Origin of the sequence: Akkermansia sp. UBA7090, assembly GCF_002493465.1 — a bacterium.
Taxonomy (GTDB): Bacteria; Verrucomicrobiota; Verrucomicrobiia; order Verrucomicrobiales; family Akkermansiaceae; genus Akkermansia; species Akkermansia muciniphila_A.
In genome coordinates this window covers 1-81012 of sequence record NZ_DKYW01000003.1, presented here as the reverse complement: position 1 = coordinate 81012, position 81012 = coordinate 1, and the positions used below count along the sequence as shown (strand labels likewise).

Sequence of the window (81012 nt, the reverse complement as noted above, 5' to 3'; positions counted from 1 at the left end):
CTCTCTCTTATGCCGTCTTCTTGAGATTATTATTAGTGATAATATTGACTTTATTCCTTGTAAGAATCTGCAATTCTTGTATGTAGTAAAGTCACTATGTTTTCTCATGCCTTTGCCGTTGGAGCGGTTCTTGGAACTGTCATGTCCCCGCTTGTTTGCGTATCTGCTGCGGAAAGATCTCCTGTAGCGGCGGCTGAAGATGTAGTGGCGCGTGTAACTCCCTCGGCAAAAGGAGCTGTCCTGTTTCATTTAAATCCGGATTTGGGCAACAAGATCACTATCTCCGGTGTTGCCGGAGGCATCCGGGTGGAGGCTGCTGATGTGCGTCGCCTGGTGGCGGGGTATGGATGGTATTTGAAGAATATCGCCAAGGTCCATTTTTCGTGGAACGGGAATCGGATGGCGCTTCCTTCCCCTTTGCCGGTTCCCTCCAGTCCGGTAACGATAGAAAGTCCGTGGAATATTGTTTTTGCCTATAATTACTGCACCCTTTCTTATACGGCTGCTTTCTGGGATTGGAACAGATGGCAGCGGGAGATTGATTTTCTGGCGTTGAACGGGTTTACGCATGCGCTGGTAACGGCGGGTCTGGAAAAGACATGGGAGGATTTTCTGATTGGCCTGGGGTATCCCCGGGAAAAAGCTCTTCGTTTTATCCCTAATCCGGCATTTGCCGCCTGGTGGAATATGGGGAACCTGGAAGGCCACGGCGGACCGTTGAGCCAGCAGCAGATAGATAAGATGGCGCAGATGGGAAGGCGTATTGTATCCCGTATGGAGCAGTTGGGGATGACGCCCGTACTTCAGGGGTATGTGGGATTCGTCCCCTCTGACTTTCAGGAAAACGTCCAAATGGATGGTCTGAAACTTATTCCGCAGGGTACATGGGTTGATAATTTTAAGAGGCCATGGGTAGCGGATCCCACTTGCGAGGCTTTTCCGAAACTGGCCTCGGACTGGTATAAGGCTGTCCGCAAGGTATACGGCATTTCCGGAAAGATGTTTGGCGGGGATTTGTTTCATGAGGGGGGACGGAAGGGGGACATTAACGTGACGAATGCGGCACAGGCCGTTCAGAAAGCCATGCAAAAGGCCTCTCCGGGGGCTTCATGGGTGATTCAGGCTTGGGGCGGGAATCCTACCCGCGAGTTGCTGTCCGGCTTGGACCCGGAACGCGCGCTTGTATTGCAGCTTACCAAGGATATGGCTAACGGAGGGAAGAATTTAAGAACTTTTAACGGTATTCCGTGGGTTTGGTGCGAACTGGCGAACTTTGGAGGCAATACGGGACTGTACGGTGGGATTCCCCTTCTTTCCCGGCTTGGAAGTGATTTGGCCGGTTATAGGGACAAGGGGCTGGTGGGCATGGGGACTTTGTCCGAAGGGCTGGAGACGAACCCGCTTCATTACGCCCTGTTCAGTGACCGTTTGTGGACCGGGGAGGATATTTCCCTCCGGGAGTGGCTTGGGAAGTACGCGCGTCAACGTTACGGTTCCGCCCCAAAGGCTGTCGTGAAGGCGCTGGAAGTCTTGTCTTCCTCCATTTACAACCCCGTCCGCTCTCAGGAGGGGTGTACGGAATCTATTATTTGCGCCCGTCCGTCCTGGAATGCCCGGAAGGCTTCCACATGGTCCAGCGGGGAGCGGTATTATCACTTGGGCGATATTGTAAAAGCGGCGCGCGGTTATCTGAAAGCCGCGAATGATCAGCCGAATCTGGTGAAAAAGGAGACGTTCCGTTATGATTTGGTGGATGTTGTGCGTCAGGTTCTTGCGGACGCCGCTTTTTACCAGCTTCAACAGGTCAGAAGCGCGTTTGATTCCGGAGATGCGGCTGCGTACAAAAAGCAGGTAAGGCGTTTCCTGTCTCTGATTTCAGATATGGATGCCCTGTTGGCGACGGATAGCCAGTTTCTTTTGGGGACTTGGCAGAAAAGAGCTCTGGATTGGGGCAATTCCCGCCAGGAAAAGGCCTTGATGGACAAGTCAGCCAAAATGCTTGTTACTACGTGGAGTGATCTGGCTCCCCGGTCGCTGAATGATTATTCCAATCGCCAGTGGGCCGGGCTTGTTTCCGATTTTTATTTGCCTCGGTGGAGGAATTTTTTTGAATCTCAGATGGATGTGCTGACCGGCAGGAAGACGCGTGATGCCGCCCATGCCGCATTTATGGATAAAACGGTTCGGGAGGAGCTGGCTTTTGCCGGAAATGGGAAAATATATTCTGCCAAACCGGCAGGGGATACCTTGGCCGTCGCCAATCGCGTGATGAATGCCCACCGGGAAATGCTGGATGCCCTGAGTGCGGAAGAAAAGTATTCCTCGGGAATTCCCTGGGAACTTCATCAAGGTTCCCCGTTGCAGTTTGATGTCACGGATCAGGTGACCGAACCGGGCACGTATACCGCAACTTTCCAGTGGAAAAATGGTCCCAGCGCCTTGAAAATCCATTCCGTTAAATTATATGAGGGCAACAAGGAGGTGGCTGCCGATGTTCATGAGGGTACGACTGGCGTGGAAAATAAGAATAATGTTTACAGGCTGGAATTGAAGAAGTACAGAACCAACCTTGATTCCTATACTCTGAAGGCAGAAGTTAGCGGTGTTTCTCAAGGCGCTTCCAAAGGAGAAATGATGTTGAAAAGGCTGGTGAATTAAGAAGCGGGCAAATTGTTGCGGAAAGGAGAGGCAAGGCGGTTATACGTGTGGGTTCTGCCGTTTTCTGTCTTCTGTTTTTTCCGGAATCAGTTTGTTCACCTTGCCGAAAAAAGGGAGAAGAGGAATTCCCTCTTCTCCCTTGAAAGATGGCTTGAGGGTGAAATTTATCGGCGGCAGCGCAATAATAGAGTGCCCAGGCCGAGCAGTCCCAGCGTAGCGGTTGCCGGTTCTGCTGGGCAGGAGACGGTATTATGGGACATGGAGAGGGAGGCGGAGACGGCATGATTTCTGTAAGCAGCCATATTCTCTGTGTCGGTCGTCAGGTTCAGGTCTTCCCAAGCGGTATGGGTCGCAAAACCGAAGTAGTTGCTGCCTGCGCTGCTGGTAGCGTTAGTGTTGGTGGTGGAGAATATGCTGGCTGCTTGGGCACCCCACCCAAACGATATGGAATTTTCTGAGGGAGAACGTTTCCGGTTCAGTGTGCCGCCTGGTAAATGCTGAACATCAGAATGGCCATTCCCGTGAGGGCTGCCCCTGCAATGATGCCGGAGGCGGAGGGAATTTTATATTCCCGTGATTTGTCCTTGAAAAGACGGTCCGCAGTCCAGCCGAGCACAGCCCCTGCAAAGAAGAGGAAGGAATCATTCCACTGGATGGCCCAGGCCAGACCGAAGCCGATGGGAGTGGGGAGCCATTTTCCTGTCCGGGGGAGATAGCGGGGGATAAGTACCAGAATGAGCCCGAGAATGCCGCCTGCGATGATGGAAAGGACCTTGATGCTATGCAAATGGCTGAATCCCATGCCCAGCGCTTCCGCCGTGGCTGCCCATGTTCTGGCTCCCGGGGCATTGAAAGACTGGAGAGCGTTCGCATTCGGAACCATGGATCGGAAGGCCAGCACGGAAACGAGGGTCCCCAGAAAAATTCCGGAAAACTGGGCGATAAATTGTTTGCGGGGGTTGGCTCCCAGCAGGTAGCCTACTTTGAGGTCCACGAGCAGGTCTGCCGAGGAACTGGACGCTCCGGAAGTGATGTTGGCCGCCATCAGGTTGGCCGTTACATGCCCAGGTGCAATCCCTCCGAAGATGAGCTGGGTAACTTTTCCCATGGCTCCGGTGGGTGTAATATTGGCTTCTCCGGTGATTCGGCAGACGACCAGCGCCAGGAAGAAAGATATGACTACTGCGATGCAGCTCATCCAGTACGGAACGTCAAAGGATGCATGAGCCAGATAGCCGAGAGCCGCCAGGGAGATAAGCTGGCCCGCCAGGAACCAGCTCATGGGCGTTTCTATTTTTTCCACATCCGTCAGTTCACGTTTTTTGCTCAGGGAGAACATGGCCCCCAGGGAAGAAAAGGAACGAACAATACTTTTCCATTGGAACAGGAAGGCCACAATGCTGGCGACGACCATGCAGGCGGTTCCTCCCCACAAGGTCCAGCTTACGCTTTCCCGATAGCCTGCTCCCGCAGGAAGCAGTTCCTGGCTTTCCAGCCACGGCACGTAAAGGGCCCAGCAAACAGTCCCTCCGATGAAGAGACTGAGGGATGTTTTCATGCCTATCAGAGCTCCCGCGCCCACGAACATGAGATCCCATTTGAAGAAGATAGTACGCTGGTACCAGTTGCCGAGGATATGTTGCTGGACTACTCCAAGCCATCGTTCTCCCCCTGCAGCCATGGCAATGGCGTTGGCGGCGGAGAAAAGGGCGGAGTAAAGAAGGGCCTTGGCCTGTCCTGCCGCCTTTTTGCCTTCCGAATAGAGAACCTTGAGAGTTTCCGCCGTGGCAATGCTGTCCGGGAATCTGATTTGTTCAATGTTGATCATTTGGCGTTTCATTGGAATGGCCATGGTGACGCCCAGTACGGCAATGAAAAATATCCAGGCAAAGGTGGTGCCAAGAGGCATGTGCTGTCCTGTCAACAGAAGCAGGGCTGCTACGGCGGAAGTGAGGGTTCCTCCTGTAGAATAGCCTGCGGAGCTGGCGGCGGACTGCATGCATGTGTTTTCCAGAATAGTCATGGGGGATTTGGAGATGCCCAGGCGCACAAAGGCGTTCCAGAGGGCAAAAGAGATAACTCCCGCCGTCAGAGCTACCCCAAAGGACCATCCCATTTTAAGGTTGGCATACAGATTAGTGAGGGAAAGGATGGAGCCGAGGAGCATGCCGACGATGACGGCTCTCCAGGTAAGCTGCTTCATTCTGTCTCCGGAACCCAGGTAGACTTGATCGTACCATTGCTGTTCTACTTCATCCGGAGTGCCTTGGAATCCCTCCAGAGGCAGTGGTTTTTCCAGACAGGAGGGGAGAGAGCTGGGCGACTGGGGAGACGTGGATGACATATGATCTATAAAATACCATTTACGGCCGTGGCGGAAAAGTCGTATCTGTCTTTCCTTGCTTTCGGAGCATCCTCCGCTTGGGACTTGCCTGCCTGTGACGACCGTGGTTTAATGGACGTCATGAGCCAATCTTTTACGGATAAACTTGCCGCCCGCATTAAGGAGACCGGTTCCGCCTTGTGCGTCGGGTTGGATCCGCGCCCCGGCATGGATGATTTGGAGGCGATTCCTGCGCTGTTGCGGAAGGTTGTGGAGGAAACCGCCCCGTATGCGGCGGCGTTTAAGCCGAATATTGCCTATTTTGAAGCCATGGGGCTGCGGGGACTGGAAATACTTGAGGATTTACTTCCGGATATGCCTGAGGATGTTCCGGTGGTACTGGATGCCAAGCGTGGAGATATTGGAGAGACTCAGAAGTATTATGCGCATGCTTATTTTGAGCGCCTGGGCGTGGACGCTGTGACGTTGAGCCCTTTTATGGGATATGATACGCTGGAGCCTTTTCTGGATTATGAAGGTAAAGGTATTTACCTGCTGGCGGTTACTTCCAATCCTGGTTCTGCGGATGTGGAACGGCAGGAACTGGCAGGGGGCCGCAGGGTTTTTGAACTGGTGGGAGACATGGTGCTCCGCTCTGTCCGGGAAGGATGTAAAACTTCCGTAGGCATGGTGGTTGGGTTGACCAATGCGGATTCCAGTATTTTGGAGCGTATTCCGGATGCTCCTTTGCTCATTCCCGGTCTGGGAGCTCAAGGCGGCGATCTTTCCTGCCTGAGTGGCTCCGGTCATGTGGCTCCTCCCCTGATTAACGTCTCCCGAGGCATCATGTACCAGAATCCGGAATTGGGTTTTGCAGAGAAGGCCGCCGGATTTGCGCAGCGCATTCGGGAAGCATTGAATTATTGATGTTCACGTATTTTTTGCAAATCACAAAACGATAACGGCCTGCTTATGGCTATGCATGCGCTTGTCAAAGGGAGAGGGCTCGGTATATTGAACAGGTGTTCCCCCCGTTCCCTGCCCGTTTTTTATGGATAAAAAGCCTGGAATTGTAAAATTCACTCCCCATTCCACTTCCAGATCCGCAATATTGATTGCGATGGCTGTGGCAGTGGGCGTGCAGGTAGCTTTGTGTGCCGTGCTTGTAGCCATACATTTGCAGGATATGTGGTTTCCCTCCGTCCAGGGCGGGGAGGTGGAAATGACGTTTGTGTCTCCGTCCAAAGAAGCCCCTCAGGAGAAGGAAGAGGTTCAGCCTGTATCTGTTGTTCCTGTTGCAGCTCCTTCAACAGTCAGCCCCGTTCCGGAAATTGCATCAGATGAAGACCTGTTGGCGATCAAGCTGCCGGAAAATGAAGATTGTTCCGAAATGAAGGATTTTCTTTTGGATGAGGCTTCTTCGGAACTCTTGCCGGAAGAACTCGCCGTCATGCGGATTTCCATGAATGAGGTAAAGCGCAGGCAACCCGTGAAGAGCCCGGAGGTATCCCCGCCGGGGCGTCCGGACCCGGAGCAGAATATTTCCCCTGATAAAAAGGTGCGTTATAAACATGCTCCGTCCTTGCCCAATTCCGTCAATTCTTCTAAAGTCGGGAAGGTGAATGCCGTGGTGAAAGTGGTGGTTGGAGTGAATTCCCAAGGGGAACCTTCATCCGTCAATCTTCTTCAGTCAACGGGGAATGCGGAATTGGACCGCCTTTTCATGCGTTGGGTGAGAGAGAATTGGACTTTCTATCCGGCGGAAAAGGACGGAGTGCCCATTGCTTCCAAGGTGGTGGTGCCCGTCAGGCTGAATATAGATTAACCTGTGCAAGGAAAAAAGAAAGATGCTTCCGGAGAAGACAGAGAATAGGCCCGTTTATGTGATCGGCCACCAGAACCCGGACACGGATGCTATTTGTTCAGCCATAGGGAACGCGGAGTTTTTAAGAACTCATGGCGAACCTGACGCGGTTGCCGCCAGATGCGGGGAGATGACGCTGAGAACATCCTGGGTGCTGGAAAAGGCAGGAGTGCCGGAGCCGATACTGATTCATGACGTGACGCCCACCGCCGGAACAATCTGCCGTCGTGACGTGATTAGCGTAAGCCCGGACGATACATTCCTGACGGCGTATCGAAGGATGACGGAGAATTCTCTGCAAACCATACCGGTAATTGACGCTGATCACAATCTTCACGGCCTGTTGCGTTATTTTGATTTGTTGAGCCTGCTCATGCCTTTGAATATGACGGAGATGAATGTTCGCTCCGTCTTTTCCAGCCTGAGCAATATTGCCACCACCATTGACGGCAAATGTCTGACCGGGGAATCCTTGAGCGAGGAAGAAACGCAGAATATCCTGCTGGTAGGAGCTTCCAGTGAACCCAGTGTCCGGACAAGGCTCGCAAATTACAGGAGAAAAGGGATTGTCCGGGATCTGATCGTTATTTGCGGAGACCGTCCGAATGTGCAACTATATGCGGTGGAACATGGCGTACGCGCTTTGGTGACCACGTCTGGCGCGTTCCCTTCCCTGGACATTATTGAGACGGCCCAGACGACGGGAACATGTATTTTAAGCACCCCGTGGGATACGGCCAGTGTTGGTCAGTTGATCCGTTGTTCTCGGAAGGTGAGGGAACAGGTTCAGAAGGATTATACAGTTTTTCCGGAAAATATGCTGTTGCCCGAGTTGAGGCAGGCTGCCGTGAAGCGCAAGCAGACATTGTTTCCTGTGATGAGCCTCAAGACGGACAAGATCATTGGTGTTCTGAGCAAGACGGATTTGGTGGATCCGCCCCGTACGCGCGTGGCTTTGGTGGATCACAATGAATTTTCACAGGCCGTCAAGGGAGTGGAGGAGGCGGAAATTGTGGAGGTAATGGATCACCATCGTTTGGGCACCCAGCTTTCTACACGTGATCCCATCCGTTTTCTGAATGAACCCGTAGGTTCTACATCTACTTTGGTGGCGCGCAGATTTTACCATCGTAATGTGGAGCCTTCCCAGGCTGTAGCGGTTTGCCTTTGCGCGGGAATTCTTTCAGATACCCTGAATTTGACGTCTCCTACGGCGGCACGGGCGGATAGGGAAATGTTGGAATGGCTGACAGGTATCGCCAAAATAGATGCCAAGCAGTTTACAGAGGAGTTTTTTGCCACTGGTTCTCTGTTGCGTTCCAAAACCGAACCTTCCGTTATTATTCAGGCGGACAGGAAGACTTTTACGGAGTACGGCTACAAGATCAGTATTTCCCAGATTGAGGAAATTGGCATGTTTGGCCTGGAAGAGGTTCAGGAAGGTTTAGTGAGGGAGCTTTGGAAGCTGGTGGAGAAGGAGGGGCTGAAGCTTGCCTGCCTTTTGGTTACGGATATTGTCACCCATGATTCTATGTTGCTGGCCGTCGGGGATGAAGACGCTTTGGAAAATATTGAGTACGAGCGGCTTGGTCCTAATCTATTTTCCGCCACTGATGTAGTAAGCCGGAAGAAGCAGCTTTTCCCTGCTATTTCCCGTGCATTAAAAACGTTGTAGATGCCGAGAATCTTTGATTTTTAAAGGCAAAATCTTTCCTGCAGAGGAGGGCTGATGTTGCTGCGCAGTAAAGGATAGCTCAGGGGATTGCGATGTCTGCCACGATGGACCGGCGAATAGTATCCGGTATCAGCACAGTACTGGCTCTTTCAGGTTTAAGCGGCGGTGTGCAAAAAACTCGGTCCAGGCGCAATAGAGGGAATCTGACAGGCTGCGTAGCTCCATAACCGGCGCCTTTCAGTTTGAAACAATCCTGAAAGTCGGAACTGAATTTGGAAAAAATGGGGGATTGAGGGGCGGCGCTGAAGTTTCCGGCCATGATAATGGGAAGTTCTCCATGTTGGGTTCCTACTTCCTTCAGGGTGTCAAACAGGTATTGAAGTTGTTTGCGGTGGATGAACCGGAGTGTATGGAAATATTTCCAGCAGGCAGGGGCGTACAGGTCGAACCGATGTTCAAAAGGTTCCAGACTGATGTTGATGAGCCGAATCGCCAGGGAGGAATTTTCCGGTATCCAGTCTACAATCAAACCGGCTGTGTCTGTGATGTTCTGGGCCGGACCAATCTGACCGTGCCTCACGATAATGGCGCAACTTCCTATTTGCTTGATATAAGAGGTTCTACCGAAAATACTGTAGGCAAATTTGAGCGTTCGGTTATAATTGCTGCAGCCTTGGACGAAAATAACGTCTGCACGGAGTTTGGATATTTGTTCAATGGGAGGAGGCTCCTCACTCCTCTCGTACAAGGTAAGAACCCTGATTTGCTTGGCGTTCGGAGCCAGAGGCATCTTGTAGTACTCCATTCCGGTTCTGGAAATGGGAGGGAGAAAGTCTGTAATGACGATGCCGTACGCAAACCAGACGGTGATGCCAAGTAGACCGATCCGGGAACCGAAGACCAGCCATGCAATGAGCGCCGGAAAGGAGAAAATAAGGCAGCAAGCCCATATGGGCAGTGACGTTGCAAATGCCATCGTGTCCGAACCGGTCCAGAAGATGGTGACGACGATGACCCACAGGCACAGAGAAACGCCGCCCAGCGCTATTCCCAAGTGGTTGACTCCGGATAGCGTTGGTTGAGGTTCCTCCAGATGTTTGCGTCTTCTGAGTCGATGCACTGAGGTGACAGATTAAAAGCCCATGCCGGGAGGGAGATCCAGGCCTCCTGTCAGTTTTTTCATTTCCGTCGCTGCTGTTTCCTTGCCCTTGGCAATAGCGGCATTGATGGTTTGAAGGAGCAGATCCTGAAGGAATTCAGAATCGGACGGGTCAATGATGGAAGGATCAATGAGCAGTTCCGTGAGGTTTCCGTCGCAGGTGGCGGTTACTTTCAATTTCCCGCCCGCCCCTTCCGTTGTAACGGTTTGCGAGGCGAGTTTTTCTTGGGCAGCTGCAAGTCCGGCCTGCATCTGCTGAACCTGCTTCATCATTTTCATTATGTTCATGGTTGTTGTATCTGGGTGAATGAGTTGGCTTATTGGGAAATGATACGGGCCCGGAAAATCTCCATGGCGGCATCAATCAGCGGATCCGTATAATAAGAGTTATCTTCATTTTCCTTTTTGGTGGTTTCCTGAACAGGCTCTACAGTTTTTTCCCGCTGGGTATGGGGTTTGGGTGCAGGAACCGGGGATGCTGGGGGAGGCGGGGCAGGCAGAGGATCCAGCTCTTCCTGGACCGGTTCGGGAATGGAAGAATCCTGACGGACAGAAATAGTAACAGGGGTTCCAATATATTGGGAAAGAGTAGTTTCCAGAGCCGTTCGAAGAGGGCCGGCTCCAAGGCTGTCCATCCCTTGGCGGTCAGAAGGATGAAAAGAAATGGCGGCTACTACGCCGTCATAGCCGGAAAAAACGCTGTTGGTCAGAAAGTCCGCTTGAAGAGGGAATTTGACGGCTACTTGTTCCAGAACCGTTTTCCAATCTTCCTCCGTGATAGTCTTTCCGGTTTGTTGGGACGGAGCTGCCGGTTCCTCTTTTTCTATGGGAACCTGGGGGCGGGATGATGAGCTTGGAGGATCGAATAGATTGTCAAAGAAGCTTTTGGTCCGTCTTTCCGGAGGAAGATTTTCCTCTGGATCCATGAAAGTAGGCTCTGGAGAATCCGTAGGGAGTTCCGACACATCGGAGACAGCGGAACTCGGGCACCGGGTGGCTTCCTTGGGCACGGGTACGGTTTCTGTCCGCAATTTAGTGGCGGAGTAGGGAATCTCTTCCTCTGCAACGGCAAGGGATGGGGCTTCTGCAGCAGGTGTGAAAGTGTTTTGTTGCGGTTCGGTTTCCTGCGCGGGATAGGGAGAAGCTTGCGTGTCGATCCCCTGATTTTTCTGTACTGCGGGGGATAAGCAGGGAGGGGCCGCGGAAAAATCCGGAACCGGATCCATTAAGTGTTCTTCCGGAGCCGGGGATGGTTTTGTTGCAGCAACAGGAGGCCGGACATTGGATTGGGGGGACGGAGTGGGAGCTGTAGCGGAAGGAGTGAATGCACTTGGTTTTTGCAGTGAAACAGAATCTGAAGAAGATGCCGGGGGCACGGCGGTTAGCGGAGCACCTTCCAACGCCATGATAATATCACTGATGCTGGCCTCAGCCAGAGTATGGACGGCCTTGATCAGGCCCATTTCCAGATGAAGTCTTTTATTGGTGGACCAGCGCATCTTATCTTCCGTTTCCGCCAGTACTTCCACCAAACGCAGGATTTTGTCCGTGTGGGTGCGTTTGACCAATCCGGCAAGTTCTTCCTTGGAGGATTCCGGGAGAGAGTCAAAGCTGGCTTCCGGATCTACTTTAGAGACCAGAATTTCACGTACGGCGGAGATAATTTCGGAAAGGAACTGACTCATATCCCTTCCTGCTTCCGCCTGTTCATGCAGAAGATGCAGGAGGGAGGAAAGCTCCTTGTTTAAAATAAGTGTCAGAGCGTGGGCCACGGTCTCCCGGGAAGTAATGCCGAAAATGTGGAGTACCTGCCGTTCTTCAATATGATCTCCACAGAAGGAAACAAGCTGGTCCAGCATGGATTGTGCATCCCGCATACCACCATCTGCCACTTTAGCGACGGCAAAGGCTGCTTCCCGGCTCAGATTTACTCCCTCTGCAGAAGCGATATGAAGCAGGTGTTCTGCAATGATTTCAGAAGGAATGGGGCGCAGGTCGAAGCGCTGGCATCGTGATAGAATGGTTGGCAGTATTTTGTGGGGTTCCGTGGTTGCGAAAATAAATTTGACATGAGGTGGCGGTTCTTCCAGCGTTTTGAGCAGGGCGTTGAAAGATTCTTTAGTGAGCATGTGCACTTCGTCTATATAGACGATACGGAAATTGCCTCTGCTTGGAGCGAACCGTACGTTGTCCCTGAGATCCCGGATGTGATCGATGCCACGGTTGGATGCTCCGTCTATTTCAAGGACATCAAGGCTTCGTCCTTCCGCGATTTCTTCACATATATCTTCATGCGGATCAAAATCCACTTTGGGACCACCGCTGCAATTTAGAGCTTTTGCAAAAATTCTTGCGGTTGATGTCTTTCCCGTTCCACGGGGACCTACAAAGAGATAGGCATGGGCAAGGCGGTTGTGCTCAATGGCGTTTTTCAACGTCTGGACGACATGATCCTGTCCAAGGACGTCATTGAATGTCAGAGGACGGTATTTTCTGGCAAAGACCTGGTAACTCACGGTTCAGAAAGACTAGAAGATGAGTTCCCGTTTGAAAAGAAAATAGAGAGTAATTGTTTTAAAATGTTGATAAAACGCTTCTTGGAGGGTCTCGTTACGGAGCCTGTCCGAAAAAAATATCAAGAAAACAATGAGGATGTTATTTTGATGTTGAAATCTGAAAATGTTCATGCCAATCTCACAAAAGTAACAGGAACCTTCTCATCTCTATAATTTCCTATGTGGGTCAAAGTATCAATAGCAGCCTTGGTCATTGCTCTTCTCGGGGGAGCCATGTATTATCTTGATAACGAGGAAGCTCTAACCAAGGAGCGTAAGGAATGCGCCTCCCGCTATAAGAACCTGAACGGTCTTCGTGGTGAGTTCACGGAAGAAAAGACAAAATATGTCGATTTTCTGGTGAAAAATGAGGCTTTGACGAATGACATCAATGCTCTAACCAAGGAAAAAGATGAGCTGGAAGTAAAGAATCAGGAGCTGGCGGCAGCCAATGAGGCCAAAAAATCTGATCTTCAAACGCAGCAAACCGCGTTGGCGGAATTGCAATCCAAGAGTAAGGATATGGAAAGCATTCAGGCCATTGCTGACAGAATCAAGGGGCTGGAAGAAGAGTCCAAACAGTTGGAAGTGGTTAAGCAGGCGGAACAGGGAAAACATGATGCTATCGTTGCTGAGACTGAACAGCTTGTCGTGAATAATGCTGCCCTCCGTCAGCTCAAGGCTGACCAGGATGCCCGTCTTTCTCCGCCTAACCTGAAAACGAGGGTGTCCCAGGTGATAGATGATTTTAATGTAGTTGTGATTGACGGAGGAGCCGCCGATCTGGGCGTGGTGCCCGGTTCCAAGTTGGCCGTGATGAGGGATGGTAACAAGATTGCCGAACTTGACGTAAACGCTGTTGAATCCCGTGTTTCCACGGCTACTATTTTACCAAGTACGGTAACCGCCGGCGAACGTGTTGAAGCCGGAGACGTCGTTGTATCTGTTCGTCCCTAGCATTTTCTCGGTTCAATACATTCCATACACTCTCACATATATACACAATGAAAACTGTTTTAGTAGTTTTATTGATTCTTGCAGCAGGGGCGGGTGCCTGGTTCTCCGGTCTTAGCGGCCTTTTCGGCATTAATGGCCAGTACCAGGATTTTAAAGAAATGATTTCGTATCGTAAAACCTTGGACAAGGAAATTCGTACTTGGACAGGCCTGCGCAACGATATGATTAAGAATCGTGGATTGGCTGCGGAAGAAAACCTTAGTCTGATTTCCAACAAGGCTTCCGTGACTCAGCAGCGCGATGAACAGCTTTCCAAGGAAGCGGAGTTGAAGGAGGAAGAAGTACAATTGAATGCAGACTTGTCCAAAATCAATAAACAAATTGAGGAATTAAAGAGCAAGTTGCAAGATTTTGGTGTTTCCAGCGTACAGGAAATCCAAGAGAAGATGGAATCTCTGGAAGCTTCCAATAAAAAGCTTCAGGAAGATATTGACCAGATTAAAAGTGCTACGGAAGTGGCTGCCAAGAAACGGGCAGAACAAGCCAGTGAGCTGGCTAGCCGCCAGAAGGAACAGGCTGAATATCGAGCTGCTCTTGCCAAAAATGGGGAGGAATATCCCGTTTTGTCGGTGGATCCGCAGTGGGGGTTTGTCGTGATTGGAGCTGGACAGGGTAGTAGCATTGATCCAAATACGGTTCTGCTTGTTACCCGTAACGGTCGCAGCATTGGTAAATTGAAGGTAACTTCCTTGGAAAAGAATCAGACGGTAGCTGACATTATTAAAGACAGCGTGCCTTCCGGTCTGAGTATTCAACCTGGTGACAGAGTACAGCTTCTGCGTCCTCGCCAGTCTGCCAAATAAGGTTTTTTGTCACGTATTTCCCTTGAACCCCAGTATGTCTTTCGGCATAGTGGGGTTCAACTTTTTAAAAGGAAATGATGAAACACTTTACAATCTCCTTTTTGTTTGTATTTTCCCCTCTTTTTCTGCTTTCTTCCTGTTCCTGGTTGATGGAGCCGCAGGAGAAGGAGCGTGTGCCGCAGCCTCCTCCCGGTCCGGAAAAGAGTGCACTCCCTCATAATAAGACTCAAAGATTTGAGGCGGAGGCAACGCTCGGGCCGCTGGCGTCGCCAAGACGTTAAGGCTTTCAAATGACGTGGGCGGTGATTCTGTTCTTTACAGTATTCGGCAAACCGGGTACAACCGCCTATGTCTTCCAGGTGGAGAGATGGCTGAGCTGGTCTAAGGCACTCGACTCGAAATCGAACGTGGGCTAAAACCCACCGTGGGTTCGAATCCCACTCTCTCCGCCAGTTTTTTAATAAAAGCTCCGTGTTATGCCGGGGCTTTTATTTTTGGAAGGAGAACAGACCGGAAATTTGGATGAACGGCTGTTTAGTGGTAAAGGGGGTGTTCTTGACCGGGATCTTTAAGGCGATCTCCATTAGGATGATTGTAACTATAATAATTTTTATGGGCTGTCTCGGTAGGTTTACCAATGATTACATGATCCAGAAAGCGAACGCCTAATAATTTGGAGCATTCCCGCACGCGTTCGGTCAGGAGGTTGTCTGTACGGCTGGGGGAGGGGTTTCCGCTGGGATGGTTGTGGGCAAGGATGAAGCCATAGGCGTTGTGGATGACGGTGGGGCGTAAGATGTCGCGGGGATGAGCAATGGATTCGTTTAAGGTGCCACTGGAGATTTCCACAGGTTTAATGAGGCGACATTTGGTATCCAGCAGCAGAACGAGTACCGTTTCCTTTTCTTTCCAGCGCATGGCTGTTGTCAGATAATCATAGACGTCTTCCGGTGTTTGAATGGGCTGACGCGACAAAGTTTCGCGAAGAGCCCTCGCGCCCAGTTCAAAGGCCGCGCTCAGCGTAGCGGCTTTCGCCATGCCTATTCCCTTGCAGATGTTCGCTATTTCAGCAGCTTCCATATGAGCTAGGGCGTCTAGAGAGCCAGCAGACTGAATCAGGTCCGAGGACAAGTCCAATACATTTTTCCCCTTGATGCCCATTCGGAGGAAGATGGCAAGCAGTTCCGCATTGCTGAGGCTGTGCCTTCCCTGATGAAGCAGTTTTTCCCTGGGCAAAGACTGGGAGGGCAGTTCCTGAAGTTTGCGGTAGGTCATTTCAATAGCAGAGGCGTGCGGTGGAAAGAATGGCGGCAGGCAGATGTCGCAGCGTATCCCCTGCCGTCAGCGTTTGCTGGGTTGCTTCCCCGACGGAGATTGCCATTTCGGAAGCTCGGCCGCACAGGTAGACGCCTAGAACGGCGGAAACCAGAAGGGATTCCCCCTGGCTTATGAAACCTCCGCAGATACCTGCCAGCACGTCTCCCTGTCCAGCAGTTGCCATGCCGGGATCTCCGGTAATGTTATAAAAGAGAGGTTTTCCCCGTTGGGTGACGATGGTGCGCGCTCCTTTGTAAATCAGAGCCGCTTCATGTTCCGCCAGAAAGCAGTCGGCAATGTCTGCCCGGATGGCATAGTTGTCTGCATCCGGCAGAAGTCTGAGAATTTCTCCGTGGTGGGGGGTAGCCAGAATATGTTCTCCCAAGTTCCACTGCATGGCCGCGGCCAGATTCAGCCCGTCCGCATCCAGAACGGTGGGAGTGCCTGTTTCCAGGATAAGGCGGATAGCTTCTGCGTCTTCCTCCGATACGGAGCCGATGCCGGGGCCAATGAGGAAAGCGCTAAATGTACGGATGGAGATATCTGCGTAACTGTTCACGGGCCTGACCATGATTTCGGGAGGCATGGATGGAGCAATCAGGGGATAGACATTCTTGTGGACGTGCAGCGTAACCAGTCCGGCACCTGCCCGGAGAGCTGCTTCACAGCAGAGACGGGCCGCGCCCAGCATTCCTTCCGAGCCTGCTATGACGCCAATGTGCCCGCGTTTGTTCTTATAATCCGTATAGGGTCTTGCAGAAAGGAATTTGGTGAGCCTTGAAGAGGTAATAAGTTCCGTGGCGGGGATCGCCTGTACATGAAGACCGGGAAGATCGATGCAGACCAAACGTCCGGCAAAAAGGGTGGCGTCATCGTCCAGCAGGCCCTGCTTAACGGCTCCTATGCACATGGTGAAATCTGCTTCCACAGCATTTTGTTGAGGCATCCCCGTGTCTGGATCTACTCCGGTGGGAATATCGATAGCCACGGTACGTACGGCCCCGCAGCGGTTTCTTATATAGTTTATTTCTGCGCAAAGCTCGGAGATTTCCCTGCGGAGCATTCCCTTTGCGCCAATTCCCAGCAGGCCGTCCAGCAAAATCATAGGTTTTCCCACACGGGGAAGGGGTGGGGCCTGGTATTCCTGAGGGGGGGGAGATATTTCCGCCAACTGCCGCATAGAAAGTTCACTCCATTCGGTGCGCGGGTAAGCGGTTCGGAAGCCTATTTCCCAACCATGTTGTTTCAGTAGGTTGAGGACGGTGAGGGCGTCTCCCCCGTTGTTTCCTTTGCCTACATAGGCTATGCACAGACCCGGGACGGGGAAGAACTGCATGAGGGATTCCGCAATACCGGCTGCGGCCAGGTTCATCAGTGTTCTGGCCGGTGTTCCGCTAACGATGAGCTCGCGTTCCGCGATCTGCATATTTTCCGTGGAGCAAATTTTCATGGCACGCTGATGGAGACAACCTTTACTGTAAGCTAAAAAACCTTCCCCTGCAAGCCGGAGAAGGTTTTTACAAAAGGAACGAGCCGGGAACGGTTAACCGATGCGGAACGTGATGCGCGCTTTAGTCATGTCATAAGGAGACATTTCCATACGCACCTTGTCTCCTACCACGATTTTAATAAAGCGCTTGCGCATTTTTCCGGAAATATGGGCCAGCACTTCGTGCCCGTTGGGAAGGCGCACCTTGAACATGGTTCCTGCCAGTACGGCGCAGATGGTTCCTTCCACTTCAATTTCGCTTTCGGAGTTTTCTTCCTTGGGTTCCGATTTGCTAAAATGCTTTCTGCCCTTGGTGTGGCGTCCTCCGCCTCCTTGCGGGCGCTGCCTGTTGGCGTTACCTCCGGGACGGCTCCCCCCTCCTGTTCTGGGATTTCCCGGTCCTGCGGACTGTCCGGCCGGTCGTGACGCTCCTGTGCCATTGCCGGAAGACCGGGATTGTCCGGGACGGTTGCCGGTGCCGGTCGGTCTGGAACCGGTGCGGGAATTCTGACCGCCGCTGGGACGGCTGCTGGATCTTGGATTCGGGCTGATAGGTCTCTCCTTGTAAGGTTAAATGAACGCGCGTGTGCAAATTTCGCGCAGGCGTATGATAGACCATATTTTCGCAAGAGCAAGCCCTGAATGCGGAAGTTGCGCAATTAAACCGCAATTCTATGGAGAGGGACGGGAAAAAGGCCGGAAAAGAGAAAAAGTATTTGACATTTACGTGAATAATCATTAGGAATGCGCCCCCGAATTGGAAGATAACGGCAGGATGCCGAAAAACGAGAACGAAGAATTGAACCATGAAGACCTTCTCAGCCAAACCGCAAGAAGTAGAGCGCAAATGGTATGTTATAGACGCTGCCGACAAGGTGCTCGGCCGTGTTGCCGTTGAAGCGGCTAACATTTTGCGTGGCAAGAATAAGACGATTTTTACCCCCCACGTTGATTGTGGCGATTTTGTCATTATCGTGAACGCGGACAAGGTGGTGTTGACCGGCAATAAGGAAAATGCCAAAATTTATACCCGTTTCTCCGGTTACGTCGGCGGTAAGCAGGTGGACACTCCCCGTAAAATTCGCGCTCGCCGTCCTGAACTTCTTCTGGAACTGGCTGTTAAAGGCATGGTTCCTCACACCCGCCTGGGCCGTCAGCAAATGACCAAGCTGAAGGTTTATGCCGGTGCTAACCATCCGCATGAAGCCCAGCAGCCCACCGCCATTACTCTCTAATTGATTTTTCAGACATGAGTCAGACAACCCCATACAACGCCACCGGCCGTCGTAAGACCGCCATTGCACACGCTTGGCTTACTGAAGGTTCCGGCCGCATTACCATCAACCGCCGCGGTTTTGAGGAGTATCTTCCTACCGTTCAGTTGCAGAACGCTGTTCTTCAGCCCTTTCAGGTTACCAACACCATGAACAAGTTTGATGTGAACGTCGTTACCAAGGGCGGCGGGATTCACGGACAGGTGGGAGCCATTCGCATGGCGATCGCCCGTGCTCTCGTTCAGGTTGATGAAGCTTCCCGTTCCCAGCTCCGTGAATTCGGTCTTCTGACCCGTGATTCTCGCATGAAGGAACGTAAAAAGCCCGGCCGTCCTGGGGCCCGCAAGCGTTATCAGTTCTCCAAGCGTTAAGCTTGGCTGGTTGCGAAGGAACTGGCTTTACCATTTCTTTCTCGGAAAAGGAGTACTCCTTGTGGAGTGCTCCTTTTTTGTTGCAGAAAGAACTTTGTTTTTACTGTTTTATACGTCTTTAAACAGCCTTTTCTGGTCGGATTGCTTACGGCGGCTTCAATGATTTTCCTGCATTTGCCGTGAAGGGAACAGGTTTTCCTGTACAGGAATGTCTGGCCGACGAGGGTTACCGATGGTATGGTGTTCCTGCCAGAATAGTATGGCAGCGGTAAATCTGTTCCAGCAGGACAACAAGCGCCAGTTCATGTTGAAGGGTGAATTTGCTCAAGGACAGGATATGGTTACACCGGGATCGTAATTCTTCCGTATGACCGTCCGAGGCTCCGATGAGAAACGCGATGCGGCGTACGGAATGCATTTGCCAGTCCTTCGCCAGATCGACCAGCTTTTTTGTGGTCCAGAGTTCTCCGCGTTCGTCCATGGCGATGCGCAGACAGCCTTCGCTGGCTGCCAGCAGGCGTTTTGAAACGTCCTGGGAGTTTCCATCTCTGACAAGTTTGAGTTCCGTTTTGCCGAAAGGTCTGAGGCGGTTGAGATAAAATTCCACGCCTTCCTTGGCGTAGCCTAGAGAAGGCTTTCCGGCGGCCAGAATCAGGAATTGCATGGGGAGTCAGGAGTTGGAAGATGAATTAAGGTAGTTCAGCAGGGCGCGGGCCCAGGTTTCCGAAATGCCGCGGATGGCGGCGATAGAAGCCGGATCTGCCTTTTTAATGGCAGCTACTGATTTGAATTTTTCCAGCAACAGTCTTTTTTTTGAGGCGCTCATGCCCGGTGCGTCGTCCAAGGCGCTTTCCCGCATGCGTTTGCGGTAGAGCAGTTCGTTATAGCCGTTGGCGAAGCGGTGGGCTTCGTCGCGGATGCGCTGCATGAGTTTGAGGGCTCCCGTGCTGTGAGGCAGACAAAGGGGTTGGGACTGATGGGGGAAAAATATTTCTTCTCTCTGTTTGGCCAGACCGACGATGGGCATGTCTCCCAGTCCGATGGCTTCCAAATCGGCCAGAGCAGAGGAAAGCTGCCCTTTACCTCCGTCCACCACTACCAGATCCGGAACCTTGATGGGGGCTTTTCCTTCCGCACTGAGTTTCTTGAGCCACTGGTACAGAGTCATGTCCGCCTGACGGGAGGCTACGGCGTCGCTCTCCGCCAGAATGCGGGAGTAACGCCTCCGGATGACTTCCGACATGGAGGCGAAGTCATTTTGTCCGTCTACAGTGCGTATACGGTACCGGCGGTAGGCTTTATTGTCCGGCCTGCCGTTGGTGAAGCGCACCATGGAGGCCACGATATGGTTGGAAGAGACATTAGAAATGTCAAAGCATTCCATAATGAGCGGGGGAGATTCTAATCCCAGGGCCACCCCCAGTTCCTTCATGTCTTCTTCCGGGTGAACGGTGCCGGGAAGATCGGGAGTTCCTTTTCGGAACCGCCGGGCGGGTTCCAGTACCTTGACCAGATTGTCCCGGATGTCCCGCAGGTATGCCGCGCGTTCAAAGTCCAGTTCATCGGCGGCTTCCATCATTTCCCTGGTAAGTTCGTCCAGAGCGCTTTTTTTCCCCGTTCCTTCCAGCAGACGCACCGCCTGGTCAAAGTTCCGGTTGTAATCATTGATGGAAATGCGGCCAACGCACGGAGCGGAGCAGTTGCGAATCACATCCGCATGGCAGTGCCTGAAGTCATGGATTCCCGGATTTTTTGTCTTGCAGGTTCGCAATCGGAAGTGCCGGTTGAGCCATTCCTGCGTGGCGTACAGAGCCTGGGAGTGGACAAAGGGGCCGAAGTAGCGCGCGCCGTCATCTTTGCGCACTCGCGCCAGCTGGAAGCGAGGCAGTTTTTCCCCTTTCGGAATTTTCAGCAGGGGGTAGCGCTTATCGTCCTTCATCTGGATATTGTAATGTGGGCGATATTGTTTGATCAGTTTGCTTTCCAGCAGAAAAGCCTCCTGGTCATTTCTGGTTTCAAAATAATCAAATGACGCAATAGCATTAATGAGCGCTCTTGTCTTATGGTTGGAGAGTGTGGCTCCCGTAGGAGAAAAATAATTGCCCAGGCGGCGGTGGAGGTCCTTGGCTTTGCCCACGTAGATAGTATTTCCCTGGGCGTCTTTCATGATATAAACGCCTGGTTTGTGCGGAGTTTCCCTCCAGAGTTCTTTCAGGGTTGGTTGCTCGCGGTCTGCCACGCAGGCATTATGCCATATGAGGCAAGAAATGGAACTGCGGAAACGTACTGTATTACGGCTACTTGGCTTGCCTAGGAAAACTTCTTCTGTATAATCCTCTATGTCTTTTGTATGAACCCTGTACCGTTTACCACGCTGGCCGCCGCCATGGATTTTGTGGTGGGAGATAGAAATTATCCCCTTTCCGAGCTGTTCATGAAAGGCGGTTTCATCATGTGGCCGCTGCTTTTGTTATCCATCGCCGGAGTGGTGGTGCTGGTCATGTGCTGCTTTTCTACCCGTGCTGCCGCCGTTTTGCCTACCAAATTGGTGGAACAGGCGGAATCTTTCATCCGCAAGCGGGATTACACGGGGCTTTCCATCCTCTGCAAGAATGGAGATTCCTGCTACGCCCGCGTGATGTTGACTGTAGCCAACTTCATGTTGCGCAACCCCTCCGCCCAGTTTGAGGAGGTGAGGGAGATAGCCTCTGCGGAAGGAGGACGGCAGGCGGGGTTCCTAAGCCGCCAGATTTCCTGGCTGTCGGATATTGGCGCCGTAGCTCCTATGCTGGGGCTGTTGGGGACCGTGGTCGGGATGATGAAAACCTTTTTTGAGATTGCCAACGGTGATTTTTCCGGGGGCAAGCAACGTATTGACATGGCGGGCGGCGTGGCGGAAGCCTTGATTACGACGGCGGGCGGCCTGATGCTTGGCATTCCCGCCATCCTGGCTTATGTATATTTCCGCAGCCGTGTGCATAAACGGGTGGGAGACCTGGAGGCCGCCGTCACGCACAGCGTTTCCGTAGTTGCCACCCAGCTTCAGAAGCCGCGAGCCGGCGCTTTTCATGAAGAGGAGCTCCCCAAAGTTCCCGTAGACCCCACTTCCCTGCGCGATGTGCGCGGGCTCTAGCCGGAATGCGTCTGCTTCCTCACCTCACCGGAAGAATGTATGAAATTTCACTATAAAATGCCCAGTCCCATCGGGTTTCAATTGGCCCCCATGCTGGACATCGTATTTCTGCTGTTGGTGTTTTTCGTCGTAACCCAGACATTTGAGGATGATGAACCGGATCTTTCCATCAATCTTCCTTCGGCGGAGACTCCCAAGCCCGGTGAAACCGTGTCCAATGAAATTATCGTGAATATCCGTAAGGATGGTACCGTGGTAATTAACCGCCAGCCGTATACGATGCCGCAGCTGGAAGACAAGCTTTTTTCCGTCGCCCGCTTGGACAAAACCATGCTCGTTCGTATCCGCGTGGATGAAAAGGCGGAATCCGGCGTGGTGGTACATGTGATGGACGCATGTTTGAAAGCCGGGCTGAATAACGTTTCTTTTTCCACGCGTCCTCCGGCTCCGTCTTCCATCAATGTTTCCAATTCCCAGGCTTCATGAAAGCGTTCTTTTCCATTAATGCAGGTTTAATAACTTTGGCGATGTTTTCCGTCGCCCAGGAAAATATTCCGGATGCCGCTCCCATCGCGGATGGTCCGCTGGTTGCCAATCCGGAGCAGGATACGCTGGATATGGCTGACATGCTGTACAAACAGGCCCAGGCTCCGGCTACGAAGGAGAACCGGCAGGAATATGGGCGCCTTCTTGATTTAAGCTTGCGTAAGTATCTGGAATTTACCCAACGCTTCCCCCGGTCTGCCCAGGCTCCCCTGGCAGAGTATCGTGCTGCCATGTGTTTGGAGGAACTGGGCAGGAAAGATGAGGCACACGTCCTGTTCCTCAGATTGATTCAGACAGGCAGCCCCTCCCTGGTTGCCGCCTCCGCCTACCGCCTGGCGACAGACGCTTCCTCTGCCGGGGAAACGGATAAGGCCATTCAGTATTACCAGCTCGTGATTCGCAATGCGGAACAGAATGATTTGAAGGTGGACGCCCAGTATCGCATGGGGCGCCTGTTTCTTTCCAGCGGCAATCCGGAGGCAGCCGCTACCATGTTTTGCGCGGTGATTGGCAACCCGGAAGCGAATGCCAAGTTTGTTCTGGTGTCCCGGATGGGATATGCCGCCCTGTGTGCAGATACGGGACGCCTGGGAGAAGCCTATTCAGAATATCGCAAGGTGCTGGAAACGCCCGGTGTGGATAACAGGAACCGGGGAATCGCCACCCTTCAGGCCGCCATGCTGGCTACCAAACTGAAGAAGACTGCGGAAGCCCAGGGCCTCTATGAACAGCTTTTGAAAGATGAATCTTTGAAGGAGATGGCTCCGGAAGCCCGAATGGGGCTTTTTCTGGGGCTGTACAATATGGGCAAGTACAAGGAGATACTTTCCCAGCATGAGCAGCAGAAGGGAATAAAGATGCCGACAAAGGACGGCCAGGTGCGTCTGTTGATGCTGCTGGGGCAGGCCGCCTATAAATTGAAAGAGTACCGGAAAGCGGCGGATTTCTTTCTGGAAGCGGAAAAGGCCGTTCCTTATACGCAGGAGGCCATGCAAGCCTCCTTTTATCGGTTGCTGTGTTATAATGAACTCAAGCAGAAGGATCTTCCCCAGCGGGCTCAGAGTTTTTTGAACCATTATGCCAAGGCTTTTCCTACCAGTGAACTGCATGATATGGTGCGCCTGATGGCTGCAGAAAGCCTGTTCAGCTCCAATCCGGCGGATGCCGCCCGGTTTTATGCCAGCATTGATTTTGACAAGGTGCCCCCGAAGATGCGTGCGGATATTTTATATAAGAGCGCGTGGGCAATCGCTCAGGCTGGGAACAGAGGCGTGGCCGCCAAGCTGCTGACGGATTTTATCAATGATTTTCCGAAGGATCCCCGCATTTGTGAGGCATTGACATTGCGTGGAGACATGTATGCCAAGACCAAGAAGGAGGCTGAGGCGCTGATGGATTTTGACCGTGTGATTGCCCGCTGGCCGAAAGCCGAATCCGCCGCTGCCGCATGGCAGAGGGCCGCTCAGATTTATGCGGGACGCCAGGATATGGCGAACATGGCGAAGTATTATGAAGGCCTGATTCAGAATTTTCCGAAGGCGTCTCCTGCCGCTCTTGCTGAAGCCCATTTCCTGCTGGGGCGCGCGGCGTTTGACCAGGGAGATTTCAAGTCTTCCATCAGCCATATGGCGGAGGCCAAGACGCTGGATCCCCAGAAATACGGGGAACAAGTTAATGTGCTTTCCGTCCTGTCCTATCACAAGCTCCAGGACGTGAATAAACTGAAGGAAGCCCTGGAAACCCTGCAAAAGGAAAATCCTTCCGCCGTGGCCCGTGTGCCGGATGTTATTCCCGCATGGCTGGGTCTTCAGGCTTATGGAATGAAGGATCTGGAAACGGCGGACAAGTATATGACCTGGGCTACGCAGAACGACCAGCTTCAAAATGTGAAGAAGGTGATTTGGCGCAATTTGGCGAAGGTGCGTCTGGCGCTCAGAAAGTATGACCGCGCCCTGGTGGCTTCCAACAATTTCCTGAAGGATGAGGACCAGCCTTACCGCCGTGCGGACGGCATGCTGGACAAGGCTTCCATTCTTCTGGGACTGGGCAAGTATGCGGATGCCAGGAAGACGGCGGAAGAAGCGCTGGCTCTGGGTGTGGAAGGTCCTTTGATGGCTTCCTTGAAAATTGTTCTGGGGGATATTTCCTATGCGGAGAAAAAGTTTGATGAAGCGGCCAAGCATTACGGCGTTACGGCCGAGTTGTTTGTCAATGACGCTGAATTGAAACCCAAGGCTCTGTTCAAGGCGGCGGAAGCTTTGGACAAGGCTGGGCGCAAGTCGGAGGCTTCCCAATACCGGGCACGCCTGCAAAAGGAATTCCCGGATTGGAAACAGGATGGAGAGCCTCTGCCTCCGGATGCACGATAAGCGTTTTTAAGGATTAAACCCGGAATGGAGAACAGGCGTAAAAGATGGTATGATCTGTTCGGATTGCTGCCTCGCAATCTGGGCCGTCTGCTGTTGTGGTTCAGCCTCATTCCTATCGCTTTCATCATTGTTCTTCTCGTTTATGCATGGAGAGCGGACCAGTATGAGCTGGACGAGGTTTTGGCGCCGTTGGAAAATTGCGCTGCATATGACCGCAACGGCCAGTGGATAGGCACCTTGACAGATCATGACCGGGTGTATGTAGCGCGCAATGAACTGCCTGATAATCTGGTGAATGCGTTCATTGCGCGGGAGGATGAAGATTTTTTCGAGCATGGCGGCATTGTATACTCTTCCATTATCCGTTCCATTTGCCGGAATCTGACTACGTTGTCCTATGCCCAGGGAGCTTCCACGATTACGATGCAGCTGGCGCGGAATTGTTATGAACTGGGGGGGAAGACCCTGGATCGCAAGGTTCTGGAAATGGCCGTGGCTCGCCGCATTGAGGGTAAGTATTCCAAGGATGAAATTCTGACGGCTTACCTGAACCGCATTTATTTTGGCCAGCAATGCTATGGAATTGCGCAGGCGGCGGATTTGTATTTCGGCAAAAAAGTGGCGGATTTGACACTGGCGGAGTGCGCTACCCTGGCCGGGCTGGTGCGCGGACCTTCCATTTACAATCCTGTTTACAGCCCGGAGGCTGCCGTTAAAGTCCGCAATGCGACGCTGGAAAGAATGTTTGAGTGTGAATTTATTACCCGGGAACAATTATGGCAGGCGCTCCGCGAACCGATGGCAGTGGCTGGTAAACGGGAAGCGCGGCCCGGTTCTTATCCCGTTCTGGTTGTTTCCCGGGAATTGGGGAACCTGGATTGCTGCGACGAGCAGGAGGGAACCTCCAGCATTTTTGTCATGACCACGCTGGATTTGGAATTCCAGCGGATGGTTGAAGATGTAAGCGAGCCTATGCTGGCCGCTCTGGAATCTTCTTCCGTGTGGGCGGGGCTGCCCAAAAGGGTGGATAACCAGTTGAATCATTGTGTGCAAGCGGCCATATTGTGCGTGGATTCCCGTAAAGGGGATTTGCTGGCCGTAACAGGAGGGCGCTCCGCCCAGGACGGTCTGGACCGGTGGCAGTCCAAGGTAATGCCCGGCGACCTGTTCACTCCCATCGTCAATTTGTGCGCCGTTGATCAGCGTAGAACCGTTATCCGCAGCAATCCGGAAGTCACTGGTCGCGGGGTAGGTTTCAATACGGTAATAGAAACGGCGCAAAAGGCCGGCTACAAAGGGGAACTTCCCCGTTCTTCGGACTTGTATACCGGCAGGTTCCGCATACCTCTCTCGCATGCCGTCAATGCCCTGTATCTCATCGGAAATGACGGGCTCAATGTAAATATTTCCTCCGTCAGGCAGGTGGGCACCACCAAAAAGAACCTGGTGATGGTGAATGCTCCTTCTCCGGAAGAAAGCCGTCAGGAGATCCTGCCTAGGGAATCCGCCCATCTGGTGGCGTCCCTTCCTCCCTTCCGCTATGACGAACGAGCCAGGAAAACATTCGTCAATGTCAGGCTTCCTGGGAATACGGGGCATTTTTCCGCCGTCATGGGGCGTTATTTCACGGTTTTTGTCTGGGTGGGCTTTGATTCTCCGGAGGATGCCATCTATGAGAAGAAGGGGATTGCCGCAGCATTGGCAGCAACCTGTTCCTCCCTGGCTGGGGAAGTGTATGATCGTGCGGAGGAAGGCCGCAGAAAAGCCGTCCGGGAACGCCGGGAGCGGGAGAATCCTGCGGAACAGGGGCCCCAGTGAAATTCAATTTTCCATTAGTAAAGCATCATGAGACACTCACTTGAAATGACCACGGCCATTCAGGCCGCCAAATCCGCCGGAGCTTTCCTGAAGAAGCATTTTTATGAGCAAAAGAAGGTGGATGAAGCCAGCCAGAATGACATCAAGCTGGAGCTGGACAAGCTCTCCCAGAAACTGATTACGGAGGAAATCCTCTCCGTGTTTCCCCACCACGCCGTCTTGGGCGAAGAAGGATACACCGGGGACAGGAACAGTGAATATGAATGGATTGTAGACCCCATTGACGGGACGGTGAATTATTTTTACACGATTCCCTGGTTCTGTGTCTCCATAGCTTTGCGCCGCCGCGGGGAAGTGGTTCTTGGAGTGATTTACGACCCCATGATGGATGAATGCTGGCATGTGGAAAAGGGCGGGATTCCATACATGAATGATCATCCCATGTATTGCAGCCGGCGGGAACGCATGGCGGAAGCCGTGGTATTCGTGGGGCACGGCAAGACGGACGGTTCCAAGGAAAAAGGGATTGAACGCTTCGCCAAGATCGCCTGGCAGGTACGCAAGGTGCGCAATAACGGTTCCGCCGCTTTGGCCCTGGCTTATATTGCCTGCGGCAGATTTGACGCCTATGTGGAAAGCGTCATTTCCATCTGGGATGTCGCTGCCGGGGTTTTGCTGGTGGAAGCAGCCGGAGGCAAGGTTGTTTTGGAACCGAAGGAAGACAATCCTGAACAATTCGCCATTGTCGCATGGAACGGTCGCATCCCTGTTATGGAAGCACTGGGAGAATAGCCTGAACATTATTGCCGCAGTACCGCATGAAAAACATGATTGCTTTGACCGGAATCGGCTATGACATCCACCGTTTTGCGGAAGTTCCGCGCCCCTTGATGCTGGGCGGCGTGCATATTCCTTCTTCCCGAGGCCTGGACGGCCATTCCGACGCGGATGTTTTATGCCACTCCATTGCGGACGCTTTGCTGGGCGCTGCCGGGTTGCCGGACATCGGCTACTGGTTCCCGCCGGGAGATCCTGCCTGCAAGGACATTCCTTCTCTGGATATTGTGGCGAAAGCCGTCTCTCTGATCCGGGAGCGCGGCGGTCGCATCGTGAATGTGGACTCGTCCCTTATTGCAGAATCTCCCCGCATTTCTCCTTATTTGGAGCAGATGAAAGGAGCTTTGGGAACTGCTCTGGGAATCTCCACGGCCCGTGTGGGCATCAAGGCCACCACGAATGAACAGCTTGGCGCGCTGGGCCGCAGGGAAGGCATTGCCGCTTTTGCCGTGGCGTCTATTCTGATGCCGGAGGATCCCGTCATGCCATAAGGCGAATTGCCCCGGTTCTTTTTCTGGAAGTCTTTTCCAGAAAGGGAACCGAGTCGGGGTTCTGGAAAGGAATATGCTTCAGAAATAACGGGCAGGAGGGAACGGCTTTTTTGAGAGGCATTTTCCCCAAAGCGGTTTTAATGAAATGGCGGGAGATTGTTAACCGTTCTCCGGCGGCAAAGCCGTTGTAGGCCGCATGATAAATATTCCCCATCTTCCTGCGCAGGGAGGAAGTATTGTCCGGTATCAGCTGATGCAGCGGTAATAGTAATCCACGCGGGAGATGAACCAGGACCATTTGAAGCCGGGTTTGCCATTGTCCAGCAGAAGATGGGGGCAACGCTTGCCGGTCCAGTAGTAGTGGGGCACGACATTCCGCAGGGGAATATTATGGGCATACATGTTGTAGGCCGCCAGCTTGGCGGCGCGGTCAAAGGTTTTGACGATGCTTTGTCCTCGCTTCTCACACATTTCAATGCCGATGGAGTACATGTCTCCGGGGCCGCCCCGGTCCGCATGGCGCCCCGTTTCATTCAGGGGGATATGCTGCATGGTCACGTACGGATCTACTGTATAATGCCAGTTGCAGCGCAAAGCTCCGTTATTCAGGGCGCGCGCGTGCTGCATGGCGTCTGCGGACGGGTTTTCCGTGTTGTGCATGGTAATGAAGCGCGGCTTCATTCGGGAAGAACGGCGGCGGAGCGGAGAAGATTTAGGCATGAACATAGGCCGGACGTTGCATTCCGCCAGCAACTGGCGCGGAGAACGTTTCACCACGGGGACTCCGGAGGGCTTAAAGGAGATCATGGGTGCCATTCCTGCTTTTCCGGAAGGTCCCGAACAACTGGTCAGGGCAAGCAGGGCGGCGGTTTCCAGCAGAAAAGTTCTGCGGTCCATGCCCTGGACTTTCTCCAGCATGGGCTGGAGCTGACCGGAAAAGCGGGCAAGATAAGCGGCGATGGTGGAAATATTGCTCATACAAAGGCCGGAAGATGGGGAATTTTCAGCACGGATGCGGGAAAAGTTAAGGCCACGCTAAGATTCGCCTTTCTTCTTTGCAACGAAAAAGTGCGAAAGCTTCAGCATTGTGCCGAATTCTTCGCTTTTTTTGTCATATTGATCTGTTTAAACCGTTGTTAAGAGTAAAACAGTCTCTGCTTCTGCCGCAGTGACAGCATCCGCGCCTGCCGGGGATAGGATGAATTCGCCCTTCCGGGCCGTTTTCCCGTCCCAGCACACGGAACCGTGGAGAACCGTGAAAACGGCGAAGCGGGATGAGTCCGGCTGGGTGAACCGTTCTCCCTTATCCAGACGGTATTCCTTTGTGGTGAAATGCGGCATTTCCGTCAGGTAGCCGGGGCGCTGGCAGAGTTCCCGGAATTCCCCGATGGAATCCAATGCCTGTTCCAGATGCAGTTCCCGCCCTCGTCCGGAGGCATCCGTGCGGTTCCAGTCATAAAGGCGGTAGGTGGTATCGCTGTTCTGCTGGATTTCCGCAATGAGATGTCCGGCGCCGATGGCATGAACCAGTCCCGCCGGAATGTAAAGATGTTCCCCCGGTTCCAAATGGGCGGAGCTTATCAACTGCTCCATTTGTCCCGTTTCCGCCGCATGACGGATGTCCGGAAGTGAGGCGTTCTCCTTCATTCCCCCGTAAATCCGGGCATCCGGAGTTGCGTGCAGTACGTACCATATCTCATTTTTTACTTCTCCCTGCCGGGCTGCCGCCGTGCGTTCCGGGGGATGCACCTGGACGGAAAGGTTTTCGCGGGCATCCAGAATTTTGCAGAGCAGGGGAAATCGAGGGAAACGTTCGTAGCCGGGCCCGAAAATTTCCTGCCGGCGTTCTTCCCACAGCCGGTGCAGGGGCATTCCTGCCCATTCTCCGTCTTTTACGATGCTCATGGCTTCCGGGCGGTCGCTGATTTCCCACGCCTCCCCATAGGCTGTTTCCCGGTCGGGCAGTTCCCGTCCCAGCATGGTTCTCATGCTCTGGCCGCCCCAGATGCGCGGCTGGTAGATGGAATGAAAGCGAAAAGGCTGCATGGCTGTGGCGGAAGCGTAGGCTATCTTTTATGGACGGGCAAGCAAAATGCCCACAGGGTTTCCTGTGGGCATGGAAAGGGAGGAACTGACGGGTTATTTGATGGATTCCCAAACAATGCCGATTTCGTCAAATGGCACGTGTTCCTTGTTCTTGTCCGGTTTCGGGACGCCGTAGTTGGTCCGGAACAGAGGCAGGATGGGGGCTCCCGTTTTAGGATCCTTGTTCAGGGGGGGCATGCCCACTTCCTCCAGAAGCAGGGCCATGCCGAATTCTCCCCCAGGAATTTCGCTAATCAGAATTTCAATAGGGTATACCTTTCCCTGTTCCACTTTGAATGTTTTACCGGCCGCAACGCCTCCCAGCGAGCTGTTCCAGTGTCCGGAGGAAGAGTACTTATAGAAAGTGACCGGTGGGGTATTGATGCCCACACTCTTAAGCTCCTTTTTCAGGTCGTCGTTTCCGGGTTTGTTTTCCATGGCTGCTATCCATTTTGGATTAGCGGTTATTTTCCCTAGTGATGCCTGGAACCAGCCATAATCAAACACATTTTCGTTATTGAAGCGTACGGCAATGACGTCGTCACCAGCTCCGACAAAGCGGAATGTTCCGGATTTTGGAGCGCGCACTTTGCCGCGATAGATGGCAATCCATCGGCTTGGTTTGACTTTGTCCGCGCAACCGTAGGCCTTAGGCGCGTCATTGGCGGATGTTCTGGGAACGTAGAACTGCGCTGCGTAAAGCTGTTGGGGCGCCTTATAAAAACGGTTCATATCCTTTTCATCCCACCCCCGATTAATGAAGCGGGAAAGAACGGAACAAAACTGTTCCTGCGAAAGATTGGTAGGACGTCCGCCAGGAGTTTGCTTGGTGTCGTAAAAGGTCCCTACCAGCGTGCTTCCGGAAGGTTGGGACGTACCGAAGGCGGAAGTGGCGTCCCCCAGGTCGGGGCCGAAGCCGTCTCCCATGCCGAGGGCGGTTCCTTCCTCCAGCATGACGGGTTCATCAGGCGCGTCAATGTCAATCTTGGGGAGGCTCACCGGAGCGGCGGCCGCTGCCACCACAACCTTGACGGGCGTCTCCGCGTGGGAAGAAGAGGAAGTTTCCCTCTGCACTTCCGGCGGCGGAGGCGTGTCCGACGGCGGAGCATCGTCCGGCGTAATGTAGCCGACGACCTTGGGCTCTTCCGGGGGAGCGATGATGATCGTCAGAGAGTAGAGAATGGCTCCTGCCAAAACGACGGAGAGAATGGATGTCGCGAATGCGGCAATATAATTTTTCCGCCTTTCCTTGCGCAGGGTGTCCACTGCGTCTTCCGTGGGTTCTATATGAAGGCTCATATATGTATGATAGCATAAGAATCCCATCTGTTGAGTAACATGAGGATAACAAGGATAACATGTCGGTAACGAAAAAGGCTGCCTTTGCCGTCCTTTTCCCTCATGGGCTTTTCAGCGTTTCCGCCGTCTTCCCTTTCCTCCCCGGGGCAGCGCAATGGCAAGGGTGGCGCAGACGCCCAGAATCAGGGGATAATACAGGTATTCCATGATCAGCAGGGGGGAGACCTGGGAGATTCCTGCGGCCATGAGCATTTGAGCCCCGTAAGGGATGACTCCCTGAACCAGGCAGGAAAAAGTGTCCAGAATGCTCGCGCTGCGCTTGGGAGGGATATGGAATTTATCGCTGATTTCCTTGGCGATGGGGCCAGCCGTGATGATGGCGATCGTATTGTTGGCCGTGCAGAGGTTGGCCAGGGAGACCAATCCGGCAATGCTGAATTCCGCGCCGCGCCTGCTGCGGATATGGGCCGTGATTTTTTCGATAATGTACGCGATGCCCCCGTTGAAACGGATGAGGGACAGCACGCCGCCTGCCAGCAGAGTAACGATAATCAATTCTCCCATGCCGGTCATTCCGCTGCCCATGGCTTGGAACCAGGCGATGAAGGAGAAATAACCCATGCCGATGCCAATCAGTCCCGTGGCAAGGAGTCCCAGGGTCAGAACGGTCATGACGTGGATTCCTGCCAGGGCCGTCGCCAGCACGAGCAGATAGGGGAATACTTTCATCCATTCAATGGAGGTGTCCGCCGTGGAGGGGGACCGCACGTTCCATCCGAGCAGGATGTAGCAGGCCAGGGCCAGCAGGGCGGCGGGAAGCACTACCTTGAGGTTGGCCTGAAATTTGTCCCGCATGGAGCAGCCCTGCGTACGGGTGGCGGCGATCGTGGTGTCTGAAATGAAGGAAAGATTGTCTCCGAAGAATGCTCCTCCCACCACAATGGCCGTCATCATGCCGGCGCTGACCTGAGTGGCCTGCGCCAGCCCCGTGGCTACGGGAGCCAGGGCGACAATGGTGCCTACGGAAGTTCCTACAGAGAGGGAGATGAAGCAGGAGGCGATGAAAACGCTGGCAAGCAGCAGATTGTCCGGCAGGAGCCGCAGCGTGAGCTGGACGGTAGCGTCAATGGCCCCCATGTCCCTGGCCGCCTGGGCGAAGGCTCCTGCCAGCACGAAAATCCAGATCATCATCAGGATGTTCCGGTTGGCCACTCCGGAGGAAAACAGATCCACCCGTTCCGCCATGCTTTTTCCGCGGGTAATGAAAACGGCCCAGACGGCCGCCGCCGTAAAGGCCACCGTTACCGGGACGGCGTAAAAATCCTGTACGGCTATGGAGATGACCAGGTAAAGCAGGAAGAAAACCAGCAGGGGGCTTAACGCCCACAAGCTGGCTTTGGCGGGGGGTGGATTTTGCTTGTCCGGGTGGCTGGTCATGGGGTGAGGGGGGAGCCGACGGAAAGGTCAGTTGCCGGCAGCGCACATCCGGCTCAGATACCACCGGTAAATGCGTTCCACTCCTTCTTCCAGCTCCACCCGGTGTTTCCAGCCCAGGGAATGCAGCTTGGAGACGTCCGTCAGCTTGCGCATGGTGCCGTCCGGCTTGTCTGCGTTGAACACCAGATTGCCCCGGTAGCCTTCCGTAGCGGCAATCAGTCGGGCCAGTCCGCCGATGGAGATTTCCTTCCCGGTGCCGATATTGATATGGCAGTTCCGCACTTCCCTGCCTCCTTCTTGCAACTGGCTGAAATCCACTTGCTCCATCACATGGACGCAGGCGTCCGCCATGTCCTCGCTCCACAGGAATTCGCGCAGGGGAGTTCCCGTACCCCACAGTTCCACGGAACCGGGGGTGATGCCGTATTTGTCCAGCACGGCCAGGATTTCCCTTTCTTCAGCCGTTCCGTCCACCTGTTCCACAGGGCGCATATCCAGATCTTTCTGCACGGCGTTCCAGTCTCCTTCCATCAGGCACTTGGCCAGGTGTATCTTGCGCACCATGGCGGGCAGCACATGACTGTTTTCCAGGTGGAAATTGTCATTGGGGCCGTACAGGTTCGTAGGCATGACGGCGATGTAGTTGGTGCCGTATTGCAGGTTGAAGCTTTCGCACATCTTCAGCCCCGCTATTTTGGCGATGGCATAAGGTTCGTTGGTGTATTCCAGCGGGGAGGTAAGCAGGGCGTTTTCCTTCATGGGCTGGGGCGCTTCGCGCGGGTAGATGCAGGTGCTCCCTAGGAAGATGAGCTTGGATACGCCATGCCGGAAACTTTCCCCGATAACGTTCTGCTGAATCTGGAGGTTGCGGAAGATGAAGTCCGCCCGGTAGCGGGAATTGGCGATGATGCCGCCCACAAACGCCGCCGCCAGAAAGACGTATTCCGGCTTTTCCCGGTCAAAGAATTCCCGGACGGCCGCAGGATCTTCCAGGTCCAGTTCTTGGTGCGTCCGTCCAATCAGGTTGGAATAGCCTTTGTTTTCCAGAGATTTCCAGATGGCGGAACCAACGAGGCCGCGGTGTCCGGCCACAAAGATTCTGCTGTTTTTGTTCATCTCAGAAACGGACGGGAGTTTTGACGTATTCCATGTCGTGGCGCACCATGATGCGCACGAGTTCCTCAAACGGCGTGGAGGTGGGGTTCCAGCCAAGAAGGGTTTTGGCCTTGGTGGGGTCTCCCAGCAGTTGTTCAACTTCGGCAGGGCGGAAATATTTGGGATCCACTTCCACCAGGATATTGCCCGTCTTCCTGTCGCGGCCGCGTTCTTCCACGCCTTCCCCTTCCCATTCCAGCTCTATTCCGGCTTCACGGAAGGCCAGCGTGCAAAATTCCCGTACCGTGTGCATTTCCCCGGTGGCGATGACGAAGTCTTCCGGCTTGTCGTGCTGGAGAATCAGCCACATGCATTCCACGTAATCCTTCGCATACCCCCAGTCGCGCAGGGCGTTCAGGTTGCCCAGGTAAAGCTTATCCTGCATGCCCTGGGCAATGCGGGCCGCCGCCAGCGTGATCTTGCGGGTAACGAAGTTTTCCCCGCGGCGTTCGCTTTCGTGGTTGAACAGGATGCCGTTGACAGCGAACATGCCGTAGGATTCCCGGTAATTCTTGGTGATCCAGAATCCGTATTGCTTGGCTACGCCGTAAGGGGAGCGGGGATAAAACGGCGTGGTTTCCTTTTGGGGAACTTCCTGCACCAGCCCGAAGAGCTCGGACGTGGAGGCCTGGTAAATGCGGCATTTCTTTTCCATGCCCAGAATGCGGACGGCTTCCAGCATGCGGAGGGTTCCCACGGCGTCCGTTTCTGCCGTGTATTCCGGTACGTCAAAGCTGACTTTCACATGGCTCTGGGCTGCCAGATTGTAGATTTCATCCGGCTGCACGGTCTGGATGATGCGGATGAGGGAACTGGAATCCGTCATGTCTCCGTAATGAAGGTTGACCAGCCGGTTCTTTTTCATGTCCCGCACCCATTCGTCCAGGTAAAGGTGTTCGATGCGTCCCGTGTTGAAGGAGGAGGACCGGCGCAGGATGCCGTGTACTTCATACCCTTTATCAATCAGGAATTCTGCGAGAAAGGAGCCGTCCTGACCCGTAATGCCGGAGATTAATGCGATTTTGCTCATGTGGTGTGTAGGTGGTTTGCTGGCGGGAGTGATTGATGAAAGGAACCCTCTCCCAGAGCATGAAATTCATGCGCTTCGGTGCATAAATAAAGCATTTTTCCCTGTGAGGCGAGAAAAATGCTCTGGTCTTGAAGGTGGTCCGTATGGCTCAGCGTACCTCCTGCCGCCTGGTGGAGGCGATCATCTGCTTGAAGTCCCGGAACAGGTACTGGGGATCCCTGGGGCCGGGAGCCGCTTCCGGGTGGTATTGCACGCTGAATACGGGAAGCGTCCTGTGGGCGATGCCCTCCACGGTATTGTCATTCAGATTGATCAGCGTTATTTCCACGTCGTCCGGAACGGTGGCCGGATCCACGGCAAAACCGTGGTTCTGGGATGTGATGCTGATTTTACCCGTTTTCAGGTCTTTGACCGGATGGTTCGCGCCCCGGTGCCCGAATTTCAGCTTGAAGGTTTTCGCTCCCAGCGCGTGGGAAATAATCTGATGGCCCAGGCAGATGCCGAACATGGGCACTTTCCCAATCAAGGCAGCCACTTCCCGGTGAATGTCCGTCAGCGTGGCGGGATCTCCCGGACCATTGGAAAGAAAAACTCCGTCCGGGTTCATGGCCAGCACTTCCTCCGCCTTCGTATGGGCGGGAACTACGGTTACGCGGAAGCCGTTTTCCCTCAACTGGCGCAGGATGTTGTATTTAATGCCGAAGTCAAAGGCTACGATATCGTATTCCGCAGGGGGCAGAGCTTTTTCCGTAACCAGCGCATCCACTTCCTCCGGCGCCATGGGGCGGGAACCGATTTTGTCCACGATGTTGCAGCCTTCCATGGAGGGGGCGTTTCTGGCTGCTTCCACGGCTTCCTCAGGAGTCAGCTCCGTGGTGAGGCAGGCGCGCATGGCACCGGCGGAGCGCAGATGCTTGGCGATTTTGCGTGTATCCACCCCTTCAATGCCGATGACGCCCTGTTTTTCCAGCCACGGGCCCAGGGATTCCGTGGCCCGCCAGTTGGAGTGAACCTTCGCCAGCTCCGCCACCACAAAACCGCTGACCTGCGCTTTGTCTGATTCCCCGTCTTCCGGATTGACACCGTAATTGCCGATCAGGGGATAGGTCATGGTGACGATCTGGCCGCTGTAGGACGGATCCGTCAATACTTCCTGATAGCCGGTCATGGACGTGTTGAAGCAGGCTTCCCCCACTTCCGTGCCCGTGGCCCCGAAGTGCGAACCGATGAAGACGCTTCCGTCTTCCAGTGCGAGAATGGCTCTCATGGTGATGTAAGTATGCTGTAGGTGGTGCGGGATTAAAGGTTTTGGGCGTGGTATTCCTGAATGGTGCACACCTGAAGATTTTTGTTCTTCAGCGCCTCAATGGCGTTCACGCAGGCCTGCGCGGAAGCCAGGTTGGTGCAATAGGAGGTTTTGGCGGCAATGGCGGAGGAACGGATGATGATGTCGTCCGCTCGCGCGTCGTGGGAGCCGGGCGTGTTGATGATGAAATCAATGTCCCCGTTTTTAATATGGTCCACGATGTTGGGGCGGCGCGCCTCGTTGACTTTGTAGGCGCGTTCGCATTCAATGTCGTGCTGGAGCAGGTGAATCATCGTGCCGCGCGTGGCGCACAGCGTGAATCCCATGTCCGCCAGCTGCCGGGCCATGTGAAGCACCCGGTCCTTGTCCCGGTCATTCACGGAAATGAAGACTTTGCCTTCCGTCGGCAGGGGATTGAATGCGCTGACCTGGGATTTTGCGAAGGCGATGTCCGGGTCGGGATCAATGCCCATTACCTCTCCGGTGGATTTCATCTCCGGCCCCAGCACCACGTCGATGCCCGGGAAGCGGCCCCATGGGAAAACGGCTTCCTTCACGCAATAGTATTCCGGAGTGATTTCCCGGGTAAAGCCCAGTTCCGCCAGCGTTTTGCCGGCCATGACCTGTGCGGCCAGCTTGGCGAGGGGCCTTCCGATGGATTTGGAGACGAACGGCACGGTGCGGGAAGCGCGCGGATTCACCTCAATGACGTAAAGCTGTTCATCTTTTACGGCAAACTGGATGTTCATCAGCCCGCAGACGTTCAGTTTGCGCGCCAGCTCCTTGGAAGCCCGCGTGATTTCCTTGTGCATTTTCATGGAAATGCCCATGGCGGGAATCATGCTGGCGGAGTCCCCGGAATGGATGCCCGCCGGTTCCACATGCTGCATGATGGCTCCGATGACGGCGCGCTCCCTGTCCGCGATGACATCCACGTCAATCTCCACGGCATTTTCCAGGAAACGGTCAATCAACACGGGGCGTTCTTCGGAAGCTTCCACGGCTTCATTCATGTACCGGCGCAGTTCTTTTTCCTCATATACAATGATCATGCCGCGTCCGCCCAGCACGAAGGAGGGGCGCAGCAGCACCGGGTAACCGATGCGCGCGGCAATGGCGGCGGCGTCCTCCACATTGGTGGCCGTTCCTGCATCCGCCTGTTTCAGCCCCAGTTCCTTCAACAGGGCGGAGAAATGTTCGCGGTCTTCCGCCAAGTCAATGGCCTTAGGGCTGGTGCCGATGATGGGCACGCCGTGGGCTTCCAGAGCGTTGGCCAGGTTCAGCGGAGTCTGGCCTCCGAACTGGACGATGACTCCGTCCGGCTTCTCCTGCTCGCAGATATGAAGCACGTCTTCCAGCGTCAGGGGTTCAAAGAAAAGCTTGTCGGAGGAATCGTAGTCCGTGGAGACGGTTTCCGGGTTGGAGTTTACGATGATGGTTTCATAACCCATTTCCCGCAGAGCCATGGAGGCGTGTACGCAGCAGTAGTCGAATTCAATCCCCTGGCCAATGCGGTTCGGGCCGCCGCCCAGGATGAGGATTTTTTTTCTGCCTGTTTCGCGGGCTTCATTTTCATCTCCATAGGTGGAATAAAAGTAGGGGGTGTAGGCTTCGAACTCCGCGGCGCAGGTATCCACCAGCCGGTATCCGGGCACAATGCCCTGTTCCAGACGTTCCTTCCGGATGTTTTCTTCCGTGGTTCCCCGGGCCAGAGCGATTTGCCGGTCGGAAAAGCCCAGCTTCTTGGCTTCCCGCAGATCCAGCTTGTCCAGGCTGTCGCCCGCTCTGGCCAGGTCCTGCATTTGCGCCAGGAACCAGGGATCAATCTGGGTAAGCTGCTGCACTTCATCCAGGGAAAATCCGTTGCTGAACGCCGTTTGAATCCAGAAAATGCGTTCCGCCGTGGGAACAGCCAGTTTCCGCGTGATTTCTTCTGCGGAGGGCGCCTGCGGAGCCTTCGCGTCAAATCCCCAGCCCCAGCGTCCCGTTTCCAGGGAACGCAGGGCCTTTTGCAGGGATTCCTTGAAAGTGCGTCCGATGGCCATGGCCTCCCCTACGGACTTCATGGACGTGGTCAGGTGTTCGTCCGCCTGCTTGAACTTTTCAAACGTGAAGCGGGGGACCTTGGTAACCACATAGTCGATGGTGGGCTCAAAGCAGGCGGGCGTTTCCCGCGTGATGTCATTCCGCAGTTCGTCCAGCGTGTAGCCCACGGCCAGTTTGGCGGCCAGTTTGGCAATGGGGAACCCCGTGGCCTTGGAAGCCAGCGCGGAGGAACGGGAAACGCGGGGGTTCATTTCAATGACAATCATGCGGCCGTTGGCCGGATTAATGGCGAACTGGATGTTGGAACCGCCCGTCTCCACGCCGATCTCCCGGATGACGGCGAAGGAAGCGTCCCGCATGGCCTGGTATTCACGGTCCGTGAGGGTCTGGATGGGGGCTACGGTGATGGAATCCCCGGTATGCACGCCCATGGGGTCGATGTTTTCAATGGAGCAAATGACCACGCAATTGTCCGCTCGGTCCCTCATTACCTCCATTTCAAATTCTTTCCAGCCGATCAGGGACTCTTCAATCAGGATTTCGGAAACGGGGGAAAGATCCAGCCCCCGGGCGCATATCTCCTCAAATTCCGTTTTATTGTACGCCACGCCGCCTCCCATGCCGCCCAGCGTGAAGGCGGGGCGGACAATCAGGGGAAAGGAACCGATGTCCCCGGCTACCCGGCGTGCTTCCTCCATGGTGTGCGCAATGCCGGAACGCGGCACGTCCAGGCCAATGCGGAGCATGGCTTCCTTGAACAGGTTGCGGTCCTCCCCGCGGTCAATGGCGTCCGCGTTGGCTCCGATCATACGCACCTTTTCCCTCTCCAGCACGCCGCTGCGGTGCAGTTCCATGGCGCAGTTCAGGGCCGTCTGCCCGCCCAGGGTCGGGAGAAGGGCATCCGGTTTTTCCCGGATGATGATTTTCTCCACGAACTCCGGGGTGATCGGTTCAATATAAGTGCGCGGGGAGGTCTCCGGATCCGTCATAATGGTGGCGGGATTGGAGTTCACCAGCACTACTTCATAACCTTCTTCCCGGAGGGCTTTGCAGGCCTGGGTGCCGGAGTAGTCGAATTCGCAACCCTGGCCGATGACGATCGGGCCGGACCCGATCACGAGAATCTTTTTAATGGAGGTGTCTTTAGGCATAATGGCGATGGAAGAATCCTGTGATCCTGGACCGCGGATTTCCGCCGGGGGAATTAAGTGCCCGCCGGGCTCCGGAGGAAAGTTTTTTTACGGTCAATGACGCGGATTTTCAGGGTGTGGGGATCAGTTGAACATGGTGGGGAAAGGAGGCCGGAACAGGGCGCGCCAAGGCTCCGGAGCCGTGCCGTCCCCTGCGGGCAGAGGCTTGACCCGCGAGGGGGGCATAACTCCGGAGCCCGTCGGTGCACCCTCTAATAGATGAACAGCATTTCCCGGTACTTGGGGAGAGGCCAGGACCGGTCGTTCACCAGGGTTTCTGCGGCATCGACGCTGGTTCTCAATTGGGACATCGCAACGAGGATGTCCTCATGGCAGCTCGTAAGCGCCGTTTCCAGGGTATCCAGGTCGGATACGATGGAATCCAGGGCGTCGCCCAGCTTGTCCGCCAGCTTCTGCAGGGCGGCGGTGCCGCTGGTCCGCTTGGCGTCCAGCGCCCTGGAGAGCGCGGAAACGGTTTGCTCGTATTCATTGCGCAGAGCGGGGAGAATGATGGTGGCGGCCATTTCCCAGGACAGGCGGCCTTCAATGCGGATGCGCCTGTGGTATTCTTCCAGGAAAATCTCAAACCTGGATTCCAGCTCCCGCTTGGAAAAGACGCCGTACTTTTCAAACAGGGCCACATTCTTTTCATTCACCAGGGTGTGCAGGGCCGTCATCGTGTTTTTCAGGTTGGGGAGGCCGCGGCGTTCCGCTTCTTTCACCCATTCTTCCGAATAATTGTCCCCGTTGAAGATGATTCTCTTGTGTTCGGAAATCCTGCGCTTGAGCGTTTCCTGGAGCTGCGGCAGGAATGTTTCCGGAGCGAAGGAGGAAAGTTCTTCCGCCAGGGAATCGAGGGATTCCGCCACAATGGTGTTCAGGGTCATCATGGGACCCGCGCAGGATTGAGATGAGCCCGGTGCGCGGAATTCAAACTTGTTGCCGGTGAAGGCGAACGGGCTGGTGCGGTTGCGGTCCGTCGCGTCCCGGGGAAGGACGGGCAGCGTGTCCACGCCGATCTTGAGCGTATCGTTGCGCTTGCCGCAGCCGGAAGAGCCGTTGATCATATTCTCGATTACTTCATTGAGCTGGGCGCCCAGGAAAATGGAGATAATGGCCGGGGGGGCTTCGTTCGCGCCAAGGCGGTGGTCGTTCCCGGCGCTGGCCACGGAATTGCGCAGCAAGTCGCTGTGTTTGTCAACGGCCTCGATGATGGCGGTCAGGACGGTCAGGAAAATGGCGTTCTGTTGCGGATCCGAGCCGGGGTCAAGCAGGTTCTTGTTCCCGTAGGAAATGGACCAGTTGTTATGCTTGCCGGAACCGTTGACGCCAGCAAAGGGCTTTTCATGAAGCAGGCATACCAGGCCGTGCTTGCTGGCCTGCTGGCGCAGAACCTCCATCACCAGCATGTTATGGTCTATCGCCAGGTTCACGTCCTCAAACAGAGGGGCCAGTTCAAATTGCGCGGGCGCCACTTCGTTGTGGCGGGTCTTGGCCGGGATCCCCAGTCTCCAGAGTTCCTGTTCCACGTCGCTCATGAAATTAAGGACGCGGGGTTTGATGGAGCCGAAATAATGGTCTTCCAGCTGCTGGTGCTTGGCGGGAGGTGCGCCGAAAAGGGTGCGCCCTGTCTGGACCAGGTCCGGGCGGTTCAGGTAGAAGTTCTTGTCAATGAGGAAGTACTCCTGTTCCGGCCCCAGCGTGATGGTCACGTGTTCGTCCGGAAGGCCGAAGCACTTCATCAGCTTCTTGACGGCGTTGCCCAATGCCTGGCGGGAGCGCAGCAGCGGAGTCTTCTTATCCAGCGCGTCTCCCGTATAGGAACAGTAGGCGGTAGGGATGCAGAGCGTGGCTCCGTTCCCGTGCCTCTTGATGAAGGCGGGGCTGGTGGGATCCCAGGCGGTGTATCCGCGGGCCTCAAAGGTGCAGCGCAGACCGCCGGAAGGGAAACTGGACGCGTCCGGTTCGCTCACAATCAGGTTTTTGCCGGAGAAACTCATGATGGGTTCCATTCCCTTGGGGTCCAGGAAGGAATCGTGCTTCTCCGCCGTGGAGCCCGTCATGGGCTGGAACCAGTGCGTATAGTGAGTGGCTCCCCGTTCCAGAGCCCACTGCTTCATGGCGTGGGCCACATCCGCGGCAATGTCCGCGTTCAGAGGAAGTCCGTCCTGGATAGTGGCCAGGAGGGTTTTTGCCGTATCTTTGGGCAGGTACTTCTTCATCACTTCCGTGCTGAAGACATCCGCTCCGTAATAATCAATGCTGACCGGGGCGCTTTCGCTAGCTCCGCCCACGGGCAGGGAAGCGATGGCGCTGATGGCTTGTGTTCGTGTCGAGTCACTCATCATGGTTAACTGTTGTACCTTTTCTTCAGCAAGAAGCGTGCCAACTTTTCAGGTAAATGTTCTCATGAATATGTTGCTAATTTTAATTTATTGATTATTAGTTAAATATGAATATTGTGGCGAAGAGGCTGCAAAAAAGAGAAACAAAACTGCGCATAAGAATGAATTACAAAAATGTAAAATTGCAACAAAAGGGTGATTACAAAAATGTAAAAAATTCTTCTCGGGGGGAACGATATTTTTATTCCGCTTCAAAATGTCCTGTTATGCCGGCAGCCGCGTCAGTCTTTGTAAAACGGGGGTAAAACAGTTTGAAAGCGGAAAAATAGGAAGTCTGGGCAATGTTGGCACGGTTTTTGCTGCAAATAAGTCAGCTTAACCCAAACAAAACAGCAAACTGATGAATAGCGATCAATTTGAGACAGGCATTCCCGCGCCGCAGGGATTGTATGATTTTGAACAGGAAAGGGACGCCTGCGGCGTGGGCCTGGTGGCTGACCTGAAAAATGAACCGAGCCACAAAATCATTGAAATGGGAATTACTGTTCTCAAGAGGCTCATGCACCGCGGAGCCGTGGGAAGCGATCCGGATACCGGGGACGGCGCGGGCATTCTGCTGGCCCTTCCGGATGAATTTTTCCGCCTGGCGCTTCCCAACAAGCTTCCCGCCAGAGGCAAATACGGGGTGGCCATGATGTTCGGCGGATGCGGCCATGAAGAGGAATTGGAAGCCGCCGTTACGGAAAACGGCGGCAGCGTGATTGCGTGGAGGCAGGTTCCCGTTGACCGGGACAGCATCGGTAAAAACGCCCAGCGCACATGTCCCCTGATTCGTCAGTTGTTCATTGACGGCAGCGGTTTTGCGGATCAGGCGGAATTTGAACGCAAGCTGTTTGTGATGCGCCGGGAAATGGAACGGCGCGTGGAAGGCTGTTATGTGTGCAGCTGCTCCAGCCGCAGCATTGTGTACAAGGGGCTGTTCCTCGGCACGCAGATTGAAGGATTTTACGGAGACCTGGCCAGCGAGCATTTCAAATCCCCTCTGGCCCTTGTCCACCAGCGCTACAGCACGAATACGTTCCCAACCTGGAGCCTGGCCCATCCCTTCAGGTATCTGGCGCATAACGGGGAAATCAACACCCTGCGCGGGAACCTGAACCACCTGAGCGTGCGTGAGCCGCATTTGTCCTCCACCCTGCTGGGGGATGACCTGCAAAAGCTGTTGCCCCTTATTCCCCCCGGCCAGAGCGATTCCGCCTGTCTGGACAACATGGTTGAGCTGCTGGCCGCCGCCGGGCGGGACCTGCGCCATGTCATGCTCATGCTCATGCCGCAGGCCTGGGGCGTCAATTACCATTTAGGGCCGGATGTGCGCGGCTTCTTTGAATACCACTCCGCCATGATGGAACCCTGGGACGGCCCGACCGCCGTCGTTTTTTCCGATGGTATCAATGCAGGAGCCATGCTGGACCGCAACGGCCTGCGCCCTGCGCGCTATACGCTGACCACGGATGACATTTTCATTCTGGCTTCGGAAACGGGCGTGGCGGACATTCCCGCGGAAAAAGTAGCCCGCAAAGGCCGCCTCCGTCCCGGGGAAATGATTTATTGCGACCTGGTGCACCACCGGCTGGTATCCGATGCTGAAACCAAGAATGAAATGGCCAGGCGCATGCCCTACCGCCGCTGGGTGGAGAAAAACAAGATTTCCGTCCGTTCCCTGTTTGATTCCATTTCCGCCTCTGCGGAAATGCCGGACCTAGTGGGCCGCCAGCGCCAGTTCGGATTCACCCAGGAGGATGTGGAGCTGATCATCCGTCCCATGATGCTGAAAGGCGCGGAGCCTCTCGGCTCCATGGGAAACGACGCGCCTCTGGCCGTTCTCTCCGGAAAGGCTCCCCTCCTGTTCAATTATTTCAAGCAGCTGTTCGCCCAGGTGACCAACCCTCCCATCGACCCCATCCGGGAGGAGCTGGTCATGAGCCTGACCACATACATAGGCAACCATCCCAACATTCTGGAAGAAACGCCGGAGCATGCCCGTCTTATCAAGATGGCGCGTCCCGTCATTACGGATGAAGAGCTCAACCGCCTCTGCAATATTCGGGAGGCCGGCTTCCCCTCTGCCAGGCTTCCCCTCCAGTTCCCGGAAGGCGGGGACGGGAAAGCCCTGCGGGAGACGCTGGAAAGCCTGGCGGAATCCGCCGTGGGCCTGGTCAGGTCTGGCGTGCGCATTCTGGTGCTGACGGACCGCAACATAGGGAACGGCTACCTTCCCGTTCCCAGCCTTCTGGCCTGTTCCGTGGTGAATCGCGCGCTGGCTTCCGCCGGGCTGCGTTCCGACATGGGGCTGATTCTGGAAACCGGGGAGGCGAGGGAAACAATGCATTTTGCGCTTCTGCTGGGCTTCGGAGCCACGGCGGTCAATCCGTACCTGGCTCTGGCGACGGTTACTTCCCTGGCCGCGCCGCAGGACTGCCCGCTGGATGTGGTGAAAGCCTCCGGAAACTACATCAATGCCATAGACAAGGGATTGCTCAAAATCATGTCCAAGATGGGCATTTCCACGTTGCGCAGCTACCGCTCCTCCCAGCTGTTCGAGGCTGTGGGGCTGAACCGGGAACTGATTGACGAATTCTTTCCCGGCACCGTCAGCCGCGTAGGCGGCATAGGGCTGGATGAAATAGCCGCGGAATGCAACCAGCGCGCCGCTCAACACGCGGAACACGGGGACAAGCTGGATGCGGGAGGGCAGTACAAGTATAAAAAAGGCGGGGAGAACCATCTCTGGAATCCGCAGACGCTTCAGGCTTTCCGCGCTGCCGTGCGTGACAATGACGAACGGAAATACCGGGAATTCGCGGATTACAGCAATCGGCAGGCGCAGCATCTCTGCACCCTGCGCGGCCTGTTTGAATTTGCTCCGGCGGACGCTATCCCCCTGGAAGAAGTGGAAAGCGTGAATTCCATCTTGCGCCGTTTCGTTTCCGGGGCCATGTCTTTGGGTTCCCTCAGTCCGGAAGCCCATGAAACCATCGCCATTGCGATGAACAAAATAGGAGCCAAAAGCAATTCCGGGGAAGGGGGGGAAGATGAAGCCCGCTATGAACCCAACGCCCGGGGCGAAGTTCGCTACAGCGCCATCAAGCAGGTGGCGAGCGGGCGTTTTGGCGTGACTATTAATTATCTGCGCCACGCTTCCGAGCTCCAGATTAAGATGGCCCAGGGGGCCAAGCCCGGGGAAGGGGGGCAGCTCCCGGCGCACAAGGTGGATCCGTACATCGCCCGGCTGCGCCATTCCATGCCGAACGTCAGCCTCATTTCTCCTCCTCCGCACCATGACATTTACTCCATTGAAGACCTGGCCCAGTTAATTTACGACCTGCGCAACTCCAATCCGGATGCCCGTGTCTCCGTCAAGCTTGTTTCCGAGGTGGGCATCGGCGCGGTTGCCGCGGGCGTGGTGAAGGCTCATGCGGATGTGGTTGTGGTCAGCGGCCACGACGGCGGAACGGGCGCTTCTCCTCTCACCAGCGTGAAGCACGCCGGGCTGCCGTGGGAGCTGGGGCTGGCGGAAACGCAGCAGACGCTTGTGCTTAACAAGCTCCGTTCCCGCGTCCGTCTCCAGGTGGACGGCCAGCTGCGCACCGGGAGGGACGTCGTGATGGCCGCCCTGCTGGGGGCGGAGGAATTCGGTTTTGGAACCGCCATTTTGATCTCCATCGGCTGCGCCATGCTCCGCAGGTGCCATGAAAATACGTGTCCGGTAGGCGTCGCTACGCAGGATCCGGCCCTGAGGGCCAAATTCAGCGGCAAGCCGGAATACGTCATCAACTACCTCCGCTTTGTGGCCCGGGAAACGCGGGAAATCCTGGCTTCCCTGGGGCTTCGTTCCCTGGATGAAGCCGTAGGCAGGACGGATCTGCTTTCCGTCAACCGCGCCATAGATTTTTACAAGGCCCGGCATTTGGATTTCTCCTCCATCCTGCATGCGGCAGAGGGGGACGGACGCAGATTTGACCCCTCTTTTGAAAAGGAACCGCTGGACAACTACGACCGCCGCCATTTGCTGCCGGCATTGAAGCCCCTGCTGGAAAAGGGGGAAAAGATGGAACTCTGCCGCGACGTCCGTAATGTGGACCGGACGGTGGGGACGGAGCTTTCCGGCGAACTGGTGATGAAATTCGGGCCGCGCGGCCTGGCGGAAGATACGCTGACGGTGCACTTCACTGGATGCGCGGGGCAAAGCTTCGGGGCTTTTCTGGCTCCCGGCATTACCTTTGAACTTGTCGGGGAAGCGAATGACTTTGTCGGGAAGGGCCTGTCCGGCGGCAAAATCATCGTGCGCCCCCCGGACCATATTTCCTACGTACCGTCGGACAACGTCATCGCCGGAAACGTCATCGGCTATGGGGCCACTTCCGGCAGCATCTTCCTTCACGGGCAGGCCGGGGAACGTTTCGCCATCCGCAACAGCGGCGCCAAAATGGTGGTGGAAGGCATCGGCGACCACGGCTGTGAATACATGACCGGGGGCCGTGTGGCGGTGCTCGGCAAGGTGGGCGTCAATTTCGCCGCGGGGATGACCGGCGGCCTGGCCTACGTGTATGATGCGGACAACAACTTCGATCAGAAATGCAACCTGGGCAGCGTGGACCTGGAAACAGTCATGCCGCATTCCGCTGATGAAGCGGAACTGCTTCAGCTCATTTACGAGCATTACATGGCTACCAGGAGCCAAAGGGCTTACGACCTGTTAAATAACTGGCCGGAAGAACGCGGCAAATTCATCAAGGTATTCCCGGTGGAATACCGGCATGCCCTGGCTATGCATTCCTGAAAGAAGCATGCAGCAGTTTTCTGTTGTTTGGGGTAAGGCTGGGGCCTCCGCGGGTGCGGAGGCCCCCATTTTTTCAGAGGCGTGCACGCTGTTTCATGGCCGGGCCATTTGGAGACAAATGTTCCAGGAATACCCGGTTCTGTACGGATTACGAATTCGAAATCAACCGGAAAGTTTGAATAGAAATGTGTTAGTGGAGTTTTGGTTTTGAAAATTCGAGAGAATGGCAATTAATAAAAAAATAAATTGGAAGGTAACTGACTGATGGTTTTGTTATTCAGGCGATCAGAGAATGGCCGCGAATTCGTAATCCGCTAGGTTTGCTTCAACGGGTGTTTGGCTTTTTCTGCCAAGCCGCTCCAATTAACTACGCAAATGAATATATGACGAGGAAACCGGCCCTCTCCATCAGGAAAGGGCCGGTTTTTTGCGGAATTTCTGTAAGGGAGTTCCCTTTCCTTTTTTGAGGCTTGCGCCGGCAAAATATCTTTTTCTGCTCCTTTCCATGAAAAAAGTGCGGCCGCGGGGCGGTCGCACTTGAAGAGGCGGAAGGAAAAACAGGGATTCCTACTTTTTAGGCGTTATATTGCGCATATTGCGGCCTTTAGCTTGGCGCTGCTGTTCTTCCAGGGCCGCGCGCTGCTGCTCCATCATCTTTTGGAAAAAGCCCGACTTCTTCTTTTTGGCGGGGGAAAGCACGGGCATGGGCAGGCGGCGGATAAGGGCCGTTTGTCCTATGGAGATCAAATTCTGCGTGGTCCAGTACAGGGCCAGGGCGGAAGCGAAATTGTAACAGAACAGGAAGAACATCACAGGCATCAGGTTCATGATAATGCGCTGGGAGCGTTCCCCCGCCTGAGGCGTCATCCTCATCTGGATAATCATGGTTACGGCCATGATGAGGGGCAGAATATTGATGGGAATGCCGAACAGGTGGCCCACGGTATCAGGCAGGGAGAGATCCGTCATCCACAGGCAGAAGGGCTGGCCCCTCAGTTCCGCGGAATACTGGAGCACTCGGTAGAAGGCGAAGAAGATGGGAATCTGGATGAGCATGGGGACGCAGCCGCTGGCCGGGTTGATGCCGTATTTTTGGTACAGCTTCATCATTTCCATGTTCACCTTTTGAGGGTCGTCCGGATATTTCTCCTTGAGTTTGACCATCTCCGGCTGAACCAGGGACATGCGTTTCATGGCCATATAGGATTTTTTGTGCAGCGGCCAGATAAGAGCGCGGACAACGATGGTCATGCAGATGATGGCCACGCCCCAGTTGCCGAACCACCCGTGGAAGAGGTTGAGCAGCCAGTTCATCGGAACGCTCAGGAATACGAGCCAGCCGTATGCCATGATATCGCTGATGGCGGGATAGGAGAGATTCAGGTCACGCAGGTAGGCGTTGAATTTGGGGCCGGTGTAAATGTCATAGGTGAGTGTCTTGATTTCATTGGGGGCCATGGTCAGATTGGGGATTCCCATGGCTACGGTGACGCCGGGCACCAGGGCGTTGCCTTCATGCGTCAGAGGGAATTCCTGGCGGGTGGCGTACACCGTGGAGCCCCTGGACTGATCCTGGGGAAGAAGAATGGTGGCGTAATACTGGCTCATGACGCCGGCATAAGTCAGGTCCTGAAGGGGGCCTTCCAGGACGCGGGCCTTGGCGCTGCTGAAAAAGCCGCCCGTGAAATAGGAAGGCACTTCCTGTTCCAGGGAGCCGTCCGCGTGGTAAAAGAAATGGGTGTAGGTATCTTTGGGTTCGCTTTTGGCGATGGGGTAGGCGCTCCCGCCGAAGATGCCCATATAGCGCAGATCCTGGACATTGGGAGATTTATTGAGCAGGGAGACAGTCAGGCGAATGAGGTATTTGCTGCCGGGCAGTACTTCCCCTTCCAGATTTTTGACGGGGTGCAGGGTGTACGTTTTGGAGATGAAAAGCTGCCGTGCGGGGTCATAGCCTTCCAGGGTTACGGAGTCAGCCGTGCGTTTCACTTCCTTATACACGGTATTGTCATAGGAAGGATCCTGGGTGGCGTCCATGTTGAAGACGAGTTCTCCGATGCCCCGCTGCTGGGCTTCGTTGATCGTGATGTTATGGTCCGCGACTTTTTGGGAGTCCACAATGTCGTTGTGCAGGGTAACCGTACCGATAGAGCCTCCTATGCGGTTGAACTTGTAAGTGATGAAAGGTTCCTGCCTGCCGTTCACTTCCTGCGTGGCTACCAGAGTGATTGGAGCGGTTTTGTCTTCTTCAAGGGCTTTATTGACGGAGGGCTGTTCCGGGGCGGAGGTCCCAGCTCCGGGGAGGCCACCGGTAACCGGGGCATTGGCTGCGGCGGCAGCCGTCTGCGGTGCGGGAATGGTGGCGGTTTCAGCCTTTTTATTGTTGCCCATGTAAATATTCAGGCCCAGAAGGGCGGCGCAAATGCCAATGATGATCCATGCTGTGCGATCCATAATGTGATATAGCTTGATTGGAGTTGGTGAAAGGAAAAGGAAAGAAGGGTAATTGATCAGCGTGGGGGACGCGCCGGGGGCACAGGATCATAACCTGATCCGCCCCACGGGTTGCATCTTAAAATACGCCATGTGCCAAGAAGAAAGCCGCGCCAGGCGCCGTGGATGCGGACGGCCTGGATGAAGTACTGGGAACAGGTGGGCGTATAGCGGCAGCCGCTCCCGGGCCCCCCCAGGGCATGCAGGGGAGCGCTGATGAAGGTTTGGTACCCCTTCACAAGGGTGATGAGCAGCCATTTCATCATGTCTTGTCTTGTTCCCGGGAAAGAAGTTGCAGTTTGAGTTTGCGGGCGGCTTTCCGCCAGTCCCGTTCCAGGTCGGCGTAGCTGGCTTTCACGGCCCGCCAGCGGAGGACGCACACCAGGTGTACGCCGTTTTCAAAAGGAGCCCCGTGCGCCCTCAGTATTTCCCTCACGCGCCTTCGCAGTTTGTTGCGGACAACGGCGCAGCCGATTTTTTTCGTACAGATGATGCCGAATTTGGAGGGTTCCTCCGGGCGCTCCAACAGGGCCGCGCTTAAAACAATAAGCCGACCTGCTACGGATGGTCCCTCGTTGCGTACCCGGGCAAATTGAAATGCCCTGGTCATGCTTTGTTGACGAGTAAGACGCATCTCCCGCGGGTCGGCCCGTGAAAAGAAGTTCCAAGGAGGCGTTAACCGGATCCTTGCGGCTGGATTAACGGCCGTGCTGGATGGTGTGGCGCTTGTACTGGATTTCGGCTCCCTTGGGAAGCAGGCGCTTGCGGCCTTTAGCGCGGCGGCGGCGGATGATGTCCGCTCCGTTCTTGGTGGCCATGCGTGCACGGAATCCGAACTGACGCTTGCGGCAACGCTTGGATGGTTGATAAGTCCTCTTGCTCATGATGTTGAAAGATGCTTCTTGTGAATTACTAGATTCAGTGCCGTCCGTCTAAGCGGCCTATGCACAACCGGACGGAAAGGATAACTATTTTGATTGTTTTGTCAATCCGTCAGGCGATTAATTTGCCGTTTTTCTTGGGGAAAGCACGGGGATAAGTAATCTTTATGATTGATAGACAGTGTTTTTCTATTTCAGAAAAGACCGCTTGCTTTACAGGAAGAGCAGTTCCGCATATGTGGGAACGGGCCAAAGGTTTGCGTCCGTCAAGCCTTCCAGCATATCAATGGTGCTTCTCAAATTGTCCATGCCCGTCTGGATGGCCTTGGTATCGGCTTCATCCACGGCGCGGCGCAGTTCCCGCACCTGGTCGGGGAGAAGGTCCAGCAGCGTGCCGATTTGGTTGGCGCGGTCCGTAGTGGCTTTTATTCCCGCCTTGATGCCGGATGCCTTCATCTGGGCAATGGCGTTGGTAAGCTGCGTGAGCTGTTCCGTTACGGCGGGGATGTAAAGGGTTTCCACCATCAGGAGGGCCGTTTCCGCTTCAATGTTGATTTCCTTGTGGAATATTTCCGTCTGGATTTCATGGCGGGCGTGGAGTTCTACGGGGCTGACCACTTTATATTTTTCAAAAAGCGCCCTGGCCTTGGGCGTTTCCAGAGCGGCTAGAGCTTCAATGGTGCCGGGGATGTTGGGGAGATTGCGGCGTTCCGCTTCCTCGACCCAGGCTTCTCCGTAGCCGTCTCCGCTGAATAGAATGCGCTTATGCTTCTTGATGATGTTTTGAAGAAGCTTGTTGAGGGTGGCGTGGAATTCCTCGGGCTTGTCCTTGACGGGTTCCAGGATGGTGCAGATTTCATCCAGGCTTTCCGCTACAATGGTGTTGAGCACCGTCATGGGCCATGCACAGGTTTGGGAGGAACCTACGGCGCGGAATTCGAATTTGTTGCCCGTGAAGGCGAAGGGGCTGGTGCGGTTCCGGTCGGAGGCGTCCAGGGGGAACATGGGCAGGGTGTCCACGCCGATGTTGATGGTCTTTTGAGTGCGCGCTTTTTTAGCGCTTCCTTTCTCAATTTGCTCAATGATGTCATCCAGCAAATCTCCCAGGAAGATGGAAATGATGGCCGGAGGCGCTTCATGAGCGCCCAGGCGGTGTTCATTGCCGGATTTGGCGACGGAGGCGCGCAGCAGATCCGCATGTTCGTCCACGGCCTTGATGGTTGCGCAGAGCAGGGTGAGGAAGATGGCGTTTTCCTGCGGGCTGGAACCGGGATTGAGCAGGCTCCCGTAACCGGGGGCGGAGAGGGACCAGTTGTTGTGCTTGCCGGAGCCGTTCATGCCGGAGAAGGGCTTTTCATGCAGCAGGCAGACCATATCATGCTTGTTGGCGGTTTTCCGGAGCACCTCCATGACCAGCATATTGTGATCCACGGCCAGGTTCTGGCTTTCAAAAATGGGCGCGATTTCAAACTGGCCAGGAGCGACTTCATTGTGGCGCGTTTTGGCGGGGATGCCGAGTTTCCAGAGGGCTTCGTCCACGTCCACCATGAATTCCAGCACGCGGTCCTTGATGGAGCCGAAGTAGTGGTCTTCCATCTGCTGGTGCTTGGGGGGCACATTGCCGAAAAGGGTGCGTCCGCACATCATCAGGTCCGGGCGCAGGGCATAAAGCTGTTTGTCCACCAGGAAGTATTCCTGTTCCGCCCCCAGGTCGGCGCTGACGTGAATGTTGTCCGGACCGCCGAAGCAGGAAAGCAGCCGCTTGGCCTGCCGGGTGACGGCAGTCATGGATCTCAGGAGCGGCGTTTTTTTGTCCAGCGCCTGTCCCTTGTAAGAGCAGAAGGCGGTAGGGATGCAGAGCGTGGCGCCGTTTTCCGTCCGTTTGATGAAGGCGGGGCTGGTGGGGTCCCATGCGGTATAGCCGCGTGCTTCAAAGGTGGCGCGGAGACCGCCGGAAGGGAAGCTGGAGGCGTCCGGTTCGCCCTGAACCAGGCTCTTGCCGGAAAATTTGAGTTCCAGATTTCCTTCCGGGTCCACGTCCACAAAAGAGTCGTGCTTTTCCGCCGTGCTTCCATTGAGAGGCTGGAACCAGTGCGTGTAGTGGCTGGCTCCCTTTTCCAGAGCCCACGTCATCATGGCCTGAGCCACTTCATTGGCGATGTCGGGGTCCAGTTTTTCGTCCTTGCGGATGGTAGCCAGCAGTTTTTTGTAAACGGGCCGGGGCAGGTAATTGCGCATGGTCTCCATGTTGAAGACATCCTGACCGTAAATTTCCGCAATAAAGGTTGCGGCGTTGCCAACATCGGAAGGTGGGTTTGTATGCATCTTGATAGGGAACGCGCCAAAAGGCTCGGAACATACCAAACCTTAAAAGAGACTTTTTGGCAAGCCGAATCCTGCCCTATTTCTTCAGGACAAGGACTTCTTCCGCCTCCATCCGTTTTCGGGAGGAAGCGTAAACGGTTTTCCGGTTTTTATGGGTCTCCGGCGGCAATGGGGAAATTGGGGAAGGGGGGGACGCTGTAAAGGAAGGAATAGTCCGTGATTGTCGGGAAGTGGGCAGGGCCGGAATTGGTGAAATGCCGGGTTTTTTGTTTCATGAAACGGTACAGGAACTTGCCGATCGGCATTTTCCCGTATCTTGCAAGAAATCTATTTCGTTTTCAGTAGTAATAAGTACAACCATATTATTGTGAAATGCGTTTATTGTTAATGCTAAATTGTTTATTGTCGGTCCTGCTGTGTTTTTTGGGAGGGGGTATGCTGCTTCATGCCCAACCTTTGAATAAGAGCCGGATTGCCATTCTGGGTGACAGTATTGCTTATGCGGGCCCATGGGCGAATGAGGTGGAAAACGCCTTGAAAGCCGATAAAAAGTTTGCGGGCTGCGAGATTGTCAACTTTGCCGTTCCCAGCGAGACGGTAGCCGGGTTGAGCGAGTATGGCCATGCGGGCGGCAGATTCCCCCGCCCGTGCCTGCATGAGCGCCTTGACCGGGTTCTCAAGATGTACCGCCCACAACTGATTCTGGCATGCTACGGGATGAATGACGGCCTTATGCAGGCATTTGACAAGGCGCGTTTTCAAGCGTACCAGGAAGGGAATATCCGCCTTAAAGAGGCTGCCGACGCGGTAAAAGCGGAGGTTGTCTTCATTACTCCTCCATTGTTCCGGGGAGATTCCGCTGAACAGGCTGAGTACGACGCCGTATTGGGCAAGTACGCGGAATGGCTGGTTTCTAAAAGAAAAAATGGCTGGAAGGTCATTGATATCCGTCCCGGACTTCGGAAGCTCATTGCCAGTGAGAAGTCCGGAAATCCCGGGTTCAGGTATTCCGGTGACGGCGTGCACCCCGGCCCGGAAGGGCACCACATGATTGCCCGGGAGGTTATTGCCGGGTTGGTTCCGGAGCTCGGCCTTGATGCGGAAGTCGCGAAAAAAGAGAACCGCCCGACGCCGGAGACGATGAAAAAACATGAAGAAGCCCGAAACGCATGGCTGGTCAAAACAAAACATGCACGCCCGGAGATTCCGGGGTATGACCGGGAGATGGCCAGGCGCCAATTCCCTAAAACGGTTTCCTCCTGGAACGGTTTTCTGCGGGAGGAGTTTACCATAGGAGGCCGCAGGGCATTCATCGTCTTTCCCGACAAGCCTGCTGCCCCAGGAAAAGAACAGTTGTGGATATGGCGCCCGCAATTTTTCGATTATAAGCCTGTCGCGGATCTTGAATTGGTGAAACGCGGTTACGCGGCGGTATTTATCAGCATGGAAGACCTTTACGGTTCTCCCAAGGCCATGGGGGTTATGGATCAATTTTACAAGTACCTGGTGGATGAACGCCAATTTTCCGGAAAACCGGTATTGATCGGACTGAGCCGTGGAGGCCTTTATGCGCTGAACTGGGCGGAAAAGAATCCTTTGTGCGTGGCTGGAGTTTATGTGGATGCCCCCGTCTGTGATTTCAAAAGCTGGCCGGCGGGCAGAGGCAAGGGCAAAGGTTCGCCGGATGACTGGAACAAATGCCTGCGCGCTTATGGCTTTAATGAACAGCAGGCTTTGTCCTATCAAGGTAATCCCGTGGACAATATGCGCGGCATGGCTAAAGCCGGAATTCCTTTGTTGTTCATTTCCCGGACGGAAGATGATGTAGTCCCTATTGAAGAGAATACGGATATTTTCGCCAAGCGTTACGCCAGGCTGGGAGGCCCCGTAAAAGTTGTCCGCCGTCCCGGCGGCCACCATCCGCACGGTTTTGACAACCCTGCCCATATTGTAGACTTTGTTCTTTCCGTTACCGGACAGCCTGTCCCCTTGCGCATTGCGTGCCTGGGAGACAGCAATACGTTCGGGGCGGGAGTGGCCGGAGCCAATAAGGACGTTTTACGCTGGAGCCATCTTCTGGAGCAAAAGCTGAAGAAGGAATTCAAACAGAAGGAAGTGGATGTGCTGAATTGTGGGATAAACGGGCGTACCCTTTTAACCAGGGGGGACCTTCCGTATATCAAAACAGGCGAGTACCGGAACGCGCTCAATTCTCATGCGCAGATTGCCATTATCGCTTTAGGCACCAATGACGCCAAACCGCAGAACAGGAAATTCCTGTCCGAGTTTAAGCAGAATTATTCCGACATCATCGCCAAACTGAGGGAAAACATGCCCGGCATTCAAATCTATTGCGCAATACCTCTTCCCTCATGGCAGTCTCCCAGCCAAATTGACAAGGAAACGGTGGAAACTAAGATCGTCCCTCTTGTGAAGCAGGTCGCGAGGGATAACCAATGTAAAACCATCGACTTCTTTACCCCTTTTCAGAATAAACCGGAACTTTTTCCCGATGGCGTTCATCCCGATGCCAATGGGCAGGTGATCATGGCTGATATTGCATTCCGGGAACTTCTGAAAAAATAACCTTTAATTCAGTAAACAAAAAATAATGATGAACGCTAAACTATCGGCAATCACAGGTTCGGTTCTCCTGCTGTCAGCCCCGTTGCAGGGATTTTCCGCGACAACCCATCCGGATTCCTGCATTAACCGGGATTGGAAAAAAGAGATTCCCCTTCCGGTGCATCCAAACCGGGAAATGGTGGATCTTTATCATAAGACATGGGAAATTGCGGCAGGCCGCGTCAGAAAAGGGCCGGAAGGCCTTCCCGCGTCCCCTTATATGGATGAGAATTGCTATGAAGATCAAATATGGATATGGGATACCTGTTTCATGGTGCTTTTCGCCAAATATGCGCCCAGGTCATTTCCCGGAGTTGAGAGTTTGGATAACCTTTACAAGCCTGTTCACGAAAAAGCCGTTACTCCGCTTAAGGTCCATTTGGTGGACAATCCCCCGTTATTTGCGTGGGTGGAGAAAGAATATTTTGACTTCACCGGTGATAAGAACCGCCTGGATGATCTCTTGAATAAGAAGCAATATCTGCAAAAGCACTTCAACTGGTTTGCCCAGGCCAAATCAGGGGAACGGTTTGCGTGTTCTCCTCAGAACATCCACTTGAATTCCATCGGCGCTGACGGATTTACCTGGACGGGGGGAGCGAGCGGAATGGATAATACTCCCCGCGGGCGTGACGCCGGCGGCTATCGTAACGTTTTATGGGTGGATGCCATTTCCCAGCAGGCGCTCAGCGCCCGCTGCATTGCCGATATGGAGCAGGCTCTGGGCAATGCGGACGAAGCTAAGAAATGGAATATTGAATATGAAGCGCTTAAGAACAAGATTAACCATCTTTACTGGGATAAGAAGGAGGGATTTTACTACGATGTAACCATCTCGGACAAACGGCCCTGCCGCGTTAAAACCATTGCATCCTACTGGCCCCTTCTGGCTCAGGTCGCCTCCAGGGAACAGGCTCAAAGCATGGTCAGGCATTTGATGAATCCCGAAGAATTCGGAGGCAGTTATCCGACTCCTTCCCTGGCCCGTTCAGATAAGGATTATCATCATCAGACCGGGGATTATTGGAGAGGGGGGATTTGGCTGCCGACGACGTATATGACCATTAAGGCTATTGAAAAGTATGGCTATCATGAAGAAGCCGACGCTATTGCCGAGAAGGTTATCAGCCAGCAGCTTGCCGCTTACAGGAACATAGAGCCGCATACCATCTGGGAGTGCTATAGCCCAAGCGGAAATGCTCCTTCCACGGAACACGGACGCCGTGTAAGACCGGAATTTTGCGGCTGGTCAGCCCTAGGGCCGATTTCCCTGTTTATTGAAAATGTGCTGGGATTCAAGGAAGTGTCCGCAGCCAGAAAAGAAGTGCGGTGGAGGTTGAAAAAAAACAAGGGCCGTCATGGGATCAAAAATTTGAGATTTGGCGGCATTGCAACCGATATTGTTTTTGATGGGAAAGGCACGGTATCGGTCAGGTCGAATGCCTCTTACTCTTTAATCATTAATGACAGTAATTATTCAGTGAAGAAAGGGGATACTGAAATTCAACTGTAAGGGCTTTTCAGGAAGGTCAACAAGGGGGTGCCCCGGAATGTTACTGGAGAGGTAATGCTGCCTGCCGTTTTAACAAGGGGAACAAGCTTCCTCCATATGCTTTACGGAAATTTTCTGATAAAGGGTATGGGTCTGCCCGGGAGCAAGGGAAATGGAACGGGGCGCCGCATTCCCCGTTTCAATGCACAGGAATTTATTCCAGGATTCCGCGCCCAGGTCCGCCATGTTGCCGGCGCCCTGTTGTCCGGGATTCCAGACGATGACGGAAGAGGCATGGTTCCGCTCCACCGTGATGGCACGGTTCAACATAAGGTCTTCCAGTATTGTTTTTCCCGAATAGGAAGGGATGTCGTAAACGCGGTCCAGACACCCCAACGGCGCCAGCGGGCGTTCTCCGTGTTTCATGGGCTGGGCGGCTTCTTCCCGGAACGGGATGTCTTCCAGCCCGTGAACGCGGCATTTGGTCAGGTTGCCGACGGCAAAATAGTTGTGGAAGGCTTCCGTGAGTTTGCAGGGCTGCGTGCGCGCCGTGGTTTCCAGTTTCATGGTCAGCGTGCTGCCCAGTGTAAGGCGCAGGATGGCGGCGGGATAGGATTCCTCTTCCGGATAGAAAGCGAGGGAAAGCAGGACATTGCCGCGCTTGTCCATTTCCTGGTGGTGGAGGCGCCATTCCGAAATGCGCGCTATGCCGTGGGACGGCGCGCCTTTCCGGGGGCCGAACCAGGGCCAGCAGACGGGAATTCCTCCGCGGATGGCTTTGCCGGGGGCAAAGGCTGCATTGGGAGAAAGAAAGAGGCATTCCTCATGCCCTTCCGGCTTCCATGAGGTGAGGTGCGCTCCCTGAAGGTACAGGGATGCCGTGCAGAGCGGTGTTGCCACGTCCAGGAAAGAAAGGCCCTGGGTTGTTGTGCGCCGGGAGATCATGGCTGAAGGCGTTCAATGGTCCAGGAACCGTTTTCCTGAAGTTTGTACATGAAACGGTCATGCACGCGGCCGGGGCCGCCCTGCCAGAATTCAAAGGTGTCCGGGATGATTCGGTAGCCGCCCCAGAAGGAGGGCAGGGGAATTTCCCCCTTGGAGAATTTGTTTTTCAGCTCCATCAGCTTCATTTCCAACAGTTTTCTCCCGGAGATGACGGAGCTCTGGTGTGAAACCCACGCTCCAAGCTGGGATTCCTTGGGGCGGGTGAGGAAATATTTCAGGGATTCCGCGCGGGAAACTTTAACGGCTTTTCCGTAAATGATGATCTGGCGTTCCAGCATGACCCAGGGAAGCATCATGCAGACCTGCGGATTTTCTTCAATGTCACGGGCCTTGTGGCTGCCGTAGTTGGTGAAGAAAACAAAGCCCGTCCTGTCAAAATATTTGAGCAGCACGGTGCGCAGGGACGGTCTGCCCTGCGCATCCGCCGTGGCCAGGGAAAAAGCGTTGGGTTCCGGAATATCCGCTTTCAGGGCCTGTTCAAACCAGGTTTGAAATTGTTCAAAGGGATTTTCCGCCAGATCTTTTCTGTGCAGCTGGCCTTTGAGGTATTCTTCTCTGAAATTAGACAGGTCCATGACGTAGGGAATGATGAGGGGTTATTCTACGCTGAAATCCAGCCCCAGATCCAGGGAGGGGGCGGAGTGGGTCACATAGCCTACGGAGACAAAATCTACGCCGGATTCCGCAATGGCGGCTACCGTGTCCAGATGAACGCCTCCGCTGGCCTCCATCAGGGGGGTGGTGCGTTCTCCGCGCATGGCGACGGCCTGTTTCAGCATTTCCGGCGTCATATTGTCCAGAAGGATATGGTCCACGCCTTCCAGTTTAAGGAAGGTAGCCACCTGTTCCAGGGTGTCCGCTTCCAGCTGGATTTCCACGCCGGGCTTTTCCTTCCGCAGCCTGTTGATGCATTCCTGAAGGTGTCCCGTATTCCCGTCCGTCATCAGGTGGTTGTCTTTCACCATGGCGCGGTCATAAAGGCCCATGCGGTGGTTGGTGCCTCCGCCATGAACGACGGCCGCTTTTTCCAGCAGACGGTAACCGGGGGTGGTTTTGCGGGTATCCAGAATGCGGGCGCTGGTGTGGGAAACGGCTTTCACGTATTGTCTGGTGAGCGTAGCTACTCCGGAAAGACGCTGGATGAAGTTAAGGGCGGTGCGTTCCGCCCCCAGGATGGAGCGGGCGGAGCCTTCAATGAGCATCACCACGGCGCCGGGCGCCACGGCTTCCCCGTCGTGCAGGTAAACTTCCACCTTCAGGGAGGGATCCACCTTGCGGAAAACTTCCGCCGCGACATTGACGCCGGAAAGAACGCCTTTTTTCCGGGGAGTCAAAATAGCCCTGGCTGTCAGATGTTCCGGGACGAAATAGGTGGAAGTCACGTCGCCGGAGCCGAAGTCTTCGGCCAGCGCCAGATTGATCAGGGTTTCTACGTTGTCGGATACGGTTTCTGAGGACATGAAAGAAGAAGCGGCTTAATATTCGCGGTTAAGAAGATAATTGGCCAGTTCCACCAGGCGGGCGCGGCGTTCTTCCGGGAAGATCATCAGGGCATCCAGAGCCGCTTGGGTGCGGCATTTGGCTTCGGAACGGGCGCCATCCAGGCCGATCAGGGACGGACAGGTGGATTTCCGGGAATTGACGTCCTTGCCGGCGGTCTTGCCGAGTTTTTCCGTGGACGCCGTCAGATCCAGAATGTCGTCAATCACCTGGAAAGCCAGTCCCAGGTTGTAACCGAAGTCCGTCAGAGCTTCCAACTGGGCTTCCGTGGCGTTTGCGGACATGCCGCCGAAGCGAAGGGCCGTGGTCAGCAGGGCGGCCGTCTTCCCTTCGTACACGGTGCGCACTTCCGGCTCGGAGAGCTGCTTGCGCTCTCCCTCCAAATCCAGAATCTGGCCTCCAATGAGCATGGTGCTGCCGCCGGTGGCTGCCAGTTCCCTTACGTAGTCCCTGACGGTATAGCGTTCCGTGTCGTCCACCTGGGCGATTACGGCAAAAGCTTCCGTCAGCAGAGCGTCTCCCGCCAGAATGGCGACGCCTTCTCCGAAAGCCTTGTGGCTGGTGGGCTTCCCGCGGCGCAAATCATCGTTGTCCATGGCTGGCAGGTCGTCATGGATGAGGGAGTACGTATGCATCATTTCCACGGCGCAGGCGGGAACCAGGGCGTCCACCGCCAGGCCTCCGCAGGCCTCCGCCGCCGCCAGGCAAAGGACGGGGCGCATTCTTTTCCCACCCGCAAATATGCTGTAGCGCATGGCTTTATGGATGGTTTCGGGACTTTCGTCCTCTGCGGGCAACAGCCTGTCCAGCGCCGCGTCAATCAGGGCGCATTGTTCCGTGATGTAGTCGTTCAGAGATTGTTCACACATGGCGTTATGGGATAGGTGCGGGGGAGGAAGCGGTTCAGCGGTTGACCAGCAATTCCGCGATTTGTACGGCGTTGAGGGCGGCTCCTTTCCGGACCTGGTCGCCCACGACCCAGAGGGTCAGGGCATTGTCGATCGCCATGTCCATGCGCATGCGCCCCACGTAGCAGGTGTCTCCGTTGGTGCTGTCCAGCGGGGTAGGCCACACGCCCTCCGCAGGGTTGTCCATCAGGGCGACTCCGGGTTTGCCTTTATAGGCGCTGCGGGCCGTTTCCACGTCCACGGGTTTTTCAAACTGGGCGGTAACGGCGATGGAATGGGAACGGTAAACGGGCACGCGTACGCAGGTGCATGTTACCTTGAGTTCGGGCAGGGAGAGAATTTTACGGCCTTCATTGAGCATTTTAAGCTCTTCCTTGGTATAGCCGTTTTCCGCAAAGGAGTCGATCTGGGGAAGAAGGTTGAAGGCTATCTGGTGAGGATAAACATTTTTCACTACAGGGTGGCCGTCCACGACGGCGCGAACCTGGGCTTCCAGTTCCGCGATGCCGTGCTGGCCGCTGCCGGAAACCGCCTGGTAACTGGAGGCAATGACGGTTTTCAACCCGAAACGCTGATGCAGAGGGAAGAGGGCCATCAACGTGATGATGGTGGTGCAGTTCGGGTTGGCGATGATATTGCGGGGGTGGTTGAAAGCCGCTTCCGGGTTGATTTCCGGCACCACCAGGGGCACGTCCGGCTCCTGCCGGAAGGCGGAGGAATTATCAATGACCACGCAGCCCGCAGCAGCCGCGACAGGAGCGAATTTCAGGGAAATGCCTCCGCCTGCGCTGAACAGGGCGATGTCCACCCCATCAAAGGATTTTTCCGTCAATTCTTCCACAGTCAGCATTTTCCCGCGGAAAGCAACCTGTTTTCCGGCGGACCGGGCGGAGGCCAGAAGCTTCAGGGAACCTACGGGAAAATTGCGTGTTTCCAGGCAGGACAGGATTTCAACGCCCACCGCTCCGGTGGCGCCGACGATGGCAACATGGGGTGCTTGGTTCATGATTGTTGTCAGAGAATGACGGATGTTTTCCGTCCGCCCTCATTATACGGCAGCCCGGTCATATGGCAATACGATTGCAAGCCTTCAGGCTTAAAAATGAAAAAACTGCCCGAGATTTTACACCTCGGACAGTTGTTGAAAAACGGGAAAGATCGTGTTTTTTATTTCAGCGCTCAAGTCCAAGGACAAGTTCATATCTGTTTGACTCAGGCTGGAGGCGTGGTCGGCCAGTTGGCTGATTTGCCATTTTCCGTCTGGAAAACGATGTTAAGGGGCGCGAAGTTGACGCTAAATCTCCGCTGTTGATATCTTCTGGCCAGACAATGCAAGGTATTGTAGAAAATATCCTTTCTACAGTAGCGTCCCCCTTTATGTGACTTGTAGTTGCTATGGGGCATTTCAACGCCGCAACGCAACGCCGTAAACCTGAAGAGAATTAATCGGGAAGCGGTTTTTGAAGGAAAAGGGCGGTGCAAGACTGCTATTTAACCCATTTTCCCGCGCCTTCCGGCAGCCTGCCGTCAGAGACGGGGCCGTAGCGGGTGGATTCCGTGTTGCCCCAGAGGGGGACGCCTATGATGCGCTTCCACCAGCGGGACATGCTGGCCCCCGTATAGCAGCCGAAGCTCCAGCAATCGGACTGCGGCGTGAAAATATCCCGCCGTATCCTGTTCAGGTCCGTCTCATGGATCCATTCCGTGGAAACGGCCATGATATTGTTGCCGTAATCCAGCATCCACGCATAGCAGTTGGAATGGCCGAAGTAGTAAAAGGATTCCACCTTGTCGCCGCGGAAGCGCGGGGAGGCATTCAGCGCCCGGATGGCCTGGTCGGCGCTGTCCGCCCAGACGAGCTTGATTTTGTACTTGGAAGCCAGGTCCGCAATCCAGCGGGTGTAAGGTTTGCCGTCTTCCTTCCCCCGGGTTGCGTAACCGGGGCGGTAAACAATCCAGGTGATTCTGGCGGCAGGGTCTTGCTGCTGGATCTGGGCGATGCGAATGGTGGAGGCCCTGACAAAGTTGGCCCACCAGTTGTCATGCCTGTCAGGCTGTATTCTCAGTCCTTCCCATTGCCTGAGCGCGGGGCCGCCGCACATGACGACGTGAACGGCCCGGGACAGTCCCGTGCCGCCCAGCAACAGGGCCAGAGCGAGAAAGAGGCGTGAAAGCATGACCGCACCCTACCTTTGCTCCCCGTATCTGTCAATCCGGCGGAGCGTTTTTTACGGGAACAGACGCGCTTGGAAAACCAAGGGAGGATGTTCTTGCCTTCTCAGCAATTCACCACGTTGACGGCCAAGCCGCCCTGGGCGGTCTCCTTGTATTTGGATTGCATGTCCCTTCCGGTATCCAGCATGGTGCGGATGACTTTGTCCAGCGGGACAAAATGGGCGCCCGTTCCGCCCAGGGCCATGCGGGCGGCGTTGATGGCCTTGATGGCGGCAATGGCGTTGCGTTCGATGCAGGGTATCTGGACGAGGCCCGCAATAGGATCGCAGGTGAGCCCCAGATTGTGTTCCATGCCTATTTCCGCGGCGTTTTCCACCTGGTGGGGAGTTCCCCCCAGGTACTCCGCAAGCGCGGCGGCAGCCATGGAACAGGCTACGCCCACTTCTCCCTGGCAGCCTACGTCCGCGCCGGAAATGGAGGCGTTTTTCTTGTACAGGATGGCGATCCCCCCGGCGGTGAGCAGGAAACGATGCACGGCATCCGGGTACGGTGAAACACAGAATTTGGTGGCGTAATTAAGAACGGCCGGAACAATTCCCGCCGCTCCATTGGTCGGCGCGGTGACGATGCGGCCGCCAGCCGCGTTTTCCTCACTTACGGCAATGGCGTACAGATTGATCCAGTCCATAATGGAGAGAGGATCTTTCAAGGCCGATTCTCCGTGCACCAGAAGATTTTTGCGCAAAGTTTTGGCCCGGCGCGGAACCTGCAGAACGCCCGGCAGATTGCCGCGCGCGCTCATGCCGTTGGAGATGGACTGCTTCATCGTCGTCCAGATCAGATCCAGTTGTTCACGGACTTCCCGTTCCGGGAGCATGGCGCATTCGTTCGCCATGACAATGGAGGAAAGAGGGCATCCGCGCTCATCAGCCATGTGCAGCAGTTCATCCGCGGATTCATAAGGAAAAGGAAAGGTTTCCCGTTCCTTTTCCTCCGGATGCAGAAGTTCCTGTTCGGAAGAGACGAACCCGCCCCCCGTGGAATAAAATACCGCATCTTCAACCGGTTCTCCGTCCCGGTTGACGGCAGTGAACTGCATCCCGTTCGGATGCAGGCGCAGGGGCTGGTAGTGGGAAAGATCTAGGTCGCGGGAAGGAGAGAAACGGACGGTTTTTTCTTCCGTGACGGATAACGTTTCCTGCTGGTGCAGGCGGGCGATTTTACCGGGAATGCTGCGCGGCTCCACCGTATGGGGTTCCTCTCCCAGCAGCCCCAGCATGATGGCCGTATCCGTGCCGTGCCCATGTCCGGTAGCAGCCAGGGAGCCGTAGCATTCGCAGCGGATGCCTGAGATTTCCGCCAAACGCGGGGAGTGGCGTATTTGTTCCAGAAAGCGGTGCGCCGCCCGCATGGGCCCTACGGTATGGGAGGATGAGGGACCTATGCCGATGCTGAAAAGCTCAAAAATGCTGTAATGGTGCATGTCCGTTTTCCTGTAGCGGGGAAGGGCCGGAATTCCCAATGGGACTTCCGGCCCGTTCCGAAAGATGGGTTTACAGCCCCAGCAGGTAGCGTTCCGCTTCAATGGCGGCGCTGCAGCCCATCCCGGCGGAAGAAATGGCCTGGCGGTAATGAGGGTCCGCCACGTCTCCGGCAGCGAACAATCCCGGCGTCCTGGTCGCCATCAGCCCTGTTTCCCGGATGATGTAGCCGGCATCGTCCCGGTCCACCAGATCTCCCAGGAAAGAAGTGTTCGGCGTGTGCCCGATCGCCATGAAGACGCATTTGACGGGAAGCTCCGTTTCATCCCCTTCCACTACGTCCTTCAGCATGACGGCTTCCAGTTCTCCCTTGTCGTCCGTCTTATAGCTTACGATGGTGGAATTCCACATGGGGAAAATCTTTTCATTGGACAGCGTCCGTTCCGCCATGATTTTGGAAGCGCGGAGCGTGTCGCGGCGGTGGATCAGATACACCCGGGAGGCGAAGCGCGTCAGGAACATGGCTTCTTCACAGGCGCTGTCTCCTCCGCCAACCACGCACACAGGCACGTCACGGTAAAAGGCTCCGTCACAGGTCGCGCAGGCGGTGAGGCCGTGGCCTACCAGCCCTTCCTCTCCCGGGATGCCCAGATAGCGGGCGGACGCCCCCGTAGCTACAATGATGCTCCGGGTTTCGTAATTCTGGCCGCTGGTCTTCACGGTGAACAGTCCGGTGGCTTCATCCCTGACGACGCTCTTGACGTCCTCATATGCAAACCGGGTGCCGAATTTTTCCGCCTGCTGCTGCATCAGGAACATCAGGTCCGGCCCCATCACGCCGTCCGGAAAGCCGGGGAAGTTTTCCACTTCCGTCGTGGTGGTCAGCTGGCCGCCGATTTGAGAACCCGTGATCAGAAGCGGAGAGAGGTTGGCGCGGGCGGTGTAAATGGCCGCCGTGTAGCCGGCGCAACCGGCGCCGATGATAATGACTTGTTCGCTCATAATAGTATGTATGTCCGTTGCCATGGTAAAGGGGGCGTGCCTGTTTTGCGAGTAGATTTTGCGCTATGCGGCGACAGTGCGGCGACCTGTAATCCGGCGGTTGCGGAAAAGAACCGTCTGCATGTATTCCGGGCGACGAATGCAATATTCTGGCCCTGTCTGCGGGAAGATTGCCCGGCCGCGTGCCTTTCAAGAACAATCCGTCAAGAAGGACAGGGATTTCCTTGTCGCCGTATCCGGCGTGCGGGGATATTTTTCTTCCTTCTCCTGGGCTGGGAAACGCTGCATCAATTTGAGCCGGAACAGCTGGTTGTATGACTGGGGAAGGCTTTCCGGGGGGCTTGCCGAACGGAGACGGGTGTGGTTGGATATGGTTCATGACGTCGGAATTGCTGACCAAGCGCCGTGTGACGGGTGTGGATGATCCGTTATTCCTGGATTCTCTGGATATTTACCGGACAAGTTTTCCTGTGCATGAACAGCGAAGGGTGCAGGATTTTCCGTTGGCGTTTCAAGATCCCGGTTTTTGTTATGAAGTATTTTTAAATGGGGAAGGCCGGGTGGTTGCGATGCTGGTGACGTGGCGTCGGGAACAATTCGTGTATCTGGAGTATTTTGCCGTGGCTGCCACCCTGCGCGGCCGGGGCGCTGGGCAAAGGATTCTGGAAGAATTGAGGGATGCGTTTCCGCGCAAAGTTATTCTGGAAATTGATCCTCCGGAGGACGGGATTTCACGCCGGAGGCTGGGGTTTTATCAGAGGCACGGCTTTGTTCCCAATCCGCAGTTTGATTATGTCCATCCTCCTTATACGGATGAGGGCGAATCTTTTCCGCTTCTGTTGATGACGCATGGAGATCTGCTGGATGAGGAGACATACCGGAGCTTTGTGGATTTCCACCATCGTCACGTAGTGGCAAGGTGAATGAATGACCGGGAAAAATCCGCGCCATGAGGGATTTTTCCTCCCCCTTGAGGCGAATTATTCTAGGGGGGCTTGCTGATATGAGCCGGTAGGGCATCAGGCGCATGCTGCGGTTTTGCCTGTTTAAGGAATGCCCCTGTTCCTTTCCGGAGTACGATGCGTGGCGGCGTTCCTTATGCCCGGTAAACGCCCCTGGGCCCGTGTTTTCTGAAAACATGCGGCGGGTTGGGATACGCCGGAAGAATCAGCTCCATGCCCGGTCCACGGTCTCCTGTTCTTCCGGGGCAAGGTATCTGGAGAGCCGTTCTTTCATGCGCTGCCGGTATTCGGGAATACTCCAGGAATGAAGCGGCTGAACGGCGGAGTTGGTGAATTGCCAGGAGGGGACGGGCACGACCACGTCCAGGACTTCTCCGGCTCTGGAGGGCATCCCGGCCAGTACCGCCGCGATGGTGGGGGAAAGCTCCGGATGTTCATCCAGAAGATCCAGCAGCCAGCCGCAGCCCAGGTCCGTGGGAATGGCTTCCGTTCCGGCCAGCAGGTCCGTGAGGCGTTCGGGAGGAAGATTTTTGGAAATGAAAGACAGATAAGGGGCAAACCGCATGTCACCCAGGCTCATCAGGGCGTCCAGCGCCGGAGCCATGGACGCCTGTCCGGGGCAGGGAGAAGCGCAGATGACCTTCGCCAGTCCGGCAATTCCGGGAAACCGCTCCTCCGGCTGGGGCGCGGCCAGCGTATAAATAAGGAAAGCGGATTGCCTGCGGATATCCGGCGTCTCATCCGCCATGGCAAAAGGCAGCAGGGCCCTCCATCCGTCCCCTTTCCGCTGCCGGATAAAAGCTGCCAGTTGCAGAGCGCATTTGCGGCGGGCGTCCGGAGCGCAGCGGGATTGAAACATCTGGTAAATGGTGACGCCTTCTTCTTCTCTTCCCGTTTCATTGCAGGTGACCAATCCATAGGCGATCATGGCCAGAGGCCATTGATCCGGACCGATTTCCCCCCTGCGGGAGGGATCCATGACAAGGGCGGCAAGCCGCTTGATTTCCGACAAAGAGCTGGTTTGATCCTGAAAAAGGCCCATGCCCGCATGATAGCCGGAGGCGGAAACCTGCCAAGGAAAAACCGTGGATTACTTACAGGCGCCCGGAGTTTTCCGGTACGGAGCCTTTTTCTTCTTCTGGAATATAAATTGGGCAGAGTACTCTGCTGCCTGCGATTCGATGCGCAATCGCCTCATTTTTATTTTCTGAAAAAATAATTGAATAAAAAATCAATGGAAATAGAAACCCAGCGCATGGAGGGGCGTCGCGAAGCCATGTCCGCCCGGTTGAATGGAGGCGTCAAGGGTGGATCAGGTTTTCCATATTGCTTTGAACCAGGTCAACCAGGTTGTTGACGGTCATGCCCAGTTCCCGCGCCGCGCGGCGGTAAAGTTCCGGCAGGGTTTCCGGATGCCCGTCCGATTCCAGCGCCAGCCGATGGAGCGGTATGGAGGCAAGCAGACCCGGACGTTCCATTTCCCGCAGGCCTATGGAGAGAAGCCAGTTTCCCGAAGGAAGTTCCGAGCTAAGATGCAATGCTCCCGTCCAGCCGTGCAGGATAATGTTCAAACGGGGATATTTTTTCAGCATTTCCGCCAGCGTGCCCCATGCGCGGCAGCAGTGCAGGGAAGCGGGCCGGTCCAGGAGCGCGGCCAGTTCCAGATGCCGTTCCAGCGCTTCCTTCTGGAGAGGCAGCCCCGGGATGCCGCGCCGGCATTTGTCCAGCCCCGTTTCCCCAACGCCCGCATGGGGGATTTTTTTCAGCAGGGATTCCAGTCCGGGCATTTCCTCCTTCCACTCATCCGGGTTCAGGAACCAGGGATGAATGCCGAAAAAGGGCGTAACATGTTCATCCCGTTCCGCCAGAAGGGCCACCTGTTTCCAGTCCTCCGGGGAGGTGCCGCAGATGAACCGAGGCGCCGTGCCGGAAGCGAGTGCGGAGGAATGAGTGTGGGCATCCGGCAGATTCATCATTGCTTAATGGGACAACGAAGGCGCGTCCGACGGTTCAATAATATCAAAACTCTGTTTCGCCAGGCGCACGGCGGCGGCGCCCGTTTCCATTTCATCATGGATGACGTTGACAATGCCCGCGTGATGCAGGGAAGCCACTTCCGAACGGAATTTGGCGCGGGCAATCACCGTGATGTCCCCATTGGCGCCTTTGATCTGCATGTAGGTGGACAGGGCCGGGGCAGGGTCCGGGAACGTGAAGGCGATCAGCCGCGCGGTACGGACGCCTGCCAGGTCCATGGTGATTTGGTGCTGAATGTCTCCCAGAAAGGCCAGATGGCCTTCATTAAGCAGGGATTTGACGGTGTCCGCATTCAGGTCGATAATAATGCAGGGAATGCCGTATTGGGACAGGCTTTCATGAAGCCTCCTGCCTACGGGGCCGTAGCCGCAAATGATGGCGTGCTCCCTGATGCCTTCCATGCGCGTGATCAGGGTTTCCACGTTGAGGCGTTCCCGTTTTGTTTTCAACCCGGGAATGCGCACCAGCAGCGGGGTGAGTTTCCGTGCCGCTTTCATCAGCAGCGGAGTCATGCCCATGGAGACGGCGGCAATGGCGTAAACGTTGGTGGTCACCAGAGCCGGGATGGGGGAGATCTCCTGCATGAAGGGGATGAGCACCAGGGAAAATTCCCCCACATTGGTGAGCGCGGTGGAGGCCATGATGCCCATGCGGCCGGGGATTTTCAGGAAACTTGCGGCTGTAAGGCAGGCTATGAATTTAATCGCGAGGACAAAGGCGGTGAAGGTCGCCACCTGTCCGATGTGTTGCCACAGTCCGTCAATGTCGATCAACAGCCCGGCGGACACGAAGAAAATGGTCAGGAACAGGTCCTTGAAGGGGAGCACTTCGCTGAGGACCCGGTGGCTGTAGTAGGACCCGCTGACGAAGAGGCCGGCGGTGAAAGCGCCCAGGGCGATGCTCAGGCCCAGCAGGCTGGCGAGCATGGCAATTCCCGAACAGATGGCGAACACCATCAGGGTGAAGAGTTCCCGGCTTTTGGTCCGGGCGACGGCCAGCATGATGCGCGGAAGCAGGTAACGGCCGATCAGCCAGGCGGCCCCCAGGAAGACGAGCCCCCGCAGCACGGCCATGCCGATGTTGAGCGCTGTTTCCCAAGAGTCGGGCGTGACGGTAAAGATCTGCGGCATGATCGCCACCAGCATGATGGCGGCGATGTCCTGGAACAGGGCGATTCCCACCGCCATTTTTGCCCCGGAGGTTCCGCTCAGGCCGAATTCCTGGAAGGATTTCAGAGCCACCGCTGTGGAGGAAAGCCCCATAATGGCCCCGACCGTCAGGGAGTGGCTCATGTCCATGCCTGTGGCGTAATGGAGCCCCATGCCGAAAGCGGCGGTGCAGATGAACATTTGAATACCGCCGCCGACCAGGGCGGTTTTACGCAGATGTTTGAGTTCGTCAACGGAGAATTCGAGCCCCAGCGTGAACATGAGCAGGATAATGCCTACCTCGGAAAGAGCCTGGATGCTGACGTCGGAATTGGGGATGTGGTCCAGAATGCCGCAGTTGGCCAGAATTACCCCGCAAATGAAGTATCCTGCCAGCAGGGACTGCCGGAAGTGGGCCAGAATGAGGGCAATCGCGATGATGCCCATGAAGACGACAGTAAGCAGGGTAAAGAAGGGAGGCGCGTCATTAGGGCCTCCGGAAGCCAGCAGAGAGAAAACCATGGCGGTCGGGTCGGGAAGTTAGGGAATGGTAATGAGGTTGATTTCCGGCGGGCAGTTGAAGCGGCCCGGCCCCAGGTAGCCTATGCCGCGGGTGACGAAGACCTGCTTATCCTCATAGGAATGGAAGCCGGAGTTCATGGTTTCCCCTTCCGACGCCAATAGCGGGGCGGAAAAAAATGGCAGTCTGATCTGGCCCCCATGCGTATGGCCGGAAAGCATCAGGTCCCAGCGGTAATTTCCCAGCAGTTCCCTTCCTCTGGGGTTGTGGCTCAGAACGATGGTTGGCATGGGGGAGTTTTCCTCCAATCCGCGCGGGGTCATGCACCGGTCCGGGAAAAAGTCCCCCTCCCGCAGGTCTCCCAGCCCCACCAGCTTGAATTCCACGTTTTTCAGTCTGGGAATGGAGACGAAAGCTGCGGAATTCCTGAGCAGAGTGAACCCGCCTTCCTTCAGGATGCGCTCCACGTTGTCCGCCAGGGCCATGTCGTGGTTGCCCAGGCATGCGTAGGCCGGAGCGACGGAGGAGAGGCGTTTCATCTGGGCGATGTAGTCGCCTGCATGGGTGACCCGCAGAAAATCCGTGTACAGATCTCCCAGAAACACGATCATGTCCGGTCTGGCCTGTTCCGCCATTGTTGCCGCCTGTTCCAGCAGGGGCAGGTTGGTGTGGATGTCTGACAGAACCAGGATACGCAGACCGGAAAGGCCGGGCATACATCCGGCAGGGGCTGCGTTTTCATTGAATTCCAGATGGTTGGCCTCCCAGTGCATGTAGGAGGCCAGCAGGGAGCCCAGCAGAATGGCTGCCGCGGCCGCATACAGGCATTTACGGAACAGGGAACGTTTTTTGGGGGCAGGGGTGGCGGTCATGATTGGGAAGGATTGAGAATGGTCAGTTCCGGCAGGGTGAACAATCCGTTGCGGCGCACCAGCTTCCCGTCTAGGTAAATATCTCCTCCCCCGGCAGCCTCCGTCTGGAGGCATACCATGTCCCAGTGAATGCGGGACTGGTTGCCGTTGTCCGCCACGTGGTAGGCCTGCCCCGGCGTCAAGTGGAAGGAGCCGGAGATTTTTTCGTCAAACAGGATGTTGCGCATGGGGCGTGTGATAGCCGGATTGACGCCGAAGGCGAATTCCCCCAACCTGCGAGCGCCGGGATCCGTGTCAAGAATAGCGTTGAGTTCTCCTGTTTTTTCTCCCGCTTCCGCATGCACGATCAGTCCGTTTTTCAGCGTCAGGCGGATGTTGTCAAAGGGAATACCCTGGAACAGGCTGGGCGTATTGAAGGCTATATGGCCGTTGGCGCTGTCGATGACGGGGGCGGTAAACACCTCTCCGTCCGGCAGGTTGCATTCCCCCGCGCACGGGATGGCCGGCAATCCCTTAATGGAAAAGGAAATATCCGTTCCCGGCCCGGTGATTTTCACGTATTCAGCCTTTTCCATCATGGCGGCCAGCGTCCGCATGGCGGGACGCAGGGCGGCGTAATCCATCAGGCAGGTATGGAAATAGAAGTCTTCAAATTCTTCCGTGCTCATGGCAGCCTGCTGGGCCATGCCCCCGGACGGCCAGCGCAGCCCGCACCAGCGCGTATGGCGGATGCGCCGCTGGGAGACGGGATTCAGGGCTTTCATGGCGGCGGCCATGTTTTCCTGCGGAACGGAGGACAGTTCAAAGGCGTTTTCTCCGCCGCGGATTTCAATGTAGGCGTCCATGTCCTCCATTTCCGCCAGGCGGTGGTGGCCGATGATACCGTATTGTTCTTCTGTGGCTCCTGAGAGCATTTCCCTGTTCAGGCGGGACTGGTTCAGGCGCAGAAAGGGCATGGCTCCCGCCTTCCTCACCTCCCGGATGAGGGCTATTCCCATTTCTTCCGGAATATCCGTCAGTTCCAGCAGAACCCTGTCTCCGGGGCGCAGGGAGGTGGAATACCCTGCAAGCTGGGCGGCCAGGGCCTGAAAACGGGGGTCTCTCATGTCTTTATTAGGCAAATACGGCAGCCTTTTTGTCAAGCCGGAGACTTGCCACGGGCAAAAAACTGTGGTTTCATCCCCTGGATGTCCAGATTGCCCAAGTTAGGAATACTCGGTTCCGGTTCCGGTTCCAATTGCCAGTCCATTTACGATGCCATCCAGTCCGGTTCCCTCCGGGCGGAAATCGCCGTGGTGATGTCTGACAATCCGGACGCCTTCATTCTGGAACGCGCCCGCTCCTGGGGCATCCCGGCGGAGGTGATCGATTGCGGAGGGTTTAAAACCAAATTCCCGGAGGCGTCCCAGGCCTCCGTTGCCGCGCGCCTGAAGGAATACGGCGTGGATTGCGTTTGCCTGGCCGGATTCATGCGACTGGTGAAACATCCGCTGCTGAAGGAATTCCCTTCCCGTATCCTGAACATCCATCCTTCCCTTCTTCCTGCTTTTCCGGGGCTTCATGCCTGGGAGCAGGCCGTGAACGCCGGGGTGGCGGAGAGCGGCTGCACCGTCCATTATGTGGATGACGGAATGGATACCGGTCCCATCCTGGGCCAGGCCCGCGTGCCCGTGCTGCCGGGGGATACGCCGGAAAGCCTTCACGCTCGCATCCAGGAGCAGGAGCACACCCTTTATCCCGCCATGATCGCCCGCGTTTTGAAGACGCTGGCATGACCTGCCGCTCCTTTGATCTGGACAGCAATCCGGATTTCTGCCGGGAGAGGATGACAGGATGACGGATTCTCTTGTCTTGTGCTGTGAACGGAATCCGTTAAAAAGGAGTCCTCTTTTTCAAAGAAAGGATAAAAATACCATGAAGATGAACCCTTCCATCGCCCTGTTTGCCGTTTCCGCCCTTTTGGCGGGTGCGGCGGGCGCGCAAGAAAAGGCTGCTGAAGTTCCGGCGGCCGACCAACCCAAACAAGAGAAAGAAATTACTGTGTCTCCCGAACAGATGAAAAAGGACCTGGGCTATTTTCTGGGTTTCCAGAGCGGCCAGCAGCTCGGTTCCATTCCTACCCTGACCTTTGACGACCTGGACCAGGAATCCTTCCTGCAGGGCATCAAGGACGGCATGGTCCGCAAGCCCGCCAAGGACCAGGAACAGCTGAAGCCCGCCCTGGATGCGTTCCAGAAGCAGATAGATGAACGCATTTCCGCCAAGGCCAAGGCCAATTTGGAGGCCAGCAAGAAGTTCATGGAGGAAAACGGCAAAAAGGAAGGCGTTACTACGACGAAGTCCGGCCTCCAGTACAAGATTGTGAACAAGGGCGGCGAAGAAAAATTTGATGAAAAGAAGTTCAAGAACCCCATGTTCAAGGTGAAGTACAAGGGCACGCTGCTGGACGGCACCGTGTTTGACGACACCAAGGGCAAATCCGTGGAACTTCCCCTCCAGGTCATCCCCGGCTTTGCCGAAGCGCTGACGACGATGCCCGTCGGCTCCAAATGGATTGTTTACATTCCTTCCGAGCTGGCTTACGGGGAAAACACTCCCGGCGCTCCGATTGAACCCAATTCACCGCTCATCTTTGATTTGGAACTGGACGGCATTTCGGAAGCTCCTGCCCCCCAGGGCGGCCCCATGAGCATTTCTCCTGAACAGCTTCAGGAGATGCTTAAACAAAGCGGCGCCCAGCAGCAGTAAGGAAAAAATAGTTTAAGCCAGGGCCGTTCCCGGGAGGGAACGGCCTTTTTGTTTTTATCTGTACCTCTTTCATCAGGAACGCGAATGGGCAGACGGGGAATTTATAATCCTGCTTCTTTCCTTAATCCATGTATATTGCTTGTAATGAAAGAATGATGATTTTGTTCTTCTGGATATGGAGGTAGATATGTTGGACAGGCGGATGATATTTGTTTCCCATTATTTGTTTAATGTGAGCTTTTTTCGAAAATTGGCTTGCCAACGGATTATAAATCCGGGTATTACTGGCCACAATATCTTTGATCAGTATGAGACTTCATCTTCCTCCGTCTTTGCGTTCCGCCCTTCTCGCTTCTCTGGTTTCCTTCTCCGGCATTTACTCTTATTCCCATGCCGCATCCTCGGCGGATTTCTGGCAGATTCCCGATTTTGGCGGTCCTGATTTTACATGGACGGGGGATGGGGAAGGTGACGCCGTAGGAACGACAGACAATTGGGAGGGAGATGCAGCTCCCTCCCGCGTGGACAATAAGGGGCCGCACTTGATTTTTAACGGCGTTGAGGTGACGGTGACGGGGAACCCTCCCAATACCTCGGACGGCGGCGGTATTTCCGTAACGGGGAACGGCAGTGTATCCGCGGGGCTGGGACAATGGGGCGGCAATGTTTACGTGGAGAAGGGTTCTACCCTTACCACCTCCTTCAGCAACCAGATCAAGAATACGGAAGCGGAAGGCCATGCCAATATTTATGTGGACGGCGCTCTGAACATGACGACTCCGGGGGGGAACCTCAATTTTGACCATGGCTCCGGTGCCGGCAATCATTACTGGCACATCGGGCTTGACGGAATGGTCAACCTGTCAAACACCACCACCATTACCAAGAACTCCAAAACCTGGAATGTGGAGGTAGTGGTTGCAAGCGCTATGGAAGAGCTTTCAGTCACCAATCGCGAGATGGTTGACGATGCCCTGATAACACGCTATTTCATGTCTACAGGGGCTGATTTAGGGGCATCCCTGGATTCCCTGCGTATTTGGAAGCAAACCGGGGATGACTCTTATGAGGCATTGACGAGAGCCGATTCCGCCGGTCAGTTGGGAGCGGACAATTTCCTGCTTGTTTCCAACGGTTCCGGCATGTCCGTGCAGTACAAGGGGGAAGGGTATAATGCAGAGACGCTGGTCTGGAATTCCAACGGCACATGGAGCAATACGGGAACGGGCTGGTACAAGCAGGGTGACGGAAACAAAACGGATACTTCCTTCCTGAATGGGGATGCCGTTATTTTCACGGCGGCGGAAGGTTCCAAAACAGTCAATTTTTCCGGAGGAATCAATGTTTCCTCCATGACGTTTGAGGCGGATTATACGCTCCTTCCCGGAGAAGGATCCTCTCTTTCCGCCCGGGAAACTGTTTTAAGCAACGGCTCGTCCCTGACGTTGGGTGATGGGGATCACCGTTTTTCCGGATTTGAAAGTCTGGTGACGGGTGGGGAAAATTCTTCCCTCACGGTTTACATGAAAACGGATGCTTCTTCTGCGGGAAGCGTCAATTTGCTGGAGGGCTCGGCTCTTCAGAATCTTTACGTTGATGGTGCCTTGAGGCTGAGAGCTTCTGCCCAGTCAGGAGCATGGATGCTTGGCGGAGCCAGCCTGCATATGATGGCGGGTTCTACCATGGTGTTCAATTCCGATGCGGGGACATCCATTGGAGCAGGGCAAACAGTAATCGCGGAGGGCAGCCTGAATGTTTATGCGCAGGATGTTTCCGACAGCAACACGTATCTTTGGAACCTGAAGGGCGGCGAGAGTGTCTCGAATGGAGATACGCTGACCTTTAACGGATCTAGCAATCCGACCGTGGCCGGCAATATCTCGTACGCCGGCAATATCGTAACCAGCTCCCAGACCGGCTCTTCCATGACGTTTACGGGAGACATCCAGGCGGAATCGTTCAAGGTCGCCCATTATTACGGCAGGATTCATATGGCTGGTAATGAATTGGCGGTCAACAATCTGTGGGTTGGGGCCGGCGGCGGATACGACAATTCCCTTTATGGGGCCCTTGATCTTGATTCCGGCAATATGACTACGGCAGGCCAGGTCCGGCTTGCCGAGCTGGGGCATGGAGTGCTTAATGTGAACCAGGGGGCCTCACTGACTGTCTCCGGCAGCAATGATACCCATAGCACAAGCGCCAGCTTCCTGCTGGCCCACTGGGCTTATTCAGGGGAACTTAATTTGAGGGGCGGTTCCCTGACTGCATTGTCAACCTCGATGCGCCTGTCCTGGGATGGCACGGGCACGTTCAATGCCTCTTCCGGAACGGCGGATTTGCTGGGAATGAGTTTCTGGGCTTCCGGAAACGGTTCATTCCGGGGCAGTTTCCTGTTGGGCGGCGCAACATCCGGGGATGCCAGGGTGAACATAGGCTTTTCGGGCATCACCGATGTGGCGGGGGCAGCCGTTATCAAACTGGGGGAAGGCACTCTGGGAGCCCTGTCCAACTGGAGTATAGGCTATAATCCGAATTTCACGCCTTCTTATGTAGAACTTCTGGGCACGGTGAACGGGACTATCCTCGATACGCTGGATGCCAATGACCATGTCACGGGGCGTACTGTTACCTTCTCCAACGGGCTGACGGGAAACGGCAGTCTGGTGAAGGTTGGCGACGGGGTTCTGGTTCTTAACGGAACGGCCAAGGCCCCGGTTCCTGCCGAAGGAGAAGCGGCAGCCGTTCCCGGCTTTACCGGAACGGTGGAATTGAGGGAAGGCGGTTTGACGGTGAAGGATTCCAGCGTTATCGGGCAGGGTTCCTTGCTGATCGGAGGCGGCCTTACCGTGAACGTTACGTCCGCGGACGGGTATGTGCTGAATGCCGGGGCTACGCTGGGAGCCACGGGAATTGCCGGAGGAACAGCTACTTTATCCGCCGGGTTGACGTTGAACGGAGGCGCTTTGAGCTTCAGTTCTCTTGATTCGGAAACGGCGGCTCTGACCGTTAACTCCATCAGCGGCAGTGAGGCTACGGAAGTACGGCTGGGGGTGTCTTCTCTGGAAACGGGGATTAGTTACGCATTGCTTTCCGGAGCGGGGTTGACAGAAAGTTCTTTCTTTACTTTGGGCGGAGCCGTTGCGGAGCTGTACAATGGAACGTTTTCCGTCAGCAACGGCACTCTTTACGTCAATTTGAGCGACAAGGAAGGTTTGTTGAGATGGAAGAGCGGAACCTGGAATACGGAAAGCTCGAATACCTCCTGGAGCCTTGACGGAACTCCGTCAGCTTATGCTGATGGGGAAACGGTATATTTCTCCAATGGCGATGGAGTGGATAAAAATGTGACGATTGCGGGGAATGTCGCTCCAGGCAGAATTAACGTTTCCGGTACGGATTTCATTTTTACGGGTGACGGCTCCATTACCGGAGATACGACGCTGAACCTGCTGGACGGAGCTTCCCTGACCATGAACAACGCCAATTCCTATACCGGGGATACCGTTCTTGGCGATGGCAGTAAACTCGTTGTCGGCAATGCCGGCGCGCTGGGCTCCAGCACGGTCCTGTTGCAGGGGGATTCCGTTCTGGAATTGACCACGGGCACGTGGAACGGGCTGGGAACACGTTTGAACTCCAATTCCTCTGGCACGCTGAAATTGAGCGGGAACGCCTCTGGAACGACAACGGCCGCCCTGACTGGAGTCAGATATGAGCTGGGAGCCAATACCACGCTGACCCTTTCCGCCGGAACCTATGGAAATACGATTACCGGGGCCGGCACGCTGATCTCCGCGGTAGGAACGAATGTCCTTAATGGAAATGTTGATATTACAGGAGAATACAGGGTGTTGGCAACCAACGGCACGGCATGCGCCTGGACGCTGGGTTCCGGCGCTTCCGTGACGGCGGGGAGCTTTATCGGCCGCTACGAGTACAATGGAACGACTACGCTCAATATCAGCGGGGATGCCGTGATGAATATTACCGGCACCTTGAGGATTGCCCGTGACGGGAGAGGCGTCATGAATATTGGTTCAGGCGGCATGGTGCTGGCCCGGACACTGGATTTGGGACAGAACTGGGACGGAGTAAGCGCCAAGGGCGCCACCATTAATCTGAATGGCGGTTCCCTGCTCCTCGGTTCAGGCGGCATGACGGCGTCCGGAAATACCAATACGATTGCCCTGAACATGAATTCCGGGACGCTGGGCACGACGGCGGCGGAAGGCTGGTCTTCCGCCTATAACATGACCCTTACTGGAAATGTGACGGTTGATACCCGCCAGTATGATGCGGACACCAAGTCTTACCATGACCAGGCTTCCACCGGCATCACCCTCGGAGGCGTTCTTTCCGGAGCGGGCGGCTTGACGAAAACCGGCTCCGGCACCTTGACCCTTTCCGGGCAGAATACTTATACGGGACTGACTAATGTCCAGGCAGGAACGCTGGCGTTTACAAATACGAACGCCATGACCCTGGGCAGCATTTCCATGGGTGCGGGGGCCAGGATGACGACGGCTTCCGCCCTGACGCTGAATAGCGGCGCGGCCCTCACCTTTGACATGACGGGCGTGGCGGCGAATGAGCCTGTCATTAATATCACGGCCGGGACCCTGGCTCTTGCGGATTCATCCTGTGCGCTGACGATTAACAATTATGGAGAATTGGAGGCGTCTAATTATGTCTTGGCCCAGTGGGCTGCGGCCGGAAGCCTGACGACGGATTCCTTCACATGGACGCCCGACATCACCAGGGAAGGATTCGAATATTCCGTGGTGGTGGAAAACAACCAGCTTGTGCTGAAGGTTGCAGACGTCAGCGGAGACAACGGTTTTGTATGGGACGGAGGAACGGACCGGAAGTGGATCAACACCAGCGTTGACGGCTGGACGACGAGGCAGGCGGGAGTGGATACGCTGGATAATCAGGAAATTTACTTCTCTTCCTCGGAAGCGGGTGAAGTCAAGGTTTCCGGTACTGTAACTCCCAAGAGCGTCGTTTTCAACAGCGGCTCTTACACGCTGGTCAGCGATCCTGACAACGCGGGTTCTATCGCGGATTCCACAGCTCCCACCACGCTTACCGTGAACGGTACGGCCGAGGTTGCCTTAAACCTGGCCAACACCTATACCGGAGGAACGATACTCAATGGCGGCATTCTTACCATTGGGGCTGACGGAGCTCTGGGAACGGAAGGGGATATTACATTCAACGGAGGGACGCTGGCCTATGCGGATTCCGCCGCCGGTGCGGATGCGACAGGTGATGACATTTCCGGTCGTGTCAACGTGGGAGACGGAGGTTCCCTGAACGTTTCCGTGCTTGGCGCGGCGGATACCGTTTCCTGGGCCGGACTGACAGCCAACGTCATGGGGGCAGGCACTACCCTGACCAAGACGGGAGCGGGCACTCTGGCCCTTGGATATGCAGGAAATACCCTGGCCCACCTTACTGTGGAAGAGGGCACGCTCGCTTTCACGGGCGGCGCGACCATCGGCGTAAATCCGAACAATGCTACTGTTGTCCGCGTCAGTGAAGGCGCTTTCCTTGCCCTCTCCGGCGGAACCGTCAACCTGCATGCCCAGCTCAATGGGGCTGGCACCGTCACGATTGGGACGGCGGATACTGCGGGTCTGGTCAATATCTCCAATACGGGCAATACCGGCTTCACTGGCCGCTTGGAACTGGTCGGCAACGGGGTGAATATGAGCACCAATGCCAACTGGGTAGCCTTTGGGGCAGGAAATACGCTGGGAGGCGGCACCGTTTTCATTGACGGCAAGGGCTTCCATTTTTCCGCGGGCGCGACGGCAGCCAATTTTGAAATCGGCGCAACCCACGGCGCGATGCAGAACGGCTCTTCCGGCGCCACATATACTTTCTCCGGAAGCCTTTCCGGTTCGGGCACGTGGGCTATGGCTGCGAACGTGCGGATGAACAATGTCCTCACGGGATCCCTCAAGGACTTCTCGGGAACTCTGGTCACCAATGAGACTTCCGTCCACAACAATCGCCAGGCCTGGAACTTCGGTTCCGGCGGGGCTTGCGCCACAGGAGAGGGGAATGCCGTTTTTGGAGACGGTGCCATTCTTGGAGGCAACACGGGCTCCACGAATACCGGGCTGGCCGCACAATACAACGTCAATTACAACAATACGGAACTGGTGCTGAACGCGCTGGTTCAGGGCAACTCCAGCCTGACGCACGCAGGCGCGGGCACTCTGATCCTGGATCAGGCCAATACCGCTGCGGGAGCGCTCGGCATTACGAATGCGGGAGCCGTTGTTCAGCTTGGCACGGAGGACAAGGCCGGCCAGTGGGCCGGAACCGTGCTGAATGGAGCGGGAACACTGAAAATCGTCAATGGCGCGCTGACTTCCGCCATGACCCGGGCGGAAGGCGCGACGGCAGCCATTGTCGTGGACTCCGCCTCTTCCATCAATCTGGGCGATACCGACGGCGGCATGCTCAAAGGCATTACGCTGGCTGCCGGAGGCAGTCTTGCCAACGTTTCCGGAGATATTACAGTGGGCGCGGGAGCCACGGAAACATTGAATCTTACCCTGGGGGCGGATAACGTCAACCGGGATGCGGCCGGTACGGCCATCATTGACCAGGGAGACGGCAGGCTTGTCATTAACAATTCCGCCACGGTCAATCTGGATATTGACGCTATTGTGAACACGCTCGTCGCCCATAAGGAAGCCGGTGCGGAAAGCTGGCTCACCCTGACGACCGGAACGCTGGAATGCGAAAATCTTGGCGATATCCAGTTCAGCAGGATTCTTTCCAATTACGGCATCCGGGTGACGGGCACCGACGGCGGAAGCCTGGTTCTCAGCGGGCAGGTCAGCGGGCTTTATATGGTGAATGATTCCTCCGCTTCCGACCCTGACACCGTCACCAGCTACGGTACGCTGGGGATGTACTCCGGCGTGGTGATTTCCCAGGACAAGACGCTTGCCGTTCAGTTGTCCGGAGCTCCCGGCGATTCCGACGGGGACGGCGCGGTCATCAACAACCTGTTGGGCGCTACGGGAAGCACGCTGAAAGTGGAAAACACCAGTGCGGACGGAGGCAACGCCGTTGTCATCCTCAACAACGAACGTCTGGAAACGGGCTTGCCTGCTCCTGATGATTATGCCGGTGCGGATTCCATCATGGGCGGAAACATCGTCGGGGAAAACGGAGTCACCTTCATCAAGCAAAACACGGGCAAGCTGGCAGTCAACGGTTCTTTTGTGACGGACACCCTGCGCGTGGAAGGCGGTTCGCTCGCTCTTAACGGTGAAGGAAGCAACTTTAATCATGTGGAACTTGCCGGCGCAGCGGAAGGCGTTGTTCTGGACATCAACCGGAATACCGTCATGGGTGACCTGACGGACAGCGGCGAAGGCGCGGCCCTGAACATCGGCAGCGGAGCCTCCCTTTCCGTCAACGGCGCCAGCAGCCTTTCCTCCAGCACCATCCAGGGCAGCGGAACGCTTACCCTCCACGATGCGCTGGAACTTTCCGGAACGGCTTCCCTCCAGGGCGGCATTCTGCTCGATCTGGCGAAAGATGGTGGCTCCCAGGGAATACTGGACCTTGGTTCGACATCCGGCAGCACCGTTTCCGGAATCGGCGGAGAGGGCACTCTGAAGAGCGCTGGCGGCGTTTTGGCTGTCAATACCGGTAATTCGGGCAGCGGCTCCGTTTTCAGCGGTACGCTGGAAGGACGCGGGCAGCTTAATATTTCCGGCAATGCCGGGCAGACGTTTGAAAATGTCATGACCGCTGCCGGCAGCAGCTGGGCAGTTAACAACACGGGGCTCCTCAATATCCGGATGGGAGGCACGATGGACGACCCGAAAGCCAATACGGCGCTGACCCTCAGCAGTTTGACGCTGGGTGACGGTTCCAGTACGAATCTTGCCTTCAACACGGACTACGCCGGCCCCATCATCAGCGTGACCGGAAACATCAGCATCAGCCAGGGCGCGGAAATAACTCTCAGTTCCACTGGCGGGAACGAGCTGACTCTGGACGCAGACGGCAGTTACACGCTCATGCACGCGGACGGAGCCATTGATCTGGGAGGAAGCGACAGACTGGCTATCCTGCTGGATCCCTCCTCCTCCGCGTTCAAGAAATTTGAAAATGATGCGTACCTGGTGATGGAAAACGGCAACCTCGTTCTGATGGCCACGGCTTCCAGGGACAATAAATACGCCCGCCTTGCGGATACGTTTAATTCCGGGGCCGGGGCGGAACTGCTCTGGAACCTGCCCGGCGATCTCGCTGCGGATTCCATCCTCAAGAAGGTGGATGACGCCGTAGGTGCCCTGACGTCTTCCAACCCCTCGGAAGCGAAGCGCGCCATGGCAGCGGTGGCGGGAAGCACAGTCAACGCGCTGG

60 protein-coding genes and 1 tRNA gene are annotated in these 81012 nt (G+C 55.3%); 24 read left to right on the top strand and 37 right to left on the bottom strand.

Annotation, left to right across the window (positions count from 1 at the left end; genetic code table 11):
* Positions 1 to 141 precede the first annotated feature (141 nt).
* Positions 142 to 2658, top strand: a complete 2517-nt coding sequence (locus tag B3075_RS00795) for an alpha-N-acetylglucosaminidase (protein ID WP_290489586.1) — start codon at positions 142 to 144, stop codon at positions 2656 to 2658.
* 475 nt (positions 2659 to 3133) lie between these two features.
* Here B3075_RS00795 and B3075_RS00790 read toward each other — a convergent pair whose 3' ends face one another.
* A complete protein-coding gene (locus B3075_RS00790) occupies positions 3134 to 5002 on the bottom strand; it encodes an OPT family oligopeptide transporter (protein ID WP_290489588.1) in 1869 nt (622 codons plus the stop codon).
* 120 nt (positions 5003 to 5122) lie between these two features.
* Between B3075_RS00790 and pyrF the strand changes: the two genes are divergently transcribed.
* The 3 genes from pyrF to B3075_RS00775 all read left to right on the top strand — a co-directional run bounded on the left by pyrF (position 5123) and on the right by B3075_RS00775 (position 8520).
* A complete protein-coding gene (pyrF, locus tag B3075_RS00785) occupies positions 5123 to 5908 on the top strand; it encodes an orotidine-5'-phosphate decarboxylase (RefSeq protein WP_290489589.1) in 786 nt (261 codons plus the stop codon).
* Positions 5909 to 6032: 124 nt separating this feature from the next.
* The gene (locus tag B3075_RS00780; protein ID WP_290489590.1) at positions 6033 to 6806 is read left to right on the top strand and encodes an energy transducer TonB; all 774 of its coding nucleotides are present in this window, start codon (positions 6033 to 6035) and stop codon (positions 6804 to 6806) included.
* Between the two features lie 22 nt (positions 6807 to 6828).
* Positions 6829 to 8520, top strand: a complete 1692-nt coding sequence (locus tag B3075_RS00775) for a putative manganese-dependent inorganic diphosphatase (RefSeq protein WP_094135525.1) — start codon at positions 6829 to 6831, stop codon at positions 8518 to 8520.
* A gap of 79 nt (positions 8521 to 8599) precedes the next feature.
* Here the strand turns inward: B3075_RS00775 and B3075_RS00770 are convergent, their stop codons facing one another.
* The 3 genes from B3075_RS00770 to dnaX are packed head-to-tail and all read right to left on the bottom strand — an operon-like array spanning position 8600 to position 12195.
* Positions 8600 to 9640 (bottom strand): endonuclease/exonuclease/phosphatase family protein, encoded by a 1041-nt coding sequence (locus tag B3075_RS00770; RefSeq protein WP_290491989.1) that lies wholly within the window; start codon positions 9638 to 9640, stop codon positions 8600 to 8602.
* 12 nt (positions 9641 to 9652) lie between these two features.
* Entirely contained in the window at positions 9653 to 9967 is a 315-nt protein-coding gene (locus B3075_RS00765; protein WP_094135527.1) for a YbaB/EbfC family nucleoid-associated protein, read from the bottom strand.
* A 29-nt stretch (positions 9968 to 9996) separates the two neighbouring features.
* Positions 9997 to 12195: a DNA polymerase III subunit gamma/tau gene (gene dnaX, locus B3075_RS00760; protein ID WP_290489592.1), complete on the bottom strand. Its 2199-nt coding sequence runs from the start codon at positions 12193 to 12195 to the stop codon at positions 9997 to 9999.
* Between dnaX and B3075_RS00755 the strand changes: the two genes are divergently transcribed.
* From B3075_RS00755 to B3075_RS00740, 4 genes are all read left to right on the top strand, one after another.
* Positions 12079 to 12408 carry a hypothetical protein gene (locus B3075_RS00755; protein WP_179218303.1) on the top strand — a complete coding sequence of 110 codons (330 nt, stop codon included), beginning with the start codon at positions 12079 to 12081 and terminating at the stop codon, positions 12406 to 12408. The two genes, dnaX and B3075_RS00755, sit on opposite strands and share 117 nt — an antisense overlap.
* 6 nt (positions 12409 to 12414) lie before the next feature.
* On the top strand, positions 12415 to 13191 hold the full coding sequence (locus B3075_RS00750; RefSeq protein WP_290489593.1) for a hypothetical protein: 777 nt from the start codon (positions 12415 to 12417) through the stop codon (positions 13189 to 13191).
* Positions 13192 to 13238: 47 nt separating this feature from the next.
* Positions 13239 to 14054, top strand: coding sequence for a hypothetical protein (locus tag B3075_RS00745; protein ID WP_290489594.1), 816 nt, complete (start codon positions 13239 to 13241; stop codon positions 14052 to 14054).
* A 361-nt stretch (positions 14055 to 14415) separates the two neighbouring features.
* Positions 14416 to 14506: transfer RNA gene (locus B3075_RS00740), tRNA-Ser, on the top strand.
* A gap of 82 nt (positions 14507 to 14588) precedes the next feature.
* Here B3075_RS00740 and radC read toward each other — a convergent pair.
* From radC to infA, 3 genes are all read right to left on the bottom strand, one after another.
* A complete protein-coding gene (radC, locus tag B3075_RS00735) occupies positions 14589 to 15329 on the bottom strand; it encodes a RadC family protein (RefSeq protein WP_094135532.1) in 741 nt (246 codons plus the stop codon).
* A 1-nt stretch (position 15330) separates the two neighbouring features.
* Positions 15331 to 16821, bottom strand: a complete 1491-nt coding sequence (locus B3075_RS00730) for an NAD(P)H-hydrate dehydratase (protein ID WP_290489595.1) — start codon at positions 16819 to 16821, stop codon at positions 15331 to 15333.
* Between the two features lie 93 nt (positions 16822 to 16914).
* Positions 16915 to 17115, bottom strand: coding sequence for a translation initiation factor IF-1 (gene infA, locus B3075_RS00725; protein WP_031930865.1), 201 nt, complete (start codon positions 17113 to 17115; stop codon positions 16915 to 16917).
* 551 nt (positions 17116 to 17666) lie between these two features.
* Here infA and rplM point away from each other — a divergent pair.
* Positions 17667 to 18095, top strand: coding sequence for a 50S ribosomal protein L13 (gene rplM / locus B3075_RS00720; RefSeq protein WP_290489596.1), 429 nt, complete (start codon positions 17667 to 17669; stop codon positions 18093 to 18095).
* A gap of 14 nt (positions 18096 to 18109) precedes the next feature.
* Positions 18110 to 18505, top strand: coding sequence for a 30S ribosomal protein S9 (rpsI, locus tag B3075_RS00715; protein ID WP_012420275.1), 396 nt, complete (start codon positions 18110 to 18112; stop codon positions 18503 to 18505).
* Positions 18506 to 18731: 226 nt separating this feature from the next.
* Here the strand turns inward: rpsI and B3075_RS00710 are convergent, their stop codons facing one another.
* Positions 18732 to 19169, bottom strand: coding sequence for a 23S rRNA (pseudouridine(1915)-N(3))-methyltransferase RlmH (locus B3075_RS00710; RefSeq protein WP_094135534.1), 438 nt, complete (start codon positions 19167 to 19169; stop codon positions 18732 to 18734).
* A 6-nt stretch (positions 19170 to 19175) separates the two neighbouring features.
* Entirely contained in the window at positions 19176 to 20744 is a 1569-nt protein-coding gene (locus B3075_RS00705; RefSeq protein ID WP_290489597.1) for an excinuclease ABC subunit UvrC, read from the bottom strand.
* A gap of 111 nt (positions 20745 to 20855) precedes the next feature.
* Here B3075_RS00705 and B3075_RS00700 point away from each other — a divergent pair, with 111 nt between their 5' ends.
* Genes B3075_RS00700 through ispF form a run of 6 tightly spaced genes read left to right on the top strand, consistent with a single transcriptional unit; the run spans position 20856 to position 27699 of the window.
* A complete protein-coding gene (locus tag B3075_RS00700; RefSeq protein WP_094135536.1) occupies positions 20856 to 21638 on the top strand; it encodes a MotA/TolQ/ExbB proton channel family protein in 783 nt (260 codons plus the stop codon).
* Between the two features lie 39 nt (positions 21639 to 21677).
* A complete protein-coding gene (locus B3075_RS00695) occupies positions 21678 to 22124 on the top strand; it encodes an ExbD/TolR family protein (RefSeq protein WP_094135537.1) in 447 nt (148 codons plus the stop codon).
* Positions 22121 to 24553 (top strand): tetratricopeptide repeat protein, encoded by a 2433-nt coding sequence (locus tag B3075_RS00690; RefSeq protein WP_290489598.1) that lies wholly within the window; start codon positions 22121 to 22123, stop codon positions 24551 to 24553. The genes B3075_RS00695 and B3075_RS00690 overlap by 4 nt, the downstream gene beginning before the upstream one ends.
* Positions 24554 to 24577: 24 nt before the next feature.
* Entirely contained in the window at positions 24578 to 26371 is a 1794-nt protein-coding gene (locus B3075_RS00685; RefSeq protein WP_290489599.1) for a transglycosylase domain-containing protein, read from the top strand.
* Between the two features lie 27 nt (positions 26372 to 26398).
* Positions 26399 to 27163, top strand: coding sequence for an inositol monophosphatase family protein (locus tag B3075_RS00680; RefSeq protein ID WP_290489600.1), 765 nt, complete (start codon positions 26399 to 26401; stop codon positions 27161 to 27163).
* A gap of 26 nt (positions 27164 to 27189) precedes the next feature.
* Positions 27190 to 27699: a 2-C-methyl-D-erythritol 2,4-cyclodiphosphate synthase gene (gene ispF, locus B3075_RS00675; RefSeq protein ID WP_094135541.1), complete on the top strand. Its 510-nt coding sequence runs from the start codon at positions 27190 to 27192 to the stop codon at positions 27697 to 27699.
* 246 nt (positions 27700 to 27945) lie between these two features.
* Here ispF and B3075_RS00670 read toward each other — a convergent pair whose 3' ends face one another.
* The 9 genes from B3075_RS00670 to B3075_RS00630 all read right to left on the bottom strand — a co-directional run bounded on the left by B3075_RS00670 (position 27946) and on the right by B3075_RS00630 (position 41595).
* A complete protein-coding gene (locus tag B3075_RS00670) occupies positions 27946 to 28677 on the bottom strand; it encodes a peptidoglycan recognition protein family protein (protein WP_290489601.1) in 732 nt (243 codons plus the stop codon).
* A gap of 147 nt (positions 28678 to 28824) precedes the next feature.
* The gene (locus B3075_RS00665; protein WP_290489602.1) at positions 28825 to 29745 is read right to left on the bottom strand and encodes a type I phosphomannose isomerase catalytic subunit; all 921 of its coding nucleotides are present in this window, start codon (positions 29743 to 29745) and stop codon (positions 28825 to 28827) included.
* Positions 29746 to 29838: 93 nt separating this feature from the next.
* Positions 29839 to 31083 (bottom strand): hypothetical protein, encoded by a 1245-nt coding sequence (locus B3075_RS00660; RefSeq protein WP_290489603.1) that lies wholly within the window; start codon positions 31081 to 31083, stop codon positions 29839 to 29841.
* A gap of 111 nt (positions 31084 to 31194) precedes the next feature.
* Positions 31195 to 32520, bottom strand: coding sequence for a Na+/H+ antiporter NhaC family protein (locus B3075_RS00655; RefSeq protein ID WP_290489604.1), 1326 nt, complete (start codon positions 32518 to 32520; stop codon positions 31195 to 31197).
* A 27-nt stretch (positions 32521 to 32547) separates the two neighbouring features.
* The gene (locus B3075_RS00650) at positions 32548 to 33636 is read right to left on the bottom strand and encodes a GDP-L-fucose synthase family protein (RefSeq protein WP_290489605.1); all 1089 of its coding nucleotides are present in this window, start codon (positions 33634 to 33636) and stop codon (positions 32548 to 32550) included.
* A gap of 1 nt (position 33637) precedes the next feature.
* Positions 33638 to 34705: a GDP-mannose 4,6-dehydratase gene (gene gmd, locus B3075_RS00645; RefSeq protein WP_094135547.1), complete on the bottom strand. Its 1068-nt coding sequence runs from the start codon at positions 34703 to 34705 to the stop codon at positions 33638 to 33640.
* 148 nt (positions 34706 to 34853) lie between these two features.
* Positions 34854 to 35972: a glutamine-hydrolyzing carbamoyl-phosphate synthase small subunit gene (gene carA / locus B3075_RS00640; protein ID WP_094135548.1), complete on the bottom strand. Its 1119-nt coding sequence runs from the start codon at positions 35970 to 35972 to the stop codon at positions 34854 to 34856.
* A 32-nt stretch (positions 35973 to 36004) separates the two neighbouring features.
* Complete coding sequence (gene carB / locus B3075_RS00635) at positions 36005 to 39208, bottom strand: carbamoyl-phosphate synthase large subunit (protein WP_102734158.1); 3204 nt, start codon at positions 39206 to 39208, stop codon at positions 36005 to 36007.
* Between the two features lie 251 nt (positions 39209 to 39459).
* Complete coding sequence (locus tag B3075_RS00630) at positions 39460 to 41595, bottom strand: glutamine synthetase III (RefSeq protein ID WP_290489606.1); 2136 nt, start codon at positions 41593 to 41595, stop codon at positions 39460 to 39462.
* A 397-nt stretch (positions 41596 to 41992) separates the two neighbouring features.
* Between B3075_RS00630 and gltB the strand changes: the two genes are divergently transcribed.
* Positions 41993 to 46432, top strand: a complete 4440-nt coding sequence (gene gltB, locus B3075_RS00625; protein WP_290489607.1) for a glutamate synthase large subunit — start codon at positions 41993 to 41995, stop codon at positions 46430 to 46432.
* A gap of 567 nt (positions 46433 to 46999) precedes the next feature.
* Here the strand turns inward: gltB and yidC are convergent.
* The 6 genes from yidC to B3075_RS00595 all read right to left on the bottom strand — a co-directional run bounded on the left by yidC (position 47000) and on the right by B3075_RS00595 (position 52406).
* Positions 47000 to 48886 (bottom strand): membrane protein insertase YidC, encoded by a 1887-nt coding sequence (gene yidC / locus B3075_RS00620; RefSeq protein ID WP_290489608.1) that lies wholly within the window; start codon positions 48884 to 48886, stop codon positions 47000 to 47002.
* 56 nt (positions 48887 to 48942) lie between these two features.
* Positions 48943 to 49191 (bottom strand): membrane protein insertion efficiency factor YidD, encoded by a 249-nt coding sequence (gene yidD, locus B3075_RS00615; RefSeq protein ID WP_094135554.1) that lies wholly within the window; start codon positions 49189 to 49191, stop codon positions 48943 to 48945.
* A complete protein-coding gene (rnpA, locus tag B3075_RS00610; RefSeq protein WP_290489609.1) occupies positions 49188 to 49559 on the bottom strand; it encodes a ribonuclease P protein component in 372 nt (123 codons plus the stop codon). Before rnpA ends, yidD begins: the two co-directional genes overlap by 4 nt.
* A gap of 64 nt (positions 49560 to 49623) precedes the next feature.
* Positions 49624 to 49809: a 50S ribosomal protein L34 gene (gene rpmH, locus B3075_RS00605; RefSeq protein ID WP_012420297.1), complete on the bottom strand. Its 186-nt coding sequence runs from the start codon at positions 49807 to 49809 to the stop codon at positions 49624 to 49626.
* 210 nt (positions 49810 to 50019) lie between these two features.
* A complete protein-coding gene (locus B3075_RS00600) occupies positions 50020 to 52131 on the bottom strand; it encodes a glutamine synthetase III (RefSeq protein ID WP_290489610.1) in 2112 nt (703 codons plus the stop codon).
* Between the two features lie 149 nt (positions 52132 to 52280).
* Positions 52281 to 52406 carry a hypothetical protein gene (locus B3075_RS00595; protein ID WP_290489611.1) on the bottom strand — a complete coding sequence of 42 codons (126 nt, stop codon included), beginning with the start codon at positions 52404 to 52406 and terminating at the stop codon, positions 52281 to 52283.
* Between the two features lie 160 nt (positions 52407 to 52566).
* Between B3075_RS00595 and B3075_RS00590 the strand changes: the two genes are divergently transcribed.
* On the top strand, positions 52567 to 54717 hold the full coding sequence (locus B3075_RS00590) for a GDSL-type esterase/lipase family protein (RefSeq protein ID WP_290489612.1): 2151 nt from the start codon (positions 52567 to 52569) through the stop codon (positions 54715 to 54717).
* A gap of 25 nt (positions 54718 to 54742) precedes the next feature.
* Positions 54743 to 56269, top strand: a complete 1527-nt coding sequence (locus tag B3075_RS00585; RefSeq protein ID WP_290489613.1) for an amylo-alpha-1,6-glucosidase — start codon at positions 54743 to 54745, stop codon at positions 56267 to 56269.
* Between the two features lie 69 nt (positions 56270 to 56338).
* Here B3075_RS00585 and B3075_RS00580 read toward each other — a convergent pair whose 3' ends face one another.
* The 5 genes from B3075_RS00580 to B3075_RS00560 are packed head-to-tail and all read right to left on the bottom strand — an operon-like array spanning position 56339 to position 60667.
* On the bottom strand, positions 56339 to 57193 hold the full coding sequence (locus B3075_RS00580) for a D-hexose-6-phosphate mutarotase (protein ID WP_290489614.1): 855 nt from the start codon (positions 57191 to 57193) through the stop codon (positions 56339 to 56341).
* Positions 57190 to 57828, bottom strand: a complete 639-nt coding sequence (gene pdxH, locus B3075_RS00575; RefSeq protein ID WP_012420302.1) for a pyridoxamine 5'-phosphate oxidase — start codon at positions 57826 to 57828, stop codon at positions 57190 to 57192. The genes B3075_RS00580 and pdxH overlap by 4 nt, the downstream gene beginning before the upstream one ends.
* A gap of 21 nt (positions 57829 to 57849) precedes the next feature.
* Positions 57850 to 58713 carry a carboxylating nicotinate-nucleotide diphosphorylase gene (gene nadC / locus B3075_RS00570; RefSeq protein WP_094135559.1) on the bottom strand — a complete coding sequence of 288 codons (864 nt, stop codon included), beginning with the start codon at positions 58711 to 58713 and terminating at the stop codon, positions 57850 to 57852.
* A 15-nt stretch (positions 58714 to 58728) separates the two neighbouring features.
* Positions 58729 to 59622, bottom strand: a complete 894-nt coding sequence (locus B3075_RS00565; protein ID WP_094135560.1) for a polyprenyl synthetase family protein — start codon at positions 59620 to 59622, stop codon at positions 58729 to 58731.
* A gap of 34 nt (positions 59623 to 59656) precedes the next feature.
* Entirely contained in the window at positions 59657 to 60667 is a 1011-nt protein-coding gene (locus tag B3075_RS00560) for an aspartate-semialdehyde dehydrogenase (protein ID WP_094135561.1), read from the bottom strand.
* A 15-nt stretch (positions 60668 to 60682) separates the two neighbouring features.
* Here B3075_RS00560 and B3075_RS00555 point away from each other — a divergent pair, with 15 nt between their 5' ends.
* Positions 60683 to 60973: a hypothetical protein gene (locus tag B3075_RS00555; protein ID WP_143245523.1), complete on the top strand. Its 291-nt coding sequence runs from the start codon at positions 60683 to 60685 to the stop codon at positions 60971 to 60973.
* 175 nt (positions 60974 to 61148) lie between these two features.
* On the opposite strand, the gene B3075_RS00550 is transcribed toward B3075_RS00555, so the two are convergent.
* The 3 genes from B3075_RS00550 to trxB all read right to left on the bottom strand — a co-directional run bounded on the left by B3075_RS00550 (position 61149) and on the right by trxB (position 64343).
* Positions 61149 to 61838, bottom strand: coding sequence for a hypothetical protein (locus tag B3075_RS00550; RefSeq protein ID WP_094135563.1), 690 nt, complete (start codon positions 61836 to 61838; stop codon positions 61149 to 61151).
* 101 nt (positions 61839 to 61939) lie between these two features.
* Positions 61940 to 63319 carry an L-serine ammonia-lyase gene (locus tag B3075_RS00545; protein WP_094135582.1) on the bottom strand — a complete coding sequence of 460 codons (1380 nt, stop codon included), beginning with the start codon at positions 63317 to 63319 and terminating at the stop codon, positions 61940 to 61942.
* Positions 63320 to 63389: 70 nt separating this feature from the next.
* Positions 63390 to 64343 carry a thioredoxin-disulfide reductase gene (gene trxB / locus B3075_RS00540; RefSeq protein WP_256943696.1) on the bottom strand — a complete coding sequence of 318 codons (954 nt, stop codon included), beginning with the start codon at positions 64341 to 64343 and terminating at the stop codon, positions 63390 to 63392.
* 353 nt (positions 64344 to 64696) lie between these two features.
* Between trxB and B3075_RS00535 the strand changes: the two genes are divergently transcribed.
* The gene (locus B3075_RS00535) at positions 64697 to 65242 is read left to right on the top strand and encodes a GNAT family N-acetyltransferase (protein WP_179218308.1); all 546 of its coding nucleotides are present in this window, start codon (positions 64697 to 64699) and stop codon (positions 65240 to 65242) included.
* 244 nt (positions 65243 to 65486) lie between these two features.
* On the opposite strand, the gene B3075_RS00530 is transcribed toward B3075_RS00535, so the two are convergent.
* The 5 genes from B3075_RS00530 to B3075_RS00510 all read right to left on the bottom strand — a co-directional run bounded on the left by B3075_RS00530 (position 65487) and on the right by B3075_RS00510 (position 70964).
* Positions 65487 to 66323, bottom strand: a complete 837-nt coding sequence (locus tag B3075_RS00530; RefSeq protein WP_094135565.1) for a hypothetical protein — start codon at positions 66321 to 66323, stop codon at positions 65487 to 65489.
* Between the two features lie 259 nt (positions 66324 to 66582).
* On the bottom strand, positions 66583 to 67257 hold the full coding sequence (locus B3075_RS00525) for a TatD family hydrolase (RefSeq protein WP_094135566.1): 675 nt from the start codon (positions 67255 to 67257) through the stop codon (positions 66583 to 66585).
* Between the two features lie 3 nt (positions 67258 to 67260).
* The gene (locus tag B3075_RS00520; RefSeq protein ID WP_290489615.1) at positions 67261 to 68988 is read right to left on the bottom strand and encodes a cation:proton antiporter; all 1728 of its coding nucleotides are present in this window, start codon (positions 68986 to 68988) and stop codon (positions 67261 to 67263) included.
* Between the two features lie 18 nt (positions 68989 to 69006).
* Positions 69007 to 69858 carry a phosphodiesterase YaeI gene (gene yaeI, locus B3075_RS00515; RefSeq protein ID WP_094135568.1) on the bottom strand — a complete coding sequence of 284 codons (852 nt, stop codon included), beginning with the start codon at positions 69856 to 69858 and terminating at the stop codon, positions 69007 to 69009.
* A complete protein-coding gene (locus tag B3075_RS00510; protein WP_290489616.1) occupies positions 69855 to 70964 on the bottom strand; it encodes an aminopeptidase in 1110 nt (369 codons plus the stop codon). Before B3075_RS00510 ends, yaeI begins: the two co-directional genes overlap by 4 nt.
* A gap of 81 nt (positions 70965 to 71045) precedes the next feature.
* Between B3075_RS00510 and purN the strand changes: the two genes are divergently transcribed.
* From purN to B3075_RS00495, 3 genes are all read left to right on the top strand, one after another.
* Positions 71046 to 71633, top strand: coding sequence for a phosphoribosylglycinamide formyltransferase (gene purN, locus B3075_RS00505; RefSeq protein ID WP_290489617.1), 588 nt, complete (start codon positions 71046 to 71048; stop codon positions 71631 to 71633).
* A gap of 139 nt (positions 71634 to 71772) precedes the next feature.
* Positions 71773 to 72606, top strand: a complete 834-nt coding sequence (locus B3075_RS00500) for an FKBP-type peptidyl-prolyl cis-trans isomerase N-terminal domain-containing protein (RefSeq protein ID WP_180974253.1) — start codon at positions 71773 to 71775, stop codon at positions 72604 to 72606.
* 308 nt (positions 72607 to 72914) lie between these two features.
* Positions 72915 to 81012: beta strand repeat-containing protein (locus B3075_RS00495; protein WP_290491988.1), on the top strand; the 8098-nt coding region annotated here is incomplete at its 3' end.

Coding starts and splice junctions, on each gene's coding strand:
- B3075_RS00795 (WP_290489586.1), top strand. CDS start 142: ATGTCCCCGCTTGTTTGCGTATCTGCTGCGGAAAGATCTCCTGTAGCG.
- B3075_RS00790 (WP_290489588.1), bottom strand. CDS start 5,002: ATGTCATCCACGTCTCCCCAGTCGCCCAGCTCTCTCCCCTCCTGTCTG.
- pyrF (WP_290489589.1), top strand. CDS start 5,123: ATGAGCCAATCTTTTACGGATAAACTTGCCGCCCGCATTAAGGAGACC.
- B3075_RS00780 (WP_290489590.1), top strand. CDS start 6,033: ATGGATAAAAAGCCTGGAATTGTAAAATTCACTCCCCATTCCACTTCC.
- B3075_RS00775 (WP_094135525.1), top strand. CDS start 6,829: ATGCTTCCGGAGAAGACAGAGAATAGGCCCGTTTATGTGATCGGCCAC.
- B3075_RS00765 (WP_094135527.1), bottom strand. CDS start 9,967: ATGAACATAATGAAAATGATGAAGCAGGTTCAGCAGATGCAGGCCGGA.
- B3075_RS00755 (WP_179218303.1), top strand. CDS start 12,079: ATGGGCAAGGCGGTTGTGCTCAATGGCGTTTTTCAACGTCTGGACGAC.
- B3075_RS00750 (WP_290489593.1), top strand. CDS start 12,415: ATGTGGGTCAAAGTATCAATAGCAGCCTTGGTCATTGCTCTTCTCGGG.
- B3075_RS00745 (WP_290489594.1), top strand. CDS start 13,239: ATGAAAACTGTTTTAGTAGTTTTATTGATTCTTGCAGCAGGGGCGGGT.
- radC (WP_094135532.1), bottom strand. CDS start 15,329: ATGACCTACCGCAAACTTCAGGAACTGCCCTCCCAGTCTTTGCCCAGG.
- B3075_RS00730 (WP_290489595.1), bottom strand. CDS start 16,821: ATGAAAATTTGCTCCACGGAAAATATGCAGATCGCGGAACGCGAGCTC.
- rplM (WP_290489596.1), top strand. CDS start 17,667: ATGAAGACCTTCTCAGCCAAACCGCAAGAAGTAGAGCGCAAATGGTAT.
- rpsI (WP_012420275.1), top strand. CDS start 18,110: ATGAGTCAGACAACCCCATACAACGCCACCGGCCGTCGTAAGACCGCC.
- B3075_RS00710 (WP_094135534.1), bottom strand. CDS start 19,169: ATGCAATTCCTGATTCTGGCCGCCGGAAAGCCTTCTCTAGGCTACGCC.
- B3075_RS00700 (WP_094135536.1), top strand. CDS start 20,856: ATGAACCCTGTACCGTTTACCACGCTGGCCGCCGCCATGGATTTTGTG.
- B3075_RS00695 (WP_094135537.1), top strand. CDS start 21,678: ATGAAATTTCACTATAAAATGCCCAGTCCCATCGGGTTTCAATTGGCC.
- B3075_RS00690 (WP_290489598.1), top strand. CDS start 22,121: ATGAAAGCGTTCTTTTCCATTAATGCAGGTTTAATAACTTTGGCGATG.
- B3075_RS00685 (WP_290489599.1), top strand. CDS start 24,578: ATGGAGAACAGGCGTAAAAGATGGTATGATCTGTTCGGATTGCTGCCT.
- B3075_RS00680 (WP_290489600.1), top strand. CDS start 26,399: ATGAGACACTCACTTGAAATGACCACGGCCATTCAGGCCGCCAAATCC.
- ispF (WP_094135541.1), top strand. CDS start 27,190: ATGAAAAACATGATTGCTTTGACCGGAATCGGCTATGACATCCACCGT.
- B3075_RS00670 (WP_290489601.1), bottom strand. CDS start 28,677: ATGAGCAATATTTCCACCATCGCCGCTTATCTTGCCCGCTTTTCCGGT.
- B3075_RS00665 (WP_290489602.1), bottom strand. CDS start 29,745: ATGCAGCCTTTTCGCTTTCATTCCATCTACCAGCCGCGCATCTGGGGC.
- B3075_RS00660 (WP_290489603.1), bottom strand. CDS start 31,083: ATGAGCCTTCATATAGAACCCACGGAAGACGCAGTGGACACCCTGCGC.
- B3075_RS00655 (WP_290489604.1), bottom strand. CDS start 32,520: ATGACCAGCCACCCGGACAAGCAAAATCCACCCCCCGCCAAAGCCAGC.
- B3075_RS00650 (WP_290489605.1), bottom strand. CDS start 33,636: ATGAACAAAAACAGCAGAATCTTTGTGGCCGGACACCGCGGCCTCGTT.
- gmd (WP_094135547.1), bottom strand. CDS start 34,705: ATGAGCAAAATCGCATTAATCTCCGGCATTACGGGTCAGGACGGCTCC.
- carA (WP_094135548.1), bottom strand. CDS start 35,972: ATGAGAGCCATTCTCGCACTGGAAGACGGAAGCGTCTTCATCGGTTCG.
- carB (WP_102734158.1), bottom strand. CDS start 39,208: ATGCCTAAAGACACCTCCATTAAAAAGATTCTCGTGATCGGGTCCGGC.
- B3075_RS00630 (WP_290489606.1), bottom strand. CDS start 41,595: ATGATGAGTGACTCGACACGAACACAAGCCATCAGCGCCATCGCTTCC.
- gltB (WP_290489607.1), top strand. CDS start 41,993: ATGAATAGCGATCAATTTGAGACAGGCATTCCCGCGCCGCAGGGATTG.
- yidC (WP_290489608.1), bottom strand. CDS start 48,886: ATGGATCGCACAGCATGGATCATCATTGGCATTTGCGCCGCCCTTCTG.
- yidD (WP_094135554.1), bottom strand. CDS start 49,191: ATGATGAAATGGCTGCTCATCACCCTTGTGAAGGGGTACCAAACCTTC.
- rnpA (WP_290489609.1), bottom strand. CDS start 49,559: ATGCGTCTTACTCGTCAACAAAGCATGACCAGGGCATTTCAATTTGCC.
- rpmH (WP_012420297.1), bottom strand. CDS start 49,809: ATGAGCAAGAGGACTTATCAACCATCCAAGCGTTGCCGCAAGCGTCAG.
- B3075_RS00600 (WP_290489610.1), bottom strand. CDS start 52,131: ATGCATACAAACCCACCTTCCGATGTTGGCAACGCCGCAACCTTTATT.
- B3075_RS00595 (WP_290489611.1), bottom strand. CDS start 52,406: ATGAAACAAAAAACCCGGCATTTCACCAATTCCGGCCCTGCCCACTTC.
- B3075_RS00590 (WP_290489612.1), top strand. CDS start 52,567: ATGCTGCTTCATGCCCAACCTTTGAATAAGAGCCGGATTGCCATTCTG.
- B3075_RS00585 (WP_290489613.1), top strand. CDS start 54,743: ATGATGAACGCTAAACTATCGGCAATCACAGGTTCGGTTCTCCTGCTG.
- B3075_RS00580 (WP_290489614.1), bottom strand. CDS start 57,193: ATGATCTCCCGGCGCACAACAACCCAGGGCCTTTCTTTCCTGGACGTG.
- pdxH (WP_012420302.1), bottom strand. CDS start 57,828: ATGGACCTGTCTAATTTCAGAGAAGAATACCTCAAAGGCCAGCTGCAC.
- nadC (WP_094135559.1), bottom strand. CDS start 58,713: ATGTCCTCAGAAACCGTATCCGACAACGTAGAAACCCTGATCAATCTG.
- B3075_RS00565 (WP_094135560.1), bottom strand. CDS start 59,622: ATGTGTGAACAATCTCTGAACGACTACATCACGGAACAATGCGCCCTG.
- B3075_RS00560 (WP_094135561.1), bottom strand. CDS start 60,667: ATGAACCAAGCACCCCATGTTGCCATCGTCGGCGCCACCGGAGCGGTG.
- B3075_RS00555 (WP_143245523.1), top strand. CDS start 60,683: ATGACGGATGTTTTCCGTCCGCCCTCATTATACGGCAGCCCGGTCATA.
- B3075_RS00550 (WP_094135563.1), bottom strand. CDS start 61,838: ATGCTTTCACGCCTCTTTCTCGCTCTGGCCCTGTTGCTGGGCGGCACG.
- B3075_RS00545 (WP_094135582.1), bottom strand. CDS start 63,319: ATGCACCATTACAGCATTTTTGAGCTTTTCAGCATCGGCATAGGTCCC.
- trxB (WP_256943696.1), bottom strand. CDS start 64,343: ATGGCAACGGACATACATACTATTATGAGCGAACAAGTCATTATCATC.
- B3075_RS00535 (WP_179218308.1), top strand. CDS start 64,697: ATGACGTCGGAATTGCTGACCAAGCGCCGTGTGACGGGTGTGGATGAT.
- B3075_RS00530 (WP_094135565.1), bottom strand. CDS start 66,323: ATGGGCCTTTTTCAGGATCAAACCAGCTCTTTGTCGGAAATCAAGCGG.
- B3075_RS00525 (WP_094135566.1), bottom strand. CDS start 67,257: ATGATGAATCTGCCGGATGCCCACACTCATTCCTCCGCACTCGCTTCC.
- B3075_RS00520 (WP_290489615.1), bottom strand. CDS start 68,988: ATGGTTTTCTCTCTGCTGGCTTCCGGAGGCCCTAATGACGCGCCTCCC.
- yaeI (WP_094135568.1), bottom strand. CDS start 69,858: ATGACCGCCACCCCTGCCCCCAAAAAACGTTCCCTGTTCCGTAAATGC.
- B3075_RS00510 (WP_290489616.1), bottom strand. CDS start 70,964: ATGAGAGACCCCCGTTTTCAGGCCCTGGCCGCCCAGCTTGCAGGGTAT.
- purN (WP_290489617.1), top strand. CDS start 71,046: ATGTCCAGATTGCCCAAGTTAGGAATACTCGGTTCCGGTTCCGGTTCC.
- B3075_RS00500 (WP_180974253.1), top strand. CDS start 71,773: ATGAAGATGAACCCTTCCATCGCCCTGTTTGCCGTTTCCGCCCTTTTG.